This is a genomic window from Pseudomonas sp. GOM7 (genome assembly GCF_026723825.1).
Lineage (GTDB): Bacteria > Pseudomonadota > Gammaproteobacteria > Pseudomonadales > Pseudomonadaceae > Aquipseudomonas.
In genome coordinates, this window is record NZ_CP113519.1 from 3354954 (window position 1) to 3468578 (window position 113625).

Annotated in this window: 110 protein-coding genes, 1 tRNA gene and 2 pseudogenes (2 of these 113 running past the window's edge); 63 read left to right on the plus strand and 50 right to left on the minus strand. The window is 63.0% G+C overall.

Annotated elements, in window-relative coordinates; translation table 11 throughout:
* Positions 1–1287 carry the 5' portion of a PIN-like domain-containing protein gene (locus tag OU800_RS14720; RefSeq protein WP_268178033.1) on the minus strand. It extends 21 nt beyond the left edge of the window, so 1287 of the gene's 1308 nt are visible here — the first part of the coding sequence; its start codon is at positions 1285–1287; its stop codon lies beyond the left edge, outside the window.
* A 104-nt stretch (positions 1288–1391) separates the two neighbouring features.
* Entirely contained in the window at positions 1392–1661 is a 270-nt protein-coding gene (locus OU800_RS14725) for a DNA-binding protein (protein ID WP_268178034.1), read from the minus strand.
* Positions 1662–1794: 133 nt separating this feature from the next.
* On the opposite strand from OU800_RS14725, the gene OU800_RS14730 reads away from it, so the two are divergent.
* From OU800_RS14730 to OU800_RS14800, 15 genes are all read left to right on the plus strand, one after another.
* Entirely contained in the window at positions 1795–2010 is a 216-nt protein-coding gene (locus OU800_RS14730) for a DNA-binding protein (RefSeq protein ID WP_268178035.1), read from the plus strand.
* Positions 2007–2156: a hypothetical protein gene (locus OU800_RS14735; protein WP_268178036.1), complete on the plus strand. Its 150-nt coding sequence runs from the start codon at positions 2007–2009 to the stop codon at positions 2154–2156. The genes OU800_RS14730 and OU800_RS14735 overlap by 4 nt, the downstream gene beginning before the upstream one ends.
* 225 nt (positions 2157–2381) lie before the next feature.
* The gene (gene pflM, locus OU800_RS14740) at positions 2382–2768 is read left to right on the plus strand and encodes a lysogeny maintenance protein PflM (RefSeq protein WP_442964706.1); all 387 of its coding nucleotides are present in this window, start codon (positions 2382–2384) and stop codon (positions 2766–2768) included.
* A gap of 4 nt (positions 2769–2772) precedes the next feature.
* Positions 2773–3114 carry a hypothetical protein gene (locus tag OU800_RS14745; RefSeq protein ID WP_268178037.1) on the plus strand — a complete coding sequence of 114 codons (342 nt, stop codon included), beginning with the start codon at positions 2773–2775 and terminating at the stop codon, positions 3112–3114.
* Between the two features lie 360 nt (positions 3115–3474).
* Complete coding sequence (locus OU800_RS14750) at positions 3475–3846, plus strand: hypothetical protein (protein ID WP_268178038.1); 372 nt, start codon at positions 3475–3477, stop codon at positions 3844–3846.
* Between the two features lie 15 nt (positions 3847–3861).
* Entirely contained in the window at positions 3862–4041 is a 180-nt protein-coding gene (locus tag OU800_RS14755; RefSeq protein WP_268178039.1) for a hypothetical protein, read from the plus strand.
* A gap of 11 nt (positions 4042–4052) precedes the next feature.
* A complete protein-coding gene (locus OU800_RS14760) occupies positions 4053–4256 on the plus strand; it encodes a hypothetical protein (protein WP_268178040.1) in 204 nt (67 codons plus the stop codon).
* 11 nt (positions 4257–4267) lie between these two features.
* Complete coding sequence (locus OU800_RS14765) at positions 4268–4474, plus strand: major capsid protein (RefSeq protein WP_268178041.1); 207 nt, start codon at positions 4268–4270, stop codon at positions 4472–4474.
* A 142-nt stretch (positions 4475–4616) separates the two neighbouring features.
* Positions 4617–6014: a virulence factor TspB C-terminal domain-related protein gene (locus OU800_RS14770; RefSeq protein ID WP_268178042.1), complete on the plus strand. Its 1398-nt coding sequence runs from the start codon at positions 4617–4619 to the stop codon at positions 6012–6014.
* A 1-nt stretch (position 6015) separates the two neighbouring features.
* A complete protein-coding gene (locus tag OU800_RS14775; RefSeq protein ID WP_268178044.1) occupies positions 6016–6333 on the plus strand; it encodes a DUF2523 domain-containing protein in 318 nt (105 codons plus the stop codon).
* Positions 6333–7511, plus strand: coding sequence for a zonular occludens toxin domain-containing protein (locus OU800_RS14780; protein WP_268178045.1), 1179 nt, complete (start codon positions 6333–6335; stop codon positions 7509–7511). The genes OU800_RS14775 and OU800_RS14780 overlap by 1 nt, the downstream gene beginning before the upstream one ends.
* A gap of 165 nt (positions 7512–7676) precedes the next feature.
* Complete coding sequence (locus OU800_RS14785; RefSeq protein ID WP_268178046.1) at positions 7677–8954, plus strand: hypothetical protein; 1278 nt, start codon at positions 7677–7679, stop codon at positions 8952–8954.
* Complete coding sequence (locus OU800_RS14790; protein WP_268178047.1) at positions 8954–9946, plus strand: phage integrase; 993 nt, start codon at positions 8954–8956, stop codon at positions 9944–9946. The genes OU800_RS14785 and OU800_RS14790 overlap by 1 nt, the downstream gene beginning before the upstream one ends.
* Before the next feature lie 52 nt (positions 9947–9998).
* The gene (locus OU800_RS14795) at positions 9999–10241 is read left to right on the plus strand and encodes a type II toxin-antitoxin system Phd/YefM family antitoxin (protein WP_268178048.1); all 243 of its coding nucleotides are present in this window, start codon (positions 9999–10001) and stop codon (positions 10239–10241) included.
* Positions 10238–10501, plus strand: a complete 264-nt coding sequence (locus tag OU800_RS14800; RefSeq protein WP_074678285.1) for a Txe/YoeB family addiction module toxin — start codon at positions 10238–10240, stop codon at positions 10499–10501. The genes OU800_RS14795 and OU800_RS14800 overlap by 4 nt, the downstream gene beginning before the upstream one ends.
* Before the next feature lie 96 nt (positions 10502–10597).
* Here the strand turns inward: OU800_RS14800 and OU800_RS14805 are convergent.
* Positions 10598–10687 (minus strand) — tRNA-Ser (locus OU800_RS14805).
* A 93-nt stretch (positions 10688–10780) separates the two neighbouring features.
* Positions 10781–10990, minus strand: coding sequence for a hypothetical protein (locus tag OU800_RS14810; RefSeq protein ID WP_268178049.1), 210 nt, complete (start codon positions 10988–10990; stop codon positions 10781–10783).
* 183 nt (positions 10991–11173) lie between these two features.
* On the opposite strand from OU800_RS14810, the gene OU800_RS14815 reads away from it, so the two are divergent.
* Positions 11174–11863, plus strand: a complete 690-nt coding sequence (locus tag OU800_RS14815; protein WP_268178050.1) for a crotonase/enoyl-CoA hydratase family protein — start codon at positions 11174–11176, stop codon at positions 11861–11863.
* A 79-nt stretch (positions 11864–11942) separates the two neighbouring features.
* Here the strand turns inward: OU800_RS14815 and OU800_RS14820 are convergent, their stop codons facing one another.
* The 7 genes from OU800_RS14820 to OU800_RS14850 all read right to left on the minus strand — a co-directional run bounded on the left by OU800_RS14820 (position 11943) and on the right by OU800_RS14850 (position 17494).
* Positions 11943–12668, minus strand: coding sequence for an amidotransferase (locus OU800_RS14820; protein ID WP_268178051.1), 726 nt, complete (start codon positions 12666–12668; stop codon positions 11943–11945).
* Between the two features lie 157 nt (positions 12669–12825).
* Positions 12826–13008, minus strand: coding sequence for a DUF1289 domain-containing protein (locus tag OU800_RS14825; RefSeq protein WP_268178052.1), 183 nt, complete (start codon positions 13006–13008; stop codon positions 12826–12828).
* Between the two features lie 93 nt (positions 13009–13101).
* Positions 13102–13896, minus strand: a complete 795-nt coding sequence (scpB, locus tag OU800_RS14830) for an SMC-Scp complex subunit ScpB (protein ID WP_268178053.1) — start codon at positions 13894–13896, stop codon at positions 13102–13104.
* Positions 13893–14591, minus strand: a complete 699-nt coding sequence (locus tag OU800_RS14835) for a segregation and condensation protein A (protein ID WP_268184335.1) — start codon at positions 14589–14591, stop codon at positions 13893–13895. The genes scpB and OU800_RS14835 overlap by 4 nt, the downstream gene beginning before the upstream one ends.
* A 134-nt stretch (positions 14592–14725) precedes the next feature.
* A complete protein-coding gene (locus tag OU800_RS14840) occupies positions 14726–15901 on the minus strand; it encodes a tryptophan--tRNA ligase (RefSeq protein ID WP_268184337.1) in 1176 nt (391 codons plus the stop codon).
* 83 nt (positions 15902–15984) lie between these two features.
* A complete protein-coding gene (locus OU800_RS14845) occupies positions 15985–16614 on the minus strand; it encodes an L-threonylcarbamoyladenylate synthase (protein WP_268178054.1) in 630 nt (209 codons plus the stop codon).
* Between the two features lie 13 nt (positions 16615–16627).
* Positions 16628–17494 carry a PHP domain-containing protein gene (locus tag OU800_RS14850; protein ID WP_268178056.1) on the minus strand — a complete coding sequence of 289 codons (867 nt, stop codon included), beginning with the start codon at positions 17492–17494 and terminating at the stop codon, positions 16628–16630.
* A 114-nt stretch (positions 17495–17608) separates the two neighbouring features.
* On the opposite strand from OU800_RS14850, the gene OU800_RS14855 reads away from it, so the two are divergent.
* The 5 genes from OU800_RS14855 (at position 17609) to OU800_RS14875 (ending at position 21028) form a co-directional block, all read left to right on the plus strand.
* A complete protein-coding gene (locus OU800_RS14855) occupies positions 17609–17908 on the plus strand; it encodes a YciI family protein (RefSeq protein ID WP_268178057.1) in 300 nt (99 codons plus the stop codon).
* 20 nt (positions 17909–17928) lie between these two features.
* A complete protein-coding gene (locus OU800_RS14860; RefSeq protein ID WP_268178058.1) occupies positions 17929–18321 on the plus strand; it encodes a translation initiation factor 2 (IF-2, GTPase) in 393 nt (130 codons plus the stop codon).
* A 5-nt stretch (positions 18322–18326) separates the two neighbouring features.
* Positions 18327–19004, plus strand: a complete 678-nt coding sequence (locus OU800_RS14865; protein ID WP_268178059.1) for a response regulator transcription factor — start codon at positions 18327–18329, stop codon at positions 19002–19004.
* Positions 19005–19233: 229 nt separating this feature from the next.
* Entirely contained in the window at positions 19234–19638 is a 405-nt protein-coding gene (locus tag OU800_RS14870; protein WP_268178060.1) for a Spy/CpxP family protein refolding chaperone, read from the plus strand.
* Positions 19639–19705: 67 nt separating this feature from the next.
* Positions 19706–21028 (plus strand): sensor histidine kinase, encoded by a 1323-nt coding sequence (locus OU800_RS14875; protein WP_268178061.1) that lies wholly within the window; start codon positions 19706–19708, stop codon positions 21026–21028.
* A 130-nt stretch (positions 21029–21158) separates the two neighbouring features.
* Here OU800_RS14875 and OU800_RS14880 read toward each other — a convergent pair whose 3' ends face one another.
* Together OU800_RS14880 and OU800_RS14885 are read right to left on the minus strand one after the other, a co-directional pair.
* Positions 21159–21719, minus strand: a complete 561-nt coding sequence (locus tag OU800_RS14880) for a nitroreductase family protein (protein ID WP_268178062.1) — start codon at positions 21717–21719, stop codon at positions 21159–21161.
* A 245-nt stretch (positions 21720–21964) separates the two neighbouring features.
* Complete coding sequence (locus tag OU800_RS14885) at positions 21965–22336, minus strand: YkgJ family cysteine cluster protein (protein WP_268178063.1); 372 nt, start codon at positions 22334–22336, stop codon at positions 21965–21967.
* Positions 22337–22502: 166 nt separating this feature from the next.
* Between OU800_RS14885 and OU800_RS14890 the strand changes: the two genes are divergently transcribed.
* The 4 genes from OU800_RS14890 (at position 22503) to OU800_RS14905 (ending at position 27342) form a co-directional block, all read left to right on the plus strand.
* Positions 22503–23957 (plus strand): TrkH family potassium uptake protein, encoded by a 1455-nt coding sequence (locus tag OU800_RS14890; RefSeq protein ID WP_268178065.1) that lies wholly within the window; start codon positions 22503–22505, stop codon positions 23955–23957.
* Positions 23958–23961: 4 nt separating this feature from the next.
* The gene (locus OU800_RS14895) at positions 23962–25416 is read left to right on the plus strand and encodes a TrkH family potassium uptake protein (protein WP_268178067.1); all 1455 of its coding nucleotides are present in this window, start codon (positions 23962–23964) and stop codon (positions 25414–25416) included.
* A gap of 54 nt (positions 25417–25470) precedes the next feature.
* Entirely contained in the window at positions 25471–25788 is a 318-nt protein-coding gene (locus tag OU800_RS14900; RefSeq protein ID WP_268178069.1) for an Mpo1-like protein, read from the plus strand.
* A 165-nt stretch (positions 25789–25953) separates the two neighbouring features.
* Positions 25954–27342 carry an adenylate/guanylate cyclase domain-containing protein gene (locus tag OU800_RS14905; RefSeq protein ID WP_268178070.1) on the plus strand — a complete coding sequence of 463 codons (1389 nt, stop codon included), beginning with the start codon at positions 25954–25956 and terminating at the stop codon, positions 27340–27342.
* A gap of 23 nt (positions 27343–27365) precedes the next feature.
* Here the strand turns inward: OU800_RS14905 and OU800_RS14910 are convergent, their stop codons facing one another.
* The 4 genes from OU800_RS14910 to OU800_RS14925 form a co-directional block, all read right to left on the minus strand.
* Positions 27366–28400 carry a glycosyltransferase family 4 protein gene (locus tag OU800_RS14910; protein ID WP_268178071.1) on the minus strand — a complete coding sequence of 345 codons (1035 nt, stop codon included), beginning with the start codon at positions 28398–28400 and terminating at the stop codon, positions 27366–27368.
* Entirely contained in the window at positions 28397–29218 is an 822-nt protein-coding gene (locus OU800_RS14915) for a UDP-2,3-diacylglucosamine diphosphatase (protein ID WP_268178072.1), read from the minus strand. The genes OU800_RS14910 and OU800_RS14915 overlap by 4 nt, the downstream gene beginning before the upstream one ends.
* A gap of 121 nt (positions 29219–29339) precedes the next feature.
* Entirely contained in the window at positions 29340–30536 is a 1197-nt protein-coding gene (locus OU800_RS14920; protein ID WP_268178073.1) for a Bcr/CflA family multidrug efflux MFS transporter, read from the minus strand.
* Between the two features lie 147 nt (positions 30537–30683).
* A complete protein-coding gene (locus tag OU800_RS14925; RefSeq protein ID WP_268178074.1) occupies positions 30684–32009 on the minus strand; it encodes an alginate export family protein in 1326 nt (441 codons plus the stop codon).
* A gap of 414 nt (positions 32010–32423) precedes the next feature.
* On the opposite strand from OU800_RS14925, the gene feaR reads away from it, so the two are divergent.
* Positions 32424–33368 (plus strand): transcriptional regulator FeaR, encoded by a 945-nt coding sequence (gene feaR, locus OU800_RS14930; protein WP_268178076.1) that lies wholly within the window; start codon positions 32424–32426, stop codon positions 33366–33368.
* Positions 33369–33428: 60 nt separating this feature from the next.
* On the opposite strand, the gene OU800_RS14935 is transcribed toward feaR, so the two are convergent.
* The 8 genes from OU800_RS14935 to OU800_RS14970 all read right to left on the minus strand — a co-directional run bounded on the left by OU800_RS14935 (position 33429) and on the right by OU800_RS14970 (position 41348).
* A complete protein-coding gene (locus OU800_RS14935) occupies positions 33429–34199 on the minus strand; it encodes an SDR family oxidoreductase (RefSeq protein WP_268178077.1) in 771 nt (256 codons plus the stop codon).
* Positions 34199–34993, minus strand: a complete 795-nt coding sequence (locus OU800_RS14940; protein WP_268178078.1) for an SDR family NAD(P)-dependent oxidoreductase — start codon at positions 34991–34993, stop codon at positions 34199–34201. Before OU800_RS14940 ends, OU800_RS14935 begins: the two co-directional genes overlap by 1 nt.
* Complete coding sequence (locus tag OU800_RS14945) at positions 34986–35810, minus strand: molybdenum cofactor biosynthesis F family protein (protein ID WP_268178080.1); 825 nt, start codon at positions 35808–35810, stop codon at positions 34986–34988. The genes OU800_RS14940 and OU800_RS14945 overlap by 8 nt, the downstream gene beginning before the upstream one ends.
* 102 nt (positions 35811–35912) lie before the next feature.
* Positions 35913–37376 carry an amidase gene (locus OU800_RS14950; protein ID WP_268178082.1) on the minus strand — a complete coding sequence of 488 codons (1464 nt, stop codon included), beginning with the start codon at positions 37374–37376 and terminating at the stop codon, positions 35913–35915.
* Between the two features lie 19 nt (positions 37377–37395).
* Complete coding sequence (locus OU800_RS14955; protein ID WP_268178083.1) at positions 37396–38637, minus strand: MFS transporter; 1242 nt, start codon at positions 38635–38637, stop codon at positions 37396–37398.
* A 309-nt stretch (positions 38638–38946) separates the two neighbouring features.
* The gene (locus OU800_RS14960) at positions 38947–39594 is read right to left on the minus strand and encodes a helix-turn-helix transcriptional regulator (protein ID WP_268178084.1); all 648 of its coding nucleotides are present in this window, start codon (positions 39592–39594) and stop codon (positions 38947–38949) included.
* Between the two features lie 61 nt (positions 39595–39655).
* On the minus strand, positions 39656–40015 hold the full coding sequence (locus tag OU800_RS14965; RefSeq protein ID WP_268178086.1) for a cupin domain-containing protein: 360 nt from the start codon (positions 40013–40015) through the stop codon (positions 39656–39658).
* Positions 40016–40049: 34 nt separating this feature from the next.
* Complete coding sequence (locus OU800_RS14970; protein ID WP_268178088.1) at positions 40050–41348, minus strand: NAD(P)/FAD-dependent oxidoreductase; 1299 nt, start codon at positions 41346–41348, stop codon at positions 40050–40052.
* A 681-nt stretch (positions 41349–42029) separates the two neighbouring features.
* On the opposite strand from OU800_RS14970, the gene OU800_RS14975 reads away from it, so the two are divergent.
* The 5 genes from OU800_RS14975 (at position 42030) to OU800_RS14995 (ending at position 49800) form a co-directional block, all read left to right on the plus strand.
* Positions 42030–43007, plus strand: coding sequence for a helix-turn-helix domain-containing protein (locus OU800_RS14975; RefSeq protein ID WP_268178090.1), 978 nt, complete (start codon positions 42030–42032; stop codon positions 43005–43007).
* Between the two features lie 255 nt (positions 43008–43262).
* On the plus strand, positions 43263–44894 hold the full coding sequence (locus OU800_RS14980) for a DUF1302 domain-containing protein (protein ID WP_268178092.1): 1632 nt from the start codon (positions 43263–43265) through the stop codon (positions 44892–44894).
* Positions 44895–44909: 15 nt separating this feature from the next.
* Positions 44910–46262: a DUF1329 domain-containing protein gene (locus tag OU800_RS14985; protein ID WP_268178093.1), complete on the plus strand. Its 1353-nt coding sequence runs from the start codon at positions 44910–44912 to the stop codon at positions 46260–46262.
* 41 nt (positions 46263–46303) lie between these two features.
* Positions 46304–47380, plus strand: a complete 1077-nt coding sequence (locus OU800_RS14990; RefSeq protein WP_268178095.1) for a WD40/YVTN/BNR-like repeat-containing protein — start codon at positions 46304–46306, stop codon at positions 47378–47380.
* Positions 47377–49800 (plus strand): efflux RND transporter permease subunit, encoded by a 2424-nt coding sequence (locus OU800_RS14995; protein ID WP_268178096.1) that lies wholly within the window; start codon positions 47377–47379, stop codon positions 49798–49800. The genes OU800_RS14990 and OU800_RS14995 overlap by 4 nt, the downstream gene beginning before the upstream one ends.
* 557 nt (positions 49801–50357) lie before the next feature.
* Here OU800_RS14995 and OU800_RS24395 read toward each other — a convergent pair.
* The 5 genes and pseudogenes from OU800_RS24395 to OU800_RS15020 all read right to left on the minus strand — a co-directional run.
* A pseudogene (locus OU800_RS24395) lies at positions 50358–50547 on the minus strand (methyl-accepting chemotaxis protein); the annotation flags it as partial.
* A gap of 54 nt (positions 50548–50601) precedes the next feature.
* Positions 50602–51285 (minus strand): annotated as a pseudogene (locus tag OU800_RS24130) (PAS domain-containing protein); the annotation flags it as partial.
* A 126-nt stretch (positions 51286–51411) separates the two neighbouring features.
* Positions 51412–52815, minus strand: coding sequence for an APC family permease (locus OU800_RS15010; RefSeq protein ID WP_268178097.1), 1404 nt, complete (start codon positions 52813–52815; stop codon positions 51412–51414).
* Positions 52816–53058: 243 nt separating this feature from the next.
* Positions 53059–53988: a p-hydroxyphenylacetate 3-hydroxylase reductase component gene (locus OU800_RS15015; RefSeq protein ID WP_268178098.1), complete on the minus strand. Its 930-nt coding sequence runs from the start codon at positions 53986–53988 to the stop codon at positions 53059–53061.
* A gap of 83 nt (positions 53989–54071) precedes the next feature.
* Entirely contained in the window at positions 54072–55241 is a 1170-nt protein-coding gene (locus tag OU800_RS15020; protein WP_268178099.1) for a p-hydroxyphenylacetate 3-hydroxylase oxygenase component, read from the minus strand.
* Between the two features lie 270 nt (positions 55242–55511).
* Between OU800_RS15020 and OU800_RS15025 the strand changes: the two genes are divergently transcribed.
* Positions 55512–56729 carry an MFS transporter gene (locus tag OU800_RS15025; RefSeq protein ID WP_268178100.1) on the plus strand — a complete coding sequence of 406 codons (1218 nt, stop codon included), beginning with the start codon at positions 55512–55514 and terminating at the stop codon, positions 56727–56729.
* Positions 56730–56936: 207 nt separating this feature from the next.
* A complete protein-coding gene (locus OU800_RS15030) occupies positions 56937–58805 on the plus strand; it encodes an AAA family ATPase (RefSeq protein WP_268178102.1) in 1869 nt (622 codons plus the stop codon).
* A 167-nt stretch (positions 58806–58972) separates the two neighbouring features.
* Here the strand turns inward: OU800_RS15030 and hpaA are convergent, their stop codons facing one another.
* Both hpaA and hpaR read right to left on the minus strand, forming a co-directional pair.
* Positions 58973–59875, minus strand: coding sequence for a 4-hydroxyphenylacetate catabolism regulatory protein HpaA (gene hpaA / locus OU800_RS15035; RefSeq protein WP_268178104.1), 903 nt, complete (start codon positions 59873–59875; stop codon positions 58973–58975).
* 17 nt (positions 59876–59892) lie between these two features.
* Positions 59893–60315, minus strand: a complete 423-nt coding sequence (hpaR, locus tag OU800_RS15040) for a homoprotocatechuate degradation operon regulator HpaR (protein ID WP_268178105.1) — start codon at positions 60313–60315, stop codon at positions 59893–59895.
* Between the two features lie 215 nt (positions 60316–60530).
* Between hpaR and OU800_RS15045 the strand changes: the two genes are divergently transcribed.
* The 10 genes from OU800_RS15045 to OU800_RS15090 all read left to right on the plus strand — a co-directional run bounded on the left by OU800_RS15045 (position 60531) and on the right by OU800_RS15090 (position 70379).
* A complete protein-coding gene (locus OU800_RS15045) occupies positions 60531–62030 on the plus strand; it encodes an aldehyde dehydrogenase family protein (protein WP_268178106.1) in 1500 nt (499 codons plus the stop codon).
* 240 nt (positions 62031–62270) lie between these two features.
* On the plus strand, positions 62271–62918 hold the full coding sequence (locus tag OU800_RS15050) for a fumarylacetoacetate hydrolase family protein (RefSeq protein WP_268178107.1): 648 nt from the start codon (positions 62271–62273) through the stop codon (positions 62916–62918).
* Positions 62919–62928: 10 nt separating this feature from the next.
* A complete protein-coding gene (locus OU800_RS15055; RefSeq protein ID WP_268178108.1) occupies positions 62929–63696 on the plus strand; it encodes a fumarylacetoacetate hydrolase family protein in 768 nt (255 codons plus the stop codon).
* Between the two features lie 19 nt (positions 63697–63715).
* Positions 63716–65176, plus strand: coding sequence for a 5-carboxymethyl-2-hydroxymuconate semialdehyde dehydrogenase (hpaE, locus tag OU800_RS15060; protein WP_268178109.1), 1461 nt, complete (start codon positions 63716–63718; stop codon positions 65174–65176).
* A 91-nt stretch (positions 65177–65267) separates the two neighbouring features.
* Complete coding sequence (gene hpaD / locus OU800_RS15065) at positions 65268–66191, plus strand: 3,4-dihydroxyphenylacetate 2,3-dioxygenase (protein WP_268178110.1); 924 nt, start codon at positions 65268–65270, stop codon at positions 66189–66191.
* Positions 66192–66200: 9 nt separating this feature from the next.
* Positions 66201–66611, plus strand: a complete 411-nt coding sequence (locus OU800_RS15070; protein ID WP_268178112.1) for a 5-carboxymethyl-2-hydroxymuconate isomerase — start codon at positions 66201–66203, stop codon at positions 66609–66611.
* Between the two features lie 12 nt (positions 66612–66623).
* A complete protein-coding gene (gene hpaH, locus OU800_RS15075) occupies positions 66624–67427 on the plus strand; it encodes a 2-oxo-hept-4-ene-1,7-dioate hydratase (protein WP_268178114.1) in 804 nt (267 codons plus the stop codon).
* Positions 67428–67516: 89 nt separating this feature from the next.
* On the plus strand, positions 67517–68317 hold the full coding sequence (gene hpaI, locus OU800_RS15080; RefSeq protein WP_268178116.1) for a 4-hydroxy-2-oxoheptanedioate aldolase: 801 nt from the start codon (positions 67517–67519) through the stop codon (positions 68315–68317).
* An 18-nt stretch (positions 68318–68335) separates the two neighbouring features.
* Positions 68336–69790 carry an NAD-dependent succinate-semialdehyde dehydrogenase gene (locus tag OU800_RS15085; RefSeq protein WP_268178118.1) on the plus strand — a complete coding sequence of 485 codons (1455 nt, stop codon included), beginning with the start codon at positions 68336–68338 and terminating at the stop codon, positions 69788–69790.
* Between the two features lie 58 nt (positions 69791–69848).
* Positions 69849–70379, plus strand: a complete 531-nt coding sequence (locus OU800_RS15090; protein WP_268178119.1) for a hypothetical protein — start codon at positions 69849–69851, stop codon at positions 70377–70379.
* Between the two features lie 35 nt (positions 70380–70414).
* On the opposite strand, the gene OU800_RS15095 is transcribed toward OU800_RS15090, so the two are convergent.
* The 5 genes from OU800_RS15095 to OU800_RS15115 all read right to left on the minus strand — a co-directional run bounded on the left by OU800_RS15095 (position 70415) and on the right by OU800_RS15115 (position 76581).
* The gene (locus OU800_RS15095) at positions 70415–71761 is read right to left on the minus strand and encodes an MmgE/PrpD family protein (RefSeq protein ID WP_268178120.1); all 1347 of its coding nucleotides are present in this window, start codon (positions 71759–71761) and stop codon (positions 70415–70417) included.
* Positions 71762–71777: 16 nt separating this feature from the next.
* Complete coding sequence (locus OU800_RS15100; protein ID WP_268178121.1) at positions 71778–72971, minus strand: CaiB/BaiF CoA transferase family protein; 1194 nt, start codon at positions 72969–72971, stop codon at positions 71778–71780.
* Between the two features lie 149 nt (positions 72972–73120).
* Entirely contained in the window at positions 73121–74062 is a 942-nt protein-coding gene (locus OU800_RS15105; protein ID WP_268178122.1) for a tripartite tricarboxylate transporter substrate binding protein, read from the minus strand.
* A gap of 319 nt (positions 74063–74381) precedes the next feature.
* Positions 74382–75389 carry a LysR substrate-binding domain-containing protein gene (locus OU800_RS15110; protein WP_268178123.1) on the minus strand — a complete coding sequence of 336 codons (1008 nt, stop codon included), beginning with the start codon at positions 75387–75389 and terminating at the stop codon, positions 74382–74384.
* A complete protein-coding gene (locus OU800_RS15115) occupies positions 75340–76581 on the minus strand; it encodes an OprD family porin (protein ID WP_268178125.1) in 1242 nt (413 codons plus the stop codon). Before OU800_RS15115 ends, OU800_RS15110 begins: the two co-directional genes overlap by 50 nt.
* A gap of 546 nt (positions 76582–77127) precedes the next feature.
* On the opposite strand from OU800_RS15115, the gene OU800_RS15120 reads away from it, so the two are divergent.
* Positions 77128–77964, plus strand: a complete 837-nt coding sequence (locus OU800_RS15120) for an IclR family transcriptional regulator (protein ID WP_268178127.1) — start codon at positions 77128–77130, stop codon at positions 77962–77964.
* A gap of 30 nt (positions 77965–77994) precedes the next feature.
* On the opposite strand, the gene OU800_RS15125 is transcribed toward OU800_RS15120, so the two are convergent.
* The 3 genes from OU800_RS15125 to OU800_RS15135 all read right to left on the minus strand — a co-directional run bounded on the left by OU800_RS15125 (position 77995) and on the right by OU800_RS15135 (position 81141).
* The gene (locus tag OU800_RS15125) at positions 77995–79050 is read right to left on the minus strand and encodes an AbrB family transcriptional regulator (RefSeq protein ID WP_268178128.1); all 1056 of its coding nucleotides are present in this window, start codon (positions 79048–79050) and stop codon (positions 77995–77997) included.
* Between the two features lie 153 nt (positions 79051–79203).
* Complete coding sequence (locus tag OU800_RS15130; RefSeq protein WP_268178129.1) at positions 79204–80697, minus strand: tripartite tricarboxylate transporter permease; 1494 nt, start codon at positions 80695–80697, stop codon at positions 79204–79206.
* 12 nt (positions 80698–80709) lie between these two features.
* Complete coding sequence (locus OU800_RS15135) at positions 80710–81141, minus strand: tripartite tricarboxylate transporter TctB family protein (protein WP_268178130.1); 432 nt, start codon at positions 81139–81141, stop codon at positions 80710–80712.
* A 650-nt stretch (positions 81142–81791) separates the two neighbouring features.
* Between OU800_RS15135 and OU800_RS15140 the strand changes: the two genes are divergently transcribed.
* From OU800_RS15140 to OU800_RS15160, 5 genes are all read left to right on the plus strand, one after another.
* Positions 81792–82589, plus strand: coding sequence for an enoyl-CoA hydratase/isomerase family protein (locus OU800_RS15140; protein WP_268178131.1), 798 nt, complete (start codon positions 81792–81794; stop codon positions 82587–82589).
* Positions 82586–84709 (plus strand): acetate--CoA ligase family protein, encoded by a 2124-nt coding sequence (locus OU800_RS15145; RefSeq protein ID WP_268178132.1) that lies wholly within the window; start codon positions 82586–82588, stop codon positions 84707–84709. The genes OU800_RS15140 and OU800_RS15145 overlap by 4 nt, the downstream gene beginning before the upstream one ends.
* Positions 84702–86783: a 3-hydroxyacyl-CoA dehydrogenase NAD-binding domain-containing protein gene (locus tag OU800_RS15150; RefSeq protein WP_268178133.1), complete on the plus strand. Its 2082-nt coding sequence runs from the start codon at positions 84702–84704 to the stop codon at positions 86781–86783. The genes OU800_RS15145 and OU800_RS15150 overlap by 8 nt, the downstream gene beginning before the upstream one ends.
* A gap of 5 nt (positions 86784–86788) precedes the next feature.
* Positions 86789–87994: a 3-oxoadipyl-CoA thiolase gene (gene pcaF / locus OU800_RS15155; protein WP_268178134.1), complete on the plus strand. Its 1206-nt coding sequence runs from the start codon at positions 86789–86791 to the stop codon at positions 87992–87994.
* 78 nt (positions 87995–88072) lie between these two features.
* The gene (locus tag OU800_RS15160) at positions 88073–88471 is read left to right on the plus strand and encodes an acyl-CoA thioesterase (RefSeq protein ID WP_268178135.1); all 399 of its coding nucleotides are present in this window, start codon (positions 88073–88075) and stop codon (positions 88469–88471) included.
* Between the two features lie 38 nt (positions 88472–88509).
* On the opposite strand, the gene OU800_RS15165 is transcribed toward OU800_RS15160, so the two are convergent.
* Entirely contained in the window at positions 88510–89439 is a 930-nt protein-coding gene (locus OU800_RS15165) for a LysR family transcriptional regulator (RefSeq protein ID WP_268178136.1), read from the minus strand.
* A 120-nt stretch (positions 89440–89559) separates the two neighbouring features.
* On the opposite strand from OU800_RS15165, the gene ilvD reads away from it, so the two are divergent.
* The 8 genes from ilvD to dusA all read left to right on the plus strand — a co-directional run bounded on the left by ilvD (position 89560) and on the right by dusA (position 99884).
* Positions 89560–91272 carry a dihydroxy-acid dehydratase gene (gene ilvD, locus OU800_RS15170; RefSeq protein WP_268178137.1) on the plus strand — a complete coding sequence of 571 codons (1713 nt, stop codon included), beginning with the start codon at positions 89560–89562 and terminating at the stop codon, positions 91270–91272.
* Positions 91269–92552 carry an aconitase X catalytic domain-containing protein gene (locus tag OU800_RS15175; RefSeq protein WP_268178138.1) on the plus strand — a complete coding sequence of 428 codons (1284 nt, stop codon included), beginning with the start codon at positions 91269–91271 and terminating at the stop codon, positions 92550–92552. The genes ilvD and OU800_RS15175 overlap by 4 nt, the downstream gene beginning before the upstream one ends.
* Positions 92549–93019, plus strand: coding sequence for an aconitase X swivel domain-containing protein (locus tag OU800_RS15180; protein ID WP_268178139.1), 471 nt, complete (start codon positions 92549–92551; stop codon positions 93017–93019). Before OU800_RS15175 ends, OU800_RS15180 begins: the two co-directional genes overlap by 4 nt.
* Positions 93020–93111: 92 nt before the next feature.
* Positions 93112–94389 carry an FAD-dependent oxidoreductase gene (locus OU800_RS15185; RefSeq protein ID WP_268178140.1) on the plus strand — a complete coding sequence of 426 codons (1278 nt, stop codon included), beginning with the start codon at positions 93112–93114 and terminating at the stop codon, positions 94387–94389.
* A gap of 70 nt (positions 94390–94459) precedes the next feature.
* A complete protein-coding gene (locus tag OU800_RS15190) occupies positions 94460–95824 on the plus strand; it encodes an MFS transporter (protein WP_268178141.1) in 1365 nt (454 codons plus the stop codon).
* 129 nt (positions 95825–95953) lie between these two features.
* Positions 95954–97189, plus strand: coding sequence for an OprD family porin (locus tag OU800_RS15195; protein ID WP_268178142.1), 1236 nt, complete (start codon positions 95954–95956; stop codon positions 97187–97189).
* Between the two features lie 52 nt (positions 97190–97241).
* Entirely contained in the window at positions 97242–98627 is a 1386-nt protein-coding gene (locus tag OU800_RS15200) for an MFS transporter (protein WP_268178143.1), read from the plus strand.
* 246 nt (positions 98628–98873) lie between these two features.
* Entirely contained in the window at positions 98874–99884 is a 1011-nt protein-coding gene (dusA, locus tag OU800_RS15205) for a tRNA dihydrouridine(20/20a) synthase DusA (RefSeq protein ID WP_268178145.1), read from the plus strand.
* Here the strand turns inward: dusA and OU800_RS15210 are convergent.
* Positions 99854–100177, minus strand: a complete 324-nt coding sequence (locus tag OU800_RS15210; protein ID WP_268178146.1) for a transcriptional repressor — start codon at positions 100175–100177, stop codon at positions 99854–99856. The genes dusA and OU800_RS15210 overlap by 31 nt on opposite strands.
* A 193-nt stretch (positions 100178–100370) precedes the next feature.
* Here OU800_RS15210 and tal point away from each other — a divergent pair, with 193 nt between their 5' ends.
* Entirely contained in the window at positions 100371–101297 is a 927-nt protein-coding gene (gene tal / locus OU800_RS15215) for a transaldolase (RefSeq protein WP_268178147.1), read from the plus strand.
* 118 nt (positions 101298–101415) lie between these two features.
* On the opposite strand, the gene rssC is transcribed toward tal, so the two are convergent.
* Together rssC and rssB are read right to left on the minus strand one after the other, a co-directional pair.
* On the minus strand, positions 101416–101898 hold the full coding sequence (rssC, locus tag OU800_RS15220) for an anti-sigma factor antagonist RssC (protein ID WP_268184339.1): 483 nt from the start codon (positions 101896–101898) through the stop codon (positions 101416–101418).
* Positions 101899–101906: 8 nt separating this feature from the next.
* Positions 101907–103091 (minus strand): two-component system response regulator RssB, encoded by a 1185-nt coding sequence (gene rssB, locus OU800_RS15225; RefSeq protein ID WP_268178148.1) that lies wholly within the window; start codon positions 103089–103091, stop codon positions 101907–101909.
* Positions 103092–103303: 212 nt separating this feature from the next.
* On the opposite strand from rssB, the gene OU800_RS15230 reads away from it, so the two are divergent.
* Entirely contained in the window at positions 103304–103603 is a 300-nt protein-coding gene (locus tag OU800_RS15230) for a PilZ domain-containing protein (RefSeq protein WP_268178149.1), read from the plus strand.
* A 55-nt stretch (positions 103604–103658) separates the two neighbouring features.
* On the opposite strand, the gene OU800_RS15235 is transcribed toward OU800_RS15230, so the two are convergent.
* A complete protein-coding gene (locus tag OU800_RS15235) occupies positions 103659–104360 on the minus strand; it encodes an MlaA family lipoprotein (protein ID WP_442964707.1) in 702 nt (233 codons plus the stop codon).
* Positions 104361–104459: 99 nt separating this feature from the next.
* Between OU800_RS15235 and OU800_RS15240 the strand changes: the two genes are divergently transcribed.
* From OU800_RS15240 to OU800_RS15250, 3 genes are all read left to right on the plus strand, one after another.
* Positions 104460–104870 carry an acyl-CoA thioesterase gene (locus OU800_RS15240; protein ID WP_268178150.1) on the plus strand — a complete coding sequence of 137 codons (411 nt, stop codon included), beginning with the start codon at positions 104460–104462 and terminating at the stop codon, positions 104868–104870.
* 62 nt (positions 104871–104932) lie between these two features.
* Positions 104933–105652 carry an HAD family phosphatase gene (locus OU800_RS15245; protein WP_268178151.1) on the plus strand — a complete coding sequence of 240 codons (720 nt, stop codon included), beginning with the start codon at positions 104933–104935 and terminating at the stop codon, positions 105650–105652.
* Positions 105653–105768: 116 nt separating this feature from the next.
* Positions 105769–106035, plus strand: coding sequence for a DUF4404 family protein (locus OU800_RS15250; protein WP_106736019.1), 267 nt, complete (start codon positions 105769–105771; stop codon positions 106033–106035).
* A 39-nt stretch (positions 106036–106074) separates the two neighbouring features.
* Here OU800_RS15250 and queF read toward each other — a convergent pair whose 3' ends face one another.
* The 5 genes from queF to OU800_RS15275 form a co-directional block, all read right to left on the minus strand.
* Entirely contained in the window at positions 106075–106905 is an 831-nt protein-coding gene (gene queF, locus OU800_RS15255) for an NADPH-dependent 7-cyano-7-deazaguanine reductase QueF (RefSeq protein ID WP_268178153.1), read from the minus strand.
* A 193-nt stretch (positions 106906–107098) separates the two neighbouring features.
* Positions 107099–110152 carry an efflux RND transporter permease subunit gene (locus OU800_RS15260; RefSeq protein WP_268178154.1) on the minus strand — a complete coding sequence of 1018 codons (3054 nt, stop codon included), beginning with the start codon at positions 110150–110152 and terminating at the stop codon, positions 107099–107101.
* Entirely contained in the window at positions 110149–111171 is a 1023-nt protein-coding gene (locus OU800_RS15265) for an efflux RND transporter periplasmic adaptor subunit (RefSeq protein ID WP_330221390.1), read from the minus strand. The genes OU800_RS15260 and OU800_RS15265 overlap by 4 nt, the downstream gene beginning before the upstream one ends.
* 263 nt (positions 111172–111434) lie before the next feature.
* Positions 111435–112229, minus strand: coding sequence for an ABC transporter permease (locus OU800_RS15270; RefSeq protein ID WP_268178157.1), 795 nt, complete (start codon positions 112227–112229; stop codon positions 111435–111437).
* The gene (locus tag OU800_RS15275) at positions 112226–113158 is read right to left on the minus strand and encodes an ABC transporter ATP-binding protein (protein ID WP_268178158.1); all 933 of its coding nucleotides are present in this window, start codon (positions 113156–113158) and stop codon (positions 112226–112228) included. The genes OU800_RS15270 and OU800_RS15275 overlap by 4 nt, the downstream gene beginning before the upstream one ends.
* A 305-nt stretch (positions 113159–113463) precedes the next feature.
* Here OU800_RS15275 and OU800_RS15280 point away from each other — a divergent pair, with 305 nt between their 5' ends.
* Positions 113464–113625: the beginning of an acyl-CoA dehydrogenase gene (locus tag OU800_RS15280; RefSeq protein ID WP_268178159.1), read on the plus strand. Its footprint extends 2286 nt past the window's final position; 162 of the gene's 2448 nt are visible here — the first part of the coding sequence; its start codon is at positions 113464–113466; its stop codon lies off the right edge, out of view.

Consider the following 113625-nt stretch of genomic DNA (forward strand, 5'->3'; position numbering starts at 1 on the left):
ACCATTAACATCCAGATACTTTCTTTTATAGTTAAATGCCATACTTTCGGCAGCCGTTATCTTACGACGAAGCTCCTCCACTCGCATATTCAGGCGCTCATACTCACTTTGATAACCATGCATAACCCTACTATATTCCTCATACCTCCCCCTGAGCGCCTCACTCTCTGCCGACTCCCCTAAAGACCCTTCATCATGCCCTCGAGAAGAAAAATATATATCTCTTCTAACATCACTTCTAAGCTTATCAAAATAATTAATATGCCCTTTAATCTCATGCAACCTGTTATATATTTGAGCTAGCTCCAAAGACAACCCCTCATTCAGCTTAGAGTTTTCTTCATAACGCTCTATCAACTCTGCCGAGATTGCACTTGAACCTTCTATTGCCTTCGCCTGACGCTCTTCTTTGGCGCTAACGCTTCTAACCTCATCTAACACTGCTTCTGAAATTGGCGCTTCTTTCTTAAGATATTCGCTAGCCAGCGATAGAAAGCGATCAGGGTGGTACATGTGAAACTCCATCCCTGTAGCCCCCATAAACTCTTCAATGAGTTCCGGTCTAGGGCCTATGGTCTTTCCTTTAAATCGCAGCCACCAGTCCTCCTTGCCATCGTCAGTAATGAAAATAACAGAGCTCTTCTCATCACATGACTTTTCTATAATCTGCTTCCATACTATCAAGTCGCCATAAGGACGACATCTCGCGCTGAGGAACTCATCACTCGAAGCTTTCTTTGCATCAGAGTATCCGGGAGGAACTTTCTCTGCATAACGCCGCTCCCCCTCTGATATTATTTTTTCCAGCTCATCGTTCGATAGCTTTCGACCGACCTTTCCTTTAAATATTTCTGCCAAGCGGGTCTTTATTTCATCCTCATGCATTCGCCGCCCGTGGACAGACTGATTCCTATTGAGTTCAGCTTCCAATGAGTCAAAAATATCTTCAGCCTTGTCCATTATTCCTTTAGAAACAAATGGATGCTGCCTGACATTCTGGAGCTTTTTCCTTAGATTTTGCGACTCATTAATTGCCGCTGAATATTCGTCCAGCTGCTCATGTATGACTTTCAATCTATTAGTCAAATATTCATCAGCAACACGATAAGGTATCCAGGCTCTATCTCCCAGCTTTTCCAGAACCTGTAAAAAACTTGCACGAGTATCATCAGAGTATCTATACATATTGAGCAAAATATTTGCATCAAATACAAAAATACACTTACCCCATAAATTTTCGTGCTCAGTTTCGTCTTTTGGAAAATGTCCTGGGAAAAAATCCTTCATACTCACATCCTAAACGTCAGCATGTATTAATTGAAACTGGCTGATTCCAGATTATTTTCTTATTCCTTGCAAATACCAACGCCGAGCTACTTCCTGTGTAATTGCTATCCCGCGCTTTGATCGGGCAAGTTTGAATCGGCCTCTTCGTATCCAGGCGATACCTGGCCTTTTGCAGGGTCTACCTCTCCCCTCCACAGCCACAGCTCGTACTGAGGGAATACCTTCAGCAGCTCCTCTAGATCCTCGATCCGGGTCTTCACCTTCCGATTGGTCGCCACGGTCTGCCACCGTTGGCGCTCCTTGATCGTAGTGGCCTCAGCCAGCTTGGTGGCCCCTATGTATCTCACAAGGGTTCTAAGCCTTTCCTCGATCATTCCAAAAAGCTCTTATGATTGATGAATAATTTATTGATAAATAATTCATCAAGGATCATCATGACCCCGCACTGATAAATAATTCATCAAAAGGACATTTTGTCCTAATGACACGAATAGTGACGGAACGAGCATGGAACTGGAAGAGCTGGAACCTTCAAAGCTGATAGGCCCGCAACAGGACGTGGAAACCGTCGAGTCCTGGGCTGATCGCAACGGCCTGACCTACGGCGTGGCACGCGCCTGGGCAATGAAAGGCGTTCTCCCCACCGTAAAGCTAGGCAAGCGCCGCATGGTCAATAGCGCCCTGCTCCGCTCCTGGCTGCTGGAACAGGAGTGGACGGCATGAATCCTCCCTTCTATACGCAAGCCGCCTTCGCCGCCCTGGCCGGTGTAGCCGTCGAGCAAGTCGCGCACTGGATCAGAACCGGCACCGTCGAGAGCGTGAAGCTCGGCAAAGTCCGCCTCGTGCGCTTTCCGGGGGTGAACCAATGAGCCGCAATCACCAATCGTTCTATGAGCGCGTAGACCGCGACCTGGCTCGCCTAGACCGTCTCAAGTCGTCTGACCGCGGCGTCTTGGAATCCCTGCTGTTCTACCTGCTCGGCTACATCGAAGGCTTCCGTGAGGCTGGAGCCATTTCCGGCAATGAATGTGGCCGCCTTATTCAGCGTGCCCGCGCTACTGCTGTGGTTTCCGCAAAGCCCGAGGTGGCAGCCAATGACCAACCCGAGCCAGTACCTGCTATCGCACCCAAAGGACTGCGGCTGCCAGGGCTGCTTTGCCCGCAATCCGCAAGGCAAGACGTTCGCCTTTCGCCGTCACCCGCACGCCGAGAGCTGCGACTGCTCTGTTTGCCACGTCAAACGAAATTGGGTGAGTCCCCGGAAGTCGTTTCCCTTGGATACCTCCCAATCCACACCCTGCACCGAGTGCCGCCCCGCGCAATGGTCACAGGTAAATGGTCGAACCCACGTTACGCCGGCCTATACCTGCGCGAAACACACGCCACCGAGCCGACCGCCGAAGTTCTGGAGCGTTGTCAGCGACACCGGCAAACCCACCCCTTTCGTGCCCCTGCGCGAACCGTTCGAGCTGGTGGGGTGAACGCATGATCACTGAATGGATCAACTCGCTTGAGGTCGTTCTAGAGGCGGCGGTAAATCTGCTGTTCCAGGCTATGTACCTCTTCGTTCTATTCGGTTGCATCGTAGGCCTCTTAGGCGTCGTGTTAGGCATCGTTGCCTTGCTCTGCCTGCTGCTGAGCATTCCTTACTACTTGTATCAGGATCGTAAAGAGGCCAACGCCAAGCGCAACCCGCCAAGCGAACCAACCGCCCCCGCCGAAGCTGATCCGGTCAAGGGCCGCGCCCCCGGCTTGTCCGAACACGCTTCACCGTTCGGACAAACGGAGGCACGGGCGGAGCGAACCCTTGAACGTCCTCCCCCGTAAAAGCCTCGGCTGGGGAGTGTGGGGCAGCTTCACCGCCCCGCGCTCCCGAGCCCTCGGCGGCAAGAGTGGGATGATAAGGGCAAAGCCCTTGGTGTTATCCAGATTAATGAGCAAAAGTTAATTATCGCCAAAGTTAAAAGTGTCATTGCGTCACTATTCGGCCCAATAAGCTTTTACAGATGATATTTATGCAAGAGTGATTTTTTAGCTTTTCAGTAGCGTATAACTAAGCACACAAACCCGTTGTAAACCGTGCAATCCCTGGCAGTGAAGAACTTAGCAAGTTCCTCTGCTCGGGCTAACTCGGCCCGCAAAAGGTTAATCCGCGCAATAAGGCGCAACTTAAACGAGGAAACACACATGGCACGCACCACTACTCAACTGGCATTCATCAGCGCTGAGCGCGTGAAGTTCGATAACGTGGATCTGGTCAAGCTGTACCTGGGCGACGAACCGGACGGTGAGAAAGACCTGGGTATTTCCCTGCTCTCCATGCAGGTATCCGACGACGTTCGCGAAGAAGTGTGGAACGCCTGCAAAGGCCTCCATGTGCTCGAAACCGTCAACGTCACCATGGAAATCGAACGCGGCTCCAAGAACGCAGGCAAGTTCATCGTCCTGCACATCGAGTCCGCCAAGCCTGCCCGCGCTGCCGGTGCCGACTCCCGCAAGCAGCCTGAACAGCAACAGCCCAAGCCGACCGGCAGCCAGCCGGACGCGACCAAGGCCTAACCCGAGGGCGCCGCCGTGCTGATCGTTGATCGCGTGAAGTGTGACTGCTGCGGGCAGCCCATGGGCCAGCTCTATAACCAGCCAGCACCGCAACCCGACCTGCTGCCCGATCTGCGCCAGGCGCCCCACCTAACCCTGTGCCCCGACTGCCTCGACCTCGCCGAAGTCGTCCGCGACCCGAGCTTGGCTGAGTAACAGGGGGCCACATGAATTTCATTGTGTGCGACGGCGTGTGGGAAAGCGTGGGGCAGACCCCGGTCTGCAACGGCACCCTCTCGACCATCGCACTCAGTGAGATAAGCCCATCCGGGCTAACTGCCGAGGATCACGAGCAAATCCGGGAACACGCCCTGGTGCTGTTCGCCATCGTCTTCGGCGCTCTCGTGCTGAAAAAGGCACTCAACCTGTAGGAGATACAACCATGCAACAACTGAAAGTCCTGCGCCGTTCCCTCGGTGCCTCCGCCGCTGTCGGCCTGCTGGCCATGCAGCAAGCCCACGCCGAACTGCCGACTGGCGTAACCGACGCCCTGGATAGCGCCAAGACCGATGGCGTTCAGGTCGCGGGCATCGTTCTGGGCGTGATCATCGCCATCGCTGCCTTCAAGTTCATCCGCCGCGCGCTGTAAGGCGCTGCACCACAAACAGCCCGGTAACGCGTTATCGGGCTTTTTCATATCGGGATTTCAACCATGAACCTAGACGCCAACATGCTGACCACCATCATCATCGTTATGGCGTTCTGGGCTCTGTTCTTTGGGCGGGTTTGAGATGCGCCGGACACGCTTTGTTATCGCGCTACTGCTGCCGCTATTGGGGTCTTTTCTTTCGGGGCTGGCTAAGGCTGAGGATTATTATTGGACTGTTTCCCAGCAGGGCCAAATTTTCACCTCATCTTCTCCCCGCTCTGCATGTGATCAATATATGTCGTGGCTGGATGGTTATTCTCCTAAGTATAGCCATTCAGTTACTGATATTATTTCTATTTCTTCCGTCAGGTTTCGTTGTGTTTATGAGTCTCGCGGCAAGGCAGGCACAGACGTTGCCGGCCTTGTTTTTTCTGATCCTGTCCATGTTGATCGTCATGGAACTTCTTGTCCGCCTGATACTGAATATAATTCTCAAACCGGTGAGTGTGATCCTCTCCCCCCTGAATGCCCGGTAGGCGATATGTTCCCCGCCAAGGGTTCGGACAGCCCTGTTGTTAACTCCGGCGGTCGTAATTATGTCGTTGACGGTGGCCCGCCATCTGTTTGCTATAACCAGTGCACATACAATGGCGGCGATTACACTCCTGCCACTAGTTGCTATTTTGTTTCTGGCTCTACAACTACCGGCTTTTGCAATTATGTCCTCAAGTCCACGGGTGGTAGCTGCGGCGCTGATAGCTATGAACTCTCTAGGTCTGGCGACCCGCTGAACTCTCCTGACACGCCCGATGTACCTCCGTCTGACCCTGATGACCCTGGTTGCGGTGACGTGCCCGGCTATGTCTGGTCGGGCACAACCTGCGTTAAAGACCCCGGCGACTCTGATGATCCTGGAGATGGTAGCGAGGGTGACGGCTCCGGTGACGGTAATGGCAACGGAGACGGAGACGGCAACTCAGATGGCGGCGGCTCTGATAATGGCGATGGCAGCGGCAGCGGCGACGGTAATGGAGATGGCGATGGCTCCGACGGAGACGGTAACGGCAGCGGTGAAGGCAATGGCGATGGCGATGGCGAAGGTGAAGGCCAATGCGACCCAGCCACTGACCCGAACAAATGCGCTCAGCCGAGTGTTGGCGGTGAGTCCTGCGATGCAGAGTTGAAATGCGAGGGCGATGTCATCCAGTGCGCCATCTTGCGCAAGAACAAAGAGCAGCTCTGCCAATGGACGTATGACGCCAACGTCAAAAAGCAGATAGCCGATGAAATGGCCGGTGAGGAATACCAGCTCAAAGAAGAGTCCATCCCCGTCGCCGGCTTGTTCAGCGAAGCCATCAACAAGGGCCGCTGGCTCCCTCAGTCCTGCCCATCACCTGAGAGCTTTACCGTCATGGGTCGCAGCTACTCGTTTAGCTGGGAACCCGCCTGCCGTTTCGCCCAAGCCATCGGGCCGCTGATCGTGGCTCTGGCTTCCATCTTCTTTGCAGTCTCCATCGGACGCGGAATCAAGGGGTCTTGATATGCCACTACTACCACTACTCGCCACCTTCCTCGGCTCTATCGTTTCCGGCCTCGTTTTTCGGGCGCTGGCGTCTCTCGGCTTCGCCTACGTCGCCTATGTCGGCATCGGCCAACTGATCGACACCGTAGACGGCTACGTCAAAGGTCTGTTCGGCGCCATACCGCCCTCTGTCGCGGCCATCCTCGGCATGGCCAAGGTAGATGTGGCCATCAACATCATCATCGCTGCCGTGATTGCTCGCCTCATGCTGGCCGGCATGGATCGCATTAGCGGCACCATCACCGGCCTGGCCCTGCTCAACAAGGCAGGCGGCTGATGTTCGTTCTGCGCACGGGTCTGCAGGGCAACGGCAAGACCCTCAACACCATCAAGGAAGTAGACGCCAAAGCCGCGAAAGAAGGTCGCCCGGTCTACTACCACAACATCCGTGGCTTCGACCCAAACGCGGAAGTGCTCGAGGCTGTCTGGACGGAGTTCGACACGCCCCTGGAATGGTTCAAGCTCGAACAGAACGCCCTCATCGTCATCGATGAGGCACAGAGCTTCTTCCGTGTTCGTCCGGCAGGATCTGCAGTGCCCGAGTACGCCAGCGCTCTGGAAACCATGCGCCACCGTGGCCACGAGCTGCACTGCATCACGCAGAATCCGGGCCTGATCGATACCCACTTCCGCAAGCTCTGCAACTCCCACATCCACTACGTTCGCGGCCACAAAGGCAAGGTGATCAAGCGCTGGGAATTCGAGCGCGTGAACATGGACGTGGAGAAAAAGAACGACTTCACCGACGGCCAGGCCACGCGAATCCTGCTCGACAAGAAGTACTTCGGCGTCTATCAGTCCGTGGCTGAAGGCTCCGAACATCACATGAAGTTCAAGCCACCCCGCGCCCTCTTCGTGCTGATCATCTGCGTCCTGGGTATTGGCTACTTCGGCTATGGCGTTTATGAGCGGCGAATTGCTCCATCCAAGCCAGAAGCTGACGCCGTCGAACAGGCGCGCACCACGTCACCAACCGGCGAACCTGTTCCGCAACAGCAAGCTCAGGCCACCGCTGCGCCCCTGTCACCTCAAGAGTACGTTGCACTCAGAGTGCCCCGCCTGCCAGACGTGCCCAGCTCGGCGCCGATCTATGACGAAGTCACTCGCCCTGTGACCTACCCCAAGCTCTCCTGCGTGTACTCGTCCGACCCTGACATGATTACCCGCAACCACAAGCGCCTAGTCCTGGGCTATCGAGAGGGCAAGGTCTACGGCTGCCGTTGCAACACGCAGCAAGGCACCCGAGCGGTGGTGTCCTTCGAGGCCTGCATGGCCTACGTCGAGGAAGGGGCCTTCGATCCGGCCAAGCCCGACAGACTGGCCAATCTTCCCCCCGATGACCAGATGATCCAGGGTCAACAACCCGCGCCCAGTGCTTATCCCGATCTTGCGCAGCAGCCCCAGCAGACGCCCATCACCGTCGTGCCCTACGAGAAAGGGCGCTTCCTGTGGTGAGCGTCGTTCAGTGCCTGCAGCAACGGAAAGCCGCGCGCGGCGGCGTAGTTGCGCGTGAGGCACGAGCGCGCGTGTGCGCCGCCGCGCAGGCGCTGACGTCCCTGTAGCACGTCAGATAAACCAAGTTTAAACGTGTCAATTCAGCACTATTTGGAGCATTAGAAAATGGCAGTTAAAGACCAACTCCGTGTGAACCGTGAGTTCAAGGAATCGCCGACCGGACGCCTGTTCTTTGACCATCAGTCAGCCCGTATAACCGACCTGTCCAATGTCCGAATCCTGGCCTGCAGCGTCGATACCGTCCGCCAGTTGTACCGTGGCCTGATCCGCCCCGAGGTCATGTGCCTGTTCGACAAGCCCGGCACCATCGTCGAGTTCGCTGGCCAGCGTTGGCACTCCGGTCGCGTCAGCAAGGATTCCGGCTACCAGTACAAGCTGCAGAACGCCGACCTCGGTTTCATCCTGCTGATCAAGAACTTCAACGCCAAAATCGAGAACATCGGCCCTCACCTGAAAATCGAGGTGTCTCCGCACGCTATCGACACCTTCTCGCCCGAGCGCCTGCAAGAGCGCCTGGACTACTACGCCAGCCACGTCCTGACCAACGTCGAGCGCAACCAGTGCGCCGTTCACCTGGCGCTAGACCTGCAAGGCTGGACGCCTCCGTCTGATCTGGTCGCCCGCATGCACTGCCGCGCCCGCGCAGCACGAGACATTTCCGGCATCAAGGAAATTCAGTGGACGCTGGAGTCCGCCACCTACGGTAAAGGCCAGTCCTACCTGTTCGGCTCTGCCGGTGGCGTTCAGCTCGGCATCTACAACAAGACTGAGCAAGCCAGGGCCATCGACAAGCTCGACTATTGGGAAGGCGTTTGGCGTCGCCGTGATAGCTTCGATGAAGCCGACCCGGACAACTACAACCCCGACCAAGACGTGTGGCGTGTCGAGCTGCGTTACCACCATTCCATCGTCCAGCAGTTCGCCTCTGGCTCCGTGGATCTGCACAGCGGTAGCGCCATTGAAACCGACAGCTATGCCGCCTTTGCTCCGCACCTCGACGGCCTGTGGCGCTATGGCCTGCGCCAGTTCAAGCTACTGGCTCGCCCCGGCTACTTTGAACCCATCTGGACGCTGATCCGCGATGACGTGCGCGTCGATCTGCCGGTGGATTCCCTGGTGGATGAAACCGAGTACAAGCGTCAATACAAGACCTCGCGGGGCTTCTCCGGCAAGAACGTGGAGCTGTTCCTGGGAAACTTCGTCAGCCTGCTGGCACGGGAGCGAGTGGGCGCTAGAAAGGCTTTCTATCGGCTCAAGGACTGGGAATGCTGGCCGGTGATCCGCGACCACTACGCCGCCAAGGGCATGGATGAAGATGGCCTGTATAAGCACATCAAAGGCATTCTTGAAGAACGGCATATCCGCTGGGGGCGTGCCGTTTAATGGCTATCGAGCAACTGCCAGACGGTCGCTGGAAAGTCGATGTTGAGCCCATCAAGGGCCGGCGCTTCCGCAAGACCTTCAAGACCAAGGGTGAGGCCCAGCGCTTTGAAGCCACCTGCAGAGCCAACTGCATCGACTCGCCGGCCTGGACGCCCAAGCCGAAAGATCGTCGCCGCCTCTCTGAGCTCTGCACCCGCTACCACGAGCTGCACGGCCACGCCCTGGCAGATGGTGCCGCCATACTTCGCACGCTGCAGAACCTGGCCAAGGATCTAGGCGACCCTGTGGCAATCAAGCTCACCGGCAATGCCTTCTGCGAAACACGAAGCGAGCTGCTCAAGACTGGCATCCAGGGCAAGACGCTGAACAACCGGCTTGGCTACCTCAAAGCCATGTTCAACGAGTTGCACCGCCTGGGCGATATCGACTACCCCAACCCGCTGGCCAAGGTTCGCCCGCTACGCCTGCAGGAACGCCCGATTTCCTTCCTGTCGACCTGCCAGATAGCCGAGCTGCTCGAAGCCCTGGACCAACGCAAGACCAGCCCGGGCCTTGGCCTGATCGCTCGTGTTTGTCTGAGTACAGGTGCCCGGTGGGGAGAAGCCCAGGCGCTGACACCTGAGCGAGTGCGAAACGGCATGGTGACCTTTGCCAATACCAAGTCCAAGCGAACCCGGTCGATTCCGATCGATAGCGCACTGGAGAAAGCCTTGCACGTCCACTTCAAGCGGCACGGCCTGTTCACCAACTGCATGCTGACCTTTAGCCGTGTGCTGGAGAAAACCTCGATCAAGCTCCCGGCCGGCCAGGCTACGCACGTACTGCGCCACACCTTCGCCAGTCACTTCGTCATGCGAGGCGGGAACATCCTGACGCTACAGAAGATCCTGGGGCATACGTCGCTGGCAATGACCATGCGCTATGCGCACCTGTCACCCGATCACCTGCAGGACGCACTACGGCTCAACCCACTAACCGACGAGGGGCATTAACATGTCGTACGTTTTGGCGTACGCTTGCGGCATGACTCAGGAGAACGGCTCCATGCGCACCCTTACAGCAAGCGAAGCACGCACCAACCTCTATCGACTGATTGATCAGTCCGCCGAATCTCACCAGCCCATTCTGATCTCTGGCAAGCGGACGAATGCTGTCCTGCTCTCGGCTGAGGATTGGGAAGCCATTCAGGAAACCCTGTACCTGCTCTCTATTCCTGGCATGCGCGAATCCATCAAGGAAGGCATGGCTGAACCTGTAGACGAATGCGCTAAGGAACTGGACTGGTGACTTGGCAGCTCGTTTACACGAAACAGGCACAGAAAGACGCACAGAAGCTCGCTTCGGCGGGCTTGAAAGACAAGGCAAAGGCACTGCTGGAGGTCGTGCGAGAAAACCCGTTCCAGAACCCTCCGCCCTACGAAAAGCTGGTCGGGGATCTGGCCGGCGCTTACTCCAGACGTATCAACATTCAGCATCGCCTGGTCTATCAGGTGCTGCAGGATGAACAGACCGTCAAAGTGCTCCGTCTCTGGTCGCACTACGAGTAAACCGGGCTTTCGACACTTCTTCGACACCTGCCGAAAGCTGAAAAGCAAAAAGCCCCGAAAACTTCTCAGCTTTCAGGGCTTTAGGTATTGCGAAAGTGGCGGTGAAGAAGAGATTCGAACTCTTGATACGGTTTCCCGTATACACACTTTCCAGGCGTGCTCCTTCAACCACTCGGACACTTCACCGGATCTCGACGTTTTGGCCTGTAGCCTGTCGAGGCGCGCTAATGTAGTCGAACGTTTCCGCGAAGGCAAACATTTTTTAAAGGATTCATACGCTTATCTGTGCCCCTGGGTTTCCTCGGGCGGCGTGGCGAGCAGCTCGTCGAAGCGCATGCGGCCGAACAGCAGGAAGCTCAGGGAGACACAGAGGCCCACCACGAAGAGCAGCGTCGCTCCCAGAGGCGTGTGCCACTCGGGTTGCAGGCTCAGCAGAATCGAGGCCGTCAGCAGCACTAATGCAGCCAGGCCAGACAGGACTTTCATCATCAGGCTCTCCTATGGGCACCTCTGCACTCTAGAGAGCCACGCCCTCTGGCGGCCAATAGGCACATTGCATGATGGCGATAGGCAAAAAGCCTGACTGGCCAGTCGGTCACGGCGCTTTACCCGGCTCAGCGGCCTGGGTACCTTCTGCCTCACACTGCCCGCAGGCCCAAGAAGGAAACCGCCATGAGCGACCTGATCAGCTACCAACTCGAAGACGGCATTGCCACCCTCACCCTGAGCAACGGCAAGGTGAACGCCATTTCCCCGGATATGATCGCCGCCTTCAATGCTGCGCTGGATCGCGCCGAGCAGGATCGCGCCGTCGTCATCATCACCGGCCAGCCGGGCATTCTCTCCGGTGGCTATGACCTCAAGGTGATGACCTCCGGCCCGCAGAACGCCATCGAGCTGGTCGCGGCCGGTTCCACCCTGGCGCGGCGCATGCTCGCGCACCCCTACCCGATCATCGTCGCCTGCCCCGGCCATGCCGTGGCCAAGGGAGCGTTCATCCTGCTGTCGGCGGACTACCGTATCGGCGTGGAAGGCCCGTTCAATATCGGCCTGAACGAGGTGCAGATCGGCATGACCATGCACCATGTGGGCATCGAGCTGGCGCGCGACCGTCTGCGCAAGTCGGCTTTCCACCGCTCGGTGATCAATGGCGAGATGTTCGACCCGCAAGGGGCGCTGGAGGCCGGTTTCCTCGACAAGGTAGTGCCGGTCGAGGCATTGCAGGCCACGGCCCTGGCCGCCGCGCAGCAGCTCAAGAAGATCAACATGACCGCGCACCGCAACACCAAGCTCAAGGTGCGCAAGGCGCTGCTGGAAACCCTGGACGCCGCCATTGCCCTGGACAGGCAGCACCTCAACTGAAGCCCTGCCGCTGGACGAAGCGCAGACAGAAAAAACCCGGAAGCCTGTTCCGGGTTTTCTTTTTTCATCCCACCAGCCGTCAGGCCTTGGCCTCACGCCCCTGGGCGACGAAACGCATCATCCATTGCGCCACCGTGCTGCCCTGCTGCTCCTGATGCAGGCTGTCGATGCCGCTCTGGTAGATCTTGTCGCCCAGGTGCTGCTGACGCAGATCGAGCAGCGCGCGCGAATAGTCGTGAACGAACTCGGGATGGCCCTGGAAGCACAGCACCTGATCGCCGATATGGTAGGCGGCGTTCGGGCAGAAATCGCTGGTGGCGAGCAAGGTGGCGTTTTCCGGCAGGCGGGTGACCTGATCCTGATGGCTGATCAAGAGTTGCAGGCTGTCCAGCGCGGGCTCCATCCACTGCGGCTGGCTGGCGATACGGTAGTTGTGCACGCCCACGCCCCAGCCCTGCTCGGCGCGCTCGGCCTTGCCGCCGAGCAGCAGGGCCAGCAACTGGTGACCGAAGCAGATGCCCAGCAGCTTGTGGCCGCGCTGGTAGCGGTCGAGCAGGTACTCTTTGAGCTTCTGGATCCAGGGGTCGCTGCCGAAAGAGTCGGCCTTGCTGCCGGTCACCAGATAGGCGTCGAAATGTTCGCTGTCCGGCGGGTAATGCCCCTCCACCACGTTGTAGATACTGAACTCCGCGGCCAGCGGCTGTTTAGCGAACAGTTGCTCGAACATGTGGCCGTAGCCGTGGTATTGCTCGACCAGTTCGGGACGCAGTAAATCAGTTTCCAGAATGCAGATACGCAGTGACATGGGGTTTCCTGGATTGAGCACGACAAGGGTGTTTTCGTGCGTTTTACTTAACACAGCTACCTGTGCATTGAAATAGCCGAACCCGATTTCACGGCTATTGGCTCCAAGAATGCGACGATGCCAGACGGCGAACGGATGTCAATAAAAATTGACAAGCTCAGGTCTTGCGCAACCCTCTGGCCTGCAGGCTCAGCAGGCGCATTTCGGCCTCGGCCAGCAGGTGCAGGCGCTCGATCTTGTCCAGGCGTTTCCAGGCCTTGATTTCCTGGCGGCTACGGCCACAGCCCAGGCAGATGTCCTGTTTGAACTCACAGACCTTGATACAGGGGCTCTTGCTCATGATGCGCGTCCTCGACCTTGGGATGTGCACGCAGCATAAGGAAGGCGTGCACACCAGCGGGATTGAAGGATTGCATGCGGCCTGTTGAGCCTTTCAATGCAAGGTTTCGTCGCCTTCGAGGTCGGCCTGTGCTTGCTCGGCTGGCGGCTCGTCTTCGACCAGGCGCAGGTCGTCGAAGTCCGTCTTGAGGCCTTCTTCCATCGAGTCGAGCTCAGCCAGCAAGCTGCGGAAGCTGGTTTCCTCGCGCGGTTCGGCGGGCTCGGGCTCGCCCTCCTCCAGGGCCAGGTCAGCGCGCGCCTGCAGGCCTGCCGGCACCTCGGCTTCGTCGTCCAGGGCCAGTTGCGGCTCGGGCTCCAGCTCGCGCAAGGCGGCCAGTGGCGGCAGCTCGTCCAGGCTCTTGAGGTTGAAGTGGTCGAGAAAGCCCTTGGTGGTGGCGAACATGGCCGGGCGCCCCGGTACGTCGCGGTAGCCCACCACGCGGATCCACTCGCGTTCGAGCAGGGTCTTGGTGATGTTGCTGTTGACCGCCACGCCGCGCACGTCTTCGATCTCGCCACGGGTGATGGGCTGGCGGTAGGCGATCAGCGCCAGGGTTTCCAGCAAGGCCCGCGAGTAGCGCTGCGGGCGCTCTTCCCACAGGCGCCCGACCCAGGGAGCGAAGCGCTCGCGTACCTGCAGACGGTAGCCGGAGGCCACTTCCCTAAGCTCGAAAGCACGGCCCTCGCAGGACTGGCGCAGCACGTCGAGCGCCGCCTTGAACTGCGCGGGTTCGGGGCGCTCGCCCTCCTCGAACAGCTCGTACAGGCGCTCCAGCGACTGCGGCTTGCCGGAGGCCAGGAGGAAGGCCTCGAGCAGTTGGGCCAGGTCTTTGGGGTCGCTTAGGTTCATTCGGCACGGGCTCTGACATGGATTGCGGCGAAGGGCTCATTCTGCACCAGCTCGACCAGGGATTCCTTGATCAGTTCGAGCACGGCCATGAAGGTCACCACCACGCCAAGGCGCCCTTCCTCGAGGGCGAAGAGTTCGACGAAGGGCACGAAGCCGCCGCCCTTGAGGCGCTCGAGCACCTCGCTCATGCGTTCGCGGGTCGATAGCGCCTCGCGGGTGACCTGATGGCTCTCGAACATGTCGGCGCGGCGCAGCACTTCGGCCATCGACAGCAGCAGCTCTTCCAGGCTGACCTCCGGCAACAGCTTGCGCGCCCTGGCCTCGGGAGCGTCGAGGCGCGGTATGTGCACGTCGCGGCCAACGCGCGGCAGCTCGTCGAGATCCTCGGCGGCCGACTTGAAGCGCTCGTATTCCTGCAAGCGGCGGATCAGCTCGGCGCGCGGGTCGTCCTCTTCTTCCTCAGCCTCGGCCGAGCGTGGCAGGAGCATGCGCGACTTGATCTCGGCCAGCATGGCGGCCATCACCAGATACTCGGCGGCCAGCTCCAGGCGCACCGAATGCATCAGCTCGACATAGCCCATGTACTGCTTGGTGATCTCGGCCACGGGAATGTCGAGGATGTCGATATTCTGCTTGCGGATCAGGTACAGGAGCAGGTCGAGCGGGCCCTCGAAGGCTTCGAGAAACACCTCCAGGGCATCCGGCGGGATGTACAGATCCAGCGGCAGTTCGGTGACCGCCTCGCCATACACCAGAGCGAACGGCAGCTCCTGCTGGGCGCCGGCCTGCGGCTCGGGGGTCGTGCCATCGCTCATCGCCACGGGCTCCATCAGCGGTTGTTCAGGCCCATGGCGCGGCGCACGTCGGCCAGGGTCTCGCGCGCTTCATCACGGGCATGCTCGGCGCCCTCGGCGAGGATGCTGCGCACCAACTCCGGGCTGCCTTCATAGTCGATGGCGCGCTGCTGCAGCGGCGCCAACTCGCGCTGAATCGAGCTGCACAGGGCACTCTTGCAATCCAGGCAGCCGATGGAGGCGCTGCGACAGCCCTCCAGCGCCCAGTGCATGCATTCGTCATTGGAATAGAGCTGGTGCAGCGACCACACCGGGCAGCGCTGCGGCTCGCCGGGGTCGTCGCGGTGCACCCGTGCCGGGTCGGTGGGCATGCGGCGCAGCTTCTCTTCCACTTCCGTCTCGCTGTCACGCAGGTAGATGGCATTGTCCCGCGACTTGGACATCTTCTGCCCGTCCAGGCCGGGAATCCGCGCGAAGTCCCCCAGCAGCGGCTGCGGCTCGGCAAGGATCACCTTGCCGTCGCCGTCCAGATAGCCGAACAGCCGCTCCTGGTCGCCCAGGGTCAGGTTGCTCTGCTCCTTGAGCAGGGCCCGCGCGGTTTCCAGCGCCTCGGCGTCGCCCTGCTCCTGATAGGCACGGCGCAGGTTGCGGTAAAGCTTGCCGACCTTCTTGCCCAGCTTGCCGATGGCGGCCTCGGCCTTGAGCTCGAAATCCGGCTCGCTGCCATATAGATGGTTGAAGCGCCGCGCCACTTCGCGGGCGAATTCGATGTGCGGCAACTGGTCAGCGCCCACAGGTACCAGGCCAGCGCGATACAGCAGGATATCGGCCGCCTGCAGCAGCGGATAACCGAGAAATCCGTAGGTGGACAGATCCTTGCCGGTGGCCCGCTCCAGTTGCTCCTTGTAGGACGGCACGCGCTCCAGCCAGCCCAGCGGGCAGATCATCGAAAGCAACAGGTGCAGCTCGGCATGTTCGGGTACGTGCGACTGCACGAACAGGGTCGCCGAACTAGGACTGACGCCTGCCGCCAGCCAGTCGATGGCCATGTCCACGACGTGCTGCTGCAGCTTGTCGACCTGCGCGTAGTCGGTGGTCAGGGCATGCCAGTCGACGATGCAGAAGAAGCAGTCGTACTCATGCTGCAAGCGCACCCAGCTTTTCAGCACGCCGTGATGATGGCCGAGGTGAAGACGGCCGCTCGGGCGCATGCCAGACATGATGCGGCGCCCGGAGTCGATGGCACTCAAGAGGTTCTACCCTGAACGAGAAAAGTCCCGATTATAGCCAGCACTCAGGCCTCTTCGGCAAAGGGTGCCGGATCGCCGCAGCCGACACGGATGATTTCCGGGCTGTCACCGGCCAGGTTGATCACGGTGGAAGCCTCCAGCCCACCGAAACCGCCGTCGATGATCAGGTCCACCTGATGCTCGAGCAACTGGCGCATTTCGTAGGGATCGGACAGCGGCAGCTCGTCGCCGGGCAGGATCAGGCTGACGCTCATCAACGGCTCGCCCAGTTGTTCCAGCAGCGCCAGAGCGATGGGATGGCTGGGCACACGCAGGCCGATGGTGCGGCGCTTGGGGTGCAGCAGCATGCGCGGCACTTCGCGAGTGGCGTTGAGGATGAAGGTGTAAGGGCCTGGAGTGTGATTCTTGAGCAGGCGGAAGGCGGCGGTATCGACCTTGGCGAACAGGCCGAGCTGGGACAGGTCACGGCAGACCAGGGTGAAGTTGTGCTTGTCGTCGAGCTGGCGCAAGCGGCGAATGCGCTCCACCGCGTTCTTGTCGCCGATGGCACAGCCCACGGCGTAGGACGAATCGGTGGGATACACCACCACCGCGCCGGCACGGATGATCTCCACAGCCTGTTTGATCAGGCGTGCCTGGGGGTTCTCCGGATGTATCTGGAAGAATTGACTCACACTCGCTCCCTGTTCATGGGCTGACAGTAATGGACTGTGCATGCTCGAAGCGCTTCCAGAGCGCCGTCAGATCGTCCGGCAATGGACGGTAAAGGCCCAGCTCGGACCAATCGCCGGGGGCATGGAAATCACTGCCGGCGCTGGCCATCAAGCCGAATTCGCGCGCCAGGATCGCCAGGCCACCGACCTGTTCGGCCGGCTGCATGCCGTTGACCACCTCCAGGGCATGCCCGCCTGCCGCCGCGAAGGCCGCCACCAGGCGCCGACGCTTACTACGAGTAAAGTCGTACTGCCAGGGATGTGCCAGGCTGATCCAGGCGTCGGCGGCGCGCAGGGTATCGACCACGCTCTCCAGTTCCGGCCAATGCTGCTTGACGTCCCCCAGTTTGCCGGCACCCAACCATTTGCGAAAGGCCTCGGCACGGTCGCGCACGTGACCGGCGCGCACCAGAAATTCGGCGAAATGCGGGCGTGCCGGAGCGTTGCCGCTGTCGCCCAGTTCCTGCTGCACCGCCCGCGCGCCGTCCAAAGCACCAGGCATACCCTTGGCCGCCAGGCGCTGGTCGATTTCCTCGGCGCGCTGCCAGCGCCCGTGGTGCAAGGCCTCGATGGCCTGGCGCAGGGCCGGCGCTTCGCGCTCGAAGGCATAACCCAGGACATGGATGGTGGCGCCGCCCCAGGTGCAGGACAGCTCGATGCCATTGACTAGCTGCACACCAAGATCGAGCGCCGCGCGCTGCGCCTCATCGAGGCCTTCGAGGGTGTCGTGGTCGGTCAATGCCAGCAGCCGGATACCCCGCTGGTGCGCCCGCTCCACCAGCACGGCTGGGGCGAGAACACCGTCGGAGGCGGTGCTGTGGCAATGCAGATCGACATTCATGACGGCGCTTTCGTTGCAATTGATGTTTGTTATTATGCCCCACATGCGTCATCCGGCTGTCGCCATGTCGGAAATAAAGCCCTTCCTGTCGCCTCGCTTGTTCTAAGGATCGAGATGCTCTACGCCATCATCGCCACCGACGTTGCCAACTCCCTGGAAAATCGCCTTGCCGCCCGCCCGGCCCACCTGGCGCGCCTCGAGCAACTGCAAACGCAAGGGCGCCTGCTACTGGCCGGCCCGCACCCGGCCATCGACAGCAACGACCCAGGCCCGGCCGGTTTCAGCGGCAGCCTGATCGTCGCCGAATTCGAGTCCCTGGAAGCGGCGCAGAGCTGGGCCGATGCCGACCCCTATCGCGCGGCCGGCGTCTATGACAGTGTCACGGTCAAGCCCTTCAAGAAAGTCTTCCCCTGACACGCCGACAAGGAATCGCCATGCGTTCGATCTCGCTGCCCCTGCTGGTCGGCCTGCTGCTGATGAGCGCAACGATTCAGGCCGAAGAAGTCTCACCGCCCGAGGAGCCGGCCGCCGTGTCGGCTACGGCCCCCGGCCAGGAGCAGATCGCCGAGCTGGAACGCCGCCTGGCACAGAGCGAGCAGGCGCGTGGCGAGCTGGAAGGCAAGAACGCCGCATTGCTGCAGCGCCTGCGCCAGGAAAACCAGCGCCTGCGCCTGCAACTCAAGGAAAGCCAGGCCCAGGTTCAACCCAGGCTGCTCAGTGAAGAGCAGACCTGGTTCGCCGCCGGCGGTGCGCTGTGCCTGGTGTCCCTGCTGTTGGGCGCGCTGTTGCGTGGGCAACGCAAACCACAGCGCGGCTGGACCAACTGAACACCATGAGCCGTCTGCTGCTGATAGACGATGACCAGGAGCTGTGCGAGCTGCTGGCCAGTTGGCTGAGCCAGGACGGCTTTCACATCACCGCCTGCCACGATACCGCCAGCGCGCGCCGTGCCCTGGCCGAGCAGAGCCCGGACGCGGTGGTGCTGGACGTGATGCTGCCCGACGGCAATGGCCTGGAACTGCTCAAGCAACTGCGCAGCGAACATGCCGAACTGCCGGTGCTGATGCTCTCGGCCAGGGGCGAACCGCTCGATCGCATTCTCGGCCTGGAGCTGGGCGCCGACGATTACCTGGCCAAACCCTGCGACCCCCGCGAGCTGACCGCCCGCCTGCGCGCCGTGCTGCGCCGCAGCACGCCGGCACCGGCCAGCAGCCAGCTGGAACTGGGCGACCTGCGTTTCAGCCCCAACCGTGGCATCGCCACGCTCGACGGCCACGACATTCCCCTCACCCTGTCCGAAAGCCGCCTGCTGGAAGCCCTGCTGCAACAGCCCGGCGAGCCGCTGGACAAACAGGCGCTGGCGCAACTGGCACTGGGGCGCAAGCTGACCCTCTACGATCGCAGCCTGGACATGCATGTCAGCAACCTGCGCAAGAAGCTCGGCCCGCACCCCGACGGCCGGCCGCGCATCCTGTCGCTGCGCGGTCGCGGTTACTTCTACGCCCCCTGATCCGGCAGAGCAGCGCTGCCCCCTGCACCGCATGTACCTGGCCGCACGACCGGTAGGATTTATCCGCGATAGGCGGTCAACGTCGGGTTGGCGATGATCTCGGATGAATTGGCTACAGCCCCAGACAATCTTTACCCAGGCTTTACCCAACCCTGACCGCCCTTGACCTTGCTCGCCGCATACTGAGCCCATCCGGTAACGACCGGCTTCGAGACAAGGAGATACCACCATGCGCAAGACCCTGACCGCCCTGCTGTTCGCCGCCACCCTGCCCACCCTGGCCCTGGCCATGCCCGAAGGCCCAGGCCCGCATGAGCGCGGCCCGCAGCCCTTCAAGGAGCTGAACCTGAGCAAGGAGCAGCGCCAGCAAGTACGCAAGCTGATGGGCGAAGAAATGAAGGCCCGTCACGAGATCACCCGCCGTTACCTGGACAAGCTGCCAGAGGCGCAGCGCCAGGCCATGAAGAAAGACCTGGACAAGGCTCGTGAAGACAATCACAAGGCCATGCGCGCCCTGCTTGACCCGGAGCAACAGAAAGCCTTCGACAAGCACCTGAAGGAACGCGAGGCGCGCCGCGCCGAAATGGAAGAATTCAAGGCCTGGAAAGCCGAGAAGGACAAGAAGGCCAGCTAATCTCTCTGGCTCCCACCCTCACCGCCGTGCCCAACCGGGCCCGGCGGTTTCTGCATGAGGTTCTGCTGTGCGCTCACTGTTCTGGCGTATCCTCGCCACCTTCTGGCTGGCCCTTGCTCTGGTCGCCGGCTTGGCCATGCTGCTGGGGCGCGCCCTCAACCAGGACGCCTGGATTCTCAACCGCCACCCCGGGCTGGACGGCCTGGACAAGCGTTGGGTGGCGCTCTACGAACGCAAGGGTGAGCGCGCCGCCCAGGCGTTCCTCGAAGCGCGCAAACGCCAATACCGCATCGACACCCAGGTGATCGGCGAGAGCGGCCAGCCACTGGTCAAGGGCACCTTCCCGCCGCGCGCCGCTGCCTTCGAGCAGCGTCACCGTGATCGCCCCCTGCCCTGGCGGCAACTGACCACCGAATACACCAGCCCCGGCGGCGACACCTATCTGTTCATCTACCGTATTCCCCACCCGGAACTGGCTGCCTGGCACCGTGACAGCCTGTTCTGGCCGCTCAGCGCCCTGGCCATCGCCCTGGTCGTGCTGACCCTGTTCAGCCTGCTGCTGACCCTGTCCATCACCCGCCCGCTGGACAGGCTGCGCGGCGCCGTGCATGACCTGGGGCAGACCACCTACCAGCAGAACAGCCTGGCGCGCCTGGCCAGGCGGCGTGACGAACTGGGCCTGCTGGCCAAGGACTTCAACCGCATGGGCGAACGCCTGCAGGGGCTGATCGGCAGCCAGCGGCAATTGCTGCGCGACGTGTCCCATGAATTGCGCTCACCCCTGGCACGGCTGCGTATCGCCCTGGCCCTGGCCGAGCGCGCCGAGCCGGAGGAGCGAGAAAAGCTCTGGCCGCGGCTGCAGCAGGAGTGCGACCGCCTGGAAGCGCTGATCAGCGAGATACTCGCCCTTGCCCGCCTGGACGCCGCACCGGGCGCCGCTCAGGCGGTGGATCTGGTCGCCATCTTCGCCAAGTTGCAAGAAGACGTGCGTCTGAGCGCGCCCGAGCAGCGCATCGAGCTACACCTGGCTAGCGACCTGAGGCTGCATGGCTGGCCGGATATGCTCGAACGCGCCCTGGACAACCTGCTGCGCAATGCCCTGCGCTTCAACCCAACCGAACAGCCCATTGAAATCAGCGCAACGCGCCATGGCCAGCATCTGCACCTGAGCGTGCGCGACCATGGCCCCGGCGTGGCGCCTGAGCATCTGTCGGAACTGGGCAAACCCTTCTTCCGCGCGCCGGGCCAGAGCGACGCCGGTCACGGCCTGGGCTTGGCCATCGCGCGCCGCGCCGCACAGCGTCATGGCGGTGAATTGCTGCTGAGCAATCACCCGCAGGGCGGCTTCGTCGCCACCCTGGAGCTGCCGCTCGAGGCAGCCAAGGGTTGAGCCCGCAGTAGAGTTATTTAGCGCCGCACCTGCACCGAGCGTGTCAGGACGCACGATCGGTCGGCGGATTTATCCGCGATCTGAGTCAGGCACCAAGCCGAACCTTATCGCCAACGTATTCGCCTCTAGCTCAGCCGTTCCAGGCGCTGACGAAGTCGCTCACGGCCAGCTCCGGCGCGCGGCGCAGTTCGCGTTCCGGGGTGCCAAGGTAGAGGTAGGCGATCAGCCGCTCGTCCTCATTCAGGCCCAGCCCCTTGGCGACATGGGCGTTGTAGGCCATGTCGCCGGTGCGCCAGACCGCGCCGATGCCCTGGGCATGGGCGGCAAGCAGCAGACCATGGGCGGCACAGCCAGCGGCAAGCAACTGCTCCAGTTCGGGCACCTTGGGGTGGGCCTGCAAGCGAGCGATCACCACCACCAGTAGCGGCGCACGCAGCGGCATGCCGCGGGCCTTGTCCAGGGCCTCTGGCGCAGCCTCGCCATCGGCATGACGTAACGCCTCGGCGAAGAGCTCGCCCATGCGTACACGGGCATCGCCTTCCACGGTCAGAAAGCGCCAGGGCCGCAACTGGCCATGATCGGGCGCCCGCAGCGCCGCACGAAAGAGCAGCTCGCGCTGCGCCGCATCAGGGGCAGGCTCCACCAGACGAGGAACGGAAACACGGTTGAGCAGAGCGTCGAGAGCCTCCATCGGCCACCTCCGAAAGGCTTAAAATGAAGCATTCTCAAGCTGCAAGCTGCAAGCTGCAAGCTGCAAGCTGCAAGCTGCAAGCTGCAAGCTGCAAGCTGCAAGCTGAGCAATGTGCGGGCGGATGCCAAAGTCAGTCAAACCGTAGCCCGGATGCAATCCGGGAATTGCCGCCCCGGATTGCATCCGGGCTACGAAACGCTCTGGCTCTTAACTTGAAGCTTGTGGCTTGCAGCTTGTAGCTGCTCTCAAGCTACCCGATCCGGCGTCACCACCGGCTGTACCGGCGGGGTCAGCGGCGGCAGGCCATGGGCGCGCCGGGCATCGTCACAGCGTGGGTTGTGTACGCCGTTCTCCCAGGACGCCTCGAATTCACGACAACTGCTGGAGCGCTGTTCGTATAGGGTGCAGCGCACGCTGCAACCGACGTCACCGAGCAGTTGGGTACAGCGCGCCGGCTTCGACTCGGTGCCACGCATGGCGACATAGTGCGGGCTGATCTGCACGACCTGTTCGTCCGGCACGGTACCCCCGGCAGACTGGCATTCGCCCCAGAAGAAGGACACACGAAAGAACGCGCAGCAGGCGCCGCACGTCAGGCAGGGATTGGATTCGGACATGGATGAAGGACTCGGAAACCAGCGGGCGCCGGCAACTGGCGGCTATTCTATGATTCGCCATGGCCTTGTAAAGCCCCCGACGGCAAGTCCAGATCGTGCCGGTTTACAGGCTCAGGGCCACAGGTAGAATGGCGCGTCTTCCGCCACTCGCCAGAGTCCACTGCACATGGCCTTGCCGACGTTACGCATCATCGGTTTCATCATCGGCATCTTTCTCATCACTCTGGCCTTGAGCATGGCCATCCCCATGCTGACGCTGCTGATCCTGGAACACCCGGAAGACCTCGAAGCCTTCCTCTGGTCGAGCCTGATCACCCTGGCCACGGGCCTCGCTCTGGTGATCTCCGGGCGGCCGAACAATGCCCAGCTACGCCCCCGCGACATGTACCTGCTGACCACCGGCAGTTGGGTCGTGGTGTGCAGCTTCGCCGCGCTGCCACTGATGCTGATTGCCCACATCAGTTATACCGATGCCGTGTTCGAGACCATGTCCGGCATCACCACCACCGGCTCCACCGTGCTTACCGGCCTGGACAACATGTCCCCGGGCATCCTGATCTGGCGCTCGCTGCTGCACTGGCTCGGCGGTATCGGCTTCATCGGCATGGCCGTGGCAATCCTGCCGCTGCTGCGCGTCGGCGGCATGCGCCTGTTCCAGACCGAGTCGTCGGACTGGGGCGAGAAAGTCATGCCACGCTCGCATGTAGCGGCCAAGTACCTGCTGTTGATCTACCTCGCCCTGACGCTGTTGGGTTTCCTGGCCTTCTGGGCGGCCGGCATGACGCCTTTCGAGGCGATCAACCATTCCATGGCGGCGATTTCCACCGGCGGCTTCTCCACCTCGGACCTGTCGCTGGCCAACTGGCCGCAGCCGGCCGTGCACTGGACCGCCGTGGTGCTCATGCTGCTGGGTGGCATGCCGTTCATGCTCTACGTCGCCTTCATCCGCGGCAACCGCCAGGCCCTGTTCAAGGATCACCAGGTGCGCGGCTTTCTCGGCTTTCTCGTGCTGACCTGGCTGGTGTTCGGTACCTGGCTGTGGCTGAACTCCAACTACGAATGGCTGGACGCCTTTCGCATCGTCGCGGTGAACGTCACCTCGGTGGTCACCACCACCGGCTTCGCCCTCGGCGACTACACCACCTGGGGCAGCTTCGCCGTGCTGCTGTTCTTCTACCTCACCTTCGTCGGCGGCTGCTCCGGCTCCACCGCCGGCGGCCTGAAGATCTTCCGCTTCCAGGTGGCTTACGTGCTGCTCAAGGCCAACCTGATGCAACTGGTGCATCCCCGTGCGGTGATCAAGCAGCAGTACAACGACCACAACCTGGACGAGGAAATCGTCCGCTCGCTGATCACCTTCTCGTTCTTCTTCACCATCACCATCGGCGTGCTGGCCCTGGCCCTGACGCTGACGGGCCTGGACTGGATCACCGCGCTGACCGGCGCCGCCACCGCGGTGTGCAACGTCGGCCCCGGCCTCGGCCCGATCATCGGCCCCGCCGGCAACTTCGCCAGCCTGCCGGACTCGGCCAAGTGGCTGCTGAGCATCGGCATGCTGCTCGGCCGTCTGGAAATTCTCACCGTGCTGGTGCTGGTCACCCGCAGCTTCTGGAAGAGCTGAGCCGATGCCGGTTTCCCGACTGCGCATTCTCGCCTTCATCAATGGCATCTTCCTGCTCACCCTGGCGCTGAGCATGCTGGTGCCGGTGGTCACATTGCTGGTCTTCGAGCGCCCACAAGAGATTGACGCCTTCCTCTGGTCGAGCCTGATCACCGCGCTGACCGGCATGGCCATGATCGCCCAGGGGCGCCCCGAGCAGACCCAGCTACGCCCACGCGACATGTACATGCTGACGGTATCGAGCTGGGTGCTGGTGTCGATCTTCGCCGCTCTACCGTTCGTCTTCGCCGAACGCGCCAGCATCACCGACGCCTACTTCGAGAGCATGTCTGGCATCACCGCCACCGGCGCCACCGTGTTCAACGGCCTCGACCAGATGTCCCCCGGCACCCTGATCTGGCGCTCGCTGCTGCACTGGCTCGGCGGCATCGGCTTCATCGCCATGGCCGTGGCGATCCTGCCGATGCTGCGTATCGGCGGCATGCGCCTGTTCCAGACCGAATCCTCGGATCGCTCGGACAAGGTCATGCCGCGCTCGCACATGGTCGCCAAGTACATGGTGCTGGCCTATCTCGGCCTCAGCGCCCTGGCCGTGCTGGCGTTCTGGCTGGCGGGCATGGGCCTGTTCGATGCGATCAACCATGCCATGTCGGCCATCGCCACCGGCGGGTTCTCCACCTCCGACTCCTCGCTGGGCAAGTGGCAGCAACCGGCGATCCATTGGGTGGCGGTGCTGGTGATGGTGCTCGGCAGCCTGCCCTTCGTGCTCTACGTCACGGCGCTGCGTGGCAACTATCGGCCGCTGCTGCGCGATGCCCAGGTGCGCGGTTTCCTCCTGCTACTGGTTGGCAGTTGGCTGATCCTGGCCTGCTGGAAGTGGTTCACCACCGACCTGCACTGGTTCGACGCGCTACGCCTGGTGGCGGTGAACATCACCTCGATCATGACCACCACCGGCTTCGCCGTGGGCGATTATCACCTGTGGGGCCCCTTCGCCAGCATGATGTTCTTCTACCTGGGCTTCGTCGGTGGCTGCTCCGGCTCCACCGCAGGCGGCCTGAAGATCTTCCGCTTCCAGGTGGCCTACATCCTGCTCAAGGCCAACCTCAAGCAGCTCATCCATCCGCGCGCGGTGATCAAACAGCAGTACAACGGCCACCGCCTGGACGAGGACATCGTGCGCTCGATCCTCGCCTTCGCCTTCTTCTACACCATCACCATCGCCAGCCTCGCCCTGGGCGTGGCCATGTGTGGGGTGGACTGGATCACCGCTCTGACCGGCGCCGCCGCCATGGTCTCCGGGGTCGGCCCGGGCATGGGTGAGATGGTCGGCCCGGCGGGCAACTACGCGGGCATACCGGATCTGGCCAAATGGATCCTGACCCTGGGCATGCTGCTCGGCCGCCTGGAAATCCTCACCGTGCTGGTGCTGTTCTTCCCCGCGTTCTGGCGGCATTGAGCGACAGGCTCCCAGCCCCTAGACTGGGCGCACGACAATAATAGGAGGTGCGCCATGACCACCCAGCCCCACGAACGCTTCCAGAGCTTCGCCGAGTTCTACCCTTATTACCTGCAAGAGCACAGCAACCCCACCTGCCGCCGCCTGCACTACGCTGGCAGCCTGCTGGTGCTGACCATCCTCGCCTATGCCCTGCTCACGCAGCAGTGGCTGTGGTTGTTGGCCATCCCGCTGGCCGGCTACGGCTTTGCCTGGGTCGGCCATTTCGTCTTCGAGAAGAACCGCCCCGCCACCTTCCAGTACCCGCTGTACAGCCTGATGGGCGACTGGGTGATGCTCAAGGATGCCTTCACCGGGCGTATCCGTTTCTGAAACGCATGACCGTCTGGATACTGGCCAAGTGCCGTTTAGCGGTGATGCTTGGCTGGCCGCAACTCGCTTGGTTATGATCCTGCCCTGCAAGGCTCTGGAACGAGACTTGCCAATCGTCAGCACCCACAAGAGGTGTCACCTTTCCTGCAGGGACTCTTTGCGTACATGAAGCCAGCCATATCCAGCCGGGTCAGCAGTCTGCCGACACCACCGCTGCGCGAATACTATTCCCGCGTGCTGGCCTACATCGCCACCGCCGCCTGCATCGCCGCCGGTACGGCAATCGGGCACTTCGGCTACGACATCCTGTGGATGGTGCCCTACGCCCTGCTCTACCCCCACCTGGCCTATCAGGTCAGCCGACGCTTCAAGCCCGATCACCCGCAACAGACCGATCTCGGCCTGCTGTTCGTAGATGCCCTGCATGCCGGCGCCAGTATCGTGCTGCTGGGCTTTTCCAGCGTGCCCAGCCTGATGTTCCTGCTCACCCTGAGCTTCAGCGCCCTGGTGATCGGCGGCCTGTACTACCTGGGCATGGCCCTGCTGGTGGCCCTCGCCGCCCTGGCGCTGTGTGCGGCCGTGACCCATGTGCCCGACAACACGGCGACCCCGACCCTGGTCAGCCTGGTCAGCATCCTGTTCACCGCCCTGTACATTGGCATCACCGCTTATTTCGTGCACCAGCAGGGCCTGCGCCTGGCGCAAGCGCGTACCGAGATCAAGCGCGAGCAGGAAAAGGCCGCGCGCCTGGCGCGCAACCTGGCCAAGTACCTGTCCCCCCAGGTGTGGGAGTCGATCTTCACCGGCAAGAAGACCGTGCGCCTGGAAACCCAGCGCAAGAAGCTCACGGTGTTCTTCTCCGACATCAAGGGCTTCACCGAACTGACCGAAGAACTGGAAGCCGAGCAGCTCACCGACCTGCTCAACACCTACCTCAACGAGATGTCGAAGATCGCCCTGAAATACGGCGGCACCATCGACAAGTTCATCGGTGACAGCGTCATGGTGTTCTTCGGCGACCCCAGCAGCCTGGGCGCCAAGAAGGATGCCGTGGCCGCCGTATCCATGGCCATCGCCATGCGCAAGCACATGAAGGTGCTGCGCCAGCAATGGCGCGCCCAGGGCATCACCAAGCCGCTGGAAATTCGCATGGGGCTCAATACCGGCTATTGCACGGTGGGCAACTTCGGTGCCGATACGCGCATGGACTACACCATCATCGGCCGCGAAGTGAACCTGGCCAGCCGCCTGGAGAGCGCCGCCGAAGCCGGCGAAATCCTCATCTCCCACGAGGCCTATTCGCTGGTCAAGGACGTGATCATGTGCCGCGACAAGGGGCAGATCACGGTCAAGGGCTTCACCCGCCCGGTGCAGATCTACCAGGTGGTGGACTTCCGCCGTGACCTCGGCGCCACCTCCAGCTATGTCGAGCACGAACTGCCGGGCTTCTCCATGTACCTGGACACCAACGGCATTCAGAACTACGACAAGGAGCGGGTGATCCAGGCGCTCAACCAGGCCGCCGAGAAACTGCGCGACAAGGTCATTCTGTAAGGGTTCGCCGCCCGGTACCGCCCCTAGCCTTCCGCCAGCGCCTCGCTGAGCACCACCGGCTCGCCGTCGATCAGCGGTTGCAGCGCCAGGAACTCCAGCGCCGAGGCGCGCCAGGATTGCGCCGCGGCCAGTTCGGCGCAGCGCCCGCGATCCAGCTCCAGCGCGGCCAGGCAGGCAGTGCGCAGATCCTCGTCCATGACCCCGCTCTGCCCAGGCTGCAACACGTCCAGCGGCCCGGCCACCGGGTAGGCCGCCACCGGCGTGCCACAGGCCAGCGCCTCGAGCATCACCAGGCCGTAGGTATCGGTGCGCGAAGGGAACACCAGCACCGAGGCCTGCTGATAGGCCTCGGCCAATGCCTGACCATGGCGATAACCGAGAAAGCGCACCTGCGGATACTGACGCTGCAGCGCCTCGCGCTGCGGGCCGTCACCCACCACGCGCTTCTCGCCCGGCAAATCCAGATCGAGAAAGGCCTGCAGGTTCTTTTCCGGCGCAATGCGCCCGACATAGAGAAACACCGGCTGCTGCGGGCGTGAACGCTCCGCATCTGGCCGGAACAACGAGGTATCCACGCCCTTGCGCCACAGTTGCAGATGGCGTAGCTCCCAGCCGGCGAACTCCTCGCGCAGGCGTTCGGTGGTCACCAGCACGGCCTGGCTGGGGCGATGGAAGGCGCGCAGGAAGGCATAGCCCCAGCGCGGCGCGATCCACGGCCAGCGGGTGCTGACATACTCGGGAAAGCGGGTATGGATGGCAGAGGAAAACGCCAGCCCACGCTTGACCAGCCAGCGCCGCGCCGCCCAGCCAAGTGGGCCTTCGGTGGCGATGTGCACGCAATCCGGGCGGAAGTCACGAATCGCCGGGCCGACCTGCCAGAGGTTCCACACCAGAGGGATTTCCGGGTAGGTCGGGCACGGCACGGCGCGGAAGTCGGCCGGCGACAGCAGCTTGACCTGATGGCCCAGGCCGCGCAGTTCACGCACCAGCGCTGCCAGGCTGGTGACCACACCGTTGACCTGCGGTGACCAGGCGTCGCTGACGATCAGTATTCTCACGCGCCCGTCTCGAGCAGTGCGGCAGCCTGCTCATCGGCGGCCTGCCGCGCCTGATCCTCGGCCAGCCGGTAGAGTTCGATCTGCCCATCCCAGTGCTCGATCAGCGCCGTGCAGGATTCCACCCAGTCGCCGCAGTTGAGGTACTCCACCTCGCCGACCTGACGGATCTCGGCATGGTGGATATGCCCACAGACCACGCCGTCGAGGCCGCGCTTGACGCACTCGTGGGCGATGGCTTCCTCGAAGTCGCTGATGAAGTTCACCGCCGTCTTGACCTTGTGCTTGAGGTAGGCCGACAGCGACCAGTAACCGTAACCGTAGCGGCGCCGCCAGTGGTTGAGCCAGCGGTTGAGGGTCAGGGTGAACTCGTAGGCCGAATCGCCAAGGAAGGCCAGCCAGCGGTGGTAACGGGTGATCACGTCGAACTGGTCGCCATGGATCACCAGCAGCCGACGGCCATCGGCGGTGACGTGCACCGCCTCGTCCACCAACTGGATGTTGCCCAGCAGCAGGCTGGAATAGCGGCGCAGGAATTCGTCATGGTTGCCGGTGACGTAGACCACCTCGGTGCCGCGCTTGCTCATGGTCAGCAGGCGGCGGATCACGTTGGTGTGCGCCTGCGGCCAGTAGATGCCACCGCGCAGCTTCCAGCCGTCGATGATGTCGCCGACCAGGTAGATGCGGTCGGCGTGGTAGCGCTTGAGGAAAGCGGCCAGGTGCTCGGCCTGGCAATCCCGGGTGCCGAGGTGCACGTCCGAGATCCACAGGGTACGAACACGTTGCTTGCGACTGGGCTTGGCGAGCTGGGCGCTGGTCATGGGCGGCCTCCGGCTGTTTTGGACAGCTTGAGGCGAAGCGGTGAAGTGATCGTGACGCTTGCAAGACGATTGCATGACAGCGCGCTACGCAGCGCTCCAGTGCAACCAAGCTCTGCGCCCCCTACGCCAGCGTCTGGCGGCTAGTGGCCCTGGCCAGCCTGAAGGCCATGAGAGAGCCAATCCCGGCGGCCCCCATCAACATGCACATGGGAGCCGCGCTGCCATCATGCAGCGCACCCGCCAAGGCGCTGAACACCATACCCAAACCGAACTGCAGAGCCACCGCCAAGCCAGCGGCGGCACCGGCCTGCTGTGGATAGCGCTGCAGCAAGCTGGCCAGGCAGTTGGCTCCGATCAGGCCGGTCACGCTGACGTAAAGCACGACACAGATCACCACGGTGTATACGCCTCCCAAGCCCAGCCCTCCGAAAAGAGCCAGGCCGCTGCCGGAGATCGCCGCCACGGCGGTGCCCCAGGCCAGCATGCGTTGCGGCCCGAAACGTGGAACCCAGCGAGCGTTGAGCATGGTGGCCAATATCACCCCGAAGATATTCAGCGCGAACAACCAGCCATAGCCTTGCGGTGAAACGCTGAAGTACTGGATATACACGAAGGGCGAAGCCGTGATGAAGGCGAACATGCCTGCGAAGGACAGCCCCATGCACAAGATGAAGCCCAGTGCATTCGGCGCACAGGCCATCAGCCCATAAGCACGGAAAGCCCGCGCCAGTGAAGTGCCGCGCTGTTGGGGAGGATGAGTCTCGGGCAGACCCAAGGCAACCAGCACCAGGCAGCAGGCCGCGAACGACAGCAGCACCAGGAACAACGCACGCCAACCGGCCAGCAGCATGAGATAGCTCCCCATCAGCGGCGCGACCAGGGTGGCGAGCATGGTCACCAAGTGCATCAGTGACAGCACCCTGGCGGCGGCCGCCAACGGGAAGAGATCGCGCACCACAGTGCGAGCCAGCACCGACGCGGCAGCGCCGCCCAGCGCTTGCAGAAAGCGACACAGCACCAGTTGCTCAGCGTTATCGGCCCACGCACAGCCGAGGCTGGCCAGCACATAGAGGCCGATGCCGAAGAGCAACAGCGGACGCCTGCCAAAGCGATCCGAAAGCGGCCCATAGAGCAACATGCCCAGACACAGACCAGCCAGAAACGCGCTGATGGTGAGTTGCACACTGGCTTCCGAGGCCTGCAGATCCGTCGCGATCAGAGGCAGGCTGGGCAGATACAGATCGATGGAGAGCGGGCCGAAGGCCGTCAGTGCAGCGAGCAGGACGATCAGGCGCTGCGGGTTGGCGACTGCGGACATGCATGATCTCACGAGGTTGGGGCCGGCCAGCCTACGAGCTGGCCGGCTGCGGGCGGCGAGAAGAGCCCAGGCAAGCGCCCCAGCAGCACGAGATGCCCGGCGCGAGCCTGGTGCCAGGTCGGGGCTTGCGGCATAGACGCCCTCGCCTCAGAAAGGAACGGCTAGGGTGAGCTGGCTGTAGACATTGGTGCCATTACCGTCACCCTGCACGCCACCATCCTCCAGCCCCTTGTCGGGTTGGTAGAGGCCGACCAGGGGAGTGATGATCAGGTGGTCACTGACGGCCCACTCGGCGTAGAGATCCAGCTCACGCCCGCTGGTATCGACATTGCCGCGGGAATGCAGCGTATCGAAGTCGAAATACAGCACGCCTAGCGTCAGCCCTTCCATCGGAGTGGCCTTGAGGCCGACATGATGAACCTGGGTATTGCTGTTGAACGGGCCGGAATAGTTGGCGGCGACCTCGCCCTGGAACCAGGTGCCATAGCCACGGCTGAAGCCGTTGAACATCGAATCCCAGCCTTCCGAATAGCGGCTGTAGCGATAGGTCAGGTTCGGTGACCAGGCCAGGTCTGCAAAGGTATAGCCCGCTTCGGCATACCAGGCTTTTTCATCGCCGGCCGACTTGTCCTGCCAGGCGTACTCGAAGGCGAAATTGGCATTCTCCACGCCCGCATTGCCAGCCCCGCGCACGCTGTAGATATCCATGCCGTCACGCTGTCGCTGAAAATCGCTGGCATAGCGCTCGTCCACACCAATGCCATGGATATAGGTGAATGCCAGCTCACCCGGCTCGGTGGTGTAGGCCAGCGTGCCAGCCGCCAGCTCGGTCTTGGCCTGGGCGCGGTTATCCGATTTCATCCACATCAGATCGCCGTGCAAGCCCTGCTGACCACCGATACGCACCACCGCGGTCTGGTCGAAGGCATGACGGGCGGCCAGGTAATAGGCACCGCCTCGATTCAATTCGCCTTCGGCCGGGCCCTTGCCGAAATTGAGGCCATCATCGTTGATGATGAAACCATCGCCGATCTTCACCACCTGACGACCAAAGGAGATGTCCAGGCCATCTTCGCCCAGCGCCGGCAGCAGATTGCCGGAGCGCCAGCCCAGGTAGGCGTCCTCGATCTTGGTGGTGCGTTCGGAGCCGTCGCTCAGGCCGGCCGCATCGCCATCGCCCCAGGAGCCGGAACTGACCCAATTGAGTGCGCCGTAGGCCGTACCGTTACCCGCCAGCCCCTGCTCGGCACTGACCCCATATTTGACGAAGCCCTCGCGCCAACTGGCGCCACCGCTGCTGCCGTCATAGCTCTTGCGGCTGTTGAACCAGCCATACACGGCGAGGACATCGGCGTTCAGCCTGGTTTCACCCTGGTTGTAGAATTCGTAGGCCTGGGCTGACTGGCTGGCGCCAAGGACGGCGACAGCAAGCCCCACGGCTGCGGAAATGGAGGTATGGCGACGTTGCTGCATGAGCTGCTCCTCTTGTTCTTCTGGCCCGTCCGGCAGGACAGGTCTCTGGTTTGCGCCCTGCAGCGCAGGACGCACCACCGCTCAGCCCCGATATCCTCCCTCGAGATACCGAATGAACCTCGACAACGGTGACGGGCTATTAGGGAACGTGCGCACCGGCAATGCTTGATCACACTTGCCAGCGGACTTGACCCGCCACGCCAGCAGCAGCGCACTCGTTGTGTGCAGCAGTAACAGCGAGTGCACCGGGACTCGGCGGCCGAACCGTCTGACCATCGGCTTCCAGCCCTCAACAATGGGCGCTGGCGGATCAGGAAGCGACTTGCGGGAACCCGGCATGGTTCATGCTTAACATGTTAATGAAACCGCCCATGCATCTTTCGGTAACATGTTAACAAGTATCAAGGGGTCGCCATGCACGCTCAGCAGGCCACACACAGCTCACTCGAAAACTGGCAGCGCTCCATCCAATCCGTTTGCGGCAACTACGAGACCCGCCTGGCCTTCAACAGCACCCTGTTCATCGGTGATGTCCATGCCAAGGAACATGCCGGTCTGACGCTGGCGCACCTGAAGACCAATGCCGGCCTGATCTCCCGCACGGCCAAGACGGATCGCGACGACGACCGTTACTGCTTTCTGGTCAGCCAGCGCAGTGGCTGTTCGCAGATATCCCAGAATGGCCAGACCGTAGAGCTAGCACCGGGCGACCTGGTGTTGATGGACTCGGTGGGCTCGTGCGAGATCACCCCGCATGGGTTGATCGAACATGCCTCCCTGCATCTGCCGCGAGAAGATGTTCTGCGTGCGCTGCGCAACGAGCGCTCGCTGTTCGGCAAGGTTTCACCTCGATGCACCAGCGGCCGTATGCTGCGCCTGCTGGTCGACCAGCTCTATCTCAACGAAGCGGGCATCCAGGCCGATGCCTGCGAAGGCGAAGCCATGCTCGGCGCCTTTACCAGCCTGCTCGGCCCAGCCTTGACGCAGCGCGAGCAGGAAGCCGAGATCGCCGACTCGATTGCCGGCAACAGCCTGCGACGCCAGGCGCAGCAACTGATCGAGGAATCGCTGAGCCACCCCAACCTGACGCCGGCCGCGCTGGCCAACCGCCTGCAGATCTCCGTGCGCCAGCTCTATCGACTCTTCGAGGAACAGGGCGACAGCGTTTGCCGTTATATCCAGCGCACCCGACTGCAACGCAGCGCCAGCGATCTGAGCAACCCCAACCTGCGCCGCGAATCGATCACCGCGATCGCCTACAAATGGGGCTTTACCGATTCGGCCCACTTCAGTCGCGCGTTCAAGAAGCAGTTCGAGCAATCGCCCAAGGAATACCGCTCCCAGGCCGTCGATCAGTAACCTAAGGCGGAACGCGACAGGTGTCGGCAGCGGCGACCGAAGGCCACCAGCACCACAGACTCAAGCAAGCGCCGCCTGGGTTTCCGGCAAGGTCGCGCCACCATCCACAACGATGGTCTGCCCGGTGATATAGCTGGCCGCCTCCGAGGCGAGGAACAGCATGGCGCCGGCAATATCAGCCGGTTCGCCCAGGCGGCCCAAGGGTACCCCGCGGGCGATATCGGCGCTGTGGGCGCCATCGCCCAGATTGCCCATCGCCGGGGTACGGATCATGCCCGGCTCGACGCCATTGACCCGTACCCCACGCCTGGCCAGCTCCAGCGCCGCACTGCGGATGAAACCGTTGACCCCGGCCTTGGACGCCGCGTAGTGGCTCAACCCCGGATAGGCGACCCGTGGCCCGGTAACCGACGAGGTGACCAGCACGCAGCCCTTGCCCCGCTGCTCGAACAACGGCAACGCGCCCTGGGTGAGCCAGAACAGCGCGCTGAGATTCACCGCCAGGGTGCGTTGCAGAATGGTCGGCGTGATCTCGGCGAAGGGCGTCAGAGGAAAGTAGCCGGCGTTATGCACCAGAATGTCCAGGCGCTCCAGCCCACTCAGCAAAGCGGCGATGGCGGCTTCGTCGGCCAGGTCGATCGCCAATGCCTGCACCTCGTGCCCCTGGCTCTGCAGTTCACGCGCCAGTGCCTGGGCCGGCTGCACCTGCAGATCGGCGATCAGCACGCGCGCCCCGCTGGCAGCAAAGCCTTCGACGATACTGCGACCGATGCCCTGGGCGCCGCCGGTGACCAGCACGGTCTGCCCGGCGAAATCGAATCGTGCGTTCATCAGGCACCTCCCAGACGATCGAACACCAGAGTCGGCACATCGACGATGCTGGAACCGCCGTCGGCGACGATGCTGGCCCCCGTGATGATCGACGCCTCGTCACTGATCAGGAAACGGCACACGCTGGCGACTTCCTCGGCACTGGCCGGACGCCGCAAGGGCACGTCGGCGGTGACCCGAGCGTAGGCGGCATCGAGGTCTTCGCCGAAGTGCTGCATCAGCGGTTGCATCTCCTCGTCGGCCATCGGCGTGCGCACCCAGCCGGGGCACACGCAGTTGACGCGTACGCCCAGTGGGCCGTAATCACGCGCCAGGGAGCGGTTGAGACCGAGCAGCGCATGCTTGGCCGTGGTGTAGCCACACACCTGCGGGCCGGCGGCCAACGAGGCGATGGAACCGAGCAGGACGATGCTGCCGCGCCGCTCGATCAGCAGCGGCAGGCAGGCTCGGGCGCTGTGAAAGGCGCTGTCGAGATTGCTGCGCATGGCGGCCTGCCAGCCTTCGTCGGACGTTTGCGTGGCCGTGCCGAGACCATGGCCACCGGCGCAAGCCAGCAGCGCATCGAGGCCGCCGAAGCGGCTGCGGATCTGCTCGACGAAGCCACTCCAGGCCTCGGCGCTGGCAGCATCGCCGACCAGCACCAGGCCACCGGTTTGCGCCGCCACACGCTCCAGTGGCGGGCGGCGACGACCGACCAGCACCAGGTTGTGGCCTTCATCCGCCAGACGCCGGGCGCAGGCTTCACCGATGCCGGTGCCGGCCCCTGTAATGAGGATGGTTCTGGGCTCAGTCATCGCACGCATGCTCCGTGCGGTTGATCACGCTGCAGTAGGAGGCCACCGGGAAGTTGGACAGTTCGTCGAAGCCGCCACCGGCGTAGCCGAAGATCTTGCCGTCGCTGCGGTGGTTGGCCATGTCGATCATCACCAGGCCCAGGGTCGGCACGATCTTCTCGCGCCAGACGAACAGATACAGCTCGTCGCTGATCTTGTAGTAGTGGCAACGATCGGTGTCGCACAGGCCCGCCTCCACACCTTTCAGGCACTGCCAGGTGTAGAAGTTCTCGTTGAGGTAGATGTGCTCGTAGACCTCGGTCGGGCTGTAGCGATAGAGGTTGCGCAGGCCGACCAGCTCGCGGGTCGGCGCGTGCGGGCAGGCGCCCTCCTGCCACGGCTTGTCCAGGCTGCCGTGGAAGAACTCGATCTCCACGCCGGTCAGCAGCTTGCCCGCCAGGGCGCGATGGTAGAGGCCTTCATGGGTCGTCTGGGCGTCCGGCATGCGGCCGATCACTGCGGTGAAGGAAGCGCTGGTCAAGTCCAGCACCAGGCTGATCGACCAGTCCTGGCCGTTCTCCTGCTTGAGGAAGTCCACCAGGTAGATGCCGGGGCGAACCGAGGTGGCACGGTAGGCAGCACTGCCCTGCGAATGACCATCGGCTGCCTGCCAGCTCAGACGCTCGGCCTCGAAGCGGTGAGCGATCTGCCAACCATTGGCGAAATGCAGGGTCAGGCTTCGGCCAGTGAGGTCGGCCAGGTTCGGCAGGATGAAGGATTCCGGGGCGAAGCCATCGGCCAGGGCCCCTACGGTGATCCAGTCGGAATGGGTGCTCATGCTGATATCTCGAAGTGATGGGTGGAGCCTGCATGGTGCGAGCTCCAGCCAGTTACGCCTATCAACCGGATGGTTGAGAAGCGCACGTTGCCCTGCCCCAATTCAGTTCGCGGCCCCACCCTGGCGGGCGTTGACCGGAGGCACGCGAGACGCCCAGGGCTGGGCCTGCTCCAATTGCGCAGCCAGGGCCAGCAAGGTGGCCTCGTCGCCGAAGCGGCCGGCAAAATGCGCACCGATGGGCAGGCCAGCGGCCGTCCAGTACAACGGCACCGACATCGCCGGCTGACCGGTGGCGTTGAACAGCGCGGTGAACGGCGAATAGCTGTGGAACTGCTCCATCACCTCGGCCAGGCTGAGCCGCTCATCGAAGGCGTCCAGCTCGCCGATCCGTGGCGGTTCGCGGGTAAGGGTCGGGGTGAGGATCAGGTCGAAATCCTGCAGGAACGCGGCGAAGGCTCGCCCCAGCGCATGGATCCAGTCCACCGCCGCCGCGTAACGCGCGCCGCCGATGTCGCCACGTTCGCGCAGGATGATCCGGGTGCGCGGCTCCAGCTCCTCCAGCGCCACCGGCTGGCCACGCATCTGCCCCAGCATGTCGATGTAGCCACGGGTGCTCGCACCGATGATGTCGAAGACGCGATCCAGGAAGACCGGCAGTTCGACCGGCAATCGAGTCACCTCGACCGAGTGCCCAAGGCTCTCGCACAGGCGCGCCGCATGCCGCACGGCAGCCAGGCTTTCGGCAGAGCTTGGCCAGGGGTCGAGATGTTCGACCAGCGCGATACGCAGCGGGCGCACCGGCCCCTGCGCGGCGGCGAGATAGGAAGTGCTGTGCAACGGGGCCGCGTAGGGTGCTCCCAGATCCATGCCCGCCGTCACGTCGAGCAATGCGGCGCTGTCGCGCACGGACAGGGTGATCGCATGCGGTGTACCCATGCCGGCCCAGCCCTCGCCGACCAGCGGCCCGGATGGCATGAGCCCCCGGCTCGGCTTGAAACCGAACACACCACAGCAGGAGGCGGGAACCCGCAGCGACCCACCGCCATCGTTGCCATGGGCAAAAGGCACCACCCGTGCTGCCACCAAGGCGGCCGCCCCCCCACTGGAACCACCGGCACTGTGTTCAGTGTTCCAGGGATTGCGAGTGGCGCCGAAGCGCGTCGACTCCGTGGTGTAGGAGGTACCGAACTCGGGCGCCGTGCTGCTGCCAGCGAACACGCAACCGGCCTGCCGCAGCCGCGTCACCACCTCGGCCTCGAAATCGGCACGCACCTCGCCGCAAGCCAGGGAGCCATTGGTCATCAGCGCACCACGCAGCGGTGAGAACAGATCCTTGATCAGGGTCGGCACACCCGCGAAGGTGCCCTGGCTCGCACTGGCCGACTGCGCATCGAGACGAGCCTTGTCGTAGAGTTTTTCGCAAACCGCATTGAGCTGAGGCTCGACCTGCTCGATACGTTCGATGACCGCCTCCAGCAATTCGCCGGGCCGTACCTCCCCCTTGCGTACCAGCTCGGCAAGCCCATAGCCATCGTGACTGTCCAGCAGCGAATGAATGCTGTGCATAGTTAAGTTTCCTTGGGAATCAGGAGTGGGTAGAGAGTGGGTCAGCCAAGCGCTTGCGCTGGATCAGCCCGGTGACCAGCCACAATGACGCGGCCATAAGGCTGGCCAGCGCCAGCCAGTGAATCGAGGCGCGCAGGTCGCCAGTGAACGCGCCGACCAGCGCCACCACCAACGGGCTGACGAACTGGCCGATGTACAGACAGGCCGTGAACAGGCCGAGACCGCGCCCCCGGGTGTTGACGTTCAGTGCGTTCATCACCGGGGCCATGGCATTGGGCACCAACAGGCCGGCGCCAAGGCCGTGCACGCTCACCGCCAGCAAGACCTCGTTGTAGCTCTGTGCACGGGTCAGCAGCCACAGGCCCAGCGCCAGCAAGGTCAACAACGCCACGTTGCAACCAGCGATGCCCAGACCTCGGCGCAGCAGCGGCCAGATCAGCGAACCACCGAGAGTGGCCAGCAGCCCCAGGCCGGCAGACAGGCCAATCAGGGTACTGGAGGTGATGCCCAACTCCACCAGCAGAACAGGTGTCTGTACCGGCACGATCAGGCTGAGGATCATCCCGCCCATGATCAGCAGGTAGCCACTGACCAGCGCCGGAATCGAGACCTGCTCATCGTCCGCGTCGGGCGTCGTTTCCATACGCTCGCGAACCGGCTCCCAGAGCACCCGGATCATCGCCGGCACCAACAGCAGCGGCAGCAGATAGAGATAGAACGGCAGTCGCCATGACTGCTCGCCCAGCGCCCCGCCGACGACGAAGAACAGTGCACCCACCAGGCCGATGGTGACCACCTGCAGGTTGACGTAGCGCATGCGCGCCTCACCCCGCCAGTAGTCGGCGATCAGGGTGGCGCAGCAGGTCATGATCGCCGCTTCGGTACAGCCGAACAGCAGGCGTACCCCGACGATGGCCGTGAGGTCGTCGAGCAGCGCCGGAATCATTCCCAGCACTGCATACAGCAAGGTCGCGATGATCAGCAGCGCCTTGCGCCCCACCCGGTCGGCCAACCAGCCAGCCAGCGGCGCACACAGGGCGATGGTCAGGGCCGGCCCGGTCACGGCCAGGGGTACCAGCAGCTCGGCATGCGCCGAAGTCGGGCCGAACTCGGCGGCCAGCTTCGGCAGCATGGGGGCGACCATCACCGCGCCCATGATGGTCAGGCTGCTGCCGAGCATCAGTACCACGCCTTCACGCCGACCACTGGCCTGACGGGAGTTGGGCGCCACAGCGCCTGCAAGGGAATGTTCCAGAGACATGCTGAAGACCTCGAAGATGTGATGAGGCATCCGCGGCACGTGTCAGAGCATCCCGTTTGGGACAGGGCTCAGGCACTCGCCAAGCGGCTCCGCGACGTCCGGCTCGGTGCCGCACGCCGGCTTTACGCAGGCATCCTAGGGCGCTGTTCCAGGCCACCGTTATCCAAATTCGGCAGAATGACGGCACCTCCTCTGAGGCTCGGAATGACCATCATGGAGCTGCCCAGAAGAGGCGAAAGGAAGCGCAGATCTATACGCGGGGAGAATGGAAAGGCTCACGAGCTGGCCGCATTCGGCACTCTGCAGGCCTTACAGAAAGAGGGTCGCCACCAGCTCGGTGCGATTGCTGACACCCAGTTTGCGGAACAGATTGATCAGATGAGTCTTGACGGTGGGTAGACCGACATCGAGCCGGCGGGCGATGTCCTTGTTGCTGCAACCGGCTCGCAGCAACTCCGCCACCTGCCATTCCCGCGTCGTCAGTTGCATGCGCGGAGCGATAGACGATGGCGTTGCCACGGCGACCTCGAACAGCCCCTGCAGTGCCTGCAACTGCCGCAGTTCGTGCATGGCGAAGGTGCCAAGCTCCGCGCCACGCAGCAGCGAGATGCCCGCCACCGGTCGCCCCTGCTCGAAAGCCAGCACCTCGACGACATCGACGACGCCGAAGCGCTCGAGGAAATCCCCGTAGCGCCGATTGGCGGCGGCGTCCTGCGCACTCATGCCCAGTTGCAAGGGCACCACACTGCTGCCGGTGCGCTGGCAATTGCGCGGCTGCAGTGGATCGACCTGACGAAAATCGGACAGATAGCGCTCATGCATGTCCAGGCGCATCTGCTGCAGAAGGAAATCCTGCGGTTCGAGCTGGGCAGCGATGCGATAGAAGACCCCGGCGGAGACGGGTAGCAAAGCCAGGAAGCTGTTCAGGCAACGTTGCCCCACCTCTGCGTCATGCATGATCGCGTGACTCGGTTAGACCCTGGCGACCGAATCGGCCGCCAGAGTGAACGGCCAGTGGTTACACCACGGCCATGTAGTGTTTGGTGAAGCTGTCGCTGAGCACGTCCCACAGCACGGCAGTACCCTTGGTCACGAACCAGCTATCACCAGCCTTGTAGCGAGTGCTCTGGCCGGTGGCCTCGTCGGTCAGGATGACCTCACCGAACACCACGGTGGCCTGTTCGTTGAACGGATAGACCATGCGGAACTTGCTCTTGGTCACGGCGAAATAACCGGCGCTGAGCGCATCGGTCGGCGCACCGAAGGTCATCTTGCCGAAGGCCTTGCCCTCGCCTTCGAGAATCTCCGAGCCCAGGTCGGCAACGGTGCCCCAGGCATCCAGCTCGTTGAGGGTGGTGCCTTGCTTGATAGGCGTCATTGGGTATTTCCTCTGTTAATGATCAATGGATGAATCAGCGGCGCCCGTTCCAGTACCCCGAGAGCTGGTGCCAGGATTTGCCGGCGGTCAGCAGCAACGGACGGATCTGGTCTTTACCGATCACCTGGATGCGGCGCACCGAACTGATCAGGTCATAGCGTGCCGAGCCCTCGCTCATGCCCTCGGCCAACACCTTGCAGATGATGTGGCTGGGGGTGACGCCGAAGCCCGAGTAACCCTGTACGAAGAACACATTGGGGTGCTGCGGCAAGGTGCCGATCTGCGGGAACAGGTTGGGGCTGCAGGCCATGGGGCCGCCCCAGGCCAAGTCGATCTTCACGTCCTTGAGGTAAGGGAAGATCTTCAGCATCAGGTTGCGGTTCCAGGCCTTGAGGTCGCGTGGAATGTGCTCGACGAAGGGCGTGGCAGAACCGAACAGCAAGCGGTTCTCACGGGTAACGCGGTAGTAGTCGATGACCGGGCGAATGTCACTGTAAGCCCCGCGAATCGGGCTGATACGTTCGATCAGCTCATCGCTCAGCGGCTCGGTGACCATCTGGAAGGCGTAGGTGTTGATGGTGCTCTTGTGCAGCTCCGGCTCCAGCTTGTTGAGGAAGCTGTCGCAGGCCCACAGCAGCTTGCTGGCCTTGACCGAGCCCTTGGCGGTACGCACGGTGACGCGCTCGCCGTAGGTCACTTCCAACGCCGGGCTGTACTCGAAAATCTTCACGCCGTGGCTGGCCAGCGCCTTGGCCTCGCCCAACAGCAGGTTGAGCGAATGCACGTGACCGGCGCCCATGTGCAGCAGGCCGCAGGAATAGGCATCGGAGCCGATCATCTGCTTGAGCTCGCTGCCCCGCAGCAGGCGGATCTCCTGCTGCGGGGCGAGCGCCTTGAACTCCTTCTCCCAGGCAGCCAGGGTCTTTTCCTGGCGAGCGTTGAAACCCATGTAGCCGTAGCCGTGGCAGAAGTCGGCATTGATGGCGTACTTCTCGATCCGGCTCTTGATGATCTGCGCGCCCTGGTCGCTGATTTCAAGGATCGCGCGCAGGCCGTCTTCACCCACATCCTTGCGAATCTTCTCCAGGTCATGGCCGATACCCGCCATGATCTGCCCGCCGTTGCGCCCGGTGCCACCGAAGCCAAGGTAGCGCCCCTCCAGCACGACGATGTTGGTGATGCCCTTCTCGGCCAGCTCCAGAGCCGTGTTGATGCCGGAAAAGCCACCACCGATCACGACCACGTCCGCTTCGATATCCGCCTCGAGGGACGGAAAGCTGAGGTCATACTTCTTGGTGGCCGTGTAGTAGGTGGGCGTTTCGATATTGATCATGGGAAGGACCTGAGTATTCGAGAAGGAACGACTGCTAAACGAGCCCGGCTCCGTGCACGTTGCGTTCTGCTGGATCACATTAGGAACTCAGCGGGCGAGCACGTCTTGATTCACCCTGCCCTGGCACTTGACCATTGCTGCCAGAGCCTGCGCGCTCAGCGTCTGAAACGCCTCCAGGGCAGCCGCCAGATAGCGAAACGCTGTCTCGGCACAGGCGCATCCTGCGATCGAGCGACTACCGCTCATCCGCTGACAGCTTGGCAGCAGCGGTCAATCGGGAGGCACGCTTGATCAAGACAGTTATACGTCTTAACTTTGTAACATCGTCACTCGCATCGGGCCATCATCCGCTACCCAGGGGTGAGGGCCATGCCAAGCAGAGCCGCCACCTTTCGACCCTATCCGTTCGAGAGGGGGTCTGCCCCAGTCGCGCCACGAGCCGAACTGAAAGGCTGCTTACTTAAAGAAATCGTCAACAAGAACAACAAAGAACCTTTCCTTAACTGCAGCTCAGGTGTTTCCCCTGGTGGGAATCGTTTGGTGCCTCACTGGTGACTACCCAGACTCCTCTGGACATGGATCGCCGCAGACGGCAAAACGCATGATGCGAATGCCCTCCGCCCTGGAGAATGGCTCATCGGCAAGCACCGCACCGACGGCGTTCGAGCGGACTTAACGAGCATGTACGACGTATTCGCTTCATCCACCGCCTCCCGGCGCAACGGCAACTCTCCCTTTTCCCGGCGCGTCAGCTCGCAAGATATCGACGAGCATGCCGAGCAGGTCAGCGACTGGCAGCTAACCTACGACCAGATGACCGCTGGCCGCTTTCACGGCGAACTGACGGAATTCAGCCTGGACTGGATGCAGGTCATACGCGACAGAACCAATCAGTCGCTGATCAAGCGAGGCTCGGCCAAGCCCGGCACCATCAACTTCAGCATTCCGCTCAGCTTCAGCGGTGACTTTTACTGTGACGGCCATCTGGTTTCCGAAGGCAACGCCCTGGTCGCCCATGCCGATGACCTGCCACAGCTGCGCACGCCCGATGAAATGGATCTGGTGATGATCACCGTGGATCAGAACATCCTGGAGCAGGAACTGGTTCTGCAGGGTATCGCCTTCGAGAGCACCCACCTGCCCAAGACCTATCAGCTCAAGGGACTGACCTTGCCACAGAACCTGCGCAACATCCTCGCCGACCTCGAATACGGCTCGGCCCACGCGCAGTTCGACCTGAGCGATGAATGCATACGGCGCCAGTTCCGCGACGCCATCATGCTGCAACTATTCGAGTTGCTGCCCTCCAGCCAGCCCATCGGCATTACCCCGTCGGCCCGCAAGCGTACCGTCGACCGCGCCTGTGAATATGCCCTGGCCCATCTCGACGAACCCCTGAGCATCCTCGACATGTGCCACACCCTGGGCGCAAGCCGCCGCAAGCTGCAGTACTGCTTTCAGGAAACCCTCGGCACCAACCCGGTCGCCTACCTGCGCGCACTGCGCCTGAACGCGGCGCGGCGCGAACTGCGTCAGGGCGCTGCTCAGGTATCGGTGCAGGAAGTCGCCAGCCGCTGGGGCTTCTGGCACCTCAGCCGCTTCTCCAGCGAATACCGGGCGATGTTCGGCGAACGCCCCTCGCAAACCCTGCACCGCTAGCCCCGCACAGGGGCGTCGTGCCCCCGTGCGCCCCCTCTCCCGGATGCACCAGATGCACCCGGCGCCCGCCCATGGGTGGCGACCCGATATTTTCTCTCAGCCGCCTGCATCTTTGCCGTTTTTGGCTAACACGCCCTTCGCCCCCTCCGTAACCTGGCCGTAACGGACGAACTGCCACGTCCTGGCTTCCGCCTATCCGGGCGGGCAAACACACCCTGTTGACAATAAAAATCTCGCAACGGAGGTAACTGGGAGATGGACAAGAAATTCGCCTTGTATCCCCTCGCCATGTCCATCATGGCCTCGATGTCCCCTGGCGTTCAGGCGTTCCAGTTCGATACCGCGGATCCTGATCTGCGCTTGCGCTGGGACAACACCCTCAAGTACAGCACCGCCAGCCGCCTCAAGGGCGCGTCCGATCAGCTCACCGCCCTTCCCAACCATGACGACGGCGACCGCAATTTCAGCCGTGGGCTGATCTCCAACCGCTTCGACCTGCTCTCGGAGTTCGACGCCATCTACAAGAACGTCGGTGCCCGGGTGTCCGGGGCGGCGTGGTACGACAGCGTCTACAACGAGGGCAATGACAACGACTCCCCCGCCACCGCGAACGCCCTGTCGGTCGACCACGACGAATTCACCCGTGCCACCGAAAAGCTGCACGGGCGCAAGGGTGAACTGCTCGATGCGTTCGTCTTCGCCCGCTTCAACCTGGGTGATGCCAAGGGTACGGTGCGCGCCGGCCGGCACGCGCTGGTCTGGGGGGAAAGCCTGTTCTTCGGCGCCAACGGCATCGCCGGCACCATGGCGCCCGTGGACGCGGTCAAGGCGGCCTCGGTGCCCAACACCCAGTTCAAGGAGCTGATCCGCCCCACCGAACAGTTCTCCGGGCAGTTGCAACTGACGCCCGACATATCCGTTGGCGCGTTCTACCAATGGCGCTGGGAAGAAACCCGCCTGCCCGCCTCGGGCAGCTACTTCTCGGTACTCGACACCATCGGCGAGGGCGCCGAGCGCCTGATCGCCGGGCCCAACCCGGTCATCCCCGGTGGCGAACCCCTGGCGTTCTTCCGCCAGCAGGACATGAAGGCCAAGGACTCCGGCCAGGGCGGTGTGCAGGTGCGCTTCCGCGCCGGTGAAACCGACTTCGGCCTGTATGCCGTGCGCTACCACGACAAGACGCCGCAGATCTACATTCGCCCCGGCGCAGGCGCCCCCGACTTCGCCAGCGGGCGCCTGGGCACCTACCAATGGGTCTACCCGGAGAACATCCGCGCCTTCGGCGCCAGCGTCAGCCACACCTTCGGCGACTACAACCTCGCCGCGGAAATCTCCACCCGTCGCAACATGCCGCTGAGCAGCGATGGCGTGACCATCCTCGACGGCAGCGGCGACAACGCTGGCGATGCCCGCTACGCCGTCGGCAACACCCTGCACGCGCAGGTGTCCTGGTTGGCCACGCTCGGCCCGTCGTTCATCGCCAACGAGGCGGATTTCCTCGGTGAAGTGGCCTGGAACCGCGTGCTCGACGTGACCAAGAACCGCCAGGCGCTCAACCCTCTGGCCGACCGCGATGCGGCAAACGTGCGCTTCGTCTACGAACCGCGCTATCGCCAGGTATTGCCCGGCATCGACCTGTCGGTGCCGGTCGGGCTGGGCTTCGGTATCGGCAACTCTGCGGTGGTCGGCGCCTTCAATGGCGACAAGGTGGGTGACCTCAGCATCGGTCTGACCGCCCTGTACCTCAACGAATGGCGAGCCGGCCTCACCTACACCCACTACTTCGGGCCGGCCGGTACCTCGGTGAACGAAGACAACCACATCACTTTCAAGCAATCGCTGAAGGATCGCGACTTCATCGCCCTGTCGATCCAGCGCACCTTCTGAGCAGAGGAACCTTCCATGACTCGTTTCTCCCTTTCCGTACTCAGCCTGCTCCTGCTGTGCGCTCAGCAGAGCATGGCCGCCGTGAGCGCAGAGCAAGCCGCCAAGCTGAATGGCGAACTGACCCCGCTCGGCGCCGAACGTGCCGGCAACGCCGATGGCAGCATTCCCGCCTGGAACGGCGGGCTGACCACGCCGATACCAGGCGACAAGCCCGGCGGGCGTCGCTCGGATCCGTTCAAGGACGAAAAGCCGCTGTTCACCATCGATGCCCGCAATGTGGCGCAATATGCCGACAAGCTGACCGACGGCACGCGCGCCATGCTGGCCAAGTACCCCGACAGCTATCGCCTGGATGTGTATCAGACACACCGCACCGCCGCCGCGCCGCAATGGGTGTACGACAACACCCTGGCCAACGCGAGCCGGGCGAAGATCGATAACGACGTGGTGGTCGGCGCGTTTGGCGGCATCCCCTTCCCGATCCCCACCACTGGTGCCGAAGTGATGTGGAACCACCTGCTGCGCTGGCGCGCACCGACCGCTCGCTTCTACGCCACGGCCTATCAGCTCACCGCCGATGGTCGCGCCGTGCTCGCCAGCGATGCCAGCTCGGTTCAGCAAGTGCCTTACTACTTCCAGGACAGCAGCCTGGAGGAGTACGCCAAGTCCAACCTGTACTTCAATATCCGCGTCAACCTCTCCGCCCCGGCCATCCGCGCCGGTGAAGGCATCGTCGGCCGGCAGAACCTCGATGCGGCCAAGGATCAGGCCTGGGTCTACCTGGTGGGCCAGCGCCGCGTGCGCAAGCTGCCCAATACCTGCTGCGACACACCGAGCCCGACCATGGCCGGCCTGATGAGCTTCGACGAGCTGGAAGTCTTCTCCGGCCGCCTGGATCGCTTCGACTGGAAGATCGTCGGCAAAGAGGAGAAGTACATCCCCTACAACGCCAACAAACTGATGCAGCCGACCTCGGACAAGGACGTACTGAGCGCGCACCACCTCAACCCCGACCATGTGCGCTGGGAGCTGCATCGCGTGTGGGTCGTCGAGGCCACCCTGCGCAACGGCCAACGCCACCAGGCCGCACGCAGCCGCTACTACTGCGACGAAGACACCTGGACCTGCGTGCTGGGTGATCGCTGGGATGCCAACGGCCAACTGTGGAAGACCACCTGGGGCCAGATCATGGTGATGCCAGAGCTGCCCGGTAACTTCATGTTCGCCTTCGGCTTCAACGATCTGCTCTCCGGCGCGGCCATGGTCGCCGGCCTGTACAACGAGAAACCGGTGCATTACGAACTGCTCGAGCGTATGCCGGATGTCGAATTCACCCCGGACGCCCTGGCCAATGATGGCATTCGCTGACCATCTACTCGCCATCCGCGACAGCATTACGGAGCGCGCTCATGAACACCCCTAGTCAACCTTCGCGTGGCACGCAGGGACGCTGGCAGTGCTCACTGCTGGCGCTCTGCCTGTGCCTGGCCGGCGCGGCGCAGGCCGAACCGGTCGGCGCCGCGCTGGATCGGCCGGCCTTGGCCACGGTCAACCCGGCGCACAGCTACCTGCTGGGCATCGCCCAGGCCGGTCAGCGCCTGGTGGCCGTCGGCGAGCGCGGCCTCATCGTGCTTTCCGACGACCAGGGGGCGACCTGGCGACAGGCGCCCTCTCCGGTCAGTGTCACCCTGACGGCCGTGCGCTTCGCCGATGCCGAGCACGGCTATGCCGTCGGGCATGGCGGCAGCGTGCTGGTCAGCCAGGATGGCGGTGCGAGCTGGACAGCCAGCCTCGATGGCCGTCGCGTTGCGACGACGCTACTGGCGGCAGCGCAGGCGCAAGGTAACCCGCGCGCGATTGCCGAAGCCCAGCGTCTGGTCGAGGACGGCCCGGACAAACCCTTTCTCGACCTCTGGGTAAAGGATCCACTCAATGCCTATGTGGTCGGTGCCTACGGCCTGGCCCTGCACACCCGCGATGGCGGCAAGAGCTGGCAGCCCTGGCTGCAGCGCAGCGCCAACCCCGGCGGTTTGCACCTCAATGCCATCCGCAGCCGTGGCCAGCGCGTGGTCATCGCCGGGGAACAGGGCCTGGTGCTGCTCTCCGAGGACGGCGGCGCCAGCTTCAACCCAATCGAGACGCCCTACTCCGGCAGCTTCTTCACCCTCGAACTGCCGGCCGATGGTTCGATCGTGCTCGCCGGCCTGCGTGGCAATGCGCTGCGCAGCGCTGACGGCGGCGCGAGCTGGAGCCCGCTCGCCTCACCCGTGGAGGCCTCGATCACCGCCTCGGCACTACAGGCCGATGGCAAGCCGATCTTCGTCAACCAGGCCGGCATGCTCCTGCGCGAGCAAGGCGGCCGCCTGCTGCCGAGCAACCGCCAGCCGCTGCCGCCCCTCAACAACCTGCTGCCCATTGCACAGGCCGATATCGTCCTGGTGAGCGGAGAAGGTGTCAGTGTGCTGAATGCTGGAGACGTGAAGTGAACAATGCGCCAACAGACCTGGCGGAAGCTTCCGCTGACTTCGATCCGCGCTCGGGCTCGTTGCTCGAGCGCCTGCTGTTCAACCACCGTCTGCTGGTGGTGCTCCTATGCGCCATCACCACCGGGCTGCTGGCCTGGCAAACCACCAAGCTGGAGCTCAATGCCAGCTTCGAGAAGACCATTCCCACCGAGCATCCCTACATCCAGGTGTTTCAGCACTATCAGAGCCAACTGACCGGGCTGGGCAACTCGGTGCGCATCGCCGTGCAGAACCCGGCCGGCGACATCTATGACCCGAACTACCTCGACGCCCTGCGTCGCCTGTCGGACGCCATCTTCCTGCTGCCGGGGGTCGACCGCGTCAACATGAAATCCCTGTGGACGCCCTCGACCCGCTGGACTGGCGTGACCGAAGACGGCCTCGAGGGCGGCTCGGTCATCCCCAATGGCTACGATGGCAGCCCGGCCAGCCTGGAACAGCTACGCGCCAACATCGCCCGCTCCGGCGAAATCGGCCAGTTGGTGGCCGTCAACGCCCGCTCCACGGTGATCTACGTACCGCTGCTGGCCAAGGACAGCAACGGCCAGCCGCTGAACTACGCAACCTTCGCCAACCAGCTCGAACAGTTGCGCCAGCAGTACGAAGGCGAAGGCCTGAGCATCCATATCACCGGCTTCGCCAAGATCGTCGGCGACCTGATCGACGGGGTACGCGCGGTGCTGGTGTTCTTCGCTATCGCCGTGCTGATCGCCACACTCACCCTGTTCTGGTACACCCGCTGCATACGCTCGACCCTGCTGGTGGTCACCGCCTCCCTGGTGGCAGTGGTGTGGCAACTGGGGCTGCTGCCGACGCTGGGCTACTCGCTCGACCCCTATTCGATCCTGGTGCCCTTCCTGGTCTTCGCCATCGGCATGAGCCACGGCGCACAGAAGATGAACGGCATCATGCAGGACATCGGTCGTGGCGTGCCCAAGCTGCTGGCGGCGCGCTTCACCTTCCGCCGCCTGTTCCTGGCCGGCATGACCGCCCTGCTGGCCGACGCAGTGGGTTTCGCGGTGCTGCTGGTAATCGATATCCAGGTCATCCGTGAGCTGGCCATCGCCGCCTCCATCGGTGTCGCGGTGCTGATTTTCACCAACCTCATCCTGCTGCCGATTCTGCTCTCCTACACCGGCGTCAGCGCTCGCGCCGCAGCGCGCAGTCTGCGTAGCGAGCAGGCCGATGCGCGTGGCGAGCGCAAGCACCGGCTGTGGTCGTTCCTCGATCGGTTCACCCGCCGCCCCCTGGCCAGCGTGGCCGTGGCAGGCGCGCTGCTGATCGGCGCTGGCGGTTTCATCGTCAGCACCCACCTGAAGATCGGCGACCTGGATCCGGGCGCGCCGGAACTGCGCGCCGACAGCCGCTACAACCGCGACGTGGCCTTCATGAACGCCAACTATGGCGCCTCCAGCGATGTGCTGGCGGTACTGGTGAGCACCCCGGACGGCCAGTGCGCGCAGTACGACATCCTCAACCGGCTCGATGCCCTGGAATGGCAACTGCGCCAGCTCCCAGTCGTGGAATCGACCCAGTCGCTGGCCCTGCTCAACCGCCGCATGATGGTCGGCCTGAGTGAAGCGAACCCCAAGTGGTACGAGTTCATGCCCAACCAGGGCATGCTCAACTCGGTCGCCGCCAGCGCCCCACGTGGCCTGTACAACGATGGCTGCAGCCTGCTGACGCTGTACATCTACCTGCGCGACCACAAGGCCGACACCCTGACCGGTGTGGTCGAGCATGTTGCCGCGTTCGCAAGGGCCAATGACACAGCCGACGCGAAATTCCTGCTGGCCGCCGGCAACGCCGGCATCGAGGCAGCGACCAACATCGTGGTCAAGGAAGCCTGGTGGCAGATGCTGTTGCTGGTGTACGCCGCCGTGGCGCTGCTCAGCCTGATCACCTTCCGCTCCTGGCGCGCGGTACTGGTGGCCGTGCTGCCGCTGATGCTGACCTCGGTGCTGGCCGAGGCGCTGATGGTGCTGCTGGGCATGGGCGTGAAGGTGGCGACCCTGCCGGTGATCGCCCTCGGCGTAGGCATCGGCATCGACTATGCGCTGTACATCCTCTCGGTGACGCTGGCGCAGTTGCGCGCGGGCAAGAGCCTGTCGGAGGCCTACTACCGCGCCCTGCTGTTCACCGGCAAGGTGGTGATGCTGACCGGCGTGACGCTGGCCATCGGCGTGATCACCTGGGTGCTGAGCCCGATCAAGTTCCAGGCCGACATGGGCCTGCTGCTGGCCTTCATGTTCCTCTGGAACATGCTCGGTGCCCTGATTCTCCTCCCTGCCCTGGCGCACTTCCTGCTGAGGCCGGAGCGGCTCGCCACAGCCTCGCGCGAGCAGTCGGCACCTGCCAACCTGGCATCTGCAACCCGCTGAAATCGGCCTGAACGCAGCGCCGACACCCGCCGCAACCACAAAGGCGCCCATCAGGGCGCCTTCGTGCATGGGTCGCTGGCAACACGAACAAACGGGTCGTGCTGTCTTGATGGGGTACGCCTGGCAGGCGGAGACGGTTCGCAAACCAGCGGGATCGATCCCCTGCCACTACGCAGGGCATAGCGGCAGGCATGACGTCAGTCGGGCTTGCTAGGGTCTGTTGACGTTTCGCTCGCGGCCGCGACGGAGCCAGTTTTTGCGCGGAGCTAGGCGCGAGACGCGAAGTTTGGTCGCCCAAATGAGCCGTTGAGCAACAACGATCCGCGCAAAAACTGGCCCGTCCCTTCGGGTTGCGCGGCAAATTGCGCCATGCGTCGTTGCGGGATTTGGCAAGGGAACGACCATTACCTGCATCCCGCGCCTCGCGGAACGCCGCCCGGCCATGGCGCAATTTGGCGCAGCAACGCGGTTCGCGCCGAAACGTCAACAGCCCCTAGGTGAGGACTGGGTACGCGCCAGCATCGCCTGAATTTCCTGGGTGGCCTGACGCGTGTTCTGCGCCAGCTTCTTCACCTCGTCAGCGACCACCGAGAAGCCGCGCCCCACCTCGCCGGCGCGAGCCGCTTCTATCGCTGCGTTGAGTGCCAGCAGGTTGGTCTGCTCGGCGATGCCCTTGATCACGCTGACCACTTGGGCGATCTGCCCGTAGGTGTCCTGGTTGTGCTGCAGCATGCGTTCATGGGCGGCCTGGGCGTTACGCTCATCGGAGATGTCGCGCACCGCCCCGATCACCCGATAGAGCCGCCCCTGCTCATCGCGCACCGAACGCCCGCGCTCCCGGAACCAGATGTAGCCGCGCGTCTTGTGACGCATCAGGTACTCGATCACGTACTCGCCACTGCCGGCCGGATCGACGATCTCTCGCTCGAACAGGCTGGCGATGGCCCCGAGGTGATCCGGATGAATGAGCCCGGCCTGACTTTCCAGGCCATCCGGCAATTCGTCGCGGCTGTATCCCGTCAATGCACGGAACTGGTTGGAGATGCGCATGCTGCTGGCGGGATGGTCGATACGCCCATCGACCACGATGAAATCCCAATAACCTTCGGTCAGCGTCGACTGTGCAAGCTCCCACACTCGCGCCTCCTGCTGGCAATGCTGCAATGCCTGCTGCTGCTCATGGCACTGGCCATGCAGCGCTTCCAGTTCCAGCGCCTGGCGCTGCACCTGCTCCTGCAACTGGCGCTCGCGAACGGTGGCCTGTTGCTGCGCCTCGGCTTGCGCATCGATCTGCGCCTGCAAACGCGCTTGCTGCTCCTGAAGCTGGCGCAGGTGAGCAGCGACTCGCGCCAGCGCATCGTTCAAACGGGGCTGCTCGGCCAATATTGGCGAACGAACTGCGGAAAGCTCCGCGCCCTGGCCCAAGGCCTCGAGCTGTTGCCCCAGCGCCTCGGCGATATCACGGCCTCGATCACGAAAGAACATAACGGCTACTCCCGCCAGGTTGTCGATACTCAGCGATAACGCACTACGCAAGGTCAACTGACGCTGACCTTGCGTAGTGCGGGCGCGTCATCCGCCACGCCTTGTCGAAAGCGTGGCGCGGAGCATCTAGCCGAGGTCGGGTTTGAACAACGGGCGCTTCATGTAGAGCTTGACCCAGAGCAGCGCGATGACGCTGACCAGTAGCAGGATGGCGCCGAGGATCTTGTAGACCAGCACGGTCATCTCCGGCGACGGCGAGTTGTTCAGCGCAACGTAGAGCATGGCGCCGATGCCGATGATCTGCGGCAGCGGGTAGAACGGCGTCTTGAAGGGGCGCGGCTGGTGCGGCAGGCGGCGGCGCAGTACCAGCACGTCGATATGCGCCACCACGTAGGCGAGCAGCCAACTGGTCGATGCGGCGATCACCAGCGGAATCAGCGAGTCGATGTCCATCAGCACCAACGGGATGGCAATGATCACGGCCATGAACAGGATGCCCACCCAAGGCGTGCCGAAGCGCTGGCTGGTGATCTTCATCTGCGGAAAGGCCTGCCCGTTCTCGGCCATGCCCTGCAGCATGCGCGGCACGGCCGCCAGTACAGTGTTGACGGTACTGCAGGTGGCGGTCACCGCCATCACGGCGGCGATGATCAGGCCAGCCTTGCCGAATACCGCATTGGCATAGTCCAGGTAAGGCAGCGGCGAGCCGGTGAGCGTTTCCACATTCAGGTAGTAGGTCGCACCCCAGACGAACAGCAGGAAGATCCCCAGCATGGCGCACAGCGACAGCATCATCGCGCGCGGGATATTGCGCTGTGGGTTGTCCACTTCGTTGATCATCGGGCAGATGAACTCCACCCCCACCATCAGCCACATGGCCATGGCGATCAGGCCGATGAAGCTGCCATCGAGGATCGGTTCGAGGCTCAGGCTCACCGGCGTGCCGCTGACTGCGACATGGGGCTCCACCGCGCCGCTGACCGCGCACAGACCGATCAGGATCAGCGCCGTCACCAGGATGAACGACAGCAGGTTCTGCACCCTGGCGAACACGTCTGCGCCGAGGATGTTGGTCACCACCAGCACGCCAAGCACCAGAAATGGCAGCAGCAGCGGCGGGAACATGCCGGGCAGCAGCTCGCCGATGATGGCATCGACCAGAAACATCTCCACCGGCAGGGCCAGCATGGCCACCACCACGTAGCCGGCGAACACCGCGACGATGGCCGGGAAGTGGCCGATGGCCTTTTGCGTATAGGTCGCCAGCGTCCCTTCCTGGGGAAACATCAAGGACAATTCGGCAAAGCTCATGGCGTTGAATTGCGCCAGGACGAAAGCGACGATAAGCGCGGCGATGAAGCCCATGCCGCCGATACCGATGCCTTGCGTGGCAGTGATCATCGAGCCCTGCACGATCACCAGGCCGACGCAGATCGCCATCATGGTGATGAAACCGAGTTTCTTGTGCTGCATGAAAGTGCTGCTCCCCGCCGGCATCGCGGCAATGTCAGGGGCGTTGGTCTTGTTCATTCTCTTGTTCTCCCGCTCGGGCCTTGCAGCCCAGTGGTGCCCATGGATATGACGTCGGGCGCGTGCCTCGTCGGCTATCACTGTGCTACTGCGTGAAGGTGAATGCTTGCACCAGGCTGCCGTAGCCTTGCCCCCGCGTGTCAGGGCAGCACATTTCACACGGAGCAAGGCCATGAACACATACAAAAAACCGGCCCTCGGGAGCATGCCCGGGGCCGGTCAGAGAAAGCCTTGTGCAGCCGATCAGCCCTGGGCGATAACGGCCTTGAGCATGCTCTTGAAGGTTTCGACCTGCTCGACACTGAAGGCGCCGAATACCTTGTCCTGCTGCTCACCGGCAATGCGCCAGAGTGCTTCGGCCTGCTCCACGCCTGCGGCGGTCAGCACGTAGCGCTCGTCGGCATCGGCCACCATGCCCTTGCGCTTGAGAATCTCCACCGCCTGCTCGATCTCGCGCACCGGCATGGCCACCTCGCGCAGCAGGTCACCCATGCTCAGGCCAGCGTCGTTCTCCAGCACCATCAGCATGCGCGCCTCACTGGTACGCAGGCCGGTGGAAAGCTGGCGCGGCTGGTAGCTGCTCTGGTAGCTGCGCACGGCCTGGGTCATCAGGTAATAGAGGTTATGGCTCAGCCGCCCCTGGAAGGCACTGCTGGGCGGCTGGCCTTCGCTTTTCTGGGTCATGCGCGTGTGCGGCAGCACCATGGAATAGGCGCCCTGGTGGTAGAGCAGCGGCGAGCGCCCCAGATCATCGAAGGCCACCACCTTGCCGATCAGGATCCAGTGATCACCACCATCGACCTGCTGGTGCATCTCGCACTGAAAGCGCGCCGCGCAATCGGCCAGCAGCGGCGCACCGCCCGCCCCGGCCTCGTGCACGATGCCCTCGAACTTGTCGTCACGCGGGCGGGCGAACTGGTTGGAAATGTCGATCTGGTCGGCGGCCAGCACGTTCACCGCATAGTGCGTGGCGCGCTGGAACACCTCGTAGCTGCCGGAGCGCTTGTCGATGCTCCACAGCACCAGGGCTGGGTCGAGCGATACCGAGTTGAAACTGTTGGCGGTCACGCCGACCCTCTCCCCATCGGGCGTGGCAGCGGTGATGACGGTGACGCCCGTGGCGAAATTGCCCAGCGCACGGCGAAAGGCGCGCGGGTCGATGCACGTAGTCATGGGATTCTCCCTGGCCGCGGTGATGCGGCTTATTGTTCGAGTAGCGGGGCCGCCAGCGGCCCCAACGCAAGGTGCAGCCGGGCTCAGACCATGCTTGGGTCCGGCTCCAGGCCCATCAGCTCACGGCCGAGGATCTGCGCACAGACGTCATAGTCGGTGTAGGCATGGGCGCCGGTCATGTGCGAATCACGGAACAGGCGCTGCATCTCGTTGCTCTCGAACCAGGACGTACCACCGGCCGCCTCGAACAGGCGATCGACCGCCTGAATGCACATCTTCACCGCATAGGCCTGATTGGTGCGCCAGAACGCCAGGGTCTCGCGGCTTGGGTACTGATGACGCTCGGCATGCTCGGCGTGCTCGGCCCAGGTCTTTTCCAGAAAGGCACGCGCGGCGCCGACTTGGTGAGTGGACTCGGCCAGGCGCATCAGCGCCGGCGTGGCGGTGCCGACATTGACGCCCGTGTAGGCACGCACGCGGTTCCTGGTCTTTTCCTTGTAGGCATCCAGCATGCGCTCGGCCACACCCAGGCCGATGGCGGCGAAGCCGCTGGCGAAGTACGGGCGATAAGGCGCGTAGAAAATCTTGCTGTCGGGGTACAGCCCGAACCCGGCGGACTTGCCCTCCATCATGTCCTTGGCTTTCTGGATGCGGTAGTTGGGTACGAAGGCATCCTTGATCAGCAGGGTCTTGGTGCCGCTGCCCTTCATGCCGGCGGCGAACCAGTCATCGCGAATCTCGTAGTCGCTGCGCGGCAGCACGGCGAAGCAATAATCCTGACCGCCCTCGCCGTTCTGTCGACGGCAGCCGACGATGGCCCATTCGGCATGATCGCTGCCGCTGCTCCAGCCCATCTCACCGTTGAAGATGACGCCGCCTTCCACCTCTTCCACCTTGCCGAACGGCGCGATGCTGCTGCTCGCGGTGGCATCGGGATTGTCGCCCCAGACCTCGTTCTGCAACTGCTTGGAAAACAGCGCCAACTGGTGGCTGTGGGTGCACAACAGGCTGAAGGCCCAGGCCGTGCTGGCGCAGGCACCGGCCAGCGCGGCGACGCAGTCGGCGAACTCCGGCAGGGAAATCTCCATGCCGCCATAGGCCTTGGGCTGGAAGGCGCGGTGCATGCCGATGCCCTTGAGCAAGGCGATATTCTCGTCCGGCACCTTGCGCGCCTGCTCGGCACGCGAAGCATTGGCGGCAATGGCGGGGAGGATGGCTTTGAGGTCTTCGAGGAGTGGATTTGGCTTTTTCATCTGAGTACGAGCCCTGATTATTGTTAGCTGTAGATCGCGGCAGGTGACTCGTTGACGACACTGACAGGCTGCTCGTGCAGCCCGTCAGCCTGCGCATCAAGTGCGATTCCGGCCGAGGGACGCGCTCATTATGGGTACTGGTAGGCGGGCTAAAAATGCATCTTCCGGGGACTAAATTGCACTTTTCATAGAGATTTGCAGCATTACCTCGCAACAACGTTAATCTATTAACGACCACCCCACTGGCGACCTCTGCCCGGACGCACCCCGATGCCCGCCCTTCCCCTCGCGCCCCAACACCACCTGCTGCGCGCCCTGCGTCACCGTAACTTTCGCCTGTACTTCATCGGCCATGCCATTTCGACATTGGGCACCTGGATCCAGCAGGTGGCACTGGCCTGGCTGATCTATCGCCTGAGCGGATCAGCGGCCTTGCTCGGCCTAACCACCTGTGTCGCCCTATTGCCACAACTATTCGTCGGCCCCCTGGCCGGCGCCTGGATCGACCGCCACGACAAACGCCGCCTGCTCATCCTGGTCGAGGCTCTGCTCGGCGTGCAGGCGCTGGTGCTGGCCCTGCTCACCTGGCTCGGCTGGATAAACCCGGTACTGATAGTCGCCATGGCCGCACTGATGGGCGTGCTCAACGCCTTCGACACGCCCTTGCGACAGTCGCTGCTCAGCCAGTTCATCGACGACCGCGCCGACCTGCCCAACGCCCTGGCCCTCAACGCCATGCTGTTCACCGCCTCGCGCTTCATCGGCCCGCCCCTGGCGGGGCTGCTGCTGGGCGTATCCAGCGAGGCGCTGTGCTTTTTCCTCAATGGTTTGTCCTACCTGGCGCTGGTGATTGGCCTACTGCTGATCCACCTGCGCCCCGCCGAACGGGCGGCCGGCTCCTACCGCCACCTGCTCGGTGAAGGCCTGCGCTACGCCCGGCACAACCCGCGCATCCGGGCGATGATGCTCAGCGTGCTGGTGATCAACTTCACGGCGTCGAGCTACGCCGTGCTACTGCCGGTGTTCGCCAAGGATATCTTCGCTGGCGACGCCACCACCCTCGGCTGGCTCTGGGGCGCTGCCGGGCTCGGCTCGCTGCTGTCGACCGTGCTGCTGGCCTCGCGCCTATCCGTGGACTCGCTGCCGCGCACCATCCTCGCCGCCAGCGCCGTCACCGCCCTGGCCCTGCTGGTCTTCGCCGGTAGCGACATGCTGCCGCTATCGCTCGCCGCCATGGCGCTGATCGGCTTCGGCATCACGGTGAGCAATGTCGGTACCAATATCGTGCTGCAAAGCGAAGCCCCGGAAGCCCTGCGCGGGCGCATCGTCTCCCTCTACACCTCCACCCGCTTCGGCTTCGACGCCCTCGGCGGCCTGCTGGTCGGGCTACTCGCCGCCCACCTCGGCGCGCCATGGGTGATGGCGCTGGCTGGAGGGGTGTTGTTGGTCTATTGCGGGTGGGTTGGATTGAGGAGCGGGCGCGGGTAATCTCAGTTTCGCTGATACACGTCAACTCGATACCAGATTCATGCTTTGCCGTAGAAACTTGCCTACTCGTGATGTCGATATTGTCGATAAGACTACCCTGACCGGACATCAGCATGCCATCTTAGACTGAGAAACCAAGTTAATACAGACAGGCCTCCTGAGTCCCAGCTTATAAATGACAGACTGCTTTCAGAAAAGGAAAAAATAGTGCAAGAAGTTCGCGTCGAAAAGATATTCATTGAAAGCTTCAAAAAAATTAAAAAAGAGACAATTGAACTAAAACCAATCACAGCAATTGTTGGAGGAAACACTAGCGGGAAAAGCAGCATCCTCCAAGCCGCACAACTATGCACATCACTAATACAAGCAGCCTTTATCGAGAGCACCGGGCGCACTATTAAAAAACTTAAAACACTCGCACCAGACGAAGTACTATACCGCCCCACCGAAAAACTTCTCAACCTTCGCAACGGTGAGCCTGCAAGCCAAACAAGAGGCTTTACCCTCGGGTATGAATGTACATTAACCCACCCAGACAACAATCAAACCCTGGCATTATCAGTTGTAGTCACCAGAGGTAAAAACGCAAACTTAGCTCTAAACTACTCTGGCGACATAGAGCTGATGCCCATTCTCGGAGATCAAGACCAGCCATTTTCCATTTTGAATCCTGGACTTTCAGGAATACCATTAAGAGAAGAGTGGAGAACCAGAGGCGCTCTTGACGCTGCTGCGATGCATGGTGATGCAAACTTATACCTGCGCACATTATTAGACCACTTACTACATAAAGAAATGGCCCCGGAAAATGTTTCCGACTGGTGCAATGGATACCTACAAATAGATGGCTTGCCAGAACACTCGCCCTGGCGCTCATTTTGCACTTTTCTCGATGCCTGCTATCCTGGCGCACGCGTATATATAAACCACAACAGTAAGAAAGATCGCTACATTGACGTAAGCGTGGAGTATAAGGAGCAATTTTTCACACTAGACTCCGCCTCAACCGGAATGTTGCAGATTATTCAGATTCTTGCCTACGCATGCTTTTATGCCCCTCCTCTTTTGATGCTAGATGAGCCAGATACACATTTGCATGCAGATAGCCAGGCCAGGTTACATCAGGCACTGAAAACTCTCACTACCAGTACGAATACCCGCGTTGTTTTGGCGACTCACTCCCCGCAATTAATGCAGCTCATGATGGATGATGAGAATGTTCAAATGATATGGCTAGACTCAGGTGAGCAAGTTGCAGTGCCTCCAGGCCAGAGACCGGCTATTCCTCTACTTATGGAGCTAGGTGCACTTAACCTTGGCGCTGAAGCATTTGACAGCAAGAACAAGCTTATCCTCCTAACAGAGGACAAAGATACCGATTTCATCAAGGCATTTACCAGAGCAAACTACAAAGGAAAATTTGCTTGCTTGTCATACCACGGCTGTGGAAATCTTTCCGGCGCACGACAACTAGCTACTCTTCTGAGCGAACTAAGGCCAGACGCCAAAATAGTAATACATAGAGATAGAGACTTTAGAACGGACGAAGAAATATCTTTCGAGCTTGAGCTAACCAAAGCACGCCTAAAGCTTGAGGGATGCGACAAAGTTTCCGAGATATTTACACCACTCAACGATATCGAACATTCTTTTCTAAACCCGCGCCACCTTCAATTCTCTTTAAAAGATATTGCAACCAGAGAACAGATCAGAGAAGCATTATCCAATGCCCTAGCAATCAAGCGTGACGACCTGACAGGAAAAATACGCTCCGCCAGAGACGTGATAAAAAGAAACCTTTACGACTGTACTCGAATGAAAAGCAAGCTAACCGAAAGGCGTATTTCCGGAATACCCAACACACCGCCAAAAGAAAAATCTTTTCTGCCGCCAGATGGAAGACACCCCTTAGAAATCTCCCAATGCCACGGAAAGACTGCTTATCGTGCATTCATCGCTGAGCTTCATAAAATCATAAAGGGCGACAGCAAAGAAATTCAACCAGCCATTCTTAGGACATCTTCTTTTTTGCGCAACAGTGAATGGACAGAAACCTTGAATAACACAAAAACTTAGAGCAATAACAACAAGCCAATAATATGAACCCAACCATGACCTTGAAGGTGATCGAAAGACTCAAAGCACTGATACAACCAGAATAAGGATACGGATTTATTTATAGCCTCGGCTGACCGCTCCTGGCCGAAAGCGCCCTTCATCACCACGCAGGGCGCACAAAGCCCCTACTCCACCACTCCCTTCGCCACCCGATACTCCCCCGGCGTCACGCCTGCATTGCGGGTGAAGAACCGGCTGAAATAAGCCGGGTCCTTGAAGCCAAGCTGGTAGCAGATTTCGTTGACCGAGCTGCCGGTGAACAGCAGCAGGCGCTTGGCTTCCTGCATCAAGCGGTCGAATACCAGGCGTTTGGACGGCAGGTCGGCGATGCGCCGGCAGATGTCGTTGAGGCGCGCTTCGGTGACGCCCAGTTGCGTGGCGTAGCGGCTCAGCGACCAGTGTTCCTGATAGTGGGTTTCGATCAGGGCGTTGAAGCGCTGGAAGATGTGCAGATCCTCGCCGCGCGCCGGCTGTGCCTGGATGCTGCGGGCCGACAGGCGCAGCAGGCTGACGAAGATCAGCCGGGTCAGCGCTGCCAGGCTGAGTTCGCGGCCAGGGCGGGCGTCGGCGAACTCACTGCGCAGCTCGTCGAACAGCAGGTTCAACCGCGCCACCTCGCCGTCGTATTGCCCGTCCAGCTCGCCTACCGCCACGCACAGGGGCGCGATCTGCGGCCCCTGGGCCAAGCCCTGGCGGCTCTCCAGCAGCGGCCAGACCAGTTCCTGGCGCACGGTGAGCACATGGCCGTCGCTGTCGGCGTCGGTGACGAAGGCATGGGGGAAAGTCGGCGGGGTGAGGAAGAACATCGGCCCCTGTTGCTGGTAGCGCTGGTCGTCCAGGTACACCCGCACCACACCGCTCTTGACGTAGTGCACCTGAAAGAAGCGGTCATGCCGATGCACCGGCATGTTGCGGCCAAAGAAGTCGGCCAGCTTGCCGAGCGCTTCGTAATGCACGTCCGCATCGGCATAGCGCTGATCGTAGACCTGGCCGATGTTGATGTTGGGGATGGGTTGCGGATCGTGCATTAGCGCCCCTAGCAGGCTCAGGGCTTGATCTGCTTGAGTTCGTTGAGCAGGCCAAGCAGTTGCTGCAGCTTCTCTTCGCCGAACTGTTGCTGAATGCGCTGGTAGTTGCGCTCCATGCCGTCACTCATGGAGAGGAAGCAGGCGTGGCCCTTCTCGGTGAGGTTGATGTGTACGCGGCGCTGGTCGGTGGTGGACTTGCGCCGCACGACGATGCCGTCGCGCTCCAGGCGGCTGAGCACGCCGGTCATGCTCGGCTTGAGGATGCAGGCCAGCTCGGCCAGGCGAAAACTCTCCATTTCCCCCTGTTGACGCAGGATGCGGATGACCCGCCATTGCTGTTCGGTCAGGCCATGCTCGTTGAGCAACGGGCGGAAGAAACTCATGGCCGCCTCACGGGCCTGCAGCAGGGTAAGGGTCAGGGAGGGTCGAGGTGTTGGCATGGCAAGGTTCACAGAACGAAATTAGTAAATAGCTTAACGAAATAAAGCAGATGGCGCCCTACCGTCAATCACTGCCTGCGTGACTGGCATGCTCATACATGGCCTGCGGCAGCCTCGGTCAAGCTCGCCGGCCTGCCCGCTCTTATGCTGAGCCCCAACTGACTCGTGCAACCGCGCGATGCCGGCAACTCATTCGCAGCAGGAGCTCCGCGCCCATGGCCACCTCTCTCGTATCTACCCTCCCCGCCGTCGAAGGATTTCTGGACAAGCGCCATCGCTCCTTCCTCGATGGTGGCCAGTGCCGCACTCAACATGAGCGGAGCATGGACATTCTCGACCCGGCAACCGCTGGCGTGCTGACCCGGGTGCAACTCGCCGATCTGGAAGAGGTGGACGCCGTCGTCGCCTCGGCCCATCGCGCCTTTACCTCGGGCTGCTGGAGCAAGCTGGCGCCTGCCGCGCGTGAACGCATCCTGCTGCGCTTCGCCGATCTGGTCGAAGCCCATGGCGAAGAGCTGGCCCAACTGGAAACCCTCAACCAGGGCAAGTCGATCCACCTGTCGCGCGCCATCGAAGTCGGCGCCTCGCTCAACTACATGCGCTACATGGCCGGCTGGGCCACCAAGATCGAAGGCCAGACGCTCGACGTGTCCATCCCCATGCCGGAACACGCGCGCTTCAATGCCTACACCCGGCGCGAGCCGGCGGGCGTGGTGGCGGGTATCGTGCCGTGGAACTTCCCGATGATGATTGCCCTGTGGAAGGTCATCCCGGCGCTGGCCTGCGGCTGCACCGTGATCATCAAGCCAGCCGACGAAACCCCGCTGACCGCCCTGCGCCTGGCCGAACTGGCGGTCGAGGCCGGCATCCCGGCCGGTGTGTTCAACGTGCTGATCGGCCGTGGCGCCGAGGTCGGCCCGGCGCTGGTGGCGCATCCGCTGGTGAACAAGGTGTCCTTCACCGGCTCCACGGCGGTCGGCAAGCAGGTGGGCATCGCCGCGCTGCAGAACATGACGCGCTTCATCCTCGAACTGGGCGGCAAGAACCCCATGCTGCTGCTGGAGGACGCCGACCTCGACAAGGCCGTGGCCGGCGCGATCGGCGGCGGGCTGCTCAATCAGGGCCAGGTATGCGCAGCCGCTTCGCGCATCTATGTTCAGGCGCGTCAGTACGAGCGCTTCGTCGAGGCGCTCAGCGCCCAGGTCGGCGCACTGAGCATCGGTGCCGGCATGGACGCCACCGCCCAGGTCGGCCCGCTGGTGTCGAAGAAACAGCAAAGCAGCGTGCTCAATTACCTGGAGATCGCCCGCCGCGAAGGCGCGCGCTTCGCCGCTGGCGGCCAGCCCGTGGATCTGCCCGGCTACTTCGTCGCCCCGACCGTACTGGCCGACATGCAGCAGCGCATGACCTGCGTGCAGGAAGAGATCTTCGGCCCGGTGCTGTCCGTGGTGCCCTACGACAACCTCGAACAAGGGCTGCAGATGGTCAACGACAGCCGCTACGGCCTGACCGCCAGCCTCTGGAGCAATGACCTGGGCCGGGTGATGGAGCTGATCCCGCAGATCGAGGCCGGCACCGTCTGGGTCAACAACCATGTCCCGGTCGACCCCAACCTGCCCTTCGGCGGCTACAAGCAGTCGGGCATGGGCCGTGAGTTCGGCCGCAGCGCCATCGAGGGCTTCACCGAAATCAAATCGGTGTGCATCACCTATTGATGACAACGAGCGGCGGCGGCATGCCCAAGGCAACGCCGTCGTCTTGCACACCGGCAAAAGTGCAATTGATTCGCCGAAACAGCCATTAAAGCCTGCATCCGGCGCCATCAATATCAACACGACACGATCAGACTCGAAGCGGGCCAGAATTTCGTTTACATATTAACTTTAAAATTAATATATTAACGAAAGCAGATGCCGAACCGGCGATGCCAAACGCCCCGAGCAGGAGAACAAGAAATGAGCCGCCCCACCGAACAGGCCGCCACCGGAACGCTTTTCGGCGTTGCGCTGAACTATCAAGGCCTGCTGCGCAGCCGCCTGGCCGAGTTCAACGAACCGCCTTACCAGCAGCCACCGCTCAAGCCGGTGCTGTTCATCAAGACGCCCAATACCCGCAATGGCGACGGCCAGCCGGTGGTGATGCCAGCCGGCGAGCGCCTGCAACCGGGTCCGGCTCTGGGCGTGGTGATCGGCAAGAGCGCCAGCCGCGTGACCGAGCAGGATGCCCTGAGCCATGTCGCTGGCTACGTGATCGTCAATGAATTCAGCCTGCCGGAAGAGAGCTACTACCGCCCCGCCGTCAAGGCCAAGTGCCGCGATGGTTTCTGCGCGCTCAGCAGCGAAGTGATCGAGCTGGCCGACCCACACGCGCTGACCCTCAAGCTGCTGGTCAACGGCGAAGTGCGCCAGGAAAACACCACCGCCAACTTCGTGCGCAGCGTGCCGCGCCTGATCGCCGAACTCAGCGAGTTCATGACCCTGCATGCAGGCGACGTGCTGATCACCGGCACCCCGGAAGGTCGCGTCGACGTACAGCCAGGCGATGAAGTGAGCGTGGAAATCAGCGGCCTGGGCCGCCTGACCAACCACATCGTGGCGCAGTAAGGAGAGCAAGATGAAACACGCCCGTATTCGCTACGAGAACCAGGTTCACACCGTCACCGTCGAGGCGGACAACGCGGTGCGCCTGGCCGATGGTCGCCTGCTCGCCGAAACCGAGGTCGAGTGGCTGCCGCCTGCCGAAGGCAGCATGTTCGCCCTCGGCCTGAACTACGCCGACCACGCCGCCGAACTGGCCTTCAAGGCGCCGACCGAGCCGCTGGCCTTCATCAAGTCGCCCGGCACCTACACCGGCCACAACCAGGTGACCTGGCGCCCGGACAACGTCAAGTACATGCACTACGAGTGCGAACTGGTGGCGGTGATCGGCAAGCCGGCGAAGAACGTCAAGCGCGATGACGCCCTCGAATATCTGGCCGGCTACACCGTTTGCAACGACTACGCCATCCGCGACTACCTGGAAAACTACTACCGCCCCAACCTGCGGGTGAAGAATCGCGACTGCACCACCCCGGTCGGCCCGTGGATGGTCGATGCCGCCGACGTGGCGGACCCGTCCAAGCTCAAGCTGCGCACCTGGATCAACGGCGAGTTGAAACAGGAAGGCACGACGGCGGACATGATCTTCGACATCCCCTACCTCATCGAATACTTCTCCAGCTTCATGACCCTACAGCCGGGCGACATGATCGCCACCGGCACGCCGGAAGGCCTGGCCGACGTGGTGCCGGGCGATGAAGTAGTGGTGGAAGTGGAAGGCGTTGGCCGTCTGGTCAACCGCATCGTCAGCGAATCCGAATTCTTCGCCGCCCACGGCAAGTGACCAACACGAGGCAGAACACATGATCAAGCACTGGATCAATGGCCAGGAAGTCGAGAGCAACGAGACTTTCACCAACTACAACCCGGCCACCGGCGAAGCCATCGGTGAAGTCGCCAGCGGCGGCGCCGAGGAAATCAACCGCGCCGTGGCCGCCGCCAAGGAAGCCTTCCCGAAGTGGGCCAATACCCCGGCCAAGGAGCGCGCCAAGCTGATGCGCAAGCTGGGTGAGCTGATCGACCAGAACGTGCCGAATCTGGCCGAGCTGGAAACCCTCGACACCGGCTTGCCGATCCACCAGACCAAGAACGTGCTGATCCCGCGCGCCTCGCACAACTTCGATTTCTTTGCCGAAGTCTGCACGCGCATGGATGGCCACAGCTACCCGGTCGACGACCAGATGCTCAACTACACCCTGTATCAGCCGGTCGGTGTGTGTGGCCTGGTGTCGCCGTGGAACGTGCCGTTCATGACCGCCACCTGGAAGACCGCGCCCTGCCTGGCGCTGGGCAACACCGCGGTGCTGAAGATGAGCGAGCTATCGCCCTTGACCGCCAACGAGCTGGGCCGCCTGGCCCTGGAAGCCGGCATTCCGCCGGGCGTGCTCAACGTGGTGCAGGGTTACGGCGCCACAGCTGGCGACGCCCTGGTGCGTCACCCGGACGTGCGCGCGATCTCCTTCACCGGCGGCACTGCCACCGGCAAGAAGATCATGCAGACCGCCGGCCTGAAGAAGTATTCGATGGAGCTCGGCGGCAAGAGCCCGGTGCTGATCTTCGACGATGCCGACCTCGATCGCGCCCTCGATGCTGCGCTGTTCACCATCTTCTCGCTCAATGGTGAGCGCTGCACCGCAGGCAGCCGTATCTTCATCCAGGAAACCGTCTACGACCAGTTCGTCGCCGAGTTCGCCGCCCGTGCCAAACGCCTGATCGTTGGCGACCCGACCGACCCGAAGACCCAGGTCGGCTCGATGATCACCCAGGCGCATTACAACAAGGTCACCGGCTACATCAGGATCGGTATCGAAGAAGGTGCCGAGCTGCTCGCTGGCGGCCTGGAGCGCCCGGCCAATCTGCCGGCGCACCTGGCCAAGGGGCAGTTCATCCAGCCCACCGTGTTCGCCAACGTCGACAACCGCATGCGTATCGCCCAGGAAGAGATCTTCGGCCCGGTGGTGTGCCTGATCAAGTTCAAGGACGAAGCCGAAGCGCTGCGTCTGGCCAACGACACCGAATACGGCCTGGCCTCCTACATCTGGACGCAGGACATCGGCAAGGCACACCGCCTGGCCCGTGGCATCGAAGCCGGCATGGTGTTCATCAACAGCCAGAACGTGCGTGACCTGCGCCAGCCATTCGGCGGCGTGAAGGGCTCGGGCACTGGTCGCGAAGGCGGCGAGTACAGCTTCGAGGTGTTTGCCGAGATCAAGAACGTGTGCATCTCCATGGGCAGCCACCACATCCCACGCTGGGGCATATAAAGCAGCTACAAGCTTCAAGCGGCAGGCTGCAAGCCGGAGCATTGCTTTCGCCTTGCAGCCCATCGTCAACAAGAACAATCCGGAGATCACCATGGGTAAGCTCGCTCTCGCCGCCAAGATCACCCACGTACCCTCGATGTACCTGTCGGAACTGCCCGGCCCGCGCCAGGGCTTTCGCCAGGCGGCCATCGACGGCCATATCGAAATCAGCAAGCGCTGCCGCGAACTGGGCGTCGACACCATCGTCGTGTTCGACACCCACTGGCTGGTCAACGCCAACTACCACGTACTCTGCGGCCCGCACTTCAAGGGGCTGTACACCAGCAACGAGCTGCCGCACTTCATCAGCAACATGGAGTACGAGTTCCCCGGCAACCCGGCGCTGGGCAAGATCCTCGCCGCCGAGTGCAACCGCATGGGCGTCGAGACCATGGCCCACGACGCCACCACCCTCGGCCCGGAGTACGGCACCCTGGTGCCCATGCGCTACATGAACCAGGATCAGCACTTCAAGGTGGTCTCGGTCTCGGCCCTGTGCACCTCGCACTACCTGGCCGACAGCGCGCGCCTCGGCTGGGCCATGCGCAAGGCCGTGGAAGAGCACTACGACGGTACCGTGGCGTTCTTCGCCAGCGGCTCGCTGTCACACCGCTTCGCCCAGAACGGCCAGGCACCGGATTTCGCCACCAAGGTCTGGAGCCCGTTCCTGGAAACCCTCGACCACCGCGTGGTGCAGATGTGGCAGGACGGCGAGTGGGAGGCCTTCTGCGACATGCTCCCGGAGTACGCCGTCAAGGGCCACGGCGAAGGCTTCATGCATGACACCGCCATGCTCCTCGGCGCGCTGGGCTGGTCGAAATACGACGCCAAGGCCGAGGTGGTGACCCCCTACTTCGGCTCCTCCGGCACCGGCCAGATCAACGCCATCTTCCCGGTCACACCACAGGACGGCTCCGCCATTCCCGCCGCCCAGGCCTCCAACCCGGCTGGCGTGCAGTCCACCAGCCGCCTGTAGGAGTTCGTCATGCCCCACCTGGTACTGCTCTATACCCCTGACGTCGAACGTGACGTGGACGTCGGGGCACTGTGTCGCGCCCTGGCCGACTGCATGCTCGAACAACGCGACGAGGCCGGCAAGGCGGTGTTCCCCACCGGCGGCACGCGCGTGCTGGCCTATCCCGCCGCGCACTCGGCGGTGGCCGATGGCAAGGGGGATTACGGCTTTCTCTACGCCAACCTGCGCATGGGCGCCGGGCGCAGCCAGGCAGTGCACCAGCAGGTCGGCGACAACCTGATGCACGTGCTGCGCGCGCACCTCGACGCCTTGCTGGTCAAACGCCCCACCGGCGTCACCCTGCAGATCGACGAAAGCCCCGGCCAGGTCTTCGACGCCAAGCACAGCAGCCTGCACCCGCTGTTCAACAAGACTTCCTGAGGTTCATTGACCATGCTCGATGCCAGCATCATTCAGCAGGCCGCCGCGCGCCTGGACACCGCCGAGCGTTCGCGCCAGCAGATTCGCCAGTTCTCCCTGGATTACCCCAGCATCACCATCGAAGACGCCTACGCCATCCAGCGCGCCTGGGTCGAGCAGAAGATCAAGGACGGGCGCAAGCTGGTCGGCCACAAGATCGGCCTGACCTCGCGCGCCATGCAGGTGTCGTCCAACATCACCGAGCCGGACTACGGTGCCCTGCTCGACGACATGCTGTTCGAGGAAGGCAGTGACATCCCCTTCGAGCGCTTCATCGTGCCGCGTGTGGAAGTGGAGCTGGCGTTCATCCTCGGCAAGCCGCTGAAAGGCCCGAACGTGACGATCTTCGACGTGCTCGAGGCCACCGAATGGGTGATCCCGGCGCTGGAAATCATCGACGCGCGCATCCAGCAGGTCGACCCGGAAACCAAGGTCACCCGCAAGGTGTTCGACACCATCTCCGACAACGCCGCCAACGCGGGCGTGGTGATGGGCGGCCGCGCCGTGCGCCCCAGCGACATCGACCTGCGCAAGGTGCCGGCGGTGCTCTACCGCAATGGTGTGATCGAGGAATCCGGCGTCTCCGCCGCCGTGCTCAACCACCCCGCCAAGGGCGTGGCCTGGCTGGCCAACAAACTGGCGCCCTACGACGTCACCCTGCAGCCCGGGCAGATCATCCTCGGCGGCTCCTTCACCCGCCCGGTGGCGGCCAGCCCCGGCGATACCTTCCACGTCGACTACGACATGCTCGGCAGCATCGCCTGCCGGTTTATCTAAGCCGCAAGCGGCAAGCTTCAAGCCACAAGAAAAGCGGCGCTTGCTTGCCGCTTGCAGCTTGCGGCTTGCAGCTCTGCGAAGGAGCCCCCATGGACATGCCCATCAACCTCTTCAAGCAGCGCCTGCAGTCCGGCCCAGCGCAGATCGGCCTGTGGCTCGGTCTGGCCGACCCGTACTGCGCCGAGCTGGCGGCCAATGCCGGTTTCGACTGGCTGCTGATCGACGGCGAGCACGCGCCCAACGATCTGCGCGGCCTGCTCGGCCAGTTGCAGGCTGTCGCACCTTACCCGAGCCAACCGGTGATTCGCCCGGTAATCGGCGACACCGCGCTGATCAAGCAACTATTGGATATCGGCGCGCAGACCCTGCTGGTGCCCATGGTGGAAAGCGCCGAGCAGGCCCGTGAACTGGTGCGCGCCATGCACTACCCGCCGCACGGCATACGTGGCGTCGGCAGCGCCCTGGCACGTGCCTCGCGCTGGAACAGCATCCCCGGCTATCTGGACAAGGCCGACGCGCAGATGTGCCTGCTGGTGCAGATCGAGAATCTCGAAGGCCTGGCCAAGCTGGATGAAATCGTCGCGGTCGAAGGCGTCGACGGCGTGTTCATCGGCCCGGCCGACCTCAGCGCCGCCATGGGCCATCGCGGCAACCCGGGCCATCCGGACGTGCAGGCCGCCATCGAAGACGCCATCGTGCGGATCGGCAAGGCCGGCAAGGCCGCCGGCATCCTCAGCGCCGACCAGAGCCTGGCACGGCGCTACCTGGAACTGGGTGCCAGGTTCGTCGCCGTCGGCGTCGACACCACCGTGCTGATGCGCGGCCTGCAAACCCTGGCAGCGGCCTTCAAGAACGCGCCGGCCCCCACCAGTGGCGGCGGCGTGTACTGACCTGAGCAAGAGAACGACATGAAACTCTCCGATCTGAATCTGCTGCGCGAACAGGCTTTCATCGACGGTCAGTGGGTTGAGGCCGACGACGCGTCGCGCTTCGCCGTGACCAACCCGGCCAATGGCGAGCTGATCGCCGAAGTGGCTTCCCTCGGCCAGGCGGAAACCGCCCGCGCCATCGCCGCCGCCAAGGCCGCCCTGCCCGCCTGGCGCGAGAAGACCGCCAAGGAGCGCAGCGCCATCCTGCGCACCTGGTTCAACCTGATCATGGAAAACCAGGAAGACCTGGCCCGCCTGCTCAGTTGGGAACAAGGCAAACCGCTGGTCGAAAGCCGTGGCGAGATCGCCTACGGCGCCAGCTTCATCGAATGGTTCGCCGAGGAAGCCAAGCGCATCTACGGCGACGTCATCCCGCATGACAAGCAGGGCCGTCGCCTGGTGGTGATCAAGCAGGCCATCGGTGTGGTCGCAGCCATCACCCCGTGGAACTTCCCCAACGCCATGATCACCCGCAAGGTCGGCCCGGCCCTGGCCGCCGGCTGCACCGTGGTGCTCAAGCCCGCCTCGGAAACGCCGCTGTCGGCCCTGGCCCTGGCGGTGCTCGGCGAGCGCGCCGGTATTCCGGCTGGCGTGCTGAACATCGTGACGGGCAAGAACTCACGCGCCATCGGCGGCGAGCTGACCGGCAACCCGGACGTGCAGAAGCTGTCCTTCACCGGCTCCACCGGCATCGGCAAGCTGCTGATGGCGCAGTGCGCGGAAACCATCAAGAAGGTGTCCCTGGAGCTGGGCGGTAACGCCCCCTTCATCGTCTTCGATGACGCCGACCTGGATGCCGCCGTGCAGGGCGCGCTGGGTTCCAAGTTCCGCAACAGCGGGCAGACCTGCGTGTGCACCAACCGCCTGCTGGTGCAGAACGGCGTGTACGACGAATTCAGCAAACGCCTGGTCGCGGCCGTCAATGCGCTGAAGGTCGCGCCGGCCGACGAGGACGGCGCCCAGCAAGGCCCGCTGATCAACGCCCAGGCCGTGGCCAAGGTCGAGGAACATATCGCCGACGCCCTGAGCAAGGGTGCCAAGGTGCTGGCCGGTGGCAAACCCCATGCCCTGGGCGGTAGCTTCTTCGAGCCGACCGTGCTCGGCGATGTCACCCCAGAGATGCTGGTGGCGCGTGACGAAACCTTCGGCCCGCTGGCGCCGATCTTCCGCTTCGACAGCGAGGCCGAAGCCATCGCCATGGCCAACGACACCGAGTTCGGCCTCGCCTCCTACCTCTACACCCGCGACCTGGGCCGTGTCTGGCGCGTCAGCGAGGCGCTGGAATACGGCATGGTCGGCGTCAACGAAGGGCTGATTTCCACCGAAGTCGCGCCCTTCGGCGGCATCAAGCAATCCGGCCTCGGCCGCGAAGGCTCGCACTACGGCATCGACGACTACATCGAGCAGAAGTACATGTGCCTGGGCATCGGTTGATGCCAACCCTCACCCTGCTTGCGGCTCTCCAATAGAGCCGCTTTTTCTGAGCGGCCTCATGATGAAAAATCTAATCAGCGCCACGCTGCTGTTTCTCAGCCAGTCCTTCAACGCCTTCGCAGGTGATGACGACGCCCTCTACCGTGAAGCGCTGCTCAAGGAACTGAACAACAGAGTCCTGGCAGGGCGAGTGGTCACGGCTCTGGCCGATGCTCACCAAGGGACGCCCCAGGGCGATTTCTGGCAGGCGTACAGTCAATTGGAAGCCAGGCAGTGGCCGCTTTATGCCCGGCAGGCCGAACAGTACGGGCTGGAACCGGGCGGCTGGATGCTCTCGCTCAAGGCCAGGGCATCGATCATGTTCGCCCGGCTCTTCCCCGCGACCTTCCTCGACAAACTGGCGCAGGCAACGCAGCGCTATCTCACCGAGTTGCAGGCCGTTACGCCACCGGGCCCGGAGGCGCAATTCTGGAACCATGTCATCGCTCAGGAGCGAGCCCAGGCCAACGCGTTGCAGCGAGCGGCACGGCACGACCTCGCGGGCGCCCGCGCGGAAATAGCCGACTTCCTGGCCAAGGCATTTCCTTGAGCCCTCTCGGAATGGGCTTCATGGATATTCGGCCGTCAGACACTCAGCCTGAGCATGCCTGGCAGTTCGTTCCCGTGGAGTACCGTCTGGCGTAGCGCGTTCAGTTGCGCCGAAGAGAGAACGCTACCGGCCAGCTCATCGAACTTGGCCACCAGCTCCGCATCCGATAGCGGATCCTCCGGGTCACCCTTGCGGGTTTGCTGGAAATGCTCGAGCTGACGCCCATCTTTCAGCCTCACGAGCAGCCTGGCCATGCGCTTTTTCGGATAAGCCGCCGCCAGTTCCTGATCCTCGCTAACGCTCACCCTGGCCATCAAGGCGCGAATCGCCGAGTGCGCCAGCGCCTCGGGGGCGAATGCCGCCAGGCGCACAGCGCCGAGCACCATCTGCGCAGCGACGCAGTATTGCAGACTGAAGCGCGCCTCCTGGGCCGATCCGGGATTGGCCCGGTTGCACATCTGGTAGGTCGCGCCGTAGCCCGCCACATGGATCGATTCGATGGCCTCGGCGGCGAAGCCCTCTCGTTCCTGCAATAGCCTCAAGCCATCGAGTGCCGGGAAAATATGCCCGCAACAACCATGATTCTTCACCGTCATGTGCATGATGGGCGTCCACGCCCCCAGGCCTTCGAGCGCCGCGGCCCAGTCACCGCTGGAAGCGCTGGTGGCAGCGGCGAAGCCGTTGTCGCCATGCAGGCTGTCGAGGGACGCCGTCACGCCATGGGCCGCGGCCATGCCCGCGAGGATGCCGGCATCGGCGGCATGGCCAGGATGCAAGGCCTTGGCCATGCCGTCGCCCTGCAGGTTCTGCTGGTGGCCCCCGGCGAAACTGCTCGAGAGCGCGATGGCATGGGCGATTCGCTCGGCATCCGCGCCGAGCAGCATCGCGGTCGCCACCGCGGCGCCGATGGTGCCCACCGTGGAAGTGGTATGCCAGTAACGATAATGGCTGGGCTGAATGGCCAGGGAAACCCGGCAGCCCATCTCGTAACCGGCGATGATCGCACGGTGCAGTTGCTCCAGCGAGGCGCCCCGATCCTGGGCCACGGCCAGGGCGGCGGATATGGTCGGGCTGCCGGGGTGATAGCCACCGTCCTTGAAGATATCGTCGAATTCCACCGTATGGCTGGCGCAGGCATTGAGCAACGCGGCATGCCGTGCCGAGGTGGGCTGGCCGTCCACGTAGCAGATGGCGTTGCCCGCGCCACGGCAGGCAGCCAGGGCCTCGGCCAACAGGGTAGACGGGGGCAATGTACAGCCCGGCAGGGTCGTGGCGAACCAGTCGAGGATGACCCGCCGGGTAGCCCAGCGCAGGTCGTCGTCCAGGTCGCGGTGGTGCCAATTGGCCGCAGCCTCGGCCAGCACCAGGGTGGGATTGCTCATCGTGGGTTCCTGAAGATCAATTGACGACACCGGCCGCGCGCAGCGTTTCGATCTCTTGCGCCCCGTAGCCCAGCTCGGCGAGGATCTCGGCGCTCTGCGCCCCCATGGGTTGCGGCGCCAGGGTGAGTTCGGGAGGGCTGTCCGACAGGTTGAAGGCCGCCACCGGAACCCTCAACCCATCCACGACGCTGCCCGAACTCGCGTGCTGCTGCAGCACCTGCCGGCATGCCACCTGGTCGTCGGCAATGGCCTCCTCCAGGCGGCGAATGCGCGCAGCGGGGATGCGCCTGGCTTGCAGAAACTGCTCCCAGTAGTCCGCCGACATGGTGCCGATGATTTTCGTCAACACCTGCGCTTCTTCGGCATGCGCATCGAGACGCTGGTTGTTGTCGGTCTTGATCATGTCCTCACGACCAAGCGCCGTCCACAAGCGGCGTTGTTGCACCAGGTTGGAGGCGCCGATCATCAGCGGCACATCGCTAGCCTGGTAGCAGCCGATGGTGGCGAAGGGGAAGGTATTGCCCTTCTGCTCCGGGTGCTTGCCGTTCCAGAGCAGCCCGGTGAGGTGCGAGCTGCTGAGGATCAGCGCGACGTCGAGCATCGAGACATCGATGAACTGGCCCTTGCCGCCATTGCGTTCGCGCTGGAACAGCGCGGTGGCGATGGCATAGGCCGCCGAAGTACCAGTGGCGTAGTCCACCACCGGAGCACCTGACTTCAGGGGCCGGCCATCGCCATGGCCGGTCATCGCCATCATCCCGGAAAAGGCCTGGATCACGTTGTCGTAGGCGGTCTGCTCACGGCGCGGGCCGTTCGAGCCGAAGGCCGAGATGGAGCAGTAGATCAGCCTGGGGTTGAGTTTCGACATTTCCTCGTAGCCCAGCCCCAGCTCATCGAAGGCACCGGGGCGGTAGTTCTCCACGAACACGTCGGCGGTGGCGATAAGCCGCTTCATCGCCTCGCGGCCCTCGGCGCTCTTGAGGTCCAGTGCCAGGGCCTTCTTGTTCGAGGCCTGGGCCATGAACGCAGTGCCCATACCCATATCGTTCAAGGCACGATCGGAGCCCTGCATGCGTGCCTGGTCGGGATCATCAGGCGACTCGACCTTGATCACCTCGGCGCCCAGCACCGCCATCTGATAACTGGCGAAGGGGCCAGCCAGTACATGCGTCGTGTCGACGACGCGAATTCCCTCGAATGCTTTGGACATGAATGTCTTACCCTGTAACCACGGACGTCTGTGGGCCAAGCCCTGAGATGGCGGTGAACGAAGGGAAACCGCCCCATTCGCGATCGCTGGCCTGGCATGACCTGGCGTTCGCCAGATCCTTGACCTGCCATCTCGCTGGCCCAGCTACTTCACTGGATGTAACCGGCTTCCTTGAGCTGGACTTCCGCCACTGCCGTTACACGCTTGACGAATTTCGTGTACTCGTCCGGCCCCATCCAGGAATCCACCACGCCAGCGTTGCGCGCGTAGTTCTGGTATTCCTCCGAGCGCATCGCCTTGTGGATGGCATCGGCGATCTGCTGCTGCAGTTCCTTGGGCATGTCCGCCGGCCCGAATACCCCGCGAACCTGCAGCCAACTGGTGTCCACCTCATAACCCTGTTCGGCGAAAGTGGGCACCTCGGGCAGACCGGTGAGCCGATCCTTGCCCAGCACGCCCAGGCCTTCGATGCGCTCGGCGTCGAAGAAGGAGCTGACGGCGCCGAGGTTGGAGACCCCGACATCGACATGCCCGCCGAGCAGGGCCGCGGTGATATCCGGGGTGGAGTTGAAGGCGACCCAGTTGAACTTGACCCCAGCAGCCTTCTCCAGCATCGAGATGCCGAGGCTCTGCATCGAGCCCGCCGGGCCGAAGCCGCCGACATTGACCTGGCCATTGCTGGCTTTGGCCTTGGCGATCAGGCCATCCAGGTTCTTGATATCGGAACCGGATTTGACGAACAGCAGGATGGCGTCCTCCTGGGTCGAGGCGATCCAGGAGAAGTCATCGATGGCGTAAGTACCCTTGAGGTTGGTCAACATGCTGGTGAAGTGCGACAGGGTATTGATCCCCAGCGTCAGGCCATCCGGGCGGGCGGCGCGAATCCGCGTCATCTGCGCGGCGCCACCACCACCCGGGGCGTTGATGACGATCACCTTCTGGCCGATTTCCGGCTCCAGGGTCTTGGCCAGGGTTCTGATGAACACATCCGCGGTTCCGCCCGCTGCCGTGTGCATGACCATGTTCACGGGCCCGGTGGGGCGCCACTCGCCTTCGGCCAGCGCGGCATCGACCGCACCGAGCATTGTCATGGCAGCCAGTACGCTTGCACCCAGGCAGTGACGGGCTTTGTTTCCAGCTTTGCTTAGCATGTTCTGACGATCTCCGACGGATGTTATTTTTTTAATTCGCTATGGGGTCAGCCCCTGAAACAAGGCTCCCAAATATCCATCGGAGGCGGTACTGACGATTTGTCAGCCAAAGCGTGCCTTTATATTGGGCAGCGCGCCAGGCGATTGAGCACAGGCGCATGCCCGCGCAGCGGCGCGCGGGGCTCGGGGGGATACGGCGCGACAGGTTATACGCCCCTGCCCGGCGGGCAGCGGCGAAAAGCGGTAACGGCAACGGCGATCAATCGGTTTGCGCCAGCAGCTCACGCATCCAGGAGAGGAATTTCAGCAGCGGTTCCGATGGCTTCATGTTGCGCGGCCAGGTCAGGTAATAGCCTTCGCCGGTCTTGCAGGTGTGCTCGAAAGGCGCGATGAAACTGCCATTCTTCAGTTGACGCTCGACGAAGGCCTTGACCGCGATGGCCACGCCCATGTTCATCGAGGCGGCCTCGTAAGCCAGTGCCGAGTTATCGAAGCGGACACCGCTATCGGCATCGACCCGGGTAGCGGTGGCTGACAGCCAGCTTGCCCAGTCGTTGGGCCGCGCCATGGAATGCAGCAAGCGCACTCGGGAAAGGTCCTGCGGCGCCTCGAGTTTCGCCGACTCCATCAGGGTTGGCGAACAGATGGGGATGAGTTCGATATCGACGAGTTTTTCCGCATGCAGATCGGGCCAGTCGCCACGCCCCGAGCGAATCGAGGCATCGATGTTCTGGGTGTCGAAATCCACTGGCGCCAATGACGAGGACAACCTGATTTCAATCGATTCATGGGCATCGTGAAAATTGGCCAGCCGGGGAATCAGCCAACGCTGCGAAAAGGTCGTGTAGGACTGAATGGAAAGGATATCCCGCCGGCCCCTGCGCGACACTTTACGTGCCGCACTGCTGATGTCCTGAAACGCCTGGGTAACGCCCTCGTACAGCTCCTTGCCCTCGCGCGTCAGCTCGATGCCCCTGTGCAAACGCCGGAACAGGGCCACCCCGAAGTATTCCTCGAGTACCCGTACCTGACGACTGACGGCCACTTGCGAGACGTTCATCTCTTCTGCGGCACTGGTCAGGCTGCAGAGCCGGGCCGCGGCCTCGAAGGCTCTCAAGGGGTTCAAGGGAGGCAGGGGATATTTCATGGGGCCACCGTGATCAAACAAAAAGCACCAGTCGCTGCCAGGCAATGGCCGCGCGACTGGTGCATCGGACTCAGAGAAGACTGAGCGGGTAACTGATGATAACGCGAGCGTCGTTGGCATCACGAGCGAAGTCGGATCTGTAGGTGGCGCTGCGCAAGCGCACACCCATCCCCTTTAAGCTGCCGCTCTGGAACACGTACTGCAGCTCGACATCCAGTTCGCGCTCACCGCCACCGTCAGCCCCTCGCACATCCGCGCCACTGCCGCGCAGGTAACGGGTCATGAAGGTCAGGCCAGGGATGCCCACCTTGGCGAGGTCATAGTCGTAGCGCAGTTGCCAGGAGCGCTCGTCCTTCTCGGCGAAATCGCCGATCTGGACGAAGTTGACCAGGTAGGGGTTTGCGCCTGCGACATAGGGGAAGGCCGAGTCCCCCGACATGACCTGATAACCAACCCCCAGCGAATGGCCGTTCAGCTTGTAGGTGCCCATGGCGCTGAATGCGCGGTTATCGATGTCACCGCCATGGGCATTGCCTTCATCGTCGCTCAGGAACAGGCGGATATCCGTGTTGAAAGCGCCCCACTCGCCCTTGCGTCGATCGCTGAGCCCCACGAACTGCTGGCGATAGATGTTCTCGAAGCGAGCGTACTGGTAACTGAAGTCGGTGTTTTCCAGAACCCTGTAGCTGAGCCCGAGCAGCTCGAAGTCACCACCGTCCAGAGAGCCGCTGAAGCGACGGTTCTTGTTGTTCAGCGCCAGGCCTTCATCGCTCGTCTGGTCGCGTTGCACGACGCGCTGGATCTGTGCGCCGGTGAGCTCCAGGCCTTTCAGCTCGCGAACCTGCAGTTGCATGCCCTCGAAGGTCTGTGGCAGCAGACGGCCATCATTGGCCTGCAAGGTTGGCCACTTGGGCAGCAGCGTGCCCAGCTTGAACTCGCTGCTGGACGCCCGCAGCTTGAGCGTGCCGCCAGCCTTCGAGTAGTCATCCGACACATCCCTGTCGTCTTCCACCGGCAGCAGCCCCGTGCCGGCCCGACCGCGGCCGGAATCGAGCTTGATACCCAGCATGCCGATGGCGTCGAAGCCGACACCGATGGCGCCGGGGGTATAGCCGGATTGGTAGCGCAGGATGAAGCCCTGCGCCCACTCTTCGCGCTGTGACTGCCCGCTTCCCTCCCTGAAGTCGCGGTTCATGTAGAAATTGCGCAGATCCAGTGAGGCTTTGCTGTCTTCCAGAAAACCTTCCGCGAAGGCCGAAGGCAGCATGAGGGCAAGCCCCGTCCCTGCCACGCACAGGGGCATGAGTTTCATCGTGTTCATCGTAAGTACCTGACGAAGGACCGGACGCCGCAACCAGGGCGGAGCCGGTCGAGGGTGGGCGAAGCCGAACTTGGGCATCACCAGGCAAGCCGAAACCCGACGCATCGACTCTGCGCAAGCGGGATAGACAAGGAGAGGTGACCCAAGCGGGTTCGATTCAAATAGCGATGGCGCTATTTGCAGTCATTCATCCGGAGTGGGATTGAATACCGCGTATTCGACCTGAACTGACATGCACTGCATTGCAATGCCGGAGCACGGCTACCGAGACATGCGCCAATGAAGCGGCAAGAGAGGGAATGTTCATAGAGACCTACTTGTTGTTATGAGTCTTGAATGAAACGCCCATCGATTATGCAATCGTGATCCTGATGTTCAACCGAGCAATTCCATTGCATGGAACATCAAGGCCATACTGACACTGGCTTGCGGCTTGTTGCGTTAGCCTAAGGACGATCCGAGAGCATCACTCACAGAATTTGATGAACTCGGATTCGAGTTCATGTCATGTAACCGAGCACTCAGAGAGCCAAGGCGATGTTCAGCCCTCACCTTCACGCACTGGAACAGGCCGCCGACACAACGACGCCTTCGGGCCTTCCCGGCCAGGGCAAGTCGACCCCGAATCGCTCCCTGGAACGTGGCCTGGGCCTGTTGCGGGCCTTTCGTCCGGGCTGCGAGTACCTGAGCAATGGGGAGCTGAGCGAAAGAACGGGCCTGTCCAAGTCGACCGTCAGCCGCCTGACGCAAACGCTGGTTCGCAGCGGCTTCCTCGATTACGACCCGGTCAGTGGTGCCTATCGGCTCGCCGCCTCCCTGCTCAGCCTGGCCCACACCCTGCATCACGGCAGTACGCTGGTGCAAATAGCGGAACCCTTGATGCGCCAGGTCGCCCGGCAACTCCAGGTGAACGTTGGCCTGGCCGCTGCCGATGGCGACGAGATGGTCTACCTGGAGTCGATCAGGCTGAGCGCGCGCAAATCGCCGCGCAACGTCGGCACGGGGCAGCGTCTACCCATGGAGCTGACCGCACTGGGCCGCGCCTGTCTGGCGGTGCAGGACGAGGTGCACCGCCAAGCGCTGCTGCAACATTTCCAGGCACGGCGCTGCGCCTCGCGCTGGGCAGAGCTGAGCAGAGAGATCGAAGCGGCCATGCGCAGTGTCGGATGCCATGGCTATTGCACCGCTTCCTGGCAACCGCAAGTGGTGTCGATAGCCGCCCCCCTCGACCTCCCCAGCTATCGCGCCCATGCGCTGAATATCAGCCTGTCGACCCGCGAAAGCATCGAGGCAGTGACAGCGCGCTATGCGCAGCCGCTGCTCGAGCTGACCGAGAGCATCAGGCGCGAGCTGAACCGCAAAGATGCTTCATGACCGCCAATGGCCATGCTCAGGCGTTGATGCTCAGGATGCGCCCCTCGACTCGAAGCGCCGCGCCGCGGCAATGAACCAGTGAACGCCCGGCATGAATATGCAGATCCGCACGATCTGAAAGGACACGATGATGGCCACGCTGTAGCCAAGGAACTGCGCGGTCAGTGCCATTTCCGTGACGCCTCCCGGCGCTGCGCTGAGCACCATGACCTCCCAGGGCAGTTCGGTCAGCCCAGCGAAGACCACCGCCATCATGCTGCTCATGAACAGGAACAGGAGCATGGACAGGATGATGGTGAGCGTGAGCTTCATCTCCAGGAACAGCTCCCTGGTGAACACCGAACCCAGCCAGGTACCCAGCACCACCTGCGCGATGGCCAGCACCAGCGAAGGATAAGGCGCCACGTGCAAACCACTGCTGGAGGCCGCGGCGGAAATCAGCAAGGCCCCGAAGAAATAGGGATTCGGCAGCCTCAGCCATTTGAACAGCATGGCACCGGCCAAAGCGGAAACGGCCAACAGCCCGATACCGCCGAGATCCAGGGCGCCGGTAGCCCCCAGGGTGCGCCCCGCATTGCCCGGCCAACCGTCGGCCACATAGAGTGCAATGGGGATGATCACCACGACGCTGGCGATGCGGATGGTCTGCGACAGCACCACCACCCCCTTGTCGAGGCCGAACCGTTCAGCGATCACGGCCGCCTCTACCGGGCTGGTAGGTATGGTGCAGAGCAACGCGGTGGAATAGTCGAGACGACTGAAGCGCTTGAGCAGCACGGATACGAATAGCGCGCACACGCCGGTCAGAATGGCCAGGGCCACGATCTCGAGGCCCATTTCGAGGATGACCAGCAAGGCGGCCGGGGTGAATGCCAGGCCTACGGTGGAGGCAATGATCATTTGCCCATAGGGCCGGGTTCTGGCCGAAATGGGCGTTTTCATCAACCCGCTGATGTACAGGGTGGCCGTCAGCAGCAATGGCCCGATCATGTACGGCAAGGGCATGCCGATTGCCGCGAACAACCGCCCCATGGCGAAGCAGAGCCCGTACAGCGCAAGCAACCGGGCAAGGCCGGAAAAATCCATAACCATCACGCTCCTCTTTCAGGGTACCTCTGCACATGGACGCGCCAGGCTCGGCAAGACCCGGCGAAAGCCCATGCCACACATGAAACGGCCCGCAATGACACGCCATCGCTGGCTTGCCGTTGCGGGCCCTGAAGTCAGTGCAATACGCCCTCAGGCGAGGCGCTGACGGGTGAACCTGCCGCGCAGGAACTTAAAGGCAGGCATAGCGAAGGAGAGCACGGCTACCCCCAGCAGGATCAGGGTCAGCGGGCTGCTGTAGAACACCGAATAGTCGCCGTTGGAAATGACCAACGCCCGGCGGAAGTTGGTTTCGAGCATTTCACCGAGAACCAGCGCCAGAATGATGGGCGCGAGCGGAATATCCAGCTTGCGCAGCACATAACCGAGCACACCGAAGGCCAGAGCGACATAAACGGGGAACATCGAGTTCTCGGAAGCGTATGCACCCATCAGGCAGATGGCGGTTACCGTAGCGGCGACGGCCGGGCGTGGAATGTCCGCCACCTTCGCCCAGTACTTCGCCCCGGCCAGGCCAATGAAGATCATCACCGGCACGCTGACCCACAGCGCCGCGATGACGGTGTAAGGAATCTCCGGGTTGGTGGTGAACAGCAACGGTCCAGGCTGAATGCCATGGATCATCAGCGCGCCGATCATGATGGCAGTGGTCGGCGAACCGGGGATACCCAGCGCGAACAAGGGGGCCAGCGCGCCCGATACGGCGGCGTTGTTGGCCGACTCCGATGCCGCGATCCCCTCGATGCTACCCTTGCCGAACTGCTCGGGCGTTTTCGAGGCCTTCTTCGATACGGCATAGGCGACGAAGGAGGCGATGGAAGCCCCGGCCCCTGGCACCACACCGATGATGTAACCGAGCACGGAGCTTCTCAGCAGATTGCCCTTCAACTTGCCGAAGGTTTTCAACGGTACCGCGAGAATCCCTGTCATCGGATGGCTCTTGACCTTGCCAGAAGGCCCGGCTTCGACCATGAACAGCACTTCGGAAAGCGCGAACAAACCCAGCAGCACCGGCACCAGGGGGAAGCCCTCGAAGAACTCGGGGTTGGGGCTGAAGCGGGGAATGCCGGTCTGCGTATCGAGCCCGACCGTGGCCAGGGCCAGGCCGATGCCCATGGCGATGGCGCCCTTGGCCGCCGAACCGTTGGAGAGTGTCGAGACGAGGCTCAAGCCCAGAACGGCCAGGGCGAAATAGGCGGTAGGCCCGAAGTTCAGCGCGAACTCCGAAAGCGGAACCGCCGTCAGCAGCAACAGCAGTGCGCTGACGAAGATACCGATGCCCGAGGAAACGATGGAGATGTTCAGGGCAACGCCGGCCTTGCCTTGCTGGGTCAGCGGAAAGCCATCCCAGGAGGTGGCCACTGCAGCCGCCGTTCCGGGTGAATTGATCAGGATGGCGGAAATGGCGCCGCCATATTCGGCAGCCGCATAGAGAGAGACCAAGGTCACGATCGACACGAGCGGGTCGAGCGTGTAGGTGAAGGGAATAAGCAAGGCGACGCCGAGACTCGGGCCCAAGCCGGGCAGCGCACCGATCATGTAGCCCAGCAGCGCACCGACGATCAGACCGACCAGCACCAGGGGGTCGGCAAAGGCCGAAAACCCGATCAGGATATTTTCCAACATGGGATTGTTACCTCAAGAAAAGCTGACGCCGAGAGCCAGGACGAACACCGCATACAACCCCAGGCTCAGGCCCAGGGAAACGGCAATGATCTGCATGGGTCGACGCTCACCCACGACCAGCATGGTCAGCGCCGAGAGCACTGCGACGCCGATCAGGGGGCCCAGCTTGTCCAGGTAGGTGCCGATGCCCAGCACTACCAGCACGGCCAGCACGACAGGCAGAGGGCGACATGTCGTGACCATCTGCTGGACCGAGCGGCGCAAGCACTTGAGCACCCCAACACCCAGCATCAGCACCACCGCGACGAGGCTGGTCACGGCGATGATCACGGGAAACTCACCGACACCTATGCCATTGGGGTTCATCGGCCCGGGCAGTTGCAGGGCATGCCAGCCATACAGGCCGAACACGCCCAGCAGCACGACCCCGGCGAGAATGTCCAATACACCTGCTGGAACTTTGACTACGGGCTCCGCATTGCACGGCCCCGTTGTCGACGCCTTCGCGCTTGCTGAAGTCGTCGACGCACTCGATGCGTTCATCTTCATGTCCTCTCACCGCGACCTGAGGCCACGGATTTTCCACGCCTGCCAGTGCGCGGTTGTTTTTATTGTCTGGGGTTGTCCACGCACTAAAGCCGCCAGGTGCATACCTGGGCGGTTGCAGCGGTGGATTGAATAACCGGCAGTTCTCAACCCATCTCGTTATCGCAGCCCCACTATGACCGAAGGCTTCGCGGCCCTGAACTGAGAATTTATTTGGCCTAGAGCAGCAAGTTGTTTGTCATGCCTCCAGGCATCGGGCAAGAGTAGCCCGCTGCGCCTGGGATACGCGCCCCGAGCGGCCAGCATGGCGCCCGCGCACCCTGAGGACGAGGGGCGAAGAAAAAGCACATCCCAACGTTTTGTTAGACCAACCGGCATCTTTAGTCATTTGAACGCCTGCCGCGTTGACTCAAGAATGATCCATAGGTGACTGCAGACCTGAAGTTCAAAGCGCCAAGCAAGTGAGTTGGCACTTATCCGTCGGACTGCCATTTCTCCAGGCACAACTCGAATCGGTTCATTCAATTTCAATTACAAGAGATTCCATAATGAGTCAGAACACTCTCATCAACTTCAATCAGGAAAACGGCATTGCCGTCCTGACCCTGAACCGGCCAGAAAAACGCAATGCGATGAGCGACGCCATGCGCGCCGAGCTGGTCCAGTTGCTGGAGAAATTGCGTAGCGATCGCAGCGTCCGTGCGCTCATCATCACCGGCACCGGCAAGGGCTTTTGCGCCGGCGGTGACATCGCCGGCATGCAGGCGCGCATGGAGGCCGATCCGGCCGTCGTTGGCTTCAACGGCTGGGAGCGCCAGCAAGGCGTGCACTATGCCGCCAGCCTGCTGCTCAACCTGCCCATCCCCACCATCGCCGCCGTCAATGGCGCCGCTGCCGGTCTGGGCGCCGATCTGGCGCTGTCCTGCGACTTCGTCGTCGCCGCGCGCCCGGCCACCTTCACCTGGGCCTACATCGCCCGCGGCCTGATCCCCGATGGTGGTGGTCTGTACTTCCTGCCACGGCGGGTCGGCCTGGCGCGGGCCAAGGCACTGATCTTCAGTGGCCGCCGTGTCGCCGCCGAAGAAGCGCTGGAACTGGGTATCGCAGACCGCCTCTGCGAGGCCGACGATCTGCTGAGCAGCGCCATGGCCATGGCCGATGAGATGAGCCGCGGCTCGCGCACCGCCACCGCCCTGACCAAGTCCATCATCAATCGCAGCTACGAGATGGCCGAACACCAAGTGTTCGCCGAAGGCAGCAAGGCCCAGGGCATCTGCTACACCTCGCAGGAACACCGCGCCTCGGTGCAGGCCTTCCTCGATAACGCCAAGGAGGCCGCCAAATGAAACAGCTCGATGCCCTGCTCAACCCTAAAAGCGTTGCCGTCATCGGTGCCTCGGCGGATGCCAGCAAGACCTCGGGACGCCCGGTTTCCTATCTGCTCAAGCACGGCTTCGCGGGCGCCATCTACCCGGTCAACCCGAAAGCCAGCGAAATCCAGGGGCTGCGCTGCTACGCCAGCATCGAGGAGCTGCCGCAGGCCCCTGACGTCGGTCTGGTGCTGCTCAGCGCCAAGCGCAGCATCGATGCCGTGCGCTCATTGGCCAAGCTCGGCTGCAAGGCGGCGGTGGTGCTGGCCAGCGGCTTCGCCGAAGCCGGTGAAGGCGGCCTGAACCTGCAGGAGGAGCTGAAGGCGGCTGCCGGTTCGATGCGCATCCTCGGCCCCAACACCATCGGCCTGGTCAACCTGTCCGCGCGCATCCCGCTGTCCGCCAGCGGTGCTCTGGAAATCAGCGACCTGCCCACCGGCCATGTCGCCGTGGTCTCCCAGAGCGGCGGCATTCTCGGCGCCCTGCTCTCCCGCGCCGCGGGTCGTGGAATCGGTCTCTCCTCGCTGATTTCCACCAGCAACGAGGTGGATCTGGAAGTCAGCGACTTCATCGACTATCTGGTGGATGACGACAACACCCAGGTCATCGCCCTGTATCTGGAAAGCGTGCGCAATCCTCAGCGTTTTCGTGAAGTGGCGTTGCGCGCCCGCGCGGCGGGTAAACCGCTGGTGGTGTTCAAGATCGGCCGCTCCGAAGCAGGTGCCACCGCCGCCAGCTCCCATACCGGCGCGCTGGCCGGCGAAGACCGCGTCTACGATGCCTTCTTCCGCGAGCTGGGGGTGATCCGTGCCAACACCTTCGACGAATTCCTCGACATCCCCGCCGTACTGGTCGCCGGGCGCCGCCTGGCCGGCCGCCGTGTGGCCATCCTGACCTCCACCGGCGGTGCTGGCACGCTGATCGCCGACAGCCTGGGCATGAACCACTTCGACACCCCGGCCCCGGATGCCGCCACCGCCGAGAAGCTGCGCGCCCTGCAGGGCGACACCCCCACCGCGCTCGACCGCAACCCGATCGACGTGACCCTGGCCGGCCTGCAACCCGACCTGCTGCGCCAGGCGATCCGCACCCTGCTAGCCAGCGACAGCTACGACGCGCTGGTGGTGATCATCGGCTCCTCCGGCCTGGCCATGCCTGAACTGGTGGTCAGCGCCATCCAGGACTGCCTGGAGACCAATGACAAACCCGTGCTGGCCTACGTCAGCCCCTATGCGCCCGATACCCTCAAGCGCCTGAACAGCGCCGGCATTCCGGGCTTCAGCTCGCCGGAAAGCTGCAGCGCCGTGCTCGGCGCGCTGGATCTCATCGCCCAGCCGCTGCCCAACCTGGCAGCCGCGCCGCGCATCCAGTTGCCGGCGATGGTCGAGCAGGCCGCAGGCTCGCTCGATGAGGCCGCCGCCAAGGCGCTGTTCAGCCAGGTAGGGCTGCGCGTACCGCAGAGCCGCGTGGTCGCCAGCCGCGAGGAGGCCGTGCAGGCCGCTCGCGAACTGGAACATCCGGTGGTGCTCAAGGTGCTGGACGCCAAGCTGCTGCACAAGAGCGATATCGGCGGCGTGGCCCTGCACCAGACGGCCGACACCATCGGCGCACGCTTCGACAAGATGGCCACGGAAGTGGCCGGCCACGTCGGCTATCGCCCGGACCGCTTCCTGGTCGAAGCCATGGTCGCTGGCGGTCACGAGCTGATCCTCGGCGCCAACCGCGACGCCCTGGGCACCACCATTCTCCTGGGTGCCGGCGGCGTCACCGCCGAGCTGTACAAGGACACCGCGCTGCGCATGCTGCCCGAACAGGGTGGCCTGACCCTGGAGCAGGCTCACTCGATGATGCAGCAACTGATCACCTGGCCATTGCTCGACGGCTATCGCGGTTCCAAGCGCCGTGATACCGAAGCACTGGCCCAGGCCATCGTCAATTTCTCCGCCCTGGTCGCCGCCTTTGGCGAACGCCTGGTGACGTCTGAAATCAACCCGTTGTTCGTCCTGCCCGAAGGCCAGGGCGTAGTCGCGGCCGACGCCGTACTGGTGCTGCAGCAGGCCGACGAAGAAGTCAGCGGGGAACGCCGTCATGGCTGAAGCCCTGAGCAACGGCCAGGTTCACCTGGCCTACGAGGGCGAGATCGCCGTGATCACCCTCGACAATCCGCCGGTCAACAGCAGCACCGATGCCGTCAGACGAGGCATTCTCCAGGCGCTGGCGAGCCTTGATATGGCGCGAACCCGTGCGGTGCTGTTGACCGGTGCCGGACGCAACCTGATGGCCGGCGCCGACCTGCGCGAGCTGGAGAACGAGCCGACCGAGCCCACCCTGCCCCAGGTGACGGCGGCGCTGGAAGCCTGCCCCCTGCCGGTGATCGCGCTGATCAAGGGCCATACCCTGGGCGGTGGTCTGGAACTGGCACTGGCCTGCGATGCCCGCCTGGCCACGACCACTGCCAACCTGGGCCTGCCGGAAGTCACGGTGGGCATCATCCCCGGTGCCGGCGGCACCCAGCGCCTGCCCCGCGCAGTCGGCATGGGCACGGCGCTGGAGATGATCGTCAGCGGCAAACCGATCAAGGCCGCCAAGGCTCTGGAACTGGGTCTGGTGGATCATCTGCTGAGCGCCAGCGACGAAGCCGAACAACAGGTCGAAGCCCTGGCCTTTGCCCGCCAATACCAGGGCGGCAAACGACCACTGAGCGCGCGCCCGGTGGCCGCCGAGGACAAGGCCGCCCTGCGCACGCGAGCCCAGAAACTGATCGCCGCCGCGCGCGGTCTGCCGGCGGCAGCGGTTGCCGCCGAAGTGGTTCTGGCCGCCGATGAGATGAGCTTCGCCCAGGCCATCGGCAAAGAGCGCGCGGCCTTTCTCGCCCTGCGCGGCAGCCAGGCGGCCCAGGCCCTGCGCTACCTGTTCTTCGCCGAACGCGCCGAGCCCTATGTCCCGGCGCAGCCGACAGAAGCACGGGTGCTGGAGCGGGTCGCGGTCATCGGTGCCGGCACCATGGGCAGCGGTATCGCCCTGTGCGCGCTGCAGGCCGGCTGCACGGTGGAGCTGCTCGAACTCAATGCGCAAGCACTCGCCGCAGGCGTCAAGCGCATCGAAGACGAGCTGGCGCGCGACGTCGAGCGCCAACGTCTGAGCGCCGACAAGCGCGATGCCATCCTCGCTCGCCTCACCGCCAGTCAGGACATCCAGACCGTCGCCAAGGCCGACCTGGTGATCGAAGCGATCATCGAAGACATGGCGGCCAAGCAGGCGCTGTTCCAGCAACTCGCCGCACAGGTGAGCAGCGACACCCTGCTGGCGACCAACACCTCCTACCTCGACATCGACGCGATCGCCGAAGGCATTCCTCACCCCGAGCGCGTACTCGGCCTGCATTTCTTCAGCCCGGCACACCGCATGGCCCTGCTGGAAGTGGTGCGCGGCCGTTCGACCGGCGAGCAAGCGCTGTGCGCGGCGCTGAAATTCGCCGAACGCCTGAAGAAGAAAGCCATCGTCGTTGGCAACGCCTGGGGCTTCGTCGGCAACCGTCTGTACGCGGCCTATCGCCGCCAGTGCGAGTTCATGCTCGAAGAAGGCGCCAGCCCCGAGCAGATCGACGCGGCGCTGGAGCACTACGGTTTCGCCATGGGCCCGTTCAAGGTGGCCGACATGTCGGGCCTGGACATCGCCTGGCGGATGCGCCAGCAGACCGCCGCCACACGGCACCTGCGTCGCTACGTCGGTATCCCCGACCTGCTCTGCGAAGCCGGTCGCCTCGGCCGCAAGACGGCCAAGGGCTACTACCGCTATGGCGAGGACAACAAGCCCCAGATCGACAGCGCAGTCGCCGAGATCATCGCCGGCTATCGCCGTGAACAAGGCATCGCAGCCAAAGCCTTCAGTGACCAGGAAATCCAGCAGCGCGCCGTGCTGGCACTGATCAACGAAGCCCTGCTGCTGCTCGCGCAAGGGGTCTGCCAGCGCCCGGAGGATATCGATATCGCTCTCGTCCACGGCTACGGCTTCCCGCGCTGGCGCGGCGGGCCGGTGTTCATTGCCCGCAGCATGGGTTCGCGTGAGTTGAATGCCGCCCTAGATGGCTTCGTCGAAGCCTCCGGCAAAGGCCAGGAGCGTGGCGATGCCACTCTGCTGGACGCTGGCACCCAAGCAGAGGAGGAATGAGGAAAATGTCAGAAGCCTATATCTGCGATGCGATTCGCACGCCGTTCGGCCGTTTCAATGGCGCCCTGGCCTCGGTTCGCACCGATGACCTGGCCGCCCTGCCCATCGCCGAGCTGATGGCGCGCAACCCTGGCCTGGACTGGAGCCTGATCGATGACGTGATCTACGGCTGCGCCAACCAGGCCGGCGAAGACAACCGCAACGTCGCGCGCATGGCCGCGCTGCTGGCGGGCCTGCCGATGTCGGTGCCCGGTGCGACCCTCAACCGCCTGTGCGGCTCCGGCCTCGATGCGGTGGGCAGCGCCGCCCGCGCCCTACGCTGTGGTGAGGCGCAGCTGATGATCGCCGGCGGCGTCGAAAGCATGAGCCGCTCCCCTTATGTGATGGCCAAGGCGGAACAGGCCTTCGCCCGCGGCCAGCAACTGGAAGACACCACCATCGGCTGGCGCCTGGTCAACCCGAAGATGAAGGCGCTATATGGCGTCGATGCCCTGACCCTGACCGCCGAGAACGTGGCCGAGGAAGAAGGTGTGTCGCGTGCCGACCAGGACGCCTTTGCCCTGCGCAGCCAGCAGCGCTGGCAACGCGCCCAGGAAGCAGGCTTCTTCGACCGGGAAATCATGCCGGTGACCATCGCCCAGCCGCGCAAGCCGGAGCGCATCGTCAGCCAGGACGAACACCCGCGCCCGGACAGCACGCTCGACGCGCTCAGCGGCCTGAAGGGCGTGGTCAAGGCCGATGGCACGGTGACCGCCGGCAACTCCTCGGGCATCAACGATGGCGCCTGTGCGCTGCTGCTGGCCAATGGCGCAGCCGTCGACCGGCATGGCCTCAAGCCACGCGCCCGGGTTGTGGCCATGGCCACTGCCGGTGTCGCCCCACGCCTGATGGGCATGGGCCCGGTACCGGCGGTGGAAAAGGTCATGGGCCTGAGCGGACTGAACATCGAGCAGATGGACGTGATCGAGTTCAACGAGGCCTTCGCCGCGCAGGCCATCGCCGTGTGCCGGCGCCTGGGGCTGCAGGACGACGACCCGCGGGTCAACCCCAACGGGGGCGCCATCGCCATCGGCCACCCCCTGGGCGCCTCCGGGGCGCGGCTGGTCACCACCGCGCTGAACCAGTTGGAGCGCCAGCAGGGCCGTTATGCGCTGTGCAGCATGTGCGTCGGGGTCGGCCAGGGCGTGGCCCTGATCATCGAGCGGCTCTGAAGCCGCCGACGAGCCCTCTGCAATCCGGCTGACAAGGTGCTTGCAGCCGGGTCCTTCAGGCCATTCCAGGATGGGATCATGAGCTATTTCTTCGAAGCCTCGATCAAGCCTCGCTTCAGCGAAACCGACATGCGCGGGCATATCAACAACACCGTGATTCCCGTCTGGCTGGCCGACGGCCGTGCGGCACTGTTTCGCGAAGAGCTGGGCTCCCGGGTGCCGACCATGGTGGTCAACCTCAACGTCGATTTCACTCGCGAGCTGCACTGGGGCTCCCCGGTGACGGTTCGCACGGCCGTCGAACGAATCGGCAACAGCTCCATCCGCTTCGTTCAGGAGCTGTGGCAGAACGACCAGCGCTGCGTGCAGGCCCGCACCACAGTGGTCACCCTGGATAGCGAGACGCGCAAACCGATACGCGTTCCCGAGCACGAAAGAGCCTTGCTGGCCCCGTACCAGTTGAGCGCCGAGCAATAGGCCTGCTGGCACATTCGCCAGGCGCTCGCCCTGGCTCGCTATTCGAGGGTGCGTAACGACGGAAAGTCGGCGAGCAGTTCGATCAGGGTTTCCCGCAGCCATCGGTTGGCCGAATCGTGATGGAAGCGGGTGTGCCAGTGCAGATGGATGTCGTAGCCGGTGATGTCCCAGGGCAGAGGCAGCAGGCGAACCTGGGCGATCTCGGCGAAGCGGCGCCCCACCGCCAAAGGAACGGTGGCAATCATGTCGGATTCGGCCACCAGAAACGGCACGCCCATGAAGCGCGGCAGACTGAAGCGTATGCGACGGGTGACACCACGCAGCGCCAGCTCGCGATCGAGGATGCCCATGCCACGGCCATCGGCCTGCACGGCGACATGATCGGCCGCCTGGTACTGCTCTGCACTCAAACCCTCGGCGATATGCGGATGATCCTCCCGCACGATGCAGACGAAACTGTGGCTGTACAGGGCGCGATTGCGGATCGACGAATTGAGCAGGCGCGGGAAGTAGCCGATGGCCGCATCCACGTCTCCGGCATCCAGTCCCTCCTCCAGTTGCTCGGGAGATAGCGCCAGCGTGCGAATACGCAAGCCTGGCGCACGCTCGTCGAGTACCCGCATCAACTTGGGCAAGAACACCATCTCACCGATGTCGGACATGCACAGCACCAGTTGACGCTCCGAGTGCTCGGCGACGAATCCAGAGGACGGCAGCACCTCATTGCTCACCAGCTCCAGAATGCGCTGCACCGGCTCGGCGATCTGCAAGGCCCTGGCCGTCGGCTGCATCCCCCGCGAGGTGCGCACGAACAAGGGGTCATCGAAGAGTGTGCGCAACTTGGACAGCGCAAAGCTCATGGCCGGCTGGCTGAGCCCCATCAGGTCACCGGCCTGGGTCACGCTCTGCTTGCGGCGCAGCGCATCGAAGACTTTCAGCAGGTTCAGGTCGACGTCCCTGATATCCATATTTTGGATTTCACATATAAGAGAAATTAGGTTTTCGGATTCTATGCATCCTCCTAGACTCGCCACAAGACATCCGTGACCCACGGCCTGGCTGCAAGAATAAGAACAACGGAGCACACAATGCCCAAGAAGCTGCGAAGCAATTTCCCCTATGGCTCTTACCTGTGGGCCGTACGCGCCGCACAGTGGCAAGCCTTGGGGATCGACGAAAGCGAACTGGAAAAACCAAAAATCGCCATCGTCAATTCCTCCTCCAACCTGGCCATCTGCTTCAGTCACCTGGATGGCATCGCTGCCGAGCTCAAGCAGGCAATCCGCGCTGCCGGCGCCCTGCCCTTCGAGATTCGCACCGCCGCGCCGAGCGATTTCATCACCGGCGCCGGTGCCGGCGGCGCCTACATGCTGGCGGCGCGTGACCTGATCACCAACGACATCGAGGTGGCGGTGGAAGGCGCCCAGCTCGACGGCATGATCTGCCTGGCCTCTTGCGACAAGACGGTGCCCGGTCAACTGATGGCCGCCGCCCGCCTGAACATCCCGACGCTGGTGGTGGTCTGTGGCTACCAGCCCAGTGGTGAGTACAACGGCCAGCACGTCGATATCGAGGACGTCTTCATCGGCTCCATGCATACGCTCACCGGCAAGCTGCCGGTGGAAGAACTGGTGGGCATGGCGCGCAACGCGATCAAGGGGCCAGGCGTGTGCTCGGGCATGGGCACGGCCAACTCCATGCATCTGGTCTGCGAGGCTTTGGGCATGGCCTTGCCGGGCAGCTCGCCCATCGCCGCCAACAGCCCGCAGATGTTCGATTTCGTGCGCCAGGCCGGGCAGCGCATCGTGGCCATGGTCGAAGAAGACCTCAAGCCGCGCGACATCCTCAGCCCCGGCGCCTTTGCCAATGCGGTCAGCGTCGTACTGGCCGCCGGAGGCTCGGTGAACTGCATCAAGCACATGCAGGCGGTCGCAGCCGAAGGTGGCATCGATGTCGATGTCTACGACCTGTTCCGCGAGCTGGGCAAGCGCGTGCCGGTACTGGTGGGCGTCAGGCCCGTGGGTGAGCACAGCATCGAACAGATGGAAGCAGCGGGAGGCGGCCGTGCCTTGCTCAAGAGTCTGGAACCGCTGTTGCACTGTGATGCCCTGACCGTTACCGGCAAGACCCTTGCCGACAACCTGCGCGAAGTGACCATCGCCGATGATCAGGTGATTAGGCCGCTGCAACGGCCCTTCGCCACCCAACCGGCGATCGTCATGCTGCAGGGCAACATCGCGCCCCAGGCGGGCATCGTCAAGTACGGCATCGATCCCAGCAAGATGCGTCGTTTCAGCGGGCCGGCGATCTGTTTCGAGCGCTCGGCCGATGCCCTCGCCGCCTTGCAGCAAGGGCGCATCAAACCCGGCCATGTGGTGGTGATGCGCGGCGCCGGCGTCCGTGGCGGCCCGGCCATGGGCGGCGGCGCGTCGCGCGTGGTGTTCGCCATCGACGGCGCGGGCCTCGGCGACAAGGTGGCGATGCTCACCGACGGCCACCTTTCCGGCCTGGTATGCAAGGGCCTGGTGGTGGCGGAAGTGGCGCCGGAAGCCGCCGTCGGTGGCCCGCTGGCCCTGCTGGTCGATGGCGACATCATCGACATCGACCTGGACCACAACCGTCTCGATGCACGTATCGCCTCCGCCGAGCTTCAGGCCCGCGCCGAGCGCTGGCAGGCGCAACCGGCGCAGTTCGGTGGCGGTTGGCTGGACATCTACCGGGGCGCGGTGAAAGGCATGGAGCATGGAGCCGTCCTGATCAGGCCGCTGGATATCAGCGACGAGCAGGAGGCTGGCCGATGAGACTGCGCGACGATGAAAAGGCCATGCTCGATGGCGCCCAGGGCCCGGCCGTGAGCAAGGCCATGGATCTGCTGCTGCGTTATGGCGAAGCCCTGGGCGCCGAATGCCTGGTGGACACCCGCAACGTCGCCGGCACCATTGGCGCCACCACTCCCTTTCTGCGCCAATATGGCGATCGCAACGGCGGCATGGATGCGGTGTTCAGCGAGTTCAACCTGGACAGTGCCGAGGTCGTGCCGATCCCCAAGGTCAAGGTGTTCAGCAGCCACCTGCAGCAAGGCATCGATCCCCGGCAGGCGGCGCGGCAGGGTGTCAGCGAGGATGTGGTGCGTATCTATGAAAAAGGCCAGGCCTACAGCAGCGGCCTGGGCGTGCAGCCGCTGAATACCTGCACGCCTTATCAGGTCGGCAACGTGCCGGTCAAAGGCGAGCATTGCGCCTGGATGGAATCCTCGGCGGTGATCTACATCAACTCGGTGCTCGGCGCGCGTACCAATGCCGAGGGCCGCGAAAGCACCGGCGCGGCCATGCTCACCGGCAAGATTCCCTACTGGGGCCTGCACATCGATGCGAATCGTCGTGGCAGCCACCTGATCCAGCTCGACATCGACCTCAGCAGCACAGCGGATTGGGGCCTGTTCGGCTACTGGGTGGGCGAGCAGGTGCAGGATCGGATCCCGGTGATCGAAGGGATACGCCACCAGCCCAACCTGGCACGGCTCAAGCACTTCGGCGCGGCGGCCGCCTCCAGCGGCGGCGTGGAGATGTATCACCTGGTCGGCGTCACCCCGGAAGCGCGCACCCGCGAGGAGGCCTTCGGCACGCGCCGGATCGAGTCGGTGCTGCGCTTCGGTGAAGCGGAGCGGCGCTGGGCTTATGAGCAGGTCAATATCACCGCACGCAATGCGCAGGTGGACTTCGTCATGCTCGGCTGCCCGCACTACAGCCTGGAGCAGATCTGGGAAGTCTGTCAGTTGCTCGAAGGCCAGCGCCTGAGCGCCAACACCGAGCTCTGGATCTTCACCGCTGCCTCGATCAAGCAGCTCGCCGATCAGGCTGGCTACACAGCCACCATCGAAGCCGCCGGCGGCCACCTGATGACCGATACCTGCTCGGCCATCGGTCGGGTGATCCCTCAAGGCACCCGGGTGGCGGCGGTGGACTCGGCCAAGCAGGCGCATTACCTGCCGGCGATCATGGGCATCGAGACCTGGTTCGGCAGCACGGCGGAGTGCGTACAGGCCGCCATCGAAGGGCGCTGGAGAGGAGTTCTGCAATGACCGATTCCTTCACGCTCAAGGGCCGCAAGGTGGTCGGCGGCATCTTCGAGGGCGAGGCCCTGGTGACCCGTGACCGGATTTCTGGCTGGGGTGGCATCGACCCACGCAGCGGCACGGTGATAGAGACCCGGCATGAACTCAAGGGCATCAGCTTTGCCGGTAAGGTGCTGGTGTTTCCCGGGGCCAAGGGCTCGTCGGGCTGGTCGTCGCAGTTTCACATCGCCCGCCTCGCCGGCATGGCGCCTGGCGCCATGCTGTTCAACGAGATGACCGCGAAGATGGCCCTGGGCGCGGTGGTGGTACACGCCCCTGCCCTGACCGATTTCGATGACGACCCGCTACGCCGCATCCGCACCGGCGATTGGGTCCGGGTAGACGCCGACGCCGGCACCGTCGAGGTCACGCCGCGACACCTCGCCGCCCGACGAACACCCCAGGCGCCTGAAGGCGCCAGTTCGGAGCCCTGAAGGCTCCACTTCAAACAGCCTCTCCTTCTTTTCACCTGCTTGGTGCAGGCGGTGGATTCGGCTGCTCTTTTTTCAGTGCAAGGTAGGTATTCATGACTCATATCATTCGCACGGTTCGCCGTGACCAGGCCCCGCAGGCGCAACGCCTCAAGGCCGACATCTGCATCGCCGGCGCCGGGATTTCCGGGGTTTCCGCCGCGCTCGAAGCGGCCAGCCTGGGCAAGCGCGTCGTCCTGTTCGATGCCCTGCCCATGCTCGGCGGCCAGGCTGTCGGCTCGATCATCGGCACCTTCTGCGGCCTGTTTTCCAATGGCCCGAATCGTCGGCAACTGACTCACGGCATTGCCGATGGCATCCTCCGTGACCTCGGCGCCAGTGGTGACCTGCACCACAAGGTCGGCCCGCTGACCACCGTGGTTTACTACGATGAGGTGGCGCTGGGCCGCTGGATCGGCCAGCAGATCCTCGATGCCGGCATCACCGTGGTGCTGGGGGCGGTGCTGCGCGATGTGGTGCGCGAAGGCAATCGCCTGTGCCAGGTACAGCTAGCCACACGCTATGGCGATGTTCAGGTGGATGCCGACGGCTTCGTCGATGCCAGTGGCGATGCCGCCCTGACCTGGAACGCAGGGTTCGCCTGCCGCGAGCCCGACACCCCCATTTACGGCACGCAGATGTTCGTCATGGAGCACATCGACGAAACTCATCTGCCCAGCCGTGAAGCCTTCACCGAGCGGGTCAAGGCACGCGCCAGGGCCTATGGCATCGAACGCGACGATGGCCTGTTCTTCCAGTTCCCCGGGCGCGGCACGGCCGCCTTCAACATGACCCACATCGAAACGCCGCTCGACCCGGTGGCCGCCTCCCATGTGGCCATCGAGGGGCGCCGGCAGGTGGACAAGGTGATCGACTTTCTCAAGGCCGAATACCCCGAGGTTTATGGCCAGGCGCGGGTTCGCGCATACGCGCTGCCGGGCATCCGCCAGACCCGCTGGATCGTCGGCCAGCATCATCTGACCTGCGATGAGGTGCGGGCTGCCACGCGCTTCCCCGATGCGGTTGCGCTGACCTCCTGGCCTGTGGAGCTGCATGGCGATGCCAGCGGCTATCAGTGGGAGCCTTTCGGCGATGATCACGTGCATAGCGTGCCGCTGCGTAGCCTGCTGCCAGAAGGCAGTGAAAACCTGGTGGTGGCCGGGCGCTGTGTCGACGCCGATGCCGCTGCGTTGTCCAGCATACGGGTCATGGGCCCCTGCATCGCCATGGGGGCGGCTGCCGCGCATGCCCTGGATCTGGCGGGCCGCCACGGCAAGGTCAGCGATGTACCAACGGCGGCCTTGCGCGAGCGCCTCAGTTTCAACCTGCAGTAACGGCTGACGCCCGGCGGCCTGGCTGCCGGGCCTTAAAAACAACAAAATCGCAGCGCTGTGGAGAATAACAATGTCACAACCACGCACAATCGATGTCGCCGCCCTGATCGAGGGCCGCAAGCTGACGCGTTACAACTACGTGGTGATCGCCGTATCGGTACTGATCACCTTTCTGGATGGCTTCGACCTGCTGGTACTGTCGCATACCGCCTCCTACATCGCCGATGAAGTCGGTCTGGACAGGCTGCAACTCGGCGAGATCTTCTCCGTGGGCCTGTTCGGCATGATGCTCGGCGGCTTCTTCTTCGGTTATCTGGGCGACCGTATCGGGCGCCGCCCGACCATCATCTTCTCCACGTTCTCCTTCGGCGTGCTGACCCTCCTGTTCGCGCTGGCCAACAGCTACGAGTCCCTGATGGTGCTGCGCTTTTTCAATGGCTTCGCACTGGGCGCCATGCTGCCCTTGTGCTGGGCGTTGAACATCGAGTTCGTGCCCAAACGCTATCGTTCCACGGTGGTCACCATCATCATGGTCGGCTTCAGCCTTGGCAGCGCCATGGCCGGGCCGCTCACGGTCTGGCTGGTGCCCCACATCGACTGGCAGGGGGTGTTCGTCTTCGGCTGCGTCATGACCCTGCTGGCCAGCGTCCTGCTGCTGTTCACCCTGCCCGAGTCGGTGCGTTTCCTGACAATCAAGCGCCGCGACCCGGCAAAGATCGCAGGCATTCTCAAGCGTCTGGATCCAGACGTTGACGTGCGTCCTGACGATCGCTTCGTATTGCTCGACGAAGTCGACGTGGGCAGCAAGAACTTCCGCGTGAGCCAGTTGTTCCTGGGCAAGCTGAAATGGATCACGCCGATGATCTGGATCGGCTACTCGGCCAGCTCCATGGCCATGTACTTCCTCGCTTCCTGGAGCCCGCTGGTCTACACCTACGCGGGTTTCGACCGGGCGACCGCCTCCTGGGTCAGCTCCATCGCCTCGTTCACCGGCGCCCTCGCAGGCCTGGTCATGATGCGCTTCGTGGACACCCGTGGCCCCTACGCGGTGATGATCTACCCACTGCTGGCCCTGCCCTTTCTGCTGGTGCTCGGCATCACGGGCATGCAGGGCAGCGCGTTCCTGGCCCTCAGCATGGTCGGCGCGGTGTTCGTCAAAGGCAGCCATTACGGCATTCTCAGCATCGCGGGGATCTTCTACCCCAGCGCCATCCGTGCCAATGGCGCCGGCTGGGCCACATCGATCGCCAAGATCGGTTCGATCCTCGGCCCATTGCTCGGTGCCTATGTGCTCAACAGTGGCCTGCCGGTGGTCAAGAGCTTCCTGATCCTGGCGATCTGCCCAGCCATCCTGGCCCTGTGCGCCTTCATCGTCGGACGCATCGTCGACAGGCATCCCCCTGCCCAGCCGCTCTCGGCAGCCTCGCACACCTGAATCCCACGCCGGCCTCTTCCGGCAAACCCAAGTTCGTTCTCCCATCGCGTCGCCACGGCGCGAGCGGGAGCGCTCATGCCCGTGTTTCACCCCGACAACTCCTGGAGACCAACAACAATGATCAGGAAGATGATGCTCTCAGCCCCCGCTCTGAGCCTTGCTACCAGCGCTCTGCTCAGCATCGCGCTGCCGGCCAACGCCGACTTCATCGAAGACAGCACGGCCAGTCTGACCACGCGCAACTTCTATCTGAACCGCGACTTCCGACAAAGCGGTGCAGCCCAGGCAAAAGCCGAAGAATGGACGCAAGGCTTCATCGCGCAATTCAACTCGGGTTACAGCGAAGGACGCATCGGTTTTGGGGTCGATGCGCTGGCCGAGCTGGGCATCAAGCTCGACTCCGGTCGTGGACGACGAGGCACCGGACTGCTGCCCTTCGGGCCGAACAACCAGGAGCCGGTAGACGATTACAGTGAACTGGGCCTGACCGGCAAGATGCGCTTCTCGGTAACCGAACTACGCGTCGGCACCCTGCTGCCAGTATTGCCATTGGCCTACTACAGCGACACCCGCCTGCTGCCCTCGACCTTCACCGGCACACTGCTGACCTCCCAGGAAATCGACAAGCTGACCTTCACGGCTGGCCGCCTGACCCATGCCAATGGCCGCGACTCATCGGGGAACGATGACATCAGTTATGCGGGCCAGAGCAGCTCACACCTGGACATGTTCGGCGGTGACTACCAACTGAAGCCGAACCTGACCCTGCGCTACCACCACGGCGAACTCGACGACATCTATCGCCAGCAGTTCGCCGGGCTCGTGCATACCCTGCCACTGGGCGACGACCTGAGCCTGCGAACCGACCTGCGCTACTTCGACAGCCGCGACATCGGCGCCGGCAAGGCAGGCAGGATCGATAACCGCAACATCAATGGCATGTTCACCCTCAGCGTCGGCTTCCACCGTTTTGCTGCCGCCTTCCAACGGCTCTCCGGTGACAGCGCATTCCCGGTCATCGATACCGGCACGCCTTACGTCGCCAATCTGGTGACCTACAACCCCTTCACCAAGATCAACGAAAAATCCTGGCAACTGCGCTACGAGTACGACTTCGTCGGCATGGGAATTCCCGGCCTGTACTTCATGACGCGCTACGTTGCCGGCAGCGACATCCATAGCGGCGCGGTTCGCAACGGCCGGGAATGGGAACGCGACACCGACATCGGCTACGTCATCCAGAGCGGCCCGCTCAAGGGGGTCAACATGCGCTGGCGCAATGTCACCTTCCGCTCCGGCAACGGCCTGACCCAGGACCTGGACGAGAACCGCCTGATCGTCGCCTACACCCTGAAATTCTGGTGATCGATGCGCCTGGCCCCGCCTGCACGGGGCCAGTTACTCAAGGAGAACAACAATGACAACTCCACGCACCCTCGATGTCGCCGCCCTGATCGAGGGCCGCACACTCACGCGCTTCAATTACGGGGTGATTGCCGTCTCGATACTGATCACCTTTCTGGATGGCTTCGACCTGCTGATGCTGTCGCACACCGCGTCCTACATGGCCGATGACATCGGGCTGAGCAAGCTGCAACTGGGCAATGTGTTTTCCATTGGCCTGTTCGGCATGATGCTCGGCGGTTTCTTCTTCGGTTATCTGGGCGACCGTATCGGTCGCCGCCCCACCATCATCCTCTCGGCCTTTTCCTTCGGCTTCCTGACGCTGCTGTTCGCGCTGGCCAACAGCTATGAGGCATTGCTGGCTCTGCGCTTTTGCAATGGCTTCGCGCTCGGTGCCATGCTGCCGCTGTGCTGGGCACTGAACATCGAGTTCGTGCCCAGACGCTATCGCGCCACGGTGGTGACCATCATCATGGTCGGTTTCAGCCTGGGCGGCGCCATGGCTGGCCCGCTAAGCGTCTGGCTGGCACCGCGGTTCGGCTGGCAAAGCGTGTTCCTGCTCGGCGGTGGCGCCACCCTGGCCTCTGCCGTACTGCTTCTGTTTACCCTGCCCGAGTCAGTCCGGTTTCTGGTTAGCAAGCAGCGACAGCCGGAGAAGGTCGCGAACATCCTCAAGCGTCTCGATCCCGACCTGGAGCTGCGCGCGGATGACCGTTACACCCTTAGCGACGAAGTCGATCTCGGCCAGCGCTCCTTCCGGGTCGGCCAGTTATTCGCCGGGAAACTGAAATGGGTCACCCCGATGCTCTGGATCGGCTTCGGGGTCAGCTCCATGGCCATGTACTTTCTTGCCTCGTGGAGTCCGCTGGTCTACACCTACGCCGGTTTCGATCGTGGCACAGCCTTCTGGGTGAGTTCCTTCGCATCCTTCAGCGGAGCCATGGCCGGCCTGGTATTGATGCGCTTCGTCGACCGCAAGGGGCCCTATGCGGTGATGGTCTACCCATTGTTGTCACTGCCCTTCCTGCTGGTACTGGGGGTTGCCGGATTGCAGGGTAACGCCTTCATCGCACTCAGCCTGATCGGAGCGATCTTCGTCAAAGGCAGCCACTACGGGATCACCAGTATCGCCGGGATCTTCTACCCCAGCGCGATTCGCGCCAATGGCGCGGGTTGGGCCGCCTCGGTGGGCAAGATCGGTTCGATCCTCGGCCCCTTGCTGGGCGCCTATGTACTCAACAGCGGTCTGCCGGTGGTCAGAAGCTTCGCCATACTGGCCCTGTGCCCGGCTGTACTGGCGCTATGTGCCTTCTGCGTGGCACGCATCTACCCACAGGGCGGCAGCAGCACCGAGCCAGCCGAAAACGGCAAGAGTTCTACCTCCATCAGCACAGGGTGAAGGGAGTCCATGACCATCGCCGCGGCAAGGCCGAAACGGTCATGGGAGTACATCTGGTCGGCAGCATAGAGGCCCCGGCCCTCTGCTGCCGATCGCATGCCAGGCTTTCCTGATAGACTTGCACGCCATCGCACCTCATGCGGGTCTACGCCCTCTGCGCTCGCGCTTCCTGACCATCGCCACCTGGCCTGACGCAGGCAGGAAAAGCAAAACGGGCGCAGACTGCCTTACATCAGACGTACCAGAATGTTCCCAGAATCAGCCACCCTCCCCGTTACCACGCGCCCTGCCCTGTCCCGCCGCTTTTCCGTAGCGCCGATGATGGACTGGACGGATCGCCACTGCCGCTACTTCCTGCGCCAGTTGTCACGCCATGCCCTGCTCTACACCGAGATGGTCACCACCGGCGCGCTGATCCATGGCGACCGTGAGCGCTTCCTGCGTTACAACGAGTGCGAACACCCGCTGGCGCTGCAACTGGGCGGCAGCAACCCGCAGGACCTGGCGACCTGCGCGAAGATGGCCGAGGAACAGGGTTACGACGAGGTCAATCTGAACGTCGGCTGCCCCAGTGACCGGGTGCAGAACAACATGATCGGTGCCTGCCTGATGGGCCATCCGGCGCTGGTGGCCGACTGCGTGAAGGCCATGCAGGACGCCGTGAGCATCCCGGTGACGGTCAAGCACCGCATCGGTATCAATGGCCGCGACAGCTATACCGAGCTGTGCGACTTCGTCGGCCAGGTGCGCGAGGCCGGCTGCCGCAGCTTCACCGTGCATGCGCGCATCGCCATCCTCGAAGGGCTGTCGCCCAAGGAAAACCGCGAGATTCCGCCGCTGCGCTACGACGTGGCGGCACAGCTCAAGCAGGACTTCCCCGACCTGGAGATCATCCTCAATGGCGGCATCAAGACCCTGGAGGAATGCGAGCAGCACCTGCAGACCTTCGATGGCGTGATGCTCGGCCGCGAGGCCTACCACAACCCCTACCTGCTGGTGCAGGTGGATCAGCGCCTGTTCGGCGCGGCAGGCAACGGCATCACCCGCCTGGACGCCCTGCTCGCCATGCGCCCATACGTGGAGCAGCACCTGCGCGAGGGCGGCAACCTGCACCATATCAGCCGTCATGTGCTGGGCCTTGCCCAGGGCTTTCCAGGCGCGCGGCGCTTTCGTCAGTTGCTGTCGACCGACCTGAACAAGGTGCAGGATCCACTGGGCCTGTTCGATCAGGCCGCCGAGCTGCTGCGCGGGCACTGACCCTCGACGCTCAGGCGATAGCGGCTACGCCCGGTAGCCTCGACCAGGCCGTGCGTCTGCATGCGCCGCAGCACCTGGCGCACGCTGACCAGCGACAGCGGCTCGCCCGCCTCGCTCAGGCGGCGGTGCAGCTCACGGCTGGGCAGCCCCTGCTCGCCAGCCCCATGCAGCATCTCCACCACCTTCAGGCGCGGCATGCTGAAGCGCAGCCCGGCAGCCTGCAGCCATTGCCGACAGCGCTGGTTGTCCGGCACGCTGGCGATTGAACGAGAAGGCGGGGTCTGGGTCGACATGTTCGGGCTCCTGGGTTGCTCGTTGAAGGTCGGCTCCACCGACCCAGGCGCATTTCATGCGCCGTCTTATACAAAGACGAACGAGCAGGCCAAAAGCACCATCGGCACCGATGAACTTCCTCGGCAGGCTGACCGTTGAGCGCGCGCAGCGCCTCGGGTATGGTCAGTGCATCCGCAACGACAAGGCTCCGTCATGACCTCCAAGCTGGAACGACTCAAGCAATTCACCACCGTGGTCGCCGATACCGGCGATCTCGACGCCATCGCCCGCCTGCAACCGGTGGACGCCACCACCAACCCCTCGCTGCTGCTCAAGGCCGCGGCCCTGCCCCGCTACGCCGACCTGCTGAGCCAGGCCGTCGGCGCCAGCCAGGGTGACCTAGGCCTGGCCTGCGACCATTTCGCCGTGGCCGTGGGCCAGGAAATCCTCAAGGTCATTCCGGGGCGTATCTCCACCGAAGTGGATGCGCGCCTGTCGTTCGACACCGCCGCCACCCTGAACCGCGCGGAACGCCTGATCGGCCTGTACGAGAAGGCCGGCATCGGCCGCGAGCGCGTGCTGATCAAGATCGCCTCGACCTGGGAGGGCATCCGCGCTGCCGAGCAACTGGAGAAAGCCGGCATCCAGACCAACCTCACCCTGCTGTTCGCCTTCGCCCAGGCCCAGGCCTGCGCCGATGCCGGGGTGTTCCTCATCTCGCCGTTCGTCGGCCGCATCTACGACTGGTACAAGAAGGCCGAAGGTCGTGACTTCGCAGGCAGCGAGGATCCGGGCGTGCAATCGGTCACGCGCATCTACGACTACTACAAGGCCAATGGCTACGACACCGTGGTGATGGGTGCGAGCTTCCGCAATATCGGCCAGATCGAGGCGCTGGCCGGTTGCGATCGCCTGACCATCAGCCCCGAGCTGTTGCAGCAACTGGCCGAAGACGAAGGCGCGCTCGAGCGCCAGCTCGCTCCGGGCGCCACTGGCGAGCCGCGCCAGAGCCTGGATGAAAGTGCCTTCCGCTGGGCGTTGAACGAAGACGCCATGGCCACCGAAAAGCTGGCCGAAGGCATCCGCCAGTTCGCCCGCGATCAGGAAAAGCTCGAAGCGCTGCTGGCCGCCAAGGCTTGAACGAAAAGGGGCGTCAGCCAAGCTGACGCCCCTTTTCAACTCCGTAGGGTGCGCCGTGCGCACCAATCGCTCGCTGTACGAGAATCGGTGCGCACAGCGCACCCTACGCGGGAAAAACTCAGTGCCGCTCCAGCGCGTTGACCAGATCGTGGAAGGCGGCGCGGTTGGAATCGTTCAGGCCCATGAGGATACGGTGCGCCTCCAGTACCTTGGCCTTCACCACTTCCTCGGACTGATCTTGCGAGGGCAGATCGTCCAGGCACTCAGGACAGGGCGCGGGGCCTTCGACGATATTGAATACCTGATCGAAGCCCATGGACTGCAACAGCCGGGTGATGTCGTCGTGAGTGGTCACCACGGTGGGCAGCAGGCCAACTTTCTGCCGCGACAGGATGGACAGCTTGGCCAGCAGGCCAAGGGTGGTGCTATCGATACTGCGGGTTTCGGTCAGGTCGATGACGATGGCCGAAAAATTCAACGCGGTAAAAATCTTTTCAATCGTGGCATCCAGTGCCGAGCACAGCGTCAGACGAACTTCCCCGACGAACTTGAGGACGAACGTGCCATCCTGCTCAGCGAATTGGATACGACCGGGGCTCATCCCAGGGTTCATGCAAGGTTCCTGCTCAACACCAGCAAGGCAATATCATCCGGCATCTCGCCCAGATTGGCCAGACCGAGAACTTGACGCAGCCCGTTCAAGGTACCGCCAGCCTGGCTAACCAGTTGAGGCAGCGCCAGTTCCTTCTCTTTCAGCGTAGCACCCGGTAACAGATCGAGGATGCCGTCGGAGAGCAAGGTCAGGCTGAACGCCTCCGGCAGCTCCATCACCAGATCGCCGTACTCGGCCTCCTCGAACAGGCCCACCGGCAAGCCACGACCCTCCAGGTAGCGCGCCTGGCCCTTCTCGAACAACACCGGCAGCGGCAGATGTCCACCGATGCTGTAGGTCAGGGTGCCCTTCTCCTGGTCGATCACCCCGCCAAGCATGGTCACGTGCTTGCCCAGCTTGCAGTTGATCAGGCCACGGTTGATGTGCCCGAGCACATCGGAGGGCTTGAACTCGGGCAAGGTGCCGCCGCGGCGCCACTCGTAGAGCAGACGCGTGGTCATGAACTTGAGCAGCACGGTGACGAAGGCCGAGGAAGCGCCATGCCCGGACACATCGGCCAGGTAGAAGGCGATACGCCGTTCGTCGATGCGGAAGTAGTCGACGAAATCACCGGACAGGTACAGCGACGGGATGATCTGGTGGGCGAAGTTCAGGTCGTCGACCTGCCAGGGCGTTACCGGCAGCATGTTCATCTGCACCTGACGACCGGCGTTCTGGTCTTCCTGCAGCAGGTGCAGGCTGGCCTGCAGCTCACGGTTGGCCGCTTCCAGCTCTTCGCGGTAACGCTGGTTCTCCTGGCGCAAGCGATAGCGGTCGAGCGCACGGCGCACCGAGTGCTCAAGCACGGCCAGGTCTTCCAGGGGCTTGATCAGGTAATCGGCGGCACCGAGGCGTAGCGCCTCCACCGCATCGCTCATCACGCCAGCACCGGACACCACGATGACCGGTACCTCGACGCCCATGGCGTTGATTCGGCGAATGAGTTCAAGGCCGTCGACCTGCGGCATGCGCAGGTCGCAGATCATCAGATCGGGCTTGGCCTGCTGAAACACCTCCAGCCCTTGCAGGCCGTTGTTGGCCTGCAATACCTCGAAACCACTGTCTTCGAGATAGGCCGCGAGGCTTGCACGCACGACATCGTCGTCGTCGATGATCAGCAAAGTGGCACTGGTTTTGTGCATGGGTCATCCAGGCAAACTGCGCCGGAGCAATAGGATTGCAGCCAAGGCGCAGCGCCGCGAAAGGGGTGCCAGGGCAATTTCAAGGGGCAGACGGTACTCCCATCCGCCGGGCGATTCAAGCCGGTGCCGGTCGTCGTTCGGTGGCTTTACAGGGTAAATCGGCGGGGGTTATAAGGGCCGGTAGGACAAAACACAAGCAGAGGGCAGCGTCCATGAGTCAGAACGATCGAGCGTACAGCGAGAAGCGCGACTTCATCCGCATGCGGCTGGAAACACCGGTTACGCTGCACCATGCTGGCGGTGAAACACCGGCAATGTGCCTGGATCTGTCGAGTACCGGCATGCAAATCGAGGCCGAAGTGCAGCTCACCATGGGCAGCAAGGTGCGTGTGCACATCCCATCCGACCACAACGAACTGGCAGGCCTGGATGCCGAGGCCGAAGTGGTGCGCGTCAGCGACCTGGGTGACGGCCGGCAATCCCTGGGCCTAGCCATCATCTCGATGAGCTGAAACGCCTGGCAACGAAAAAGGCGGCTCGAAGCCGCCTTTTTCATGTTCACAGCAATCAGAAATCGTCTTCGACCTGCCCATCCTTGATCTTGAACTCGCGCGTCTGCAAGTAGGCGTTGCGGATGAAGGTGTACTTGTCGCCACTGATCAGACGCTCGGCCTTCAGCAGGCTGGCGCGGGTATCGATCACCTCCACGCCACGCGTCACGTTGCGGGTGGGGACGTGATCCATGTAGGGATAGGGCGTGAGGAAGCTATCCGGTACACGACCACCCGCATCGCGCACGGTGCTCGGGCCGAGGAAGGGAATGACCAGATACGGGCCGCTGTCGACGCCCCAGACGCCGAGGGTCTGGCCGAAATCCTCGTCGCTCTTGGCCAAGCCCATGTGCCTGGCCACATCGAAGAAACCCAGCAGGCCGAAAGTGGTGTTGAAGATCAGACGGCTGGTATCGACGCCGGCGTCATGCAATTTACCCTGCAAAAGGTTGTTGGCCAGATTGCCGACATCGCCGATATTGCCGAAGACATTGTGCACCCCATCCTCGAGGAATTGCGGCGTGACGGCCTGATACCCCTGCGCCACGGGCTTGAGCGCGTAAGTGTCGAGGGTATCGTTGAAGCGGAACATGGCGCGATTGAAGCCCTCCCAGGGGTCTTCTTCCGTGGCGGCCTGACCCATGCCAGGCAGCAGCGCACCGACCAGCAGCATCAGGCTGCCCAGGCGCGCCATCCAGCGAGCACCGTTCACATGCATTGATTCTCTCCTTGAGGAAAAGGTAGCCGCACCAGCGGCCTGAAAGCCGCGCAGTATAAAACCTGAAGCCCAGATTGGGCAGCATAGCGGAGATTGGCGATGACCGATAAGCCACTGCTACACACCGCCACGATTCCCGTGCGCTGGGGCGACATGGACAGCTATGGGCACGTCAACAACATCCTCTACATGCAGTACCTGGAAGAAGCCCGGGTCGCCTGGTTCGAGCGTGTCTGCATCCCCATGAGTGGCGCGGCGCAAGGCCCGGTGGTGCTGCAAACCCAGCACACCTACCTGAAACCCGTGGTGCACCCGGCTACCGTGCTGGTGGAACTGCGCGCCGGCACGGTGGGGCGCAGTAGCCTGGTCATCGAGCATCGCCTGAGCACGCTGGAAGACCCACATACGCTCTATGGCGAAGGCTACTGCAAGTTGGTGTGGGTCGATCATGAAAGCGCCCGCCCCATCGCGCTGCCGGAACATCTGCGCGCCCTGCTCGCTGTCATCTGACCGTCACCTTTCAGTCATCCGGCAGGGCTAGAGTGATCCTGGCCCCTGTCACGGATGCTCTCATGCCACATTCCCCCCCTACCGCTCTGTTGTTCGAGCTTTCCGGCTGCCTGGTCGACTTCGGCGCACGCACCCTGCCAACCGCGCTGCAGCGCCTCTACCCGGAGCACACACTACCCAGCCCTACCAGCACGCCAGAGCTGGCTCTGGCCGAGCTGCTCGGTCAGGCGCCAACGAGTGCGCAACTGCAGGCCTTGCAGCAGGCCCTTAGCGAAGTGGCTGCCCCCTATGCCCAACTCACCCCCGGCAGCCAAGAGCTGCTGCAAGGCCTGGATAGAAGCGGCATCCCCTGCGCCTGGCTAGATGCCCTGCCAGGTGATGCCAGCCTGTTGCTGGCCGAACACCTGCCAACCTCCATCAGAGCCGTGCTGACGCGCCACTCAAGACCCTGGCCGGCGCCGGACAGTTGCTGGCAAGCCCTGAGCCAACTGGGTGTCGAACGCCTGGATGGCTGCATCCTCATCGCTAGCCACCCGTTGCTGCTGCAGGCCGGCCTCAACGCTGGCTGTTGGACCATCGGCCTGGCCGTCTGCGGCCCGTTGTGCGGCCAGGCCCCGGCCGACTGGCAGGCGCTGACGGCCAGCGAGCGGGAGCGCCTGCGCGCCGAAGCCACCCTGCAGCTCTATCGCCTGGGCGTGCATTCGGTGGTGGATCACCTGGGCGAAATCGGCGCCAGCCTGGAAGATATCGGCATGCGCCGGAGCAAGGGCGAAAAGCCCTGAAGGCTTGACCCGAATCAGGCAAAGCTACCGCGCTTGGATTACCCTTGAAAGGCAGGTTGAAAACTTCCAGCATCGCCTGGGGTCAATGCCTAAGCCCATTGGACAAGGAGCACTCTATGCCAGCAAACGATCTGCAGCAGCAATTGGAAGCCCTTCACCAACACCTGGCCCAGGACACGCCGCTCAGTGAAGAAGAGCGGGCATCGCTGTATCTGTTGACTCAGGAGATCGAGGTGCAACTGGCTCGCGAAGCCGCAGCAGCCCCCGACGCCACCCTGGTCGACGGTGTCAACCTGGCGGTGGAACGTTTCGAGGCCAGCCACCCTACCCTCGCCGGCACCCTGCGCAACATCATGCAAAGTCTGGCCAATATGGGAATTTGAGCGGCAAGCTTCAAGCTGCAAGCCTCAAGGGCCATGCCTCTACTGGCGGGGCAGGCGGGCGTTTTCCGGCGTGATCGCCCCGGTGCTGCGGTACGGGTTGATGTCCAGCCCGCCGCGGCGCACGTAACGGGCGTAGACGGTCAATGACTGCGGCTGCAGCAGACGCTGCAGATCGAGGAAGATGCGCTCCACGCATTGTTCGTGAAAGTCGGCATGCTGGCGGAAGCTCACCAGGTAGGCCAGCAGGCTGGCGTGATCCAACGCCGCCCCACGATACTGCACCACCAGGCTGCCCCAGTCCGGCTGGCCGGTGACCGGGCAATTGGACTTGAGCAGATGGCTGTGCAGGCTCTCCTCCACCACGCGCCCGATGTCGCAACGCAAGAGTTCCGGCTGCGGATGATCGTACTGGCTGACGCTGATATCCAGCTCGTCGATGCACTGGCCCGGCAGCCTCGCCACGCCCTCATCCGCTACCTCCGCCAACGAACGCAGACGCACCGCCACCGGCTTGCCGGCCACGGCCGAGAGATCCCGCGCCAGCGTGGCCCGTACCTCGTCCCAGGTGGCGAAAGCCGTCTGATTCAGCGAATTGAGATAGAGCTTGAAGGATTTCGACTCGATGATGTTCGGCGAGTCGGCCGGGATGGCGAACTCGCCGATGGCCACCACCGGCTTGCCGGAAGGCAGCAGCCAGGACAGCTCGTAGCAGTTCCAGTAATCCACGCCCCGGTATGGCAGGTTGGCGCCATCGAGGCCCAGCTCCGCCCACTTGGTGGTACGAGCGATGGGAAACAGCAGCTCGGGGCTGTACTCGGCGATGTACTGGCTGGACTTGCCCAGCGGGGAGTGTTCGGCGGGGTGCTGCATGGTGCGCAATCCAGGGTGGCGAAAAACCGGCCGAGTTTAGCCGGTTGGCCGCCACGTCGCACCCGCGAAGCACCCTGCAGACCACTCATAGGAGCGATCAGCAACCCGACGGGCCGCAGGCTGCAGTTTTGGAGCCCGGATGCAATCCGGGAAGGCTGCACCCGGCATCCCGGATTGCATCCGGACTACGGCTTTACACCTCCACCGTACGCAGCGGCGCCCAGCGGCGCAGCAGCAGGTACAGCGTCGGAATCACGTAGAGGGTAAAGAAGGTGCCGACCAGCAAGCCGCCGACGATCACCAGGCCGATCTGCTGGCGGCTTTCCGCGCCTGCTCCCGTGGCGATGGCCAGCGGCAGCGAACCCAGCACCATGGCGCCGGTGGTCATCAGGATCGGTCGCAGGCGCTGCACCGACGCTTCGACCAGCGCCTCGCGCAGCGCCTTGCCTTCGCGCAGTAGCTGATTGGCGAACTCGACGATCAGGATGCCGTGCTTGGTGATCAGGCCGATCAGGGTCACCAGGCCGATCTGCGAGTAGATGTTCCAGGTGCCGCCGAACAGCTTCAGCGCCAGCAAGGCGCCAGCCATCGACAGAGGCACGCTGAAGAGGATGATCAGCGGGTCGCTGAAGCTCTCGAACTGCGCCGCCAGTACCAGGAAGATGAAGGCCAGCGCCAGGGCGAAGATCAGCAGGATGCCCGAGCTGGATTCCTTGAAGTCACGCGAGGTGCCGGTGTAGTCATATTGCGTCTCGGGCGGGAATACCTCGCGCGCCACCGACTCCAGATGAGTCAACGCCTCGCCCAGGGTGTAGCCGGCACCGACGTTGGCGCTGATGGTCACGGCACGCAACTGGTTGAAGTGGTTGAGCTCGCGTGGCGCCACCGTCTCGCGCACTTCGATCAGGTTGGAGAGCTGCACCATGCCCCCTTCCCGATCACGTACGTAGACGCGGTTCAGGTCTTGCGGGTTGCTGCGGTCGAGCTCCTGCAACTGCACCAGCACGTCGTACTGCTCACCATTCTGCTTGAAACGGGTGACCTGGCGGCTGCCGAACAGGCTCTCCAGGCTGCGACCGATCACCGAAACGTCGGTGCCCACGGCTGCGGCCTGCTCGCGATTGACCACGATCTGCAACTGCGGCGCATTGAGCTTGAGGTCGCTGTCCAGCCCCTCCACCCCGGGGTAGCCGCGCATGCGCTCCATGAGCTGGTCGACGTACCCCTGCAATTCGGCGTACTCCATGGAGGAACGGACGACGAAGTTGATCGGCTGGTTGCGCGCGCTCTGCCCCAGCGGCGGACGGTTGACCGGCGTGACACGCATGCCGGCGATGTCCTGCAGCTTGGGTAGCAGTTCGTTGCGAATCTCGAACTGATTGCGCGCACGCTCCCCCCAGTCCTCCAGCTTCATGAAGGAAATGCCCTGGGCCACGGTGGGGAAGCCCGCCACCACCAGATAGCGGTTGGTCTCCGGGATGCTGGCGTAGGCCGCCTCCACCTCGCGGGCATAGCGCGCGGTGTAGTCGATGGTGGCGCCGTCCGGGCCGTTGAACACACCCACGATAGTGCCGGTGTCCTCGGTCGGCGCCAGCTCCGAACGCAGGCCGCCGAACAGCCAGGCGCAGAGCACGAAGGCGCCAAGCAATATACCGAACACCAATGGCCAGGCCTGCAGGGCGCGCTGCAGGCTGCCCTTGTAGCCATAGGTCAGGCCATCGAGAAAACCTTCGATCAGGTTGTACACGCGGCCATGACGCGGCTCGTGCTGGTGCGATTTGAGCAGCAACGCGCACATCATCGGCGTCAGGGTCAGGGCAACGAAGCCGGACACCAATACCGAACCGGCCAGGGTCCAGGCGAATTCGGTGAACAGCTTGCCGGTGGTGCCCTGCATGAAGCCGATGGGGGCGAACACCGCAGCCAGGGTCAGGGTCATGGCGATCACCGCGAAGGCGATCTCACGGCTGCCGGTGAAGGCTGCCTGCATGGGCTTCATCCCCGCCTCGATATGGCGGTGGATGTTCTCCAGCATGACGATGGCATCGTCCACCACCAGGCCGATGGCCAGCACCATGGCCAGCAAGGTCAGGGTGTTGATGGAAAAGCCCATCAGCGACATCAGGGCGAAGGCGCCGATCAGCGACACCGGGATGGTCACCAGCGGAATCAGCGTGGCGCGCAACGAACGCAGGAAGATGAAGATGATCAGGATGACCAGCGCCACCGCTTCCCAGATGGTGGTGAAGACGTTGTCGATGGATTCGCGGATGAACTGCGAGTTGTCGTTGGCCACGGTCATCTGCATGCCGTCGGGCAACAGCTTCTGCACGTCATCCCAGGCGGCAGCCAGACCGTCGGAAATATCCAGCGGGTTGGCCGTGGCCTGCTTGACCAGGCCCAGGGTCACCGCCGGCAGGCCGTTGAAGCGTACTACGCTACGCTCGTCACGCGGGCCGATCTCGGCGCGGCCGACATCGGACAGGCGCAGCAGATAACCTTGCGAGTCATCCAGGATCAACTCGTTGAACTGCTCCGGGGTGCGCAGATCGGTTTCCGAGAGCACGCTGAACTCACGCTCGCGCGACTCGATGCGCCCGGCCGGGATCTCCACGTTCTGCCGACGCAGGGCATCCTCCACGTCCTGCACGGTGAGGTTGTGCGCAGCGAGCTTTTCCGGATCCAGCCAGATGCGCATGGAAAAGGTGCGCGCGCCGCGCACCTGCACCTCGGATACGCCGGGAATGGTCTGCAGACGATCCTTGATCACCCGCTCCAGCACATCGGTGATCTCCATGGCACTGTGCTGCTGGCTGTGGAAGGCGATCCAGATCACCGGCTGGGCGTCGGCCTCGACCTTCTGCACGATGGGTTCGTCCACCTCGTCCGGCAGCAGGCTGCGCACCCGTCCCAGGCGATCGCGCACGTCGTTGGCCGCCTCGTCGGCGCTGCGGCCGAGACGAAATTGCGCGGTGATCTGAGTGTTCTCCGCGCGGCTGATGGAGGTGACGAAGTCCAACCCCTCGATGCCGGAGAGTACATCCTCCACCGGCTGCGCTACCTGCGACTCCATGATCTCCGGGCTGGCGCCGGGATAGGTGACCTGCACGGTGACGATGGGCACGTCGATATTGGGGTACTCACGCACGTTGAGGCGGTCGTAGGCCATCAGCCCCAGCAGCACCACGATCAACGACAGAACGGTGGCGAACACCGGGCGGCGGATGCAGATGTCCGACAGGGTCACGGCTGGCGCTCTCCGCTCTTGCTGCGCACGGCCAGCCCCTCACGCACGCGCTGCCAACCAGCGCTGATCACGGTTTCGTTGCCCTGCAGGCCTTCGCGCACTTCCGCCAGGCCGTCGAAGCGCTTGCCCAGCAGCACCTGGCGCCGCTCGACCTTGCCATCGACCAGCAGATTGACCAGCAGCTTGTCGCCCTGCGGCATCACCGCCTCCTCGGGGATCACCAGAGCGTTCGGGCGCTCCTCGAGGATGACCGACACCCGCACGAACTGACCGGGGCGCAGGCGCCGATCGGCATTGTCGATATGGGCACGGATCGCCTGGCTGCGTCCGGCTTCGTCCAGGCGCGGATTGAGGGCATAGATCTCGCCGCGAAAACGCTCATCCGGGTAGGTGTCGAGGGTGATTTCCACGGCCTGGCCAAGGCGCACCTGAGCCACGGCCTTCTGCGGGATGCGAAAGTCCACCTTGAGCGGGTCGAGCACTTCCAGATTGACGATGTTCTGCCCAGCACTGAGGTAGTCGCCGACGCTGGCCTGGCGCAGGCCGAGCACACCGTCGTGCGGGGCCTTGATCTGGGTCTTGTCCAGGCGCGCCTGGGCCAGGGCCAGGCTGGCACGGGCGGCCTGTAGCTGACTCTGCGCCTCATCCAGCGCCTGGGCGTTGCTGGCACCGCGCTGGAACAGCATCTGCGTGCGCTGGTGATTCTTCTCGGCGAGATCGAGGTTGGCGCGGGCCTGGGCGAACTCGGCGCGGGTGATGGCATCATCGAGACTGACCAGCAGATCACCCGCACTGACCGCCTGACCCTCGCGAAAATGCAGGGTGGCCAGGCGCCCCTCCACTTCCGGCCGGATCATCACCGACTCGTCGGAGCGCAACGAACCGAAGGTCACCAGCTCGTCGCGCACCTCCATTTGCCGCACGGGGACGACCTCGACCATCGGCCCTTCGGCTGCACTCGCTGGTAAAACGAAAAACCCCAGCAACAACCATGGAAGAGCACGTAACAGCACGGTCATGATCAGCCCCTTTTTCTCGGTAGAGGCGGAGTCTAACCGGCTGCCGCGCCACTGCCAGCCGTGCAAGTTATTTCGCTATGTTTTTTCGCTTACCGCCGCATATTGCAGGAGCGGCTTTAGCCGCGAGCATTCAACCGTAGCCCGGATGAAATCCGGGGAGCACAGCAGCCATCCCCCGGATTTCATCCGGCTACGCATGAACGTTCAAGCCCGGTTGCGCCGCGAAATCGCGGATACATCCGCAGCAACATGAGCGGCAAACGTCACTGGCGCATGCCCCGGCCGCTGACCAGCAGGCGGATGCACAGGGTATAGAGCACCACGGTGGCCAGCAGCATAAAGCCGATGGCCACGCCGATGCGAATGTCGGACACGCCGAGAATGCCGTAGCGGAAGGCGTTGACCATGTGCAGGATGGGGTTGCCCAGCGACACCGCCTGCCAGAACGGCGGCAACAGGGTGATGGAATAGAACACCCCGCCCAGGTAGGTCAGCGGCGTCAGGACGAAGGTGGGGATGATCGAAATGTCATCGAAGTTGCGCGCGAACACCGCGTTGACGAAACCGCCAAGGGAAAAGATGGTCGCGGTCAGCAGCACCACCAGCACCGTCACGCCCAGGTGATGCACCTGCAGATGGGTGAAGAACAGCGACAGGCAGGTGACGATCACCCCTACCGCCAGGCCGCGCAGCACGCCGCCGATGACGAAGCCGATGAGGATGGTGTGCGGCGACACCGGTGACACCAGCAGTTCCTCGACGTTGCGCTGGAATTTGCTGCCGAAGAAGCTCGACACCACGTTGCCGTAGCTGTTGGTGATCACCGACATCATGATCAGCCCCGGCACGATGTACTCCATGTAGCTGAAGCCTCCCATGTCGCCGATCTGCCGGCCGATCAGGTTACCGAAGATGACGAAGTACAGCACCATGGTGATCGCCGGCGGCAGCAGGGTCTGTGGCCAGATGCGCACGAAGCGCCGCACCTCGCGATGGACGATGGTACGCAGGGCCACCAGGTTGGCGGCGAATTCGCTATTGAGGTACTGGGTATTCATTGCGCCACCTTGGCCAGGTTCTTTTCCACCAGAGAGACGAACAGCTCCTCCAGGCGATTGGTCTTGTTGCGCAGGCTGAGCACCTGCACCTGCTGCTGCGCCAGTTGCTGGAACAGCGCATTAAGGCCCTGGCTCTTCTCCACCTGCACCTCCAGGGTGTGATGATCCACCAGGCGCACCGGATAACCGACCAGGTTCGGCGCCTCGCTGTAGGAATCCTTGAGATCGAGCAGGAAAGTCTCGACGTGCAGCTTCTTCAGCAGATCCTTCATGCTGCTCAGCTCGACGATGCGACCGTGGTCGATGATGCCGATATTGCGGCAGAGCTGCTCGGCCTCCTCCAGGTAGTGCGTGGTGAGGATGATGGTGATGCCCTGCCGGTTCAGCTCGGTGAGAAAGCCCCACATCGAACGGCGCAGCTCGATGTCCACCCCGGCGGTGGGTTCGTCAAGGATCAGCAGGCGCGGCTGATGCACCAGGGCGCGGGCGATCATCAGACGCCGCTTCATGCCGCCGGACAGCTCGCGCGAGGCCACGTCGCGCTTGTCCCACAGGCCGAGCTGGGTCAGGTACTGCTCGGCACGTTCCTTGGCGATCGAACGCGGAATGCCATAGTAGCCAGCCTGAGTGACGACGATGTCGAACACCTTCTCGAACTGGTTGAAGTTGAACTCCTGCGGCACCACACCCAGGCAACGCTTGAGTGCGTAGGGCTCGCGGTCGAGGTCATGGCCGAATACCTCCACCGTACCGCTGCTCTTGTTCACCAGCGTGGAGAGAATGCCGATGGTGGTGGACTTGCCGGCGCCATTGGGGCCGAGCAAGGCGAAGAAGTCACCTTCGGCGACGTCCAGATCGATGCCATGCAAAGCCTGGAAGCCGTTGCCATAGGTTTTGGTTAGCTGGCGAATGGTCAGAGCGCTGCTCATGAAGAAAGGGGTTCCCGCATGAAGGTATGGTGATCGTAAATGAGGGCGGCCACCTTGGTTTGCAACCCTGTGTGTCACACCCTGCGCGTTGGCATGCACCCTACCGACCCAGGCGCACGGAGAAAAGGCCAGCGCACCGATCTTGATTATCGACTGCGTCGATACACCCGGCAAAAGGTTGGGGCGAACTCGCCCCAGACACGGCGGTCACTGCATTGAGCCCAAACGCTTGCATCCTGGACTTACCGACGTCATTCACGACTATGCTCGAAGACGTCACCCGCACGCATCATGGAGAAATGCACATGCCCGTCATCTGGTTGCTGGTTCTACTGATCGGAGTCGCCTACCTGGCCCATAGCCGTACCGCGGCCCGCCCCGCCCTCGGCATCACGGCAGCCTACCTGCTGGCCATGGCCCTGTTCAGCCCGGTGCCTGGCTGGTTGCAACTGCTGCTATGGATCGTC

What these genes read in the sequence shown, in the direction of transcription:
- OU800_RS14725 (WP_268178034.1), bottom strand. Translation starts at nt 1,661, where the DNA reads ATGATCGAGGAAAGGCTTAGAACCCTTGTGAGATACATAGGGGCCACC.
- OU800_RS14730 (WP_268178035.1), top strand. Translation starts at nt 1,795, where the DNA reads ATGGAACTGGAAGAGCTGGAACCTTCAAAGCTGATAGGCCCGCAACAG.
- OU800_RS14735 (WP_268178036.1), top strand. Translation starts at nt 2,007, where the DNA reads ATGAATCCTCCCTTCTATACGCAAGCCGCCTTCGCCGCCCTGGCCGGT.
- pflM (WP_442964706.1), top strand. Translation starts at nt 2,382, where the DNA reads ATGACCAACCCGAGCCAGTACCTGCTATCGCACCCAAAGGACTGCGGC.
- OU800_RS14745 (WP_268178037.1), top strand. Translation starts at nt 2,773, where the DNA reads ATGATCACTGAATGGATCAACTCGCTTGAGGTCGTTCTAGAGGCGGCG.
- OU800_RS14750 (WP_268178038.1), top strand. Translation starts at nt 3,475, where the DNA reads ATGGCACGCACCACTACTCAACTGGCATTCATCAGCGCTGAGCGCGTG.
- OU800_RS14760 (WP_268178040.1), top strand. Translation starts at nt 4,053, where the DNA reads ATGAATTTCATTGTGTGCGACGGCGTGTGGGAAAGCGTGGGGCAGACC.
- OU800_RS14765 (WP_268178041.1), top strand. Translation starts at nt 4,268, where the DNA reads ATGCAACAACTGAAAGTCCTGCGCCGTTCCCTCGGTGCCTCCGCCGCT.
- OU800_RS14770 (WP_268178042.1), top strand. Translation starts at nt 4,617, where the DNA reads ATGCGCCGGACACGCTTTGTTATCGCGCTACTGCTGCCGCTATTGGGG.
- OU800_RS14775 (WP_268178044.1), top strand. Translation starts at nt 6,016, where the DNA reads ATGCCACTACTACCACTACTCGCCACCTTCCTCGGCTCTATCGTTTCC.
- OU800_RS14780 (WP_268178045.1), top strand. Translation starts at nt 6,333, where the DNA reads ATGTTCGTTCTGCGCACGGGTCTGCAGGGCAACGGCAAGACCCTCAAC.
- OU800_RS14785 (WP_268178046.1), top strand. Translation starts at nt 7,677, where the DNA reads ATGGCAGTTAAAGACCAACTCCGTGTGAACCGTGAGTTCAAGGAATCG.
- OU800_RS14790 (WP_268178047.1), top strand. Translation starts at nt 8,954, where the DNA reads ATGGCTATCGAGCAACTGCCAGACGGTCGCTGGAAAGTCGATGTTGAG.
- OU800_RS14795 (WP_268178048.1), top strand. Translation starts at nt 9,999, where the DNA reads ATGCGCACCCTTACAGCAAGCGAAGCACGCACCAACCTCTATCGACTG.
- OU800_RS14810 (WP_268178049.1), bottom strand. Translation starts at nt 10,990, where the DNA reads ATGATGAAAGTCCTGTCTGGCCTGGCTGCATTAGTGCTGCTGACGGCC.
- OU800_RS14815 (WP_268178050.1), top strand. Translation starts at nt 11,174, where the DNA reads ATGAGCGACCTGATCAGCTACCAACTCGAAGACGGCATTGCCACCCTC.
- OU800_RS14820 (WP_268178051.1), bottom strand. Translation starts at nt 12,668, where the DNA reads ATGTCACTGCGTATCTGCATTCTGGAAACTGATTTACTGCGTCCCGAA.
- OU800_RS14825 (WP_268178052.1), bottom strand. Translation starts at nt 13,008, where the DNA reads ATGAGCAAGAGCCCCTGTATCAAGGTCTGTGAGTTCAAACAGGACATC.
- scpB (WP_268178053.1), bottom strand. Translation starts at nt 13,896, where the DNA reads ATGAACCTAAGCGACCCCAAAGACCTGGCCCAACTGCTCGAGGCCTTC.
- OU800_RS14840 (WP_268184337.1), bottom strand. Translation starts at nt 15,901, where the DNA reads ATGCGCCCGAGCGGCCGTCTTCACCTCGGCCATCATCACGGCGTGCTG.
- OU800_RS14850 (WP_268178056.1), bottom strand. Translation starts at nt 17,494, where the DNA reads ATGAATGTCGATCTGCATTGCCACAGCACCGCCTCCGACGGTGTTCTC.
- OU800_RS14855 (WP_268178057.1), top strand. Translation starts at nt 17,609, where the DNA reads ATGCTCTACGCCATCATCGCCACCGACGTTGCCAACTCCCTGGAAAAT.
- OU800_RS14860 (WP_268178058.1), top strand. Translation starts at nt 17,929, where the DNA reads ATGCGTTCGATCTCGCTGCCCCTGCTGGTCGGCCTGCTGCTGATGAGC.
- OU800_RS14865 (WP_268178059.1), top strand. Translation starts at nt 18,327, where the DNA reads ATGAGCCGTCTGCTGCTGATAGACGATGACCAGGAGCTGTGCGAGCTG.
- OU800_RS14870 (WP_268178060.1), top strand. Translation starts at nt 19,234, where the DNA reads ATGCGCAAGACCCTGACCGCCCTGCTGTTCGCCGCCACCCTGCCCACC.
- OU800_RS14880 (WP_268178062.1), bottom strand. Translation starts at nt 21,719, where the DNA reads ATGGAGGCTCTCGACGCTCTGCTCAACCGTGTTTCCGTTCCTCGTCTG.
- OU800_RS14885 (WP_268178063.1), bottom strand. Translation starts at nt 22,336, where the DNA reads ATGTCCGAATCCAATCCCTGCCTGACGTGCGGCGCCTGCTGCGCGTTC.
- OU800_RS14890 (WP_268178065.1), top strand. Translation starts at nt 22,503, where the DNA reads ATGGCCTTGCCGACGTTACGCATCATCGGTTTCATCATCGGCATCTTT.
- OU800_RS14895 (WP_268178067.1), top strand. Translation starts at nt 23,962, where the DNA reads ATGCCGGTTTCCCGACTGCGCATTCTCGCCTTCATCAATGGCATCTTC.
- OU800_RS14900 (WP_268178069.1), top strand. Translation starts at nt 25,471, where the DNA reads ATGACCACCCAGCCCCACGAACGCTTCCAGAGCTTCGCCGAGTTCTAC.
- OU800_RS14905 (WP_268178070.1), top strand. Translation starts at nt 25,954, where the DNA reads ATGAAGCCAGCCATATCCAGCCGGGTCAGCAGTCTGCCGACACCACCG.
- OU800_RS14915 (WP_268178072.1), bottom strand. Translation starts at nt 29,218, where the DNA reads ATGACCAGCGCCCAGCTCGCCAAGCCCAGTCGCAAGCAACGTGTTCGT.
- OU800_RS14920 (WP_268178073.1), bottom strand. Translation starts at nt 30,536, where the DNA reads ATGTCCGCAGTCGCCAACCCGCAGCGCCTGATCGTCCTGCTCGCTGCA.
- OU800_RS14925 (WP_268178074.1), bottom strand. Translation starts at nt 32,009, where the DNA reads ATGCAGCAACGTCGCCATACCTCCATTTCCGCAGCCGTGGGGCTTGCT.
- feaR (WP_268178076.1), top strand. Translation starts at nt 32,424, where the DNA reads ATGCACGCTCAGCAGGCCACACACAGCTCACTCGAAAACTGGCAGCGC.
- OU800_RS14935 (WP_268178077.1), bottom strand. Translation starts at nt 34,199, where the DNA reads ATGAACGCACGATTCGATTTCGCCGGGCAGACCGTGCTGGTCACCGGC.
- OU800_RS14940 (WP_268178078.1), bottom strand. Translation starts at nt 34,993, where the DNA reads ATGACTGAGCCCAGAACCATCCTCATTACAGGGGCCGGCACCGGCATC.
- OU800_RS14945 (WP_268178080.1), bottom strand. Translation starts at nt 35,810, where the DNA reads ATGAGCACCCATTCCGACTGGATCACCGTAGGGGCCCTGGCCGATGGC.
- OU800_RS14950 (WP_268178082.1), bottom strand. Translation starts at nt 37,376, where the DNA reads ATGCACAGCATTCATTCGCTGCTGGACAGTCACGATGGCTATGGGCTT.
- OU800_RS14955 (WP_268178083.1), bottom strand. Translation starts at nt 38,637, where the DNA reads ATGTCTCTGGAACATTCCCTTGCAGGCGCTGTGGCGCCCAACTCCCGT.
- OU800_RS14960 (WP_268178084.1), bottom strand. Translation starts at nt 39,594, where the DNA reads ATGCATGACGCAGAGGTGGGGCAACGTTGCCTGAACAGCTTCCTGGCT.
- OU800_RS14965 (WP_268178086.1), bottom strand. Translation starts at nt 40,015, where the DNA reads ATGACGCCTATCAAGCAAGGCACCACCCTCAACGAGCTGGATGCCTGG.
- OU800_RS14970 (WP_268178088.1), bottom strand. Translation starts at nt 41,348, where the DNA reads ATGATCAATATCGAAACGCCCACCTACTACACGGCCACCAAGAAGTAT.
- OU800_RS14975 (WP_268178090.1), top strand. Translation starts at nt 42,030, where the DNA reads ATGTACGACGTATTCGCTTCATCCACCGCCTCCCGGCGCAACGGCAAC.
- OU800_RS14980 (WP_268178092.1), top strand. Translation starts at nt 43,263, where the DNA reads ATGGACAAGAAATTCGCCTTGTATCCCCTCGCCATGTCCATCATGGCC.
- OU800_RS14985 (WP_268178093.1), top strand. Translation starts at nt 44,910, where the DNA reads ATGACTCGTTTCTCCCTTTCCGTACTCAGCCTGCTCCTGCTGTGCGCT.
- OU800_RS14990 (WP_268178095.1), top strand. Translation starts at nt 46,304, where the DNA reads ATGAACACCCCTAGTCAACCTTCGCGTGGCACGCAGGGACGCTGGCAG.
- OU800_RS15010 (WP_268178097.1), bottom strand. Translation starts at nt 52,815, where the DNA reads ATGAACAAGACCAACGCCCCTGACATTGCCGCGATGCCGGCGGGGAGC.
- OU800_RS15015 (WP_268178098.1), bottom strand. Translation starts at nt 53,988, where the DNA reads ATGACTACGTGCATCGACCCGCGCGCCTTTCGCCGTGCGCTGGGCAAT.
- OU800_RS15020 (WP_268178099.1), bottom strand. Translation starts at nt 55,241, where the DNA reads ATGAAAAAGCCAAATCCACTCCTCGAAGACCTCAAAGCCATCCTCCCC.
- OU800_RS15025 (WP_268178100.1), top strand. Translation starts at nt 55,512, where the DNA reads ATGCCCGCCCTTCCCCTCGCGCCCCAACACCACCTGCTGCGCGCCCTG.
- hpaA (WP_268178104.1), bottom strand. Translation starts at nt 59,875, where the DNA reads ATGCACGATCCGCAACCCATCCCCAACATCAACATCGGCCAGGTCTAC.
- hpaR (WP_268178105.1), bottom strand. Translation starts at nt 60,315, where the DNA reads ATGCCAACACCTCGACCCTCCCTGACCCTTACCCTGCTGCAGGCCCGT.
- OU800_RS15045 (WP_268178106.1), top strand. Translation starts at nt 60,531, where the DNA reads ATGGCCACCTCTCTCGTATCTACCCTCCCCGCCGTCGAAGGATTTCTG.
- OU800_RS15050 (WP_268178107.1), top strand. Translation starts at nt 62,271, where the DNA reads ATGAGCCGCCCCACCGAACAGGCCGCCACCGGAACGCTTTTCGGCGTT.
- OU800_RS15055 (WP_268178108.1), top strand. Translation starts at nt 62,929, where the DNA reads ATGAAACACGCCCGTATTCGCTACGAGAACCAGGTTCACACCGTCACC.
- hpaE (WP_268178109.1), top strand. Translation starts at nt 63,716, where the DNA reads ATGATCAAGCACTGGATCAATGGCCAGGAAGTCGAGAGCAACGAGACT.
- hpaD (WP_268178110.1), top strand. Translation starts at nt 65,268, where the DNA reads ATGGGTAAGCTCGCTCTCGCCGCCAAGATCACCCACGTACCCTCGATG.
- OU800_RS15070 (WP_268178112.1), top strand. Translation starts at nt 66,201, where the DNA reads ATGCCCCACCTGGTACTGCTCTATACCCCTGACGTCGAACGTGACGTG.
- hpaH (WP_268178114.1), top strand. Translation starts at nt 66,624, where the DNA reads ATGCTCGATGCCAGCATCATTCAGCAGGCCGCCGCGCGCCTGGACACC.
- hpaI (WP_268178116.1), top strand. Translation starts at nt 67,517, where the DNA reads ATGGACATGCCCATCAACCTCTTCAAGCAGCGCCTGCAGTCCGGCCCA.
- OU800_RS15085 (WP_268178118.1), top strand. Translation starts at nt 68,336, where the DNA reads ATGAAACTCTCCGATCTGAATCTGCTGCGCGAACAGGCTTTCATCGAC.
- OU800_RS15090 (WP_268178119.1), top strand. Translation starts at nt 69,849, where the DNA reads ATGATGAAAAATCTAATCAGCGCCACGCTGCTGTTTCTCAGCCAGTCC.
- OU800_RS15095 (WP_268178120.1), bottom strand. Translation starts at nt 71,761, where the DNA reads ATGAGCAATCCCACCCTGGTGCTGGCCGAGGCTGCGGCCAATTGGCAC.
- OU800_RS15100 (WP_268178121.1), bottom strand. Translation starts at nt 72,971, where the DNA reads ATGTCCAAAGCATTCGAGGGAATTCGCGTCGTCGACACGACGCATGTA.
- OU800_RS15105 (WP_268178122.1), bottom strand. Translation starts at nt 74,062, where the DNA reads ATGACAATGCTCGGTGCGGTCGATGCCGCGCTGGCCGAAGGCGAGTGG.
- OU800_RS15110 (WP_268178123.1), bottom strand. Translation starts at nt 75,389, where the DNA reads ATGCCAACGACGCTCGCGTTATCATCAGTTACCCGCTCAGTCTTCTCT.
- OU800_RS15115 (WP_268178125.1), bottom strand. Translation starts at nt 76,581, where the DNA reads ATGAAACTCATGCCCCTGTGCGTGGCAGGGACGGGGCTTGCCCTCATG.
- OU800_RS15120 (WP_268178127.1), top strand. Translation starts at nt 77,128, where the DNA reads ATGTTCAGCCCTCACCTTCACGCACTGGAACAGGCCGCCGACACAACG.
- OU800_RS15125 (WP_268178128.1), bottom strand. Translation starts at nt 79,050, where the DNA reads ATGGATTTTTCCGGCCTTGCCCGGTTGCTTGCGCTGTACGGGCTCTGC.
- OU800_RS15130 (WP_268178129.1), bottom strand. Translation starts at nt 80,697, where the DNA reads ATGTTGGAAAATATCCTGATCGGGTTTTCGGCCTTTGCCGACCCCCTG.
- OU800_RS15140 (WP_268178131.1), top strand. Translation starts at nt 81,792, where the DNA reads ATGAGTCAGAACACTCTCATCAACTTCAATCAGGAAAACGGCATTGCC.
- OU800_RS15145 (WP_268178132.1), top strand. Translation starts at nt 82,586, where the DNA reads ATGAAACAGCTCGATGCCCTGCTCAACCCTAAAAGCGTTGCCGTCATC.
- OU800_RS15150 (WP_268178133.1), top strand. Translation starts at nt 84,702, where the DNA reads ATGGCTGAAGCCCTGAGCAACGGCCAGGTTCACCTGGCCTACGAGGGC.
- pcaF (WP_268178134.1), top strand. Translation starts at nt 86,789, where the DNA reads ATGTCAGAAGCCTATATCTGCGATGCGATTCGCACGCCGTTCGGCCGT.
- OU800_RS15160 (WP_268178135.1), top strand. Translation starts at nt 88,073, where the DNA reads ATGAGCTATTTCTTCGAAGCCTCGATCAAGCCTCGCTTCAGCGAAACC.
- OU800_RS15165 (WP_268178136.1), bottom strand. Translation starts at nt 89,439, where the DNA reads ATGGATATCAGGGACGTCGACCTGAACCTGCTGAAAGTCTTCGATGCG.
- ilvD (WP_268178137.1), top strand. Translation starts at nt 89,560, where the DNA reads ATGCCCAAGAAGCTGCGAAGCAATTTCCCCTATGGCTCTTACCTGTGG.
- OU800_RS15175 (WP_268178138.1), top strand. Translation starts at nt 91,269, where the DNA reads ATGAGACTGCGCGACGATGAAAAGGCCATGCTCGATGGCGCCCAGGGC.
- OU800_RS15180 (WP_268178139.1), top strand. Translation starts at nt 92,549, where the DNA reads ATGACCGATTCCTTCACGCTCAAGGGCCGCAAGGTGGTCGGCGGCATC.
- OU800_RS15185 (WP_268178140.1), top strand. Translation starts at nt 93,112, where the DNA reads ATGACTCATATCATTCGCACGGTTCGCCGTGACCAGGCCCCGCAGGCG.
- OU800_RS15190 (WP_268178141.1), top strand. Translation starts at nt 94,460, where the DNA reads ATGTCACAACCACGCACAATCGATGTCGCCGCCCTGATCGAGGGCCGC.
- OU800_RS15195 (WP_268178142.1), top strand. Translation starts at nt 95,954, where the DNA reads ATGATGCTCTCAGCCCCCGCTCTGAGCCTTGCTACCAGCGCTCTGCTC.
- OU800_RS15200 (WP_268178143.1), top strand. Translation starts at nt 97,242, where the DNA reads ATGACAACTCCACGCACCCTCGATGTCGCCGCCCTGATCGAGGGCCGC.
- dusA (WP_268178145.1), top strand. Translation starts at nt 98,874, where the DNA reads ATGTTCCCAGAATCAGCCACCCTCCCCGTTACCACGCGCCCTGCCCTG.
- OU800_RS15210 (WP_268178146.1), bottom strand. Translation starts at nt 100,177, where the DNA reads ATGTCGACCCAGACCCCGCCTTCTCGTTCAATCGCCAGCGTGCCGGAC.
- tal (WP_268178147.1), top strand. Translation starts at nt 100,371, where the DNA reads ATGACCTCCAAGCTGGAACGACTCAAGCAATTCACCACCGTGGTCGCC.
- rssC (WP_268184339.1), bottom strand. Translation starts at nt 101,898, where the DNA reads ATGAGCCCCGGTCGTATCCAATTCGCTGAGCAGGATGGCACGTTCGTC.
- rssB (WP_268178148.1), bottom strand. Translation starts at nt 103,091, where the DNA reads ATGCACAAAACCAGTGCCACTTTGCTGATCATCGACGACGACGATGTC.
- OU800_RS15230 (WP_268178149.1), top strand. Translation starts at nt 103,304, where the DNA reads ATGAGTCAGAACGATCGAGCGTACAGCGAGAAGCGCGACTTCATCCGC.
- OU800_RS15235 (WP_442964707.1), bottom strand. Translation starts at nt 104,360, where the DNA reads ATGCATGTGAACGGTGCTCGCTGGATGGCGCGCCTGGGCAGCCTGATG.
- OU800_RS15240 (WP_268178150.1), top strand. Translation starts at nt 104,460, where the DNA reads ATGACCGATAAGCCACTGCTACACACCGCCACGATTCCCGTGCGCTGG.
- OU800_RS15245 (WP_268178151.1), top strand. Translation starts at nt 104,933, where the DNA reads ATGCCACATTCCCCCCCTACCGCTCTGTTGTTCGAGCTTTCCGGCTGC.
- OU800_RS15250 (WP_106736019.1), top strand. Translation starts at nt 105,769, where the DNA reads ATGCCAGCAAACGATCTGCAGCAGCAATTGGAAGCCCTTCACCAACAC.
- queF (WP_268178153.1), bottom strand. Translation starts at nt 106,905, where the DNA reads ATGCAGCACCCCGCCGAACACTCCCCGCTGGGCAAGTCCAGCCAGTAC.
- OU800_RS15265 (WP_330221390.1), bottom strand. Translation starts at nt 111,171, where the DNA reads ATGACCGTGCTGTTACGTGCTCTTCCATGGTTGTTGCTGGGGTTTTTC.
- OU800_RS15270 (WP_268178157.1), bottom strand. Translation starts at nt 112,229, where the DNA reads ATGAATACCCAGTACCTCAATAGCGAATTCGCCGCCAACCTGGTGGCC.
- OU800_RS15275 (WP_268178158.1), bottom strand. Translation starts at nt 113,158, where the DNA reads ATGAGCAGCGCTCTGACCATTCGCCAGCTAACCAAAACCTATGGCAAC.